General features: G+C 45.3%; 106 protein-coding genes (1 of these 106 running past the window's edge). 51 read left to right on the top strand and 55 right to left on the bottom strand.

Annotated elements, in window-relative coordinates; translation table 11 throughout:
- The first annotated feature begins 46 nt into the window (after positions 1-46).
- The 4 genes from H3S83_RS01890 to H3S83_RS01875 all read left to right on the top strand — a co-directional run bounded on the left by H3S83_RS01890 (position 47) and on the right by H3S83_RS01875 (position 2,951).
- Positions 47-436, top strand: a complete 390-nt coding sequence (locus H3S83_RS01890) for a YkvA family protein (protein ID WP_198232497.1) — start codon at positions 47-49, stop codon at positions 434-436.
- Positions 437-615: 179 nt separating this feature from the next.
- The gene (locus H3S83_RS01885) at positions 616-1,113 is read left to right on the top strand and encodes an invasion associated locus B family protein (RefSeq protein ID WP_198234947.1); all 498 of its coding nucleotides are present in this window, start codon (positions 616-618) and stop codon (positions 1,111-1,113) included.
- A 150-nt stretch (positions 1,114-1,263) separates the two neighbouring features.
- Positions 1,264-2,493, top strand: a complete 1,230-nt coding sequence (gene rlmN / locus H3S83_RS01880; protein WP_077969837.1) for a 23S rRNA (adenine(2503)-C(2))-methyltransferase RlmN — start codon at positions 1,264-1,266, stop codon at positions 2,491-2,493.
- Positions 2,494-2,519: 26 nt separating this feature from the next.
- A complete protein-coding gene (locus H3S83_RS01875; RefSeq protein ID WP_077969835.1) occupies positions 2,520-2,951 on the top strand; it encodes a hypothetical protein in 432 nt (143 codons plus the stop codon).
- Between the two features lie 421 nt (positions 2,952-3,372).
- Here H3S83_RS01875 and H3S83_RS01870 read toward each other — a convergent pair whose 3' ends face one another.
- The 7 genes from H3S83_RS01870 to lptC all read right to left on the bottom strand — a co-directional run bounded on the left by H3S83_RS01870 (position 3,373) and on the right by lptC (position 9,990).
- Positions 3,373-4,002: a hypothetical protein gene (locus tag H3S83_RS01870; protein ID WP_210327906.1), complete on the bottom strand. Its 630-nt coding sequence runs from the start codon at positions 4,000-4,002 to the stop codon at positions 3,373-3,375.
- Positions 4,003-4,052: 50 nt separating this feature from the next.
- Positions 4,053-4,520 (bottom strand): PTS IIA-like nitrogen regulatory protein PtsN, encoded by a 468-nt coding sequence (gene ptsN / locus H3S83_RS01865; protein ID WP_198225478.1) that lies wholly within the window; start codon positions 4,518-4,520, stop codon positions 4,053-4,055.
- A gap of 124 nt (positions 4,521-4,644) precedes the next feature.
- The gene (gene hpf, locus H3S83_RS01860; protein ID WP_077969828.1) at positions 4,645-5,229 is read right to left on the bottom strand and encodes a ribosome hibernation-promoting factor, HPF/YfiA family; all 585 of its coding nucleotides are present in this window, start codon (positions 5,227-5,229) and stop codon (positions 4,645-4,647) included.
- A gap of 153 nt (positions 5,230-5,382) precedes the next feature.
- Complete coding sequence (gene rpoN, locus H3S83_RS01855; RefSeq protein WP_198238750.1) at positions 5,383-6,945, bottom strand: RNA polymerase factor sigma-54; 1,563 nt, start codon at positions 6,943-6,945, stop codon at positions 5,383-5,385.
- Positions 6,946-7,818: 873 nt separating this feature from the next.
- Entirely contained in the window at positions 7,819-8,556 is a 738-nt protein-coding gene (gene lptB / locus H3S83_RS01850) for an LPS export ABC transporter ATP-binding protein (RefSeq protein ID WP_149867498.1), read from the bottom strand.
- Positions 8,557-8,629: 73 nt separating this feature from the next.
- Positions 8,630-9,286, bottom strand: coding sequence for an LptA/OstA family protein (locus H3S83_RS01845; RefSeq protein WP_198238015.1), 657 nt, complete (start codon positions 9,284-9,286; stop codon positions 8,630-8,632).
- A gap of 56 nt (positions 9,287-9,342) precedes the next feature.
- Positions 9,343-9,990 carry an LPS export ABC transporter periplasmic protein LptC gene (gene lptC, locus H3S83_RS01840; protein ID WP_198225481.1) on the bottom strand — a complete coding sequence of 216 codons (648 nt, stop codon included), beginning with the start codon at positions 9,988-9,990 and terminating at the stop codon, positions 9,343-9,345.
- 405 nt (positions 9,991-10,395) lie between these two features.
- Here lptC and H3S83_RS01835 point away from each other — a divergent pair, with 405 nt between their 5' ends.
- The 6 genes from H3S83_RS01835 to H3S83_RS01810 all read left to right on the top strand — a co-directional run bounded on the left by H3S83_RS01835 (position 10,396) and on the right by H3S83_RS01810 (position 15,390).
- Positions 10,396-10,677: an integration host factor subunit beta gene (locus H3S83_RS01835; protein WP_078040284.1), complete on the top strand. Its 282-nt coding sequence runs from the start codon at positions 10,396-10,398 to the stop codon at positions 10,675-10,677.
- Between the two features lie 4 nt (positions 10,678-10,681).
- On the top strand, positions 10,682-11,017 hold the full coding sequence (locus H3S83_RS01830; RefSeq protein WP_077969819.1) for a lipopolysaccharide assembly protein LapA domain-containing protein: 336 nt from the start codon (positions 10,682-10,684) through the stop codon (positions 11,015-11,017).
- A gap of 697 nt (positions 11,018-11,714) precedes the next feature.
- Entirely contained in the window at positions 11,715-12,644 is a 930-nt protein-coding gene (locus tag H3S83_RS01825; RefSeq protein WP_198225812.1) for an RsmD family RNA methyltransferase, read from the top strand.
- 1 nt (position 12,645) lies between these two features.
- Complete coding sequence (locus H3S83_RS01820; protein WP_198238749.1) at positions 12,646-13,497, top strand: RNA methyltransferase; 852 nt, start codon at positions 12,646-12,648, stop codon at positions 13,495-13,497.
- The gene (gene lspA / locus H3S83_RS01815) at positions 13,494-13,982 is read left to right on the top strand and encodes a signal peptidase II (RefSeq protein ID WP_198238748.1); all 489 of its coding nucleotides are present in this window, start codon (positions 13,494-13,496) and stop codon (positions 13,980-13,982) included. Before H3S83_RS01820 ends, lspA begins: the two co-directional genes overlap by 4 nt.
- A gap of 670 nt (positions 13,983-14,652) precedes the next feature.
- Entirely contained in the window at positions 14,653-15,390 is a 738-nt protein-coding gene (locus tag H3S83_RS01810; RefSeq protein ID WP_198238747.1) for a hypothetical protein, read from the top strand.
- A gap of 257 nt (positions 15,391-15,647) precedes the next feature.
- Here the strand turns inward: H3S83_RS01810 and H3S83_RS01805 are convergent, their stop codons facing one another.
- Together H3S83_RS01805 and H3S83_RS01800 are read right to left on the bottom strand one after the other, a co-directional pair.
- Positions 15,648-16,472, bottom strand: a complete 825-nt coding sequence (locus H3S83_RS01805; protein ID WP_246741702.1) for a transporter substrate-binding domain-containing protein — start codon at positions 16,470-16,472, stop codon at positions 15,648-15,650.
- Between the two features lie 84 nt (positions 16,473-16,556).
- The gene (locus tag H3S83_RS01800; RefSeq protein WP_198238746.1) at positions 16,557-17,438 is read right to left on the bottom strand and encodes a LysR family transcriptional regulator; all 882 of its coding nucleotides are present in this window, start codon (positions 17,436-17,438) and stop codon (positions 16,557-16,559) included.
- Between the two features lie 103 nt (positions 17,439-17,541).
- Between H3S83_RS01800 and H3S83_RS01795 the strand changes: the two genes are divergently transcribed.
- The gene (locus H3S83_RS01795) at positions 17,542-18,558 is read left to right on the top strand and encodes a YeiH family protein (RefSeq protein ID WP_198238745.1); all 1,017 of its coding nucleotides are present in this window, start codon (positions 17,542-17,544) and stop codon (positions 18,556-18,558) included.
- Positions 18,559-18,653: 95 nt separating this feature from the next.
- On the opposite strand, the gene hslU is transcribed toward H3S83_RS01795, so the two are convergent.
- The gene (gene hslU, locus H3S83_RS01790) at positions 18,654-19,964 is read right to left on the bottom strand and encodes an ATP-dependent protease ATPase subunit HslU (protein WP_075915317.1); all 1,311 of its coding nucleotides are present in this window, start codon (positions 19,962-19,964) and stop codon (positions 18,654-18,656) included.
- Positions 19,965-20,043: 79 nt separating this feature from the next.
- On the bottom strand, positions 20,044-20,601 hold the full coding sequence (gene hslV, locus H3S83_RS01785; protein ID WP_075869579.1) for an ATP-dependent protease subunit HslV: 558 nt from the start codon (positions 20,599-20,601) through the stop codon (positions 20,044-20,046).
- A gap of 264 nt (positions 20,602-20,865) precedes the next feature.
- Here hslV and H3S83_RS01780 point away from each other — a divergent pair, with 264 nt between their 5' ends.
- The 9 genes from H3S83_RS01780 to H3S83_RS01740 all read left to right on the top strand — a co-directional run bounded on the left by H3S83_RS01780 (position 20,866) and on the right by H3S83_RS01740 (position 28,429).
- The gene (locus tag H3S83_RS01780; protein WP_198239633.1) at positions 20,866-21,873 is read left to right on the top strand and encodes an asparaginase; all 1,008 of its coding nucleotides are present in this window, start codon (positions 20,866-20,868) and stop codon (positions 21,871-21,873) included.
- 200 nt (positions 21,874-22,073) lie between these two features.
- Positions 22,074-22,670 carry an imidazoleglycerol-phosphate dehydratase HisB gene (hisB, locus tag H3S83_RS01775; protein WP_077969792.1) on the top strand — a complete coding sequence of 199 codons (597 nt, stop codon included), beginning with the start codon at positions 22,074-22,076 and terminating at the stop codon, positions 22,668-22,670.
- Positions 22,671-22,674: 4 nt separating this feature from the next.
- Positions 22,675-23,325: an imidazole glycerol phosphate synthase subunit HisH gene (hisH, locus tag H3S83_RS01770; protein ID WP_198238744.1), complete on the top strand. Its 651-nt coding sequence runs from the start codon at positions 22,675-22,677 to the stop codon at positions 23,323-23,325.
- Complete coding sequence (hisA, locus tag H3S83_RS01765) at positions 23,322-24,080, top strand: 1-(5-phosphoribosyl)-5-[(5-phosphoribosylamino)methylideneamino]imidazole-4-carboxamide isomerase (RefSeq protein WP_078040281.1); 759 nt, start codon at positions 23,322-23,324, stop codon at positions 24,078-24,080. Before hisH ends, hisA begins: the two co-directional genes overlap by 4 nt.
- On the top strand, positions 24,077-24,871 hold the full coding sequence (gene hisF, locus H3S83_RS01760) for an imidazole glycerol phosphate synthase subunit HisF (RefSeq protein WP_077969785.1): 795 nt from the start codon (positions 24,077-24,079) through the stop codon (positions 24,869-24,871). The genes hisA and hisF overlap by 4 nt, the downstream gene beginning before the upstream one ends.
- Positions 24,868-25,191 carry a phosphoribosyl-ATP diphosphatase gene (locus H3S83_RS01755; RefSeq protein WP_077969783.1) on the top strand — a complete coding sequence of 108 codons (324 nt, stop codon included), beginning with the start codon at positions 24,868-24,870 and terminating at the stop codon, positions 25,189-25,191. The genes hisF and H3S83_RS01755 overlap by 4 nt, the downstream gene beginning before the upstream one ends.
- Positions 25,184-26,179, top strand: a complete 996-nt coding sequence (gene coaA / locus H3S83_RS01750; RefSeq protein WP_077969781.1) for a type I pantothenate kinase — start codon at positions 25,184-25,186, stop codon at positions 26,177-26,179. The genes H3S83_RS01755 and coaA overlap by 8 nt, the downstream gene beginning before the upstream one ends.
- A 7-nt stretch (positions 26,180-26,186) precedes the next feature.
- Positions 26,187-27,578, top strand: coding sequence for a M17 family metallopeptidase (locus tag H3S83_RS01745; RefSeq protein ID WP_246741701.1), 1,392 nt, complete (start codon positions 26,187-26,189; stop codon positions 27,576-27,578).
- Positions 27,578-28,429 carry an NlpC/P60 family protein gene (locus H3S83_RS01740; RefSeq protein ID WP_198238743.1) on the top strand — a complete coding sequence of 284 codons (852 nt, stop codon included), beginning with the start codon at positions 27,578-27,580 and terminating at the stop codon, positions 28,427-28,429. The genes H3S83_RS01745 and H3S83_RS01740 overlap by 1 nt, the downstream gene beginning before the upstream one ends.
- A 192-nt stretch (positions 28,430-28,621) precedes the next feature.
- Here H3S83_RS01740 and H3S83_RS01735 read toward each other — a convergent pair whose 3' ends face one another.
- Both H3S83_RS01735 and H3S83_RS01730 read right to left on the bottom strand, forming a co-directional pair.
- The gene (locus H3S83_RS01735; protein ID WP_198238022.1) at positions 28,622-29,635 is read right to left on the bottom strand and encodes a zinc-binding alcohol dehydrogenase family protein; all 1,014 of its coding nucleotides are present in this window, start codon (positions 29,633-29,635) and stop codon (positions 28,622-28,624) included.
- Between the two features lie 196 nt (positions 29,636-29,831).
- A complete protein-coding gene (locus tag H3S83_RS01730; protein WP_198238742.1) occupies positions 29,832-31,655 on the bottom strand; it encodes an ABC transporter ATP-binding protein in 1,824 nt (607 codons plus the stop codon).
- 300 nt (positions 31,656-31,955) lie between these two features.
- Between H3S83_RS01730 and H3S83_RS01725 the strand changes: the two genes are divergently transcribed.
- On the top strand, positions 31,956-33,647 hold the full coding sequence (locus H3S83_RS01725; RefSeq protein ID WP_198238741.1) for a rhamnan synthesis F family protein: 1,692 nt from the start codon (positions 31,956-31,958) through the stop codon (positions 33,645-33,647).
- 140 nt (positions 33,648-33,787) lie between these two features.
- Here the strand turns inward: H3S83_RS01725 and H3S83_RS01720 are convergent, their stop codons facing one another.
- The 3 genes from H3S83_RS01720 to infC all read right to left on the bottom strand — a co-directional run bounded on the left by H3S83_RS01720 (position 33,788) and on the right by infC (position 37,067).
- On the bottom strand, positions 33,788-34,753 hold the full coding sequence (locus tag H3S83_RS01720) for a hypothetical protein (protein ID WP_198232461.1): 966 nt from the start codon (positions 34,751-34,753) through the stop codon (positions 33,788-33,790).
- Positions 34,754-34,864: 111 nt separating this feature from the next.
- Positions 34,865-36,316, bottom strand: a complete 1,452-nt coding sequence (locus H3S83_RS01715; protein ID WP_198238740.1) for an amino acid permease — start codon at positions 36,314-36,316, stop codon at positions 34,865-34,867.
- Positions 36,317-36,530: 214 nt separating this feature from the next.
- Complete coding sequence (infC, locus tag H3S83_RS01710; RefSeq protein ID WP_198239631.1) at positions 36,531-37,067, bottom strand: translation initiation factor IF-3; 537 nt, start codon at positions 37,065-37,067, stop codon at positions 36,531-36,533.
- A gap of 322 nt (positions 37,068-37,389) precedes the next feature.
- Between infC and H3S83_RS01705 the strand changes: the two genes are divergently transcribed.
- Positions 37,390-38,163: a carboxylesterase gene (locus H3S83_RS01705; protein WP_198238739.1), complete on the top strand. Its 774-nt coding sequence runs from the start codon at positions 37,390-37,392 to the stop codon at positions 38,161-38,163.
- Positions 38,164-38,492: 329 nt separating this feature from the next.
- Positions 38,493-39,179, top strand: coding sequence for a M48 family metallopeptidase (locus tag H3S83_RS01700; protein ID WP_225867937.1), 687 nt, complete (start codon positions 38,493-38,495; stop codon positions 39,177-39,179).
- A 174-nt stretch (positions 39,180-39,353) separates the two neighbouring features.
- On the opposite strand, the gene tenA is transcribed toward H3S83_RS01700, so the two are convergent.
- The 7 genes from tenA to H3S83_RS01665 all read right to left on the bottom strand — a co-directional run bounded on the left by tenA (position 39,354) and on the right by H3S83_RS01665 (position 46,703).
- The gene (gene tenA, locus H3S83_RS01695) at positions 39,354-40,034 is read right to left on the bottom strand and encodes a thiaminase II (protein WP_198238738.1); all 681 of its coding nucleotides are present in this window, start codon (positions 40,032-40,034) and stop codon (positions 39,354-39,356) included.
- The gene (locus tag H3S83_RS01690; protein ID WP_077969754.1) at positions 40,034-40,396 is read right to left on the bottom strand and encodes an MliC family protein; all 363 of its coding nucleotides are present in this window, start codon (positions 40,394-40,396) and stop codon (positions 40,034-40,036) included. The genes tenA and H3S83_RS01690 overlap by 1 nt, the downstream gene beginning before the upstream one ends.
- Before the next feature lie 175 nt (positions 40,397-40,571).
- A complete protein-coding gene (locus tag H3S83_RS01685; RefSeq protein ID WP_198238737.1) occupies positions 40,572-41,282 on the bottom strand; it encodes a L,D-transpeptidase in 711 nt (236 codons plus the stop codon).
- A gap of 142 nt (positions 41,283-41,424) precedes the next feature.
- Complete coding sequence (locus H3S83_RS01680) at positions 41,425-42,597, bottom strand: M20 aminoacylase family protein (RefSeq protein WP_246741700.1); 1,173 nt, start codon at positions 42,595-42,597, stop codon at positions 41,425-41,427.
- A gap of 367 nt (positions 42,598-42,964) precedes the next feature.
- Positions 42,965-44,128: a M20 aminoacylase family protein gene (locus H3S83_RS01675; protein ID WP_198238029.1), complete on the bottom strand. Its 1,164-nt coding sequence runs from the start codon at positions 44,126-44,128 to the stop codon at positions 42,965-42,967.
- Between the two features lie 49 nt (positions 44,129-44,177).
- Positions 44,178-45,362 (bottom strand): M20 aminoacylase family protein, encoded by a 1,185-nt coding sequence (locus H3S83_RS01670; protein WP_077969750.1) that lies wholly within the window; start codon positions 45,360-45,362, stop codon positions 44,178-44,180.
- 36 nt (positions 45,363-45,398) lie between these two features.
- Positions 45,399-46,703: an MFS transporter gene (locus tag H3S83_RS01665; protein ID WP_078038795.1), complete on the bottom strand. Its 1,305-nt coding sequence runs from the start codon at positions 46,701-46,703 to the stop codon at positions 45,399-45,401.
- Between the two features lie 165 nt (positions 46,704-46,868).
- Between H3S83_RS01665 and dapE the strand changes: the two genes are divergently transcribed.
- The gene (gene dapE, locus H3S83_RS01660) at positions 46,869-48,044 is read left to right on the top strand and encodes a succinyl-diaminopimelate desuccinylase (RefSeq protein WP_198238735.1); all 1,176 of its coding nucleotides are present in this window, start codon (positions 46,869-46,871) and stop codon (positions 48,042-48,044) included.
- 241 nt (positions 48,045-48,285) lie between these two features.
- On the opposite strand, the gene dnaJ is transcribed toward dapE, so the two are convergent.
- Positions 48,286-49,443 (bottom strand): molecular chaperone DnaJ, encoded by a 1,158-nt coding sequence (gene dnaJ, locus H3S83_RS01655; RefSeq protein WP_198238734.1) that lies wholly within the window; start codon positions 49,441-49,443, stop codon positions 48,286-48,288.
- A gap of 201 nt (positions 49,444-49,644) precedes the next feature.
- Entirely contained in the window at positions 49,645-51,567 is a 1,923-nt protein-coding gene (gene dnaK, locus H3S83_RS01650; protein WP_077969743.1) for a molecular chaperone DnaK, read from the bottom strand.
- A gap of 531 nt (positions 51,568-52,098) precedes the next feature.
- Here dnaK and H3S83_RS01645 point away from each other — a divergent pair.
- A complete protein-coding gene (locus H3S83_RS01645; protein WP_198225506.1) occupies positions 52,099-52,404 on the top strand; it encodes a hypothetical protein in 306 nt (101 codons plus the stop codon).
- A 458-nt stretch (positions 52,405-52,862) separates the two neighbouring features.
- Here H3S83_RS01645 and H3S83_RS01640 read toward each other — a convergent pair whose 3' ends face one another.
- The gene (locus H3S83_RS01640) at positions 52,863-53,705 is read right to left on the bottom strand and encodes an LOG family protein (RefSeq protein ID WP_198238733.1); all 843 of its coding nucleotides are present in this window, start codon (positions 53,703-53,705) and stop codon (positions 52,863-52,865) included.
- Between the two features lie 98 nt (positions 53,706-53,803).
- On the opposite strand from H3S83_RS01640, the gene dapD reads away from it, so the two are divergent.
- On the top strand, positions 53,804-54,652 hold the full coding sequence (gene dapD / locus H3S83_RS01635) for a 2,3,4,5-tetrahydropyridine-2,6-dicarboxylate N-succinyltransferase (RefSeq protein WP_198238032.1): 849 nt from the start codon (positions 53,804-53,806) through the stop codon (positions 54,650-54,652).
- Positions 54,653-55,480: 828 nt separating this feature from the next.
- Here the strand turns inward: dapD and lepA are convergent.
- From lepA to argB, 4 genes are all read right to left on the bottom strand, one after another.
- Entirely contained in the window at positions 55,481-57,286 is a 1,806-nt protein-coding gene (gene lepA, locus H3S83_RS01630) for a translation elongation factor 4 (RefSeq protein ID WP_077969731.1), read from the bottom strand.
- A 293-nt stretch (positions 57,287-57,579) separates the two neighbouring features.
- Complete coding sequence (locus H3S83_RS01625; protein ID WP_198238732.1) at positions 57,580-58,476, bottom strand: DMT family transporter; 897 nt, start codon at positions 58,474-58,476, stop codon at positions 57,580-57,582.
- Positions 58,477-59,145 carry a pyrimidine 5'-nucleotidase gene (locus tag H3S83_RS01620; RefSeq protein ID WP_188317743.1) on the bottom strand — a complete coding sequence of 223 codons (669 nt, stop codon included), beginning with the start codon at positions 59,143-59,145 and terminating at the stop codon, positions 58,477-58,479. It lies immediately after the preceding gene.
- Positions 59,146-59,159: 14 nt separating this feature from the next.
- Complete coding sequence (gene argB / locus H3S83_RS01615; protein ID WP_198238731.1) at positions 59,160-60,065, bottom strand: acetylglutamate kinase; 906 nt, start codon at positions 60,063-60,065, stop codon at positions 59,160-59,162.
- A gap of 202 nt (positions 60,066-60,267) precedes the next feature.
- Between argB and H3S83_RS01610 the strand changes: the two genes are divergently transcribed.
- Positions 60,268-62,184, top strand: coding sequence for an AMP-binding protein (locus H3S83_RS01610; protein ID WP_370541358.1), 1,917 nt, complete (start codon positions 60,268-60,270; stop codon positions 62,182-62,184).
- A gap of 432 nt (positions 62,185-62,616) precedes the next feature.
- Here H3S83_RS01610 and H3S83_RS01605 read toward each other — a convergent pair whose 3' ends face one another.
- A complete protein-coding gene (locus tag H3S83_RS01605; RefSeq protein ID WP_198238729.1) occupies positions 62,617-63,507 on the bottom strand; it encodes a LysR family transcriptional regulator in 891 nt (296 codons plus the stop codon).
- Between the two features lie 132 nt (positions 63,508-63,639).
- Between H3S83_RS01605 and H3S83_RS01600 the strand changes: the two genes are divergently transcribed.
- The gene (locus tag H3S83_RS01600; protein WP_198238728.1) at positions 63,640-64,629 is read left to right on the top strand and encodes an aldo/keto reductase; all 990 of its coding nucleotides are present in this window, start codon (positions 63,640-63,642) and stop codon (positions 64,627-64,629) included.
- A 589-nt stretch (positions 64,630-65,218) separates the two neighbouring features.
- Here H3S83_RS01600 and H3S83_RS01595 read toward each other — a convergent pair.
- Positions 65,219-66,637, bottom strand: coding sequence for a short-chain fatty acyl-CoA regulator family protein (locus tag H3S83_RS01595; protein WP_077969715.1), 1,419 nt, complete (start codon positions 66,635-66,637; stop codon positions 65,219-65,221).
- 276 nt (positions 66,638-66,913) lie between these two features.
- On the opposite strand from H3S83_RS01595, the gene H3S83_RS01590 reads away from it, so the two are divergent.
- The 4 genes from H3S83_RS01590 to mce are packed head-to-tail and all read left to right on the top strand — an operon-like array spanning position 66,914 to position 73,053.
- Positions 66,914-68,446, top strand: coding sequence for an acyl-CoA carboxylase subunit beta (locus H3S83_RS01590; RefSeq protein WP_198232435.1), 1,533 nt, complete (start codon positions 66,914-66,916; stop codon positions 68,444-68,446).
- Between the two features lie 8 nt (positions 68,447-68,454).
- Entirely contained in the window at positions 68,455-70,461 is a 2,007-nt protein-coding gene (locus H3S83_RS01585; protein ID WP_198238727.1) for an acetyl/propionyl/methylcrotonyl-CoA carboxylase subunit alpha, read from the top strand.
- 2 nt (positions 70,462-70,463) lie between these two features.
- Positions 70,464-72,602, top strand: coding sequence for a methylmalonyl-CoA mutase (gene scpA, locus H3S83_RS01580; RefSeq protein WP_198238726.1), 2,139 nt, complete (start codon positions 70,464-70,466; stop codon positions 72,600-72,602).
- Between the two features lie 43 nt (positions 72,603-72,645).
- Positions 72,646-73,053 carry a methylmalonyl-CoA epimerase gene (mce, locus tag H3S83_RS01575; protein ID WP_198214320.1) on the top strand — a complete coding sequence of 136 codons (408 nt, stop codon included), beginning with the start codon at positions 72,646-72,648 and terminating at the stop codon, positions 73,051-73,053.
- A 599-nt stretch (positions 73,054-73,652) separates the two neighbouring features.
- Here mce and hemW read toward each other — a convergent pair.
- From hemW to rph, 3 genes are read right to left on the bottom strand one after another with little or no spacing between them, the layout of a single operon-like run.
- Positions 73,653-74,813: a radical SAM family heme chaperone HemW gene (gene hemW, locus H3S83_RS01570; RefSeq protein ID WP_198238725.1), complete on the bottom strand. Its 1,161-nt coding sequence runs from the start codon at positions 74,811-74,813 to the stop codon at positions 73,653-73,655.
- A complete protein-coding gene (gene rdgB / locus H3S83_RS01565; RefSeq protein WP_198238724.1) occupies positions 74,813-75,457 on the bottom strand; it encodes an RdgB/HAM1 family non-canonical purine NTP pyrophosphatase in 645 nt (214 codons plus the stop codon). Before rdgB ends, hemW begins: the two co-directional genes overlap by 1 nt.
- Before the next feature lie 14 nt (positions 75,458-75,471).
- On the bottom strand, positions 75,472-76,191 hold the full coding sequence (gene rph, locus H3S83_RS01560) for a ribonuclease PH (RefSeq protein ID WP_075869534.1): 720 nt from the start codon (positions 76,189-76,191) through the stop codon (positions 75,472-75,474).
- Between the two features lie 107 nt (positions 76,192-76,298).
- Here rph and hrcA point away from each other — a divergent pair, with 107 nt between their 5' ends.
- From hrcA to grpE, 6 genes are all read left to right on the top strand, one after another.
- On the top strand, positions 76,299-77,369 hold the full coding sequence (hrcA, locus tag H3S83_RS01555; RefSeq protein ID WP_078040279.1) for a heat-inducible transcriptional repressor HrcA: 1,071 nt from the start codon (positions 76,299-76,301) through the stop codon (positions 77,367-77,369).
- 170 nt (positions 77,370-77,539) lie between these two features.
- The gene (locus tag H3S83_RS01550; RefSeq protein WP_198238723.1) at positions 77,540-78,610 is read left to right on the top strand and encodes an ABC transporter substrate-binding protein; all 1,071 of its coding nucleotides are present in this window, start codon (positions 77,540-77,542) and stop codon (positions 78,608-78,610) included.
- A 47-nt stretch (positions 78,611-78,657) separates the two neighbouring features.
- On the top strand, positions 78,658-79,443 hold the full coding sequence (locus H3S83_RS01545) for an ABC transporter ATP-binding protein (RefSeq protein ID WP_210327905.1): 786 nt from the start codon (positions 78,658-78,660) through the stop codon (positions 79,441-79,443).
- Positions 79,444-79,508: 65 nt separating this feature from the next.
- On the top strand, positions 79,509-80,276 hold the full coding sequence (locus tag H3S83_RS01540; protein WP_198238722.1) for an ABC transporter permease: 768 nt from the start codon (positions 79,509-79,511) through the stop codon (positions 80,274-80,276).
- 255 nt (positions 80,277-80,531) lie between these two features.
- Positions 80,532-81,485 (top strand): hydroxymethylbilane synthase, encoded by a 954-nt coding sequence (hemC, locus tag H3S83_RS01535; protein WP_198238721.1) that lies wholly within the window; start codon positions 80,532-80,534, stop codon positions 81,483-81,485.
- 151 nt (positions 81,486-81,636) lie between these two features.
- Positions 81,637-82,323, top strand: coding sequence for a nucleotide exchange factor GrpE (gene grpE / locus H3S83_RS01530; RefSeq protein WP_198238720.1), 687 nt, complete (start codon positions 81,637-81,639; stop codon positions 82,321-82,323).
- A gap of 453 nt (positions 82,324-82,776) precedes the next feature.
- Here the strand turns inward: grpE and H3S83_RS01525 are convergent, their stop codons facing one another.
- The 3 genes from H3S83_RS01525 to H3S83_RS01515 all read right to left on the bottom strand — a co-directional run bounded on the left by H3S83_RS01525 (position 82,777) and on the right by H3S83_RS01515 (position 87,040).
- Entirely contained in the window at positions 82,777-84,144 is a 1,368-nt protein-coding gene (locus H3S83_RS01525) for a serine hydrolase (RefSeq protein ID WP_198238719.1), read from the bottom strand.
- A gap of 1,197 nt (positions 84,145-85,341) precedes the next feature.
- Positions 85,342-86,457, bottom strand: coding sequence for a 3-dehydroquinate synthase (aroB, locus tag H3S83_RS01520; RefSeq protein ID WP_198238718.1), 1,116 nt, complete (start codon positions 86,455-86,457; stop codon positions 85,342-85,344).
- Positions 86,458-86,470: 13 nt separating this feature from the next.
- Entirely contained in the window at positions 86,471-87,040 is a 570-nt protein-coding gene (locus H3S83_RS01515; RefSeq protein WP_225867935.1) for a shikimate kinase, read from the bottom strand.
- Positions 87,041-87,174: 134 nt separating this feature from the next.
- On the opposite strand from H3S83_RS01515, the gene H3S83_RS01510 reads away from it, so the two are divergent.
- The 3 genes from H3S83_RS01510 (at position 87,175) to H3S83_RS01500 (ending at position 89,554) form a co-directional block, all read left to right on the top strand.
- The gene (locus tag H3S83_RS01510; protein ID WP_198238717.1) at positions 87,175-87,579 is read left to right on the top strand and encodes a hypothetical protein; all 405 of its coding nucleotides are present in this window, start codon (positions 87,175-87,177) and stop codon (positions 87,577-87,579) included.
- A complete protein-coding gene (locus H3S83_RS01505; RefSeq protein ID WP_198238716.1) occupies positions 87,576-88,514 on the top strand; it encodes a site-specific tyrosine recombinase XerD in 939 nt (312 codons plus the stop codon). The genes H3S83_RS01510 and H3S83_RS01505 overlap by 4 nt, the downstream gene beginning before the upstream one ends.
- Positions 88,515-88,594: 80 nt before the next feature.
- Positions 88,595-89,554 (top strand): acetyl-CoA carboxylase carboxyltransferase subunit alpha, encoded by a 960-nt coding sequence (locus H3S83_RS01500; RefSeq protein WP_078038771.1) that lies wholly within the window; start codon positions 88,595-88,597, stop codon positions 89,552-89,554.
- Positions 89,555-90,153: 599 nt separating this feature from the next.
- Here the strand turns inward: H3S83_RS01500 and H3S83_RS01495 are convergent.
- Entirely contained in the window at positions 90,154-90,768 is a 615-nt protein-coding gene (locus H3S83_RS01495) for a L,D-transpeptidase (protein ID WP_198238715.1), read from the bottom strand.
- Positions 90,769-90,841: 73 nt separating this feature from the next.
- Between H3S83_RS01495 and H3S83_RS01490 the strand changes: the two genes are divergently transcribed.
- Together H3S83_RS01490 and H3S83_RS01485 are read left to right on the top strand one after the other, a co-directional pair.
- Complete coding sequence (locus tag H3S83_RS01490) at positions 90,842-91,525, top strand: response regulator transcription factor (protein ID WP_077969668.1); 684 nt, start codon at positions 90,842-90,844, stop codon at positions 91,523-91,525.
- Between the two features lie 113 nt (positions 91,526-91,638).
- Positions 91,639-92,088: a cyclic nucleotide-binding domain-containing protein gene (locus H3S83_RS01485; protein WP_188318361.1), complete on the top strand. Its 450-nt coding sequence runs from the start codon at positions 91,639-91,641 to the stop codon at positions 92,086-92,088.
- 244 nt (positions 92,089-92,332) lie between these two features.
- Here H3S83_RS01485 and H3S83_RS01480 read toward each other — a convergent pair whose 3' ends face one another.
- Together H3S83_RS01480 and H3S83_RS01475 are read right to left on the bottom strand one after the other, a co-directional pair.
- Positions 92,333-93,106, bottom strand: coding sequence for a methyltransferase domain-containing protein (locus H3S83_RS01480; protein WP_077969664.1), 774 nt, complete (start codon positions 93,104-93,106; stop codon positions 92,333-92,335).
- Positions 93,107-93,123: 17 nt separating this feature from the next.
- Positions 93,124-93,450, bottom strand: a complete 327-nt coding sequence (locus tag H3S83_RS01475) for a hypothetical protein (protein WP_225867934.1) — start codon at positions 93,448-93,450, stop codon at positions 93,124-93,126.
- A 258-nt stretch (positions 93,451-93,708) separates the two neighbouring features.
- Between H3S83_RS01475 and H3S83_RS01470 the strand changes: the two genes are divergently transcribed.
- Entirely contained in the window at positions 93,709-94,665 is a 957-nt protein-coding gene (locus H3S83_RS01470; protein WP_198233401.1) for an aldo/keto reductase, read from the top strand.
- Between the two features lie 266 nt (positions 94,666-94,931).
- Complete coding sequence (cysK, locus tag H3S83_RS01465; RefSeq protein WP_198238714.1) at positions 94,932-95,903, top strand: cysteine synthase A; 972 nt, start codon at positions 94,932-94,934, stop codon at positions 95,901-95,903.
- Between the two features lie 11 nt (positions 95,904-95,914).
- Here the strand turns inward: cysK and H3S83_RS01460 are convergent, their stop codons facing one another.
- The 6 genes from H3S83_RS01460 to argH all read right to left on the bottom strand — a co-directional run bounded on the left by H3S83_RS01460 (position 95,915) and on the right by argH (position 102,928).
- The gene (locus H3S83_RS01460; protein ID WP_198238713.1) at positions 95,915-96,130 is read right to left on the bottom strand and encodes a hypothetical protein; all 216 of its coding nucleotides are present in this window, start codon (positions 96,128-96,130) and stop codon (positions 95,915-95,917) included.
- Between the two features lie 84 nt (positions 96,131-96,214).
- A complete protein-coding gene (locus H3S83_RS01455) occupies positions 96,215-96,598 on the bottom strand; it encodes a DUF305 domain-containing protein (RefSeq protein ID WP_255519350.1) in 384 nt (127 codons plus the stop codon).
- Between the two features lie 824 nt (positions 96,599-97,422).
- Positions 97,423-99,828: a TIGR02302 family protein gene (locus tag H3S83_RS01450; RefSeq protein WP_198238712.1), complete on the bottom strand. Its 2,406-nt coding sequence runs from the start codon at positions 99,826-99,828 to the stop codon at positions 97,423-97,425.
- 150 nt (positions 99,829-99,978) lie between these two features.
- On the bottom strand, positions 99,979-101,253 hold the full coding sequence (lysA, locus tag H3S83_RS01445; protein ID WP_198238711.1) for a diaminopimelate decarboxylase: 1,275 nt from the start codon (positions 101,251-101,253) through the stop codon (positions 99,979-99,981).
- Entirely contained in the window at positions 101,254-101,442 is a 189-nt protein-coding gene (locus H3S83_RS01440) for a lipoprotein (protein ID WP_077969654.1), read from the bottom strand.
- Positions 101,443-101,527: 85 nt separating this feature from the next.
- Positions 101,528-102,928 carry an argininosuccinate lyase gene (gene argH, locus H3S83_RS01435; protein WP_198238710.1) on the bottom strand — a complete coding sequence of 467 codons (1,401 nt, stop codon included), beginning with the start codon at positions 102,926-102,928 and terminating at the stop codon, positions 101,528-101,530.
- A 127-nt stretch (positions 102,929-103,055) separates the two neighbouring features.
- Here argH and H3S83_RS01430 point away from each other — a divergent pair, with 127 nt between their 5' ends.
- The gene (locus H3S83_RS01430; protein ID WP_246741699.1) at positions 103,056-103,664 is read left to right on the top strand and encodes a TlpA disulfide reductase family protein; all 609 of its coding nucleotides are present in this window, start codon (positions 103,056-103,058) and stop codon (positions 103,662-103,664) included.
- 70 nt (positions 103,665-103,734) lie between these two features.
- On the opposite strand, the gene H3S83_RS01425 is transcribed toward H3S83_RS01430, so the two are convergent.
- Both H3S83_RS01425 and H3S83_RS01420 read right to left on the bottom strand, forming a co-directional pair.
- A complete protein-coding gene (locus H3S83_RS01425; protein WP_225867932.1) occupies positions 103,735-104,220 on the bottom strand; it encodes a YaiI/YqxD family protein in 486 nt (161 codons plus the stop codon).
- Entirely contained in the window at positions 104,198-105,163 is a 966-nt protein-coding gene (locus H3S83_RS01420; protein WP_077969647.1) for a YihY/virulence factor BrkB family protein, read from the bottom strand. The genes H3S83_RS01425 and H3S83_RS01420 overlap by 23 nt, the downstream gene beginning before the upstream one ends.
- Positions 105,164-105,383: 220 nt before the next feature.
- On the opposite strand from H3S83_RS01420, the gene H3S83_RS01415 reads away from it, so the two are divergent.
- Positions 105,384-105,944 (top strand): cob(I)yrinic acid a,c-diamide adenosyltransferase, encoded by a 561-nt coding sequence (locus H3S83_RS01415; protein WP_198238708.1) that lies wholly within the window; start codon positions 105,384-105,386, stop codon positions 105,942-105,944.
- 15 nt (positions 105,945-105,959) lie between these two features.
- On the top strand, positions 105,960-106,832 hold the full coding sequence (locus H3S83_RS01410) for a 3-hydroxybutyryl-CoA dehydrogenase (protein WP_198238707.1): 873 nt from the start codon (positions 105,960-105,962) through the stop codon (positions 106,830-106,832).
- A gap of 402 nt (positions 106,833-107,234) precedes the next feature.
- Here H3S83_RS01410 and H3S83_RS01405 read toward each other — a convergent pair whose 3' ends face one another.
- Complete coding sequence (locus tag H3S83_RS01405) at positions 107,235-108,242, bottom strand: D-glycerate dehydrogenase (protein WP_077969641.1); 1,008 nt, start codon at positions 108,240-108,242, stop codon at positions 107,235-107,237.
- A gap of 191 nt (positions 108,243-108,433) precedes the next feature.
- Here H3S83_RS01405 and H3S83_RS01400 point away from each other — a divergent pair, with 191 nt between their 5' ends.
- A complete protein-coding gene (locus H3S83_RS01400) occupies positions 108,434-108,985 on the top strand; it encodes an SH3 domain-containing protein (RefSeq protein ID WP_077969639.1) in 552 nt (183 codons plus the stop codon).
- 382 nt (positions 108,986-109,367) lie between these two features.
- Here H3S83_RS01400 and H3S83_RS01395 read toward each other — a convergent pair whose 3' ends face one another.
- On the bottom strand, positions 109,368-110,054 hold the full coding sequence (locus H3S83_RS01395; protein ID WP_078038759.1) for a fumarylacetoacetate hydrolase family protein: 687 nt from the start codon (positions 110,052-110,054) through the stop codon (positions 109,368-109,370).
- Positions 110,055-110,218: 164 nt separating this feature from the next.
- On the bottom strand, positions 110,219-110,860 hold the full coding sequence (locus H3S83_RS01390; protein ID WP_077973385.1) for a LysE family translocator: 642 nt from the start codon (positions 110,858-110,860) through the stop codon (positions 110,219-110,221).
- Between the two features lie 184 nt (positions 110,861-111,044).
- Between H3S83_RS01390 and H3S83_RS01385 the strand changes: the two genes are divergently transcribed.
- A complete protein-coding gene (locus tag H3S83_RS01385; protein ID WP_077969635.1) occupies positions 111,045-112,265 on the top strand; it encodes an argininosuccinate synthase in 1,221 nt (406 codons plus the stop codon).
- 275 nt (positions 112,266-112,540) lie between these two features.
- Positions 112,541-112,738 (top strand): DUF2892 domain-containing protein, encoded by a 198-nt coding sequence (locus tag H3S83_RS01380; protein ID WP_198238706.1) that lies wholly within the window; start codon positions 112,541-112,543, stop codon positions 112,736-112,738.
- Positions 112,739-112,785: 47 nt separating this feature from the next.
- Here H3S83_RS01380 and H3S83_RS01375 read toward each other — a convergent pair whose 3' ends face one another.
- The 3 genes from H3S83_RS01375 to polA form a co-directional block, all read right to left on the bottom strand.
- Positions 112,786-113,364: a hypothetical protein gene (locus H3S83_RS01375; RefSeq protein WP_198238705.1), complete on the bottom strand. Its 579-nt coding sequence runs from the start codon at positions 113,362-113,364 to the stop codon at positions 112,786-112,788.
- Between the two features lie 254 nt (positions 113,365-113,618).
- Positions 113,619-113,771 carry a hypothetical protein gene (locus H3S83_RS01370; protein WP_188317740.1) on the bottom strand — a complete coding sequence of 51 codons (153 nt, stop codon included), beginning with the start codon at positions 113,769-113,771 and terminating at the stop codon, positions 113,619-113,621.
- A 121-nt stretch (positions 113,772-113,892) separates the two neighbouring features.
- Positions 113,893-115,343, bottom strand: partial view of a DNA polymerase I gene (gene polA / locus H3S83_RS01365; RefSeq protein ID WP_198238704.1) — the final stretch only. It continues 1,501 nt past the right edge of the window; the window shows 1,451 of its 2,952 coding nt (coding positions 1,502-2,952); the start codon falls outside the window, past its right edge; it ends in the stop codon at positions 113,893-113,895.

The raw sequence follows: 115,343 nt of genomic DNA, 5'->3' as shown, positions 1-115,343 counted from the left end.
GTTAAAAAGCGTAGTTTGAGGACATTTCTGCGGACGGAATTTTAAGATGGATAAAACAACAATCGAAAAAATTTTGAAGCCCGAATCAGAAGAAACGCAAAAAAGTCGTGCTGCAAAAGTACGGGCGGCTTTCTGGAAAACAGTTCGTAAAGCGGCAGGACACATTCCCTTTATGGAAGATGTCGTTGCCAGTTATTACTGTGCATTTGACCCTCAAACACCGACACGTGTACGCGGCATTCTTCTTGCGGCACTCGCCTATTTTGTAATGCCTTTCGATCTTATCCCCGATATGTTGGCTGTAATCGGTTTCACCGACGATATCGCAGTTCTTACAATTGCGATCTCGGCAGTGCGCGCCCACATCACCGACGCACATTATCAGGCTGCACGAAAAGCTCTGGAAAAGGCCCCGATTGAAACGCCAAAAAAATAGTTTTTCATTAAAATTGTAATTTCCGGACAAAACTTCACTTTTTGGTAACCATAAACTAGTCAAAATTGCATGTAACACTGAAAGCATGTTGTGAGAATGATATGCTGATTTTTGAAAAATCGCCGGTTTGAAGCCATCCGGCTTTGCCAATAGAAAACAAAAAGTGAGCTGAGTATACGATGTTTGGAAAAATTTTTGTTGCTGCGTCTGTCTTGATTATGGGAGTTGCCGGAACTGCTTCGGCACAGACACCTACACGCATCAACCAATTTGATGCATGGGGTGCCTATTCCTATAAATCAGGAAACAGTACAGTATGTTATGTGCTTTCCGCCCCGATTACTGCAGAACCCAAATCGGTCAACCATGGCGATAATTATTTCCTCGTCAGCAAACGTGCAGGCAATCCGGTTACTTATGAGCCGCAATTCATGGCAGGCTATGCCCTGAAGGACAAAGTTACGGTTTCTGTCGATGGCAAAAATTTCGAATTCTTTACCAAGGATTCCTCTGCCTGGGCAGCATCACCGGCAGCAGAGAGCCAACTTGTTGCAGCCATGAAAAGCGGTTCCAATCTTTCTGTCAAAGCTGTTTCCCAGCGCGGAACAAATACAAGCTATACCTATTCCTTGAAGGGAATTACCGCAGCACTCAACGCTGCACAGAAATGCAAATAATACGAATTTTTCAATTTTTACCCGTTTCGGCACTGCATCATGATATTGTCATGGTGCAGTGCTCGTTTTATGGCACATAAGTGTGGTGACGTTGGCTTGCTTTTATGCTAAATCCGCCAAGACAGAACTTTATTCAGAGCTTTGGAAACTATGAGCGTATCCTACGATCTTAGACCTATTGGCGCGACTTCGCTTTTGCGCCCTGCCAGAATGGATGAAACAAAAGCATCCCTGATCGGCTTGTCGCGCGCCGAAATGGCAAGCGCGTTACAGGAGATAGGCGTACCGGAACGTCAGACACGTATGCGTGTTAGCCAGCTTTGGCATTGGCTTTATGTACGCGGTGTTTCAAACTTCGACGACATGTTCAATATTTCCAAGGACATGCGTGAAAAAATGAAAAAACATTTTTCCATTGCCCGTCCGGAAATTGTCGAAGAACAGATTTCTAACGATGGTACGCGTAAATGGTTGTTGCGCTTTCCTTCGCGTGGCGCCGGAAAACCGGTCGAGGTTGAAATGGTTTACATTCCCGAAGAGGGGCGTGGCACTTTGTGCATGTCCTCGCAAGTGGGATGCACTCTTACATGTTCATTCTGCCATACAGGCACCCAAAAGCTGGTTCGTAACCTCACGGCTGAAGAAATCCTCGGCCAATTGCTGATAGCGCGCGACCGGCTCGGTGATTTTCCGGATAAAGACACGCCTGACGGTGCCATTGTGCCGGCAGAGGGGCGCAAAATTACCAATATCGTTATGATGGGAATGGGCGAACCGCTCTATAATTTCGAGGCCGTCAAAAAGGCACTGCTTATTGCTTCGGATGGTGAAGGGTTGTCGCTTTCAAAACGCCGTATCACTTTGTCGACATCCGGCGTTGTACCGGGGATTTTCAAAACCGGTGAAGAAATCGGCGTGATGCTTGCCATATCGCTTCACGCAGTTCGCGACGAATTGCGCGATATATTGGTTCCCATCAATAAAAAATATCCTTTGGCGGAATTGCTTGACGCATGCCGTGCTTATCCGGGACTATCAAATGCAAAACGGATAACCTTTGAATATGTCATGCTCAAGGATGTGAATGACAGCCTTGACGATGCCAGAGGTTTGATCAAACTTCTGAAAGGCATACCTGCAAAAATCAACCTTATTCCTTTCAATCCCTGGCCGGGAAGCAATTACCAGTGCTCCGATTGGGAACAAATTGAACGGTTTGCCGATTTGATTAATCAGGCCGGTTATGCTTCACCGATAAGGACGCCGCGCGGACGGGACATTCTTGCCGCTTGCGGGCAACTCAAATCACAATCGGAACGTTTAAGAAAATCGGAACGGTTAAAACTTGAAGCCATGATGATTGCCGGACATGGCGACTGAAAATGGTGGCTCGAATAGGAAGTGACATGAAAAGTATTACTGCATTTCACATTACATGGATTTTAGTCGGTTGTATCTTTGCCGAAGCCGCATTTATGATTGTGCAAATCGGATTAACGGTATTACTCCTCGAACATGACATAACATTACATGATTTATTGTCACCGAATAATCCGCTTTACGATGTTCCGCCGCATTTCATGATTGTGGGCGTTGTCTTTATTCTGGCGATTATTTATGGCGAACACCGGCATTTCTATAAGATGCATTATTATCTATTGGCTGCCGTTATCGCTGCTATCCTTTATTTCATTTCCCTATGGGCAACTGGAACGGCGCTCTCTTTCGGTGAAACTGTCATCAATCTCATCGCTGCTCTTGTTTCCGGCGGGGTTTACTGGTGCATCACACCGCGTCGCTATAATCGCCGCTCATTGGCAAGCCTCAAAAACAACTAGGCTTCGCAAATACACTTATGTGACCGGGTTTGCAAAATATGCATACCCGGTTTTTTAGTCTTGATTGTCCTGCTTTATATCACCGGAATTTTTATTTTTCCGATTGGCAAATTTATTTTTTGTGAAACACGCTCGATATATTTTTCCAAGAATGGACTTTTTTAAACCTGAAAACTACCCTTTGAGCCTGAGGATTACCCGACACAATGCCAACCGATACCATGTTTTGTTGCGTCCTGATGTTCCGGGCATATCCCCCAAGCGGCTAAAACTTTTTAGCTTTAAAAATTGAAACATATCTCTTCGTGATACCATTTCAAAAAATTTTTAAGCGGCTTTTTTAAGCTCTGTTATTTGGAGCTAAGCGAAAAACGTAAGACCTACCAAAACCTTGAAACTGGAGGCAAGTTTTGAAACCGGATCACGAAAATTGATATCCGCGAGCCAATAGCCGCTGATGGCGTTCGGCAAGACGTTCTTTCATCTTTCCGTCTCTGACCATCTGGCGCAGTTTTTCAATGCGTTTATGCCGTAATTTTGGCGAAGCACGACGAACCATTGGCCATAAAATCCAAGGTAAAGCAAAGATATGGAACATTGCAAAAACAATGATTGTTGCGACTTTAGAGGCCATAAGATAGTGCCCGCGCGAGCGCAGAATATAATAGGGAATAGAGGCACAGATGCCAACAATAACTGCCCACAGGGCGGGTATAAGAATGGCCAGAAGAAATACGCCAAAATTTCCGAGATTAATGAAAAATGTCAGGTTCCACGCATGAATAATCCAGTTTGATAAACCGAGGAGACCGACCAATAATGCGCCATAAATGAAAAAAACAAACATAATGAGGAAAGTAAGCGGAGCGGCGATGCCCGGCTCACGAAAGCGATCATCATTCTGATGGGCCAAAGAGGTCATTATTTTATCCTGCCATTGAAATTGCCTGACAACAAAACACAAATCCGGCGATGTGAGCCTATCAGCCACTTCTTTACCGGTCAACTCACGATAATTGGCAAAAGCTTTGCATATAAAATTTTCAGACAAAAAGAATAAAATGCCCGCATGAAAAGTTCATGCGGGCGCAAGCCGTTATATTACGCGGCGTTCGAGGCGGCCGGATGCTGTGTCAAAAAAGTATGGATGGCAACCGCATCACGCGTATTGCGTAATTTTTGTACCATATCATTATCACGCAAAACGCGGGCAATTCTCGAAAGTGCCTTCAAATGATCGGCACCCGCGCTTTCAGGAACCAGAAGCAAGAAAACCAGATCAACCGGTTCATCGTCAAGCGCTTCGAAATCGACCGGCGTTTCAAGGCGGGCAAAAACACCGACAATGTGGTCGATATTGGCAAGCTTGCTATGAGGAATGGCAATACCATTGCCAACGCCGGTCGAACCGAGTTTTTCACGTTGAAGTACCGTATCAAGCACTGTTCGCTCGTCAAGGCCTGTCAGAGAGGCTGCTTTTTCCGCCATAATTTGCAAAACCTGTTTTTTGGAATTTGCCTTAAGGGCAGGAATAACCGCTTCCGGTGCAATCAAATCACTAAGATCCATGTGGTTTCCTTTTTTCCATCCCGAATTCTTTCTCAACCTCGCGACATCGAGCCAAGAACATCGAGGGTCTGGATAATCCCTTTTCCTCATAATTTGAAAAAACGGGGAAAAGGAATTTCCTTATTCAGGCTTTATTAGTAATGGATGAGGGGTCGATCCAGCCGATATTTCCATCAGCCCGCCGGTAGACAATATTGATTTTTCCATCAACCGCATTGCGGAACACCAACACAGGATTATCCATCAAATCAAGTTCGACAACAGCATTGGCGACAGACATATCGCGCAATGTCATCGACGTTTCTGCAACGATTGTCGGGGCATAATCTTCCGGCAAGCCTTCATCTTCATCGGGCACCGGCTCCATAATGTGATAGGCATATTCGGCAAAAGCGGTATTGTCATTCTGCTTGTTGCTGCGTGATTTCAAACGCCGTTTATAACGACGAAGGCGCGTCTCCAGACGTTCTGCTGCAGCATCGAAAGCGCCTTGAGGATCTTGCGCCTGACCCGTTGTCTGTAACACCGCGCCAGAACTCAAATGCAATACGCATTCAGCTGAAAAACGCGAACCGGATTTGACAACAGTAACATGTCCTGTGACACCACCGGCAAAATATTTTGAAATCGCATCATTGATACGGTCTTCAATCCGCGTACGGAAAGCTTCACCAATATCCATATGCTTTCCTGAAATGCGCAAGCTCATTATAAACCTCGTTCATAATTCGTGATCTCCGCAGTTTAACGACATCTTCAAGCGGAAGCAACTCAAAGCGTGTCTTTTCCTGAAAAGACCGGATTACTGACTTTTTAAAGCCGGCTTCTAGTCATTTATCAACAATAAGTCAATCGGCAAAAATCAATCTGTAGTTGTGTGAATCTGGCGTTTCTTTTCTCTACGCCGCAATACTGAAGATGAAATATTCATCATTTCTCTATATTTGGCTACGGTGCGACGAGCTATATCGATATTCTCTTTTTTGAGCAATTGGACAAGTGTATCATCGGAAAGCACATGATCGGCAGTTTCGCTGTCGATCAATTTGCGAATACGCTGACGTACCGCTTCGGTTGCATACTGTTCCCCGCCATCTGTGCTTTGCAGAGCCGCTGAAAAAAAGCTGCGCATTTCGAAAATGCCTCGCGGAGTTGCTACATATTTATTGGCAGTTACCCGACTTATAGTCGATTCATGCATGTGAACCGCTTCGGCTACTGTTGCCAGCGTGAGAGGTTTCAAAAAAGAAATGCCCTGACGCAAAAATTCTTGCTGGTGGCGGGCAATTTCTGCACTGACTGTGATGAGTGTGCGTTCACGCTGATCGAGTGCTTTGAGCAACCAGTTGGCATTCTGGTAGCAATTACTGATGAAACTGCGATCAACATTGTCCTTGCCGATTTTGACGACATAATCGCGATGAATAACAAGTTTTGGCAATACCTCGCGATTGAGTTCAACGGTAAATTCTCCATTCGGATTCTCGGAAATAATCACATCAGGCACGACAGGGATTGGTGTCGATGCGCTATAAGCTGTCCCCGGTTTGGGATCGAGGCTGCGAATCTCGTTCAATATATCGACTACTTCGCTTTCTTCGAGACCGGAAAGTCTGGAAAGCGTGACAAAATCACGTTTGGCCAAAAGCGGGAGATTATCAAGTATGACACTGATTGCCGGATCAAGCCGGTTTTGCCGTTCAAGTTGCAATGACAAACATTCGCAAAGTGAAGTAGCAAATATGCCCGGCGGGTCGAGCTGTTGTAAACGTTTCAGAATATTGTGAACCAATGTTTTTGAAACTGACAATTCATCAGCTACCTTATCAACCGAACCGTTAAAATACCCCGCTTCATCAAGTTCGGAAGAAAGGTAGCAAGCAATATCGTGCTCCTCTTTATTTTTGAACGCAAAACCGATTTGCTCGGCAACAAAATCCTGCAAGCCAGGTTTATATGCAACCGTTTCGACAATATTCACATCTTCGATTGGCGAAGATCCAATGAAAGAAGTCGTCCAATCGGACGAATATTCTTTTTTACCAAAATATTCGGACGAAGATTTTTGCGAAAAGACAGCCTCATCGCCTCCGTCGAACATATTGGATAATGTTTCCGGATCAGGTGTCTCATAGAGATTTCGATCACTCTCGACATTTTTCTCGAAATTTTCAGACGCGCCAGCGGAATTGTCGAAAACATTATTGGTTTGCGCGTCGCTATTTTTAATGGCTTCATTATCGGTTTTTTCTGTAAACTCTTGCCCATTTTGACGCTCGAGCAAAGGATTTTTTTCCAACGCCTCCTCGATAAAATGTTCAAGTTCAGCAGCAGTCATCTGAAGAAGCTTAATCGACTGCATCAACTGGGGAGTCATCACCAGTGATTGTGACTGACGAAGCTCAAAAGATGGTGACAGTGCCATAAACCTTATTCCTCCCCAATGGACCCCACGCGAAACGGCCAATGAACATCACACAAAACGAACCGGTTTTTGTAACCTCGGTCGTTTAATTTGTTAAAATTCTTCTCCTTAACGAAAATGGTATGATCCTTGCTTGTCAACTAAAAAATGAGAAAAATAACAAGCTTCAATCCTTGTCCGCAATTTGAAATCGTCCATGTCGTCGCAGAAAAGTAAAATTATATGGCTTTCCCGAACCGCTTCCTGATGATCTAGTTTTCCAATTTTTCAGGAAAAAACAGCCCGATAAAGAGGTTTTCGGGACACTTGGCCTTCCATTATATGGCTATCTTTAAAAGCTATCCAAACACTTACACAGCGCGTTATGATAAAGCTAATAAGCGGTTTTTAAAAAAATTCCACGGCAATTCTTTTCCTCCCGACTTTTAACCTTTATCGGCAACAAAACGCTTTTCATTGTTTTACTTAGGAAGAACCGGCAAAAAGCCCTCTATATCCGGATCATCAATTCAGATAAATTCTTGGCCGATATCATTTTATCCAAATGCCGGAAGCAACCGCCTATATCTTCATGTTTCTCCAATATGCGGTCGCCTCGTTTCAAAAGCTCTATATTGGAAAATCGCCCCCCGGAATTCGTCAACCTTCCAGAAAATGCGCTTTTTACGATAGTCTTTGAAATAACAAAAACCGGCCACCCCATTTATATTGTGTTGCAGGCTTAATATCCGTGTTTCTCTGCTCACAATTTTTATTTTCGCAAAATAACGTACCACAGACCGACAATAGCTTTACCCAATCGAGAGCCGGTCCGGTCAATCTGTCAAAAAGCATGAAATTTTATATCGGGTTGAGGTTGCACGCGATATAAAATTATAGCGAGAATTGGTCGCCTAGATAAAGTCGGCGTACATCCGCGTTGGTGACAATATCATCCGGCTGCCCGTGGGTTAAAACCTGACCATCGTGGATAATATAGGCGCGGTCGACAAGCCCCAATGTTTCACGAACATTATGATCGGTTACCAAGACCCCGATACCACGACTTTTCAAATGGCGTACCAATTGCTGAATGTCGGCAATAGCAATCGGATCAATACCGGCAAAAGGTTCGTCAAGCAGCATAAAATTGGGACGTGAAGCAAGTGCACGGGCAATTTCCAAACGCCGTCTTTCGCCGCCTGAAAGCGCTAAAGACGGACTTTTGCGCAAATGCGCAATCTTGAATTCATCAAGAAGCGCGTCAAGCTCTTCTGCACGTTTCTTGCGGTCTTTTTCGACCACTTCCAAAACCGCTTTAATGTTGTCTTCCACCGAAAGCCCCCGAAAAATGGAAGCTTCTTGCGGCAAATAACCGATGCCCAAACGTGAACGGCGGTACATCGGCATATCCGTCACATCAAAACCGTCAATCTCGATGCTACCGCTATCAACCTCGACGAGTCCGGTCACCATATAGAAACATGTCGTTTTACCAGCTCCGTTGGGACCGAGAATACCGACAATCTCTCCTGCGCGCACCCCGAAAGACACACCCTTGACAACTTTGCGCCCACGATATGTTTTCGTTAAATCGCGAGCAGCCAGTGTCCCTTTGAGGCGTTCCTTCAGATTGTTGCCCGAACTTTCTCCATAGGCGATCTGTTCAAAAGCCACTTGCGAATCACTTTGTGACATAAAACGCTCATTTTCCGTTTTGTTCGTTACGATTCATAATGATCGAAACACGACCATTCTGTCCCGACGATTTACAGCTTTCAAGGAAAGCTTTTCCAGTATCCATATGGGCGGTCAATTTACAACCGGTCGCCACATTATCACCATCTGCCAAAATGACGCGTTTGCCCGTCAAAACCATCAGCTTCGATTTACCATCGAAAACACCTTCATCACCGGTCGCAACCTGTGTTGCTGTTTTGATGTAAACCTTTCCCGAGGCTTCCATTTTTTCGACACCTGTCGAGCCGAGACCTCCGGCACCTGCTGCTGCCGGTTTCGCCGAAGCATTTTGGTTGGCGTCGGTTTCTTTATCTTTCCCCTCGCCGGTTTTATCTTTCTTGCCCTCTTCAGGTGCCTTGGCATAATGCACGATCAGTTTTGAGGTTCGCAAAATACGATCGCCCTGAACAACAGAAACATTGCCGCTGAAGATAGCGACACCTTCTTTATCGCGCATTTCCAGATTATCGGCATTGAGTTCGACAGGCTCTTTTCCACCTGAAAGATTGACACCGAAATTTGTTTGTTGTGCCAATGACGGCGTCTGTCCGAGGCTCATGAAAGCCAATCCCGTTGCCATGACTGCACCAAGGTGAGAAAAGTACTGCTTTAAAGGCTTCATTTTAAAATCCTCAAATAAACCGACACCGCTTTTTTAAAAGACAAGCATTTTATTCCTTATTGCGCATTTGCATTGTCGATGACAAGACTGACACCGCGATTAAAGAATAACACTTGTCCATTATCACGTATTTGTAAACCGTTTGCCTTCAAATGTTGTCCACCGCGAACAATATCAACCGGCTGGTCGGTACTCAATTGGCTTGTCGACAAATTCACGTCGGCTGAATCGAGTTTGGCAACCATCCCGTCATTTGTTTTGATTTCGAACGGCTTATCAAATTGCAAGCGTCCGTTAACATTATCATAAAACGCGCCGATTGCATTGACTGCAGCTTCGCCCCGTTGTCCGAGAGGAAGTGTGGCAATAATCTTCTGCAATTCTATCATGCCCGGATGACGGGGATCTTGAATAGCCTTATTGGCTTTTAATGAATAAGGCTTATTGTCCGATGTATAGCCTTCAAGCTTGGGGTCTGTCATTGTCAACTGCCCGTTGCTTCCCTGATCATTGTTTAAAATAACCAAATCAGTTGTGCCGGGGGTTGCAAAAAATGTGAACCATGAGAAAACCAGCGCAATAACAATTGCAATGACGGGCAGCAGAAATTTCAATATATGAACACGTACCGAATGACGCCGAGCAGCATCGAAAACAGCATCGGATTTATAACTCGCTGAAAAAATTTCCGAACTGTCGTCCATTATACCCCTAAAAATTTTTGCCCATTTTCGCGACAATAACCGCCATGGGGAAGTTCCATATACCAGTTCAATATTTAGAGCAATTCTCAACGCTATTCAACATTTGCCGGATTTGATCGATTTTGCATGATTAACCGGAGGAAAAAGCTGGTAACACACTTATTTCTATGATTTTTATATGATTACGCATATTTTTTAACTAAAGAGCGTTGACGAAATGCGATAGACAGACAATAAACTATCACGTCAATTATATTTTGTAATGTTTAAGGACAACTGGCAGAATTTTTAAACGGGAAGTTAAAATACCTGCCAGTCATGGGACTATCGATCGGCGAATCGTCATTGGCCTTGGATTTTAAAAAGGGGCGATCGTCACTGCGCCGATCAAAATTGGAGGCTGTCTTGATTAAGTCGGAACTTGTACAGATTATCGCTAACCGCAATCCTCACCTTTTCCAACGGGATATCGAGAATATTGTCAGTGCTGTATTTGACGAAATATCCACGGCTCTGGCCGAAGGAAACAGGGTAGAGCTGCGCGGATTTGGTGCGTTTTCTGTTAAAAATCGGCCGGCACGTTCCGGTCGCAATCCGCGCACGGGGGAATCTGTTTCGGTTGAAGAAAAATGGGTTCCGTTTTTCAAAACCGGCAAAGAATTAAGGGACCGCTTGAACAACGAGTGACATCATGACCCTAAAGCAGATCGTTAGTCTGATTATATTGATTCCGGTTGGCATTATCCTGATTGCTTTTATCATTGCCAATCGGGCGAGCGTTGCTTTAAGCCTCAATCCTTTTGATACAGCCGATACCAGCCTTGTCTACCATGCTCCGCTGTTTGTCTGGCTGTTTCTGGCACTTATAATCGGCATTATTATTGGCGGAATAACAGTCTGGTTTACCCAACATCGCTTTCGTAAAGCCCTGAAAGACACACAAACCGAACTGCAAGGGCTAAAAATGGATATGTCGAAAAAACCGGATTTGACGAAAACAGATCTCACCGTTGTCGATCATTCCTGAATATCAAGCCCGCTGGCCAAGCAGAATTTTTTCACGCATCTTTCTTTTCTATTCATAGACTTTTTTTGAAAATTTTAACCAGCGCCCTTGAACAAAAATACGGCGATTAAAAGCCTTTGGCGGTTCAATAAGTTTATGCGCATATTTTATTGTTTTTTTCCTTGCTTTTTCAGGTCACCGTTATCCGTCGCTTTTGAATATTTGCGACACCAAAAATTGCTTTCGCCATTCAAGTTTCAGCAAAATTTCAGAAAAATTTTTGGAATTAACAGCTTATCTCCCGCATCTTTCACGACTGCATAAACGAAAATTAAAAATAATGATCATGCTAAAATTGTATGTTCGTCGGATAATGACACACGTTGTCCGTGAGCTAAATCCTTCTTTCGAATGTGCAAGAAAACTATACCTTTTTAAAAAAGATGTTTTATAAACAAAGAACATCCTGAAATTTATTGGAAAACGCCCGATTGTGAAAGCACAACACCCAAAAGAAAAAAAACGCGGATTAAAAATATCGCGCAAAGGTGCTCCCTATAGTCCGAAAAAGGCCCTCGAAACAGGAGATAAGCCTGAAAGACGGAAAGCCGTGCGCGCCAATCATTCAGGAAAATTGCACAAAGCGCACACACCGGATAACGCGGTGCGATCAGTTAAAGAATTGCCGCGCGACGACAAGGGTGAAAACACAGTAGAAGTGAAAAGCCGCTTTTTACCTCGCCCGTCAGGAAAACGCCCCGAAGAAAAATTGCCGGTCATTCTTGAGACGGCAGCAAGCGAGAATTACGCATTGATTGACAGCGGTAACGGTCTGAAACTCGAGCGTTACGGAAATTTGCGTATTATCCGGCCTGAAGGGCAAGCTTTGTGGCAACCCGCATTAAGTGAAAAAGACTGGCAGGATGTCGATGCGATTTTCACCGGAAATACCGATGAAGAAGGGATGGGGCGCTGGAATTTTCCGAAACTTCCCCTTGGAGAGACATGGCCGCTTTCATGGGATGGAATGTCATTTCTCGGCCGCTTTACGTCATTTCGCCATGTCGGGGTCTTTCCCGAACAAGATGCCCATTGGCGTTTTATGGAAGAACTTATTAAAAAAGCAAACCGTCCGGTTAAGGTATTGAACCTTTTCGGCTATACCGGTCTTGCCTCGCTTATTGCGGCAAGAGCAGGAGCAGAAGTCACCCATGTCGACGCTTCCAAAAAAGCTATTTTATGGGCTAAAGAAAATCAGGAAGTTGCACATTTGACAGATCGCCCCATTCGCTGGATTTGTGATGATGCGATGAAATTTGTCGAACGCGAAGGGCGTCGCGGCAAACATTATGACATTATTTTACTTGATCCGCCGGCTTATGGGCGCGGCCCCCATGGCGAGGTTTGGCAACTTTTCGATCATTTGCCCGAAATGGTCAAACGATGTCGCGCTATTTTATCTGATAATCCGATTGCCGTGATATTGACTGCCTATTCTATTCGTGCCTCATTTTTTGCAATCCACGAATTGATGCGTGACGAATTTACCGGTCTTGGCGGACTTATCGAATCGGGTGAACTTATTTTGCGTGAAGAAAAGGCAAAAAGGGCGCTTTCAACTTCTCTTTTTAGCCGCTGGATTTTTTAATATGACAACACAAAGACAACACGGTCAGGTTAAAGAAATTACTTCGCTTGCCAATCCGATCATCAAGGATATGAAATCCTTGTCGCTTAAAAAAAACCGTGATCGTGAAGGCGTTTTCATGGCCGAAGGGTTGAAGCTTATTATTGATGCTCTTGATCTTGGCTGGACAATACGCACACTTCTGTTTTCAAAAGCCGGTCTTGGCAATCCGTTGATTGAAAAAACGGCTGCCCGCACGAAAGCCGCTGGTGGTCTCATCATCGAAGCAAACCAGAAGGTTATGGAATCCGTAACACGGCGCGACAATCCGCAAATGGTGGTTGGTGTTTTCGAACAACGCTGGCATGACATGTCGACCTTTAACGCCAAGGGAGAGGATGTCTATGTTGCACTCGACCGCATTCGTGACCCCGGCAATCTCGGAACCATTATCCGCACAGCCGATGCAGTCGGGGCGAAGGGGCTGATACTCGTTGGCGATACAACCGACCCCTATTCCCTTGAAACGGTACGCGCAACCATGGGCTCGATTTTTGCCCTTCCGCTTTTTAAAATGAGCGCTGACGCGTTTTTAAAATGGCGCACCGGATTTCATGGTCAAATCATTGGTACACACTTGAAAGGTTCCGTTGACTACCGCACAATCGACTATAAAAAAGGACCTATCATTCTTTTTATGGGTAACGAACAACAAGGCCTTCCGGATAATCTTGCCGATAGTTGCGATCAACTTGCCCGCATTCCGCAAGCGGGACGTGCTGATTCACTCAATCTTGCTGTGGCAACCGGTGTCATGCTCTATGAAATCCGCCGTCATAACCTGACGCTTGACCCGCGAGAGGCCCGTTCATGAAGGCAAAATCCCTCATCACACTTATAGCGGGACTTGTTATTACAGTTGGCCTTGACCAATTGATCAAATATTGGGTGGTGAATACATTGGAAGTCGGGGAAGAGATCGACCTTTTGCCATTACTTTCACTTTATCATGCCCGCAACCCCGGAATTGCGTTTTCCATGTTGTCATCAGTCTCCGATTGGGGGCTGATTGCATTGACATTATGCATTATCTGTTTCGTCATCTGGTTATGGAAAAATGCAGGACCGGAAAAATCACTCTCGCGATTTGGCTTTCTGCTGGTGATCGGTGGAGCCATCGGCAATCTGATTGACCGCATACGTTTTCACTATGTCATAGATTACATTTCTTTCCATATCGACGGTGTTTTCTCCTTTGCCATTTTCAACCTTGCTGACAGTTTCATAACGGTCGGCGCTGTCCTGATCGTGCTCGATGAATTGCTGCACTGGAAACGGGAAAAGCAAAAAGCAAACTAGAATAACCGCAAGCCACTTGAAACATTCCCCGTTTATAAGCTCAAAAATTTAAAAGCCCGTCAGCATCTTTTCATCCATATTGTCTAAGCTGAAAAATATTTTTGATTACGCGTTTATCAAAATCATCCGCTCTCTTGTTTCAACTTCAACGAATAATTCTATATCGAGTCTATATTACGAGCGTCCTTGATCTGCCCGGACGTCTCGCGAAAGACAAAAATAGGTCGAAACGGGTGAGCGCTCTTTTCTCTAAAGCTTGTTGAAAAACTTCCGGTTCGTTAAACCCGTCTTTCCCAAATTCACTAATCCTGTCTTTCTAAAAAACGGTTACGACAAAACGATTTTGATCGGTCAACAGCCCCTATGAGAGACGAAAAAGGACAAAAAATCATATCCATTTTTGGCACATCCGCTCTCCGACATCTGTCTTTGCCTTTTTTTTGACAGAAATAAAATTGCGGTTCTTAACTGGCTAACCAATCTCAAGCTCTTATAAACATAGAAAAAAGCCTATATTTACCAATTGTTAATCCTGTTTCAGGCCGATTGTGAATTGCCTTGAAAAAATCACTTTCCCGTCATTGTCATGCAATAAGAAAGTTCTAAATCGACAGCAGGACATGATGTTGGTTGCTTTTAAATCAACAACGCTTCAATGAGGAGCATTGAAATGACAGCTTGTGCAAGGACAGTTCTGAAAACATCGGGTAATGAAAATTGCGATAAGAGCGATTCTCTCTTGCTTGCAACATTCGGTTCTCTGGAAGCCCGCTTGCAGAGAATATCCGACAGCCTTGAAAAAACGGTTCCGGCAAAAGAAAATGTGCCGGATGACCGTGACGAATGGGTTATGGTTGTCAATGATAAAGCTGATCCGCAAAATCCTGTTGCACGTTGCTATATGACACTTACGAATGTTCTCGGTGCCAATCAAAATCTTGACGGAACAAGTCTCGGCGAAAGTTTTGAAGTCGAAGGCGGCCAGAATGCACCGGTATTTTTGACAATTGCTCCTTTTGAATGTTTTGACAAATCGAAGGCCCATCGTGCCCAAGGGCTTTTATGGCAGGCGATTTCGAACTTTTGCCTTCTCCGGAATGTCGATTACGTCATTGGAAGTCTGGCATTCGACAGCCGCTATCCTGCCGCTCATGCTTTGGAACTTTCCTATCTTTATCATTTTTGTCGCGCGCAATCAGGCGTTCATTTGCGTGCTGCCCATGGTGTGACCATGGATATTATGCCGGAAGAGGCCATCAAGCCCGATGAAGCATTTTCTTCGCTTCCGCCCATGCTGCGCTATTGCTTGCGTGTTGGAGCAAAAGTTGTCGATAATGCTGTGGTTGACCGTGCAAGCAATGAAACACGCGTATTTTTATTATTTCCAGCCAAAAAAATTGTTGGTTGAAACAACACCTATAAAAGACAGAAATGTTTTTTGCCCATAAACTAAAGTTCAAGAAACGGAGGCCGTAAAATGCTTCCGTTTTTTGACATTTTAGAGCTATTTAATATTCTTCTGTTTGCAGCAACTGCAACCGGCTAACTCTGTTGATTTATCGAGAAATTTAAAAAAACACATTAGACAACATGAGACCGTTTTGGTGAATGAACGGGATATCGTTCTTCGTCAGTTTACACCAATCTTATTCCGGCGAGCTATATTTAGTGGCTATGTTTGGTTGTGGCATGTTTTTTATCATGATGTCCAACATCATCTAGCTTCAGCCAATGGGCGGAAATTGCATTATATTCGCCATTTTTCTGCATCAAATGCAGCCATTGATCGACATAAAGTTTCCAACTGATATCGCCCTTCGGAAGCATGTAGCCCTTCTCGAAAAATTCTAAAGGTTTATCCGGATTGACAGCACATAAAGTCGGATAATACCGTTTTTGATAAAGAGCTTCGGATGCATCGGTAATCATGACATCGGCTTTTTTGTCGACGAGATTTTTAAAAATCGTCGTATTGTCATGAAAAAGTTCGAGTTTTGCATTCGGCATATATTTTCTGACAAATGCCTCATTGGTTCCGCCGGCCGGTTCGATCGCACGAACAGTCTTATGGTTGAGTGCACTTAACGTATTATATTTTTTAGCATCTTCACAGCGTACAAACGGAATTTTACCATCCACTCCAAGTGGTTCCGACATATAAACCTGTTGTTGGCGGGCAAGCGAAATGGAAATTCCGCCCATTGCTATATCGCATTTGTCATCAAGGAAATCCGCCATCAGCGTTTTCCAGCTTGTTTGCACAAATTCTACCTCGGCACCAAGCGATTTGGCCAGAGAATGCGCCATGGAAATGTCGATGCCTTCGTAAGTGCCATCCGTTTTCAAAAAGCTATAAGGTTTATAGTCACCGGTGGTGCAAACGCGTAATGTTTTAATGTCAAGGACATCATTGAGTTTCGACGCATCGGCATGTGTCAGTGTTAAGAAAGAGCACCCCAAAAAAAGCATCATAAGAGTTTTCTTCATCATCGGTCCCATCCGGCAGTTCATTATTCGTCTGACTGTTTTCTTTCCCACATTATTGTAACCTTATTGCTTGTCGGTTTAACAAAATCAGCCATCAAGCAAATCAATAAAAGCACCAACCGCTTTGGTTTTGAAGCGTTGCGGATTGAGTAACAGTAAAAAATCCCGTTTTACGGATAAAAAATTCAACCTTTCAACAAGTCCTGCGGCAAGCAAAGCCGAAACCGCACGTTTTGAAATGGCAGTCAGAGCATTTGATGCCGCTACTGCCGACAGCACCGCTTCATTCGAGGGGAAAGTCTGCATCACCTCAAGATCTGCCAGTTCATAACCATGGTTTGAAAGTGCCTGCTCGAAAATGGCTCGTGTTCCCGAGCCCTTTTCACGCAAAATCCACGGAAAAGCTGAAATATCTTTATACTTCACCGACGGTTTATTCGTAAGAGGATGGTTTTTTGCGGCAATAATGAACAATTCGTCATCAGCCACTTTTTGACGATGAAGACTTTCATTTTTTATAGTCCCTTCGGCAAAACCGATGTCTGTTACCCCCGATAGAACAGCATTTTCGACCTGTTCGGTGTTACCGATCGACATTTTGACAGTAATTGCCGGATATAAATTGCGAAATTTTGCAATGACCGGTGGCAAAAAATAATTGGCGATTGTCTGGCTCGCATAAAGACCGAGCGCTCCGCGTTTAAGCCCGCTAAATTCACGCAAAGTTGTTTCGGCAAGTTTGACTTGCGCCAATGTGTGGCGGCAATCTTCAACAAAGATAGAGCCCGCATCACTCAACTGGATACGTCGGCCAATGCGATTGAAAAGACGCACCTGATAATGTTCTTCAATCATGTGGATGGCACTGGAAACGGCAGAAGGTGTCAATAAAAGGGCTTTGGCCGCTTCGGTCAAATGTTCGCGTTCGGCGACAGCCAGAAATATCCGCATCTGTTCAAATGTAATCATTGCCGTGCCAATGTTCGATCAAATCGAACAATTCATAACATATTTGAAAATTGATTACATGATTAAACAGCGCTAGCAGATTTTAAAAAAAGGATATTTCAACATGGCTAGCCGAATTCAGTCAATTTTCTTTCGTTTTGCACCGGGCATTATATTATGCGCGGTTATTTCGGCTGTTGCCATTGTTCTGGAAAAGCTTGAAAAACTCATCTTCGGCGAGGCCTGGCTTGAAAGTCTGGTTCTTGCCATACTGATTGGCGCCATCATCAGGACAATCAAAGGCATTCCATCCCAATATGCGGAAGGGGTGGGATTTTCGGCAAAAATTCTTCTTGAATGTGCGGTTCTATTATTGGGTGCAAGTATCAGTGTGAGCGCGGTCATCGCGGCCGGTTTCGGATTGCTTGTCGGTATTATCGTCATTGTGGCCTGTGTGATTGCCATAACTTACGCAATCGGCAGGTTTTTCGGCCTTAGCCCGCGTCTCGCCTTGCTTGTGGCCTGTGGCAATTCGATTTGTGGAAATTCGGCGATTGCCGCTGTCGCACCTGTTATCAAAGCCGAGGGGTCGGATGTGGCTTCATCAATCGCTTTTACAGCCGCACTCGGTATTGTTGTTATTCTGGTCTTGCCACTTGCAGTCCCGTTAGCAGGCTTAAGCTTTACGCAATACGGGGTTCTTGCCGGTATGACTGTTTATGCTGTGCCGCAAGTTTTGGCTGCGGCTGCACCTGTATCACTTATCAGTGTACAGACAGCCACGCTTGTCAAACTTGTTCGTGTGTTGATGCTTGGGCCGGTGATATTCGTGATCGGCCTCATTTACGGGCTCGGTGCCAACACCAAACTCAAATTCAGCAAAATGGTGCCATGGTTCATTATCGGCTTCGTCATTCTTTTGCTTGCCAATTCCTGCAATATCATTCCGCAATTGGCACTCGACGCCATGGCTTTTGTGGCAAAAATCCTGACTGTTATTTCAATGGCCGCTTTAGGGCTGGGTGTTGATATAAAGGCTTTGAAAAAATCCGGACCACGAGTTGTCCTGACAGCTTTCATATCCATCATCATTCTGGCGACCGCAAGCCTGACAATGATCTCGCTCCTTCAATTGTCATAAATAGCCGGAAGTGCACTAAACGACGATATAGACAAAATAAAACAGCCCCGAAGGGCTGTTTCTGACAAAATATATGCAATCTGTTTATTTTGAAATTACAGAATAAACCGCGACAAATCGGCATTGGCTGCAAGGTCACCCACTGCTTTTTTGACATAAGCAGCATCAACCTTGAAGGTTGTGCCCGATTTATCAGGAGCTGTGAAGGAAATTTCGTCAAGAACACGTTCCATCACTGTTTGCAGACGGCGGGCACCGATATTTTCTACAGTAGAGTTCAAATCCACTGCTATATCGGCCAGAGCATCAATGGCATCATCGGTAATTTCGAGCGTCACATTTTCAGTCGCCATCAAAGCGATATATTGCTTGATAAGACTGACTTCCGTTTCGGTAAGAATGCGGCGGAAATCTTCCCGTGTGAGCGCATTAAGTTCGACCCTGATTGGCAAACGCCCCTGAAGTTCAGGCAAAAGATCGGAAGGTTTCGAAACATGAAACGCACCGGAAGCGATAAACAGAATATGATCGGTTTTGATTTGACCATATTTGGTGGCAACGGTTGTTCCTTCAATCAAAGGTAACAGATCGCGCTGCACACCTTCACGCGAAACACCGGCACCGAGCCCGCCTTCACGGGCTGCGATCTTGTCGATCTCGTCGATAAAGACAATACCGTCATTTTCAGTGGAACGAAGCGCTTCCTGAATGATCTGATCCTGATCGAGAAGCTTGTCAGACTCATCTTCGATCAATGGTTTGAATGCATTTTTGACTGTGGTTTTCCGCGTCTTGGTGCGTCCACCCATCTTACCGAAAATATCGGACAAATTCATAATGCCCATTTGCGCGCCCGGCATACCGGGAATGTCGAAGGTGGGGGCACTATTCGGGCTGTTATCGGCAACCTCTATTTCAATTTCATTGTCATCAAGCTCGCCCTCACGCAATTTTTTGCGGAAACTGTCGCGCGTTGCAGGACTTGCGGTTTTGCCAACCAGCGCATCCAGAACACGTTCTTCTGCGTTGATATGGGCTTTGGCTTTCACCGCTTCACGTTTTTTTTCACGGACAAGATTAATGGCCACTTCAACAAGATCACGAATAATCTGTTCGACATCACGGCCGACATAGCCGACCTCTGTAAACTTGGTGGCTTCAACCTTGACAAAAGGTGAGCCGGCAAGTTTTGCAAGGCGGCGGGCAATTTCGGTCTTGCCGACACCGGTCGGCCCAATCATCAGAATATTTTTCGGCATCACTTCTTCGCGCATTTCGCCTTGAAGCTGCTGACGACGCCAGCGGTTACGCAATGCTATAGCAACGGCACGCTTGGCATCTTTTTGTCCGATAATAAAGCGATCAAGCTCGGAAACTATTTCGCGGGGGGAAAATACAGAACTCATCTAAAAGTGCTCTCTCTTTCGCACTTCCTGTCAGGTTTAATGCTCTTTCGACAGGAAGCGACATGGAAACATTCAATCATTATTCGGCATCAAGCGTTTCAACAATAAAGTTGCTATTGGTGTAAACGCAAATATCGGAAGCAATCTTCATGGCTTTGCGGGCAATTGTTTCGGCATCCATATCGGTGTCGATCAGTGCACGCGCTGCCGAAAGAGCAAAGTTGCCGCCCGAACCGATTGCCATAATGCCATCCTCAGGTTCAAGCACGTCGCCGAGCCCTGTCAAAGCCAATGTTACATTTTTATCGGCCACCAGCATCATCGCTTCCAATTTACGCAAATAACGATCGGTGCGCCAATCCTTGGCAAGTTCAACACAGGCACGCATCAATTGGTCAGGATATTGCTCGAGCTTGGTTTCAAGCCGTTCAAGCAAGGTAAATGCGTCGGCTGTTGCACCGGCAAAACCGGCAATAACCGATCCATTCTTGCCAATGCGGCGTACTTTTCTTGCATTACCCTTCATGATTGTCTGCCCCAATGTCACTTGTCCATCGCCGGCAATGACAACCTTATTGCCTTTACGAACTGTAATGATGGTCGTGCCATACATTGTATCGGGCTTATGTTCTGTCACAAGTAAACTCCTTTTATCCACACGCTCCATCCTCGTTAAAAGCAATGAAAAGCGGCTATACAGAGTGCATATTTAGGAATTCGCACATTAAAACTCAACCATATTGACCAAGACATTTTAAAAACCGTCCCGATTTTTAAAAAAACATTCATTTTTGAACAGAACCGCTCGATTATAACTTGTTATCAAAGCGAATTGTTGACTTGATCAAATGCTGCTAATGCTTGGCAAATTCGAACTCTCAAAGGAAAACAGAAAATGCCATTGCCGACAGTTGCTATTGGTGCATTGGGTGGCACAATTGCCATGGTTGCCGGAAAGTCCGGCGGAGTGGAGCCTGAACTTTCGGCCGACCAGCTCGCAAAATCGGTTCCCGGTATTTCCGAACTTGCTACAATATATGCCGAAACATTGGCAAAACTGCCAAGCGGTTCGCTTTCCTTCAAAGTGTTGTTTGAAGCTCTTGATTGGGCAAATAACCAGATTGATGAAGGTGCAAAAGCTGTCATTCTGACGCAAGGAACCGACACGCTTGAAGAATCAGCATTTCTCCTTTCACTTTATTGGCAAAAACCACAGCCGCTTGTTATTACCGGTGCTATGCGCGCACCAATGGCAGCCGGTGCCGACGGGCCAGCCAATCTTTTATCCTCTTTGCTCGTGGCAATAGATGAACAAAGCATTGGCCGCGGCGCTTTGGTGGTGATGAATGACGAAATCCATTCCCCCTATTTTGTAAGAAAAAGTCATTCGCTCAAAGTTGAAACTTTCAAATCAGGTTTAGTCGGCCCGCTTGGTGTGATTGTCGAGGAAAAACCGGTTTTCTTCCACTCGATCGATAGACGACCAAAACCGCTAAGCCGGCCGAAAACGCTTGATAAAAAAGTTGCGCTTGTCGAAGCCTGCCTTTCTTCAGGAGGAGATCATCTTGAACTCTTATTTTCAAGCGGCATTTATCAGGGCGTTGTGATTGCCGGTTTCGGCTCAGGCCATGTAAGCTTCGAGGAGGCCGATATTATTAAAAATTATGCGGACACTCTGCCGGTTATTGTGGCAACACGGGCCTATAGCGGGCCAACGAGTGAGAGAACCTATGGCTATAAAGGTTCGGAAATTGATCTGATGAAAAACGGCGTGCTGATGGGCGGGTGGCTTTCGCCCTTAAAAGCGCGGCTGTTATTATGGGCTCTCCTTTCAGCCGGTTATGATAAAGAGGCAATTGAAAAAGAATGGGGTCACTGGCAAATCGGCGAGATAGTCAAAACTGTTTAAAGTCACAAAACCGATTGATTGATGAAAAAGACGTGAAAGCAATTGGATATTTTGCACGAATGATTTAACATATTCTACCTCAAAAGTGACGCTGGCAAAGCTTATAAATAACACTGCTTCGTTAAGCCTTGTGCTCATCGTCAGGTTTTGAAAATGACAACAAGTGGAGCTTCTTTCAAGCTTCTTGGAACGGGAACAAAATGACGCGCTCAGCAACGATAAAACGCAAAACCAACGAGACAGATATTTCGGTTTCGGTCAACCTAGACGGAACAGGAACATTCGAGATTGATACCGGTGTAGGATTTTTCAATCATATGTTGGAACAACTTTCCCGCCATTCATTGATTGATATGAAAATCAAGGCTGTCGGCGACACCTATATTGACGATCATCACACGGTTGAAGATTGCGGAATTGCGTTGGGTGAAGCTATCAAACAGGCTTTGGGCGAGCGGCGCGGCATTCGCCGTTATGCTTCGCTTGATCTTGCTATGGATGAAACCTGCACGAGAGCGGCCATTGATGTATCGGGGCGCCCGTTTCTTATTTTCAAGGTTGAATTTCCGACACAAAAAATCGGCTCTTTCGATACCGAATTGGTCAGAGAGTTTTTTCAAGCCTTTTCCCAACATGCCGGAATAACGCTTCATATTGTCAATCATTATGGTTTGAATAGCCACCATATCGCCGAGACCGCATTCAAATCGGTAGCCCGCGTTTTACGTGCTGCAATCGAGGAAGACCCGCGCCAGAAAAACGCTGTGCCCTCGACCAAAGGCACTTTGAAAGGCTGATAAAATGCAAGTCGCAATTATCGACTACGGCTCCGGCAATTTACGCTCGGCCACAAAAGCTTTCGAGCGCGCAAGCCATGACCGTGGCATAAATGCAAATATTGTCCTCACCAATCGGGCAGAAGATGTTATGAAAGCCGACCGCGTGGTTTTGCCAGGCGTCGGTGCCTATGCCGATTGTCGGGCGGGACTTGATGCCGTTCAGGGAATGGTTGAAGCTTTGAATGAAAGGGTGCTCAAAGGCGGCTATCCCTTTATGGGGATTTGCGTTGGCATGCAGCTCATGGCGTCCCGTGGAATGGAAAAAACAGTCACCAACGGACTTAACTGGATTAAGGGTGATGTCACTTTGATAAAGCCTCAAGACGCTGCTTTGAAAGTGCCCCAGATCGGCTGGAACACGCTCGAATTGAAACGGAGCCATCCGCTATTTTCCGGCATCCTCACCGGTGAACAGGGGCTTCATGCCTATTTTGTCCATTCCTACCAACTTGATTGCCAAAATCCTGATGAATTATTGGCAGTCACCGATTATGGCGGGCCGGTTACAGCAGCAGTTATCCGCGACAATATGTTCGGGACGCAGTTTCATCCGGAAAAAAGCCAGCGTCTCGGCCTTCAACTCATTGCCAATTTTCTGGAATGGAAACCATGATTCTTTACCCTGCAATCGATCTCAAAGACGGGTTTTGCGTTCGTTTAAAACTCGGCGATATGAATAAGGCAACAGTTTATAGTGCCGATCCTGCCGCACAAGCCCACCACTTCCAGTCGGAAGGTTTCAAATGGCTTCACGTTGTTGATCTCAATGGCGCATTTGAAGGTGTTACAGTCAATGGTTCGGCCGTTGATGCAATATTGCGCGCAACAACCAATCCCGTCCAGCTTGGCGGCGGTATCAGAACCCTTGCCCATATCGAAAACTGGCTGAAAAAGGGTCTCGCCCGCGTAATTCTCGGCACTGTTGCCGTTAGAAATCCGCAACTGGTTCGTGAAGCTTGCAAACTTTTTCCGGGAAAGATTGCCGTCGGTATTGATGCTCGCGGTGGCAAAGTTGCCGTTGAAGGATGGGCTGAAGAGTCCGAACTTTCCGCCCTTGAACTGGCAAAGCGTTTTGAAGGTGCGGGCGTTGCCGCCATTATCTATACCGATATTGATCGCGATGGAATCCTCACCGGTATTAACTGGAATTCGACCCTTGATCTTGCCCGCTCTGTTTCAATACCGGTTATTGCTTCCGGTGGTCTTGCTTCAATGGAGGATATCAAACGGCTTTGTTCGCCCGATGCTGCCATATTGAACGGTGCAATTTCGGGACGCGCTCTTTATGACGGGCATATTGATGCAAAAGAAGCATTGGCATTGATTGACGAGGCAAATAAAAAAGCCGGAAAGAGCGGGCAATCATGACACTCAAAGCGCGTATTATTCCTTGTCTTGATGTCAAAGACGGCCGTGTGGTCAAAGGGGTCAACTTTGTTGATCTTATTGATGCGGGTGATCCGGTTGAAGCCGCAAAAGCCTATGATAGCGCCGGCGCCGATGAATTGTGTTTTCTCGATATTACCGCAAGTAGCGACAATCGCGAAACATTATTCGATGTTGTTGCCCGCACAGCCGACCAATGTTTCATGCCTGTCACTGTTGGCGGAGGTGTGCGCACTGTAAACGACATTCGCAAACTTCTGCTTGCCGGTGCCGACAAGGTGTCGATAAACACCGCCGCTGTCAAAAACCCCGATTTTGTAGCTGAAGCTGCCGATAAATTCGGCAACCAATGTATTGTGGTTGCCATTGATGCCAAAGAGGTGGCAGGCGATGGTAAAAACCGGCATTGGGAAATTTTTACCCACGGTGGCAGAAACCCGACCGGCATTGATGCAATCGAATTTGCCCGTCTTGTTGAAAAAAAAGGTGCCGGTGAAATTCTGCTCACCTCTATGGATCGTGACGGGACAAAAGAAGGCTATGACATTGCTTTGACCCGTACCCTTGCCGATGCAGTGGATGTCCCCGTGATTGCTTCGGGCGGGGTCGGAACACTCGACCATCTTGTGGCCGGTATCCGTGACGGGCATGCAACAGCCGTGCTTGCCGCGTCGATTTTCCATTTCGGAACCTATAGCATTGGTGAAGCAAAACACTATATGGCAAAAGCCGGCATTCCGGTACGCATGGATGAATTTGGAGAAGGTGAATGACTGATTTTAGCTTGCATAGCCTTGAAGATATTATTGCAAAACGTGCAATGGTTGACGATGGCAGTTCCTATACGGCAAGCCTCGTACAAAAGGGAATGGGGCGTGCGGCCAAAAAAATGGGGGAGGAAGCTGTTGAAACTGTTATCGCTGCACTTAATGAAGATGACAAACATTTCATCAGCGAGAGTGCCGATCTCATCTATCATTTGCTGGTTATGTGGCATATTCGCGGAATAAAGCTTGATGACGTGGTTAAAGAATTGGCAAGACGCACCGCTCAATCAGGACTAGAGGAAAAGGCATCCCGCAAGAATGGTTGACGCGCTAAAGCCCACCAATCAGACCGCCGATCTCGGTGATTTTGTTTTCGGCCGTTATTCGCCCTATAGCATTTTCACGGCCTATGAATGGTCTGTCTTTCGTGCGGATACTCCATTGACCCTGACCTTCGACGAGGTCAAACGGTTACGCTCTATCGGTGATCCGATTGATCTTCACGAAGTGCAGCGCATTTATCTTTCTCTATCCCGTCTGCTTTCGACCCATGTCGAAGCAATCCAGATGCTTTTTCAAAAACGCAAACGTTTCTTGCGCACGCAAAACACCGCAAAAACACCGTTCATTATCGGAATTGCGGGTTCGGTTGCCGTTGGCAAATCAACCACCGCCCGCATTTTACAAGAACTCCTTAAACGCTGGCCCTCGAGCCCCAAGGTGGACCTGATAACAACAGACGGTTTTCTCTATCCCAATGCAGTCCTGAAAGCTGAAAACAGAATGGATAGAAAAGGCTTTCCCGATTCTTATGATGTCGGCAAACTTTTACGTTTCCTTTCTGCTATCAAGGCAGGTATGGGCGATGTTGTGGCACCCCTTTATTCCCATCAGGCCTATGATGTTTTGCCAAATGAGCAAATTGTTGTTGACCGGCCGGATATTCTGATTGTCGAGGGTATCAACGTGCTTCAGGTCAGGGATTTACCGCGTGATGGAAAAGCCGTGCCATTCGTTTCCGACTTTTTCGATTTTTCTATCTATATCGATGCAAAAACCGAAATTATCTATCATTGGTATATGGAGCGGTTCCGCCGTTTCCGCCTCACAGCATTCCAGAATCCCGATTCGTATTTTCATCGTTATTCAAAAATGACAGAAAAAGAAGCTATGGATGTAGCGGAAAATCTGTGGAACACAATCAATTTGAAAAATCTTGAAGAAAATATTTTGCCAACAAGACCACGCGCCGATCTCATTTTGCGAAAGGGCAGCGATCATCTGGTGGAATATGTCGCACTTAGAAAATTATAGGTGAAATATGTCACGAATTTTGGCCCCGATAACGCCTTGTCCGATTGAATTTATGACCGAACGATCGGGGCAAAGCCACCCGATCATTCTGGTCGGCGAAACTGATCAATCTTTTTTTTCCGAAGACACTGTTGCAGCCACGTGGGCAAAAGCCAACCACTTCACTGGAAAATGCGGTGACATATTGATCGTTCCTGATAATGACGGAACGGTTTCCAAAGTCTATTTGGGCTTCGGCGACGGGAATGATGTTTTTGCTATCGGAAATCTGTTTAAACAATTGCCCGAAGGTGACTGGCATTTTGAACATTTACCGGAAAATGCCCTCAACCTCTTTTTGGGACTTGCTCTGGGAAGCTATAAATTCGCACGTTATCTTGAAATAACCGGAAACAAGAAAATCAGAATTACCCTTCCTGCCGATATTGATAAAACTGAACTGAAACGTCTTATTGAAACAACATTTTTCGTTCGCGATCTTATCAATACGCCGACCAATGACATGCAGCCCGACACAATTGAGGAGGCTATACGTGAATTGGGAAGAACTTACAGCGCGACTGTTACCAGTATCTGGGGTGATGATCTTCTCAAACAGAATTTTCCGATGGTTCATGCAGTCGGCCGCGCCGGCTCGGTAGCCCCGCGCGTTATTGATCTTCGTTGGGGAGACGAGAACCACCCTAAAGTGACATTGGTGGGAAAAGGCGTTGCTTTCGATAGCGGCGGGCTTGATATAAAATCCGCAAACGGCATGTTGCTAATGAAAAAAGACATGGGGGGAGCTGCCAATGTTATGGGGCTTGCCAAACTCATCATGGATGCAAAACTCCCTATCCGTTTGAGACTAATCGTTCCTGCAGTCGAAAACTCGATTTCGGGAAATGCTTTTCGCCCCGGAGATGTTTTAAAAAGCAGAAAAGGATTGACTGTCGAAATCGGCAATACCGATGCAGAGGGGCGGCTTATTCTGGCTGATGCACTTGCCTATGGTGACGAGGAAAAACCGGACTATCTTTTTGACATGGCGACCTTGACCGGTGCAGCACGTGTCGCATTGGGGCCGGATGTTCCGCCCTTTTATTGTAACAACAATGAATTGGGCCAAATAATCTCCCGTATATCGCTGGAAATTCAGGATCCGTTATGGCAATTGCCACTTTGGAAACCTTACCAGAAAAAACTTTCCTCCCGCATCGCCGATCTTAATAATGTAACCACAGACGGATTTGCCGGCTCTATTACGGCTGCCTTGTTTTTACAAAGATTCGTCGACCAAGCGGTAAACTGGGCGCATTTTGATATTTATGGCTGGACGCCGGCCGAGAAACCGGCCTTTCCGGTTGGTGGTGAAGCTCAAGGGATTCGCGCTCTTTATACAATTCTGAAAGGCCTTTGATGGATAAACTTGATCCCCGTCTTCATGCCTATCGCCCTGATCTTGCCGACGAAGCTTTGCGTGGGCAGGTAGAAGCATCCCGATTTGTGCGCGGCTCTTTGAAGCGCATTGTCGCGCCTGTTGCTGCTCTTTACAAAATTCCGGACACGCTCTCTGAACGGCAAAGCGAATGTCTCTTCGGCGAAGATATAAAAGTCTTTGAAGAAAAAAACGGGTTTTGCTGGGTTCAAGCCCAACAAGATGGCTATGTCGGTTACATCGAGCAGTCAAAAATCGGTTCTATTGGTAATCACCCCACCCATCGGGTGAACGTGCCGCGCACCTTTCAATATCGTGACGCGGACTTGCGCAGCCCCATGATAAGCCCTTTATCCATGGGAAGTCGCATCAGCGTTGTTGGAGAGGCCGAAACACGCGGCACCCGTTATGCGAGGCTTGATAATGGAAGCTTTGTTGTTTTCAACCATATTACGCCTGTCAGCACGGTGGAAGATGATTATGTGACGATAGCCGAGTCTTTCATTCACACGCCCTATCTTTGGGGTGGCAAAAGTGGTTTGGGAATTGATTGCTCGGGCCTTGTGCAACTTGCACTGATGATGACGGGGCGTACAGTTTTGCGCGATACCGATATGCAGCAAGCGACAATCGGGAAAGATATTGCACCTGAAAATGGTCTCCAACGCGGTGATCTCGTCTTCTGGAAAGGGCATGTAGCCATTATGGTTGATTCCGGAACACTTATTCATGCCAATGGTGCGTCAATGGATGTGAGAAAAGAAAATCTTGATCACGCTATCGAACGTATTGCAAAGAACCATTCGGTTCCAACCGGCTATCGGAGGTTATAACCTAGGATTTTCTGAAACTTCATCAAAGGCTCTACTTTTCTGGAATAACCGCTTTTGCCGGAATAACCACTTCTTGTAAAACGTTTCCATCATCATTCTTATTTTATCCGATAAAACAGAAATAACAGGCTTCAATAACAATCATTAATGCCATTGAAGCCCGAAATATTCTGTGAGCTTTTCCGAATAGAATCAGAATCCCTCGACAACGAGTTTGCCAACCGACCGCTGCGTTTCGATCAAACGATGCGCTTCACGTAAAGTGGCTGCATTGATTGGTGACATAACTTTTGACAGTGTCGGCAAAATTTTCTTTTCGTCGATTAAACGCGCTACATGAGAGAGTATTTCACCTTGGCGCGCTATATCATCTGTTCCAAACATAGAACGCGTAAACATGGATTCCCAATGAACCGACACGCTTTTCATCTTTAGCGGATTAATATCGAATGTTTTCGGTCCATCGATCAGACCAAGTCGTCCTTCGGGTGCAATAATATTGACATATTGCGGCAAGTAACCGTCTGAATTTGCTGTCGAGAAAATGAATGAAGGATGAGGAAAACCGATTTTCTCAAGTTGCGGAGCAAAATCTTTTGTGTGGTCAATGACGTGATGAGCACCCATTTTCAACGCCCATTCCTGCGATTGCGGACGGGATGCGGTTGCAATGATTTCCACATCCGAGAGGTGGCGAGCCAATTGAATGGCTATCGAACCGACGCCGCCTGCCCCGGCAATCATCAATAGAGCATTTTTCCCTTCATGAACCGGCTTCAAAATATCAATACGATCAAACAACATTTCGTAAGCGGTGAGCGAGGTAAGCGGCATAGCAGCGGCTGTCTTGAAATCCAGACTTTTCGGCTTTAGCGCTACCAGACGGCTATCTATCGCTTGAAATTCACTGTTTGAACCTTGCCGGTTGATAGCACCCGCATAATAAACTTCATCTCCCTCGTGAAAACCGGTAACATTTTTACCGAGTTTTTGCACGATGCCGGAAGCATCAAAGCCCAAAATTCTCGGCCCATCGGAAAAAGCTTTGCCAGTTTGACGTGTTTTCACGTCAATCGGATTGACCGAAACAGCCTTCACGGCAACCAACAGGTCATAATCACCGATTTTTGGCACATCAACAGTTAAATCCTGCAAGGAGCGATCGTCATTGATTGGCAAATTCTCGAAATATCCGACGGCTTTCATAATGGTTTTCCTTTGGTAAGAAACATATAAAACATCTATAAAATGGCATGGATGAGGGGGCAATTGCCTCCTCATCCACCAATTTAGAGTATTTTTGAAAGAAAGCCAATTGAACCGGACAAATAGGTGATTGCATTATTTTGCATCTGCCAGAGAAGCCCATGCAAAGTGCAACCGGAATTACAAAGAACCCGAATTATTTGGCAATTTTTTTCTGATTTTTCGACGAGGTTTCTACATGATCAATATCGTCAAAATCAGGATCCTTGAATTGTAAATCATGGAGATGCTTATAAAGGCCACCTTCAATCTGCAACAATTGATGTTGGGTTCCTTGTTCGACAATCTTGCCATTTTTCATAACGACAATTTTATCAGCACGCGAAATTGTCGAAAGCCTGTGGGCGATAACAATAGTTGTACGGTTGGTTGTCAACCGTGCCAAAGCTTCCTTGATCAGGGATTCGGATTCTGAATCAAGAGCACTGGTTGCTTCATCCAGAATCAGAATTTCGCTATTGCGCAACATGGCGCGTGCAATGGCAATACGTTGTTTTTGACCACCCGAAAGATTGCCACCATTATCACCGACATCGGTATCGTAGCCATTCGGCAGTTCCATAATAAAGTCATGCGCATTGGCAAGCTTGGCGACCTGTTCGATCTCTTCTTCGGTTGCCCCTTCACGCCCGAGCCCGATATTATAGCGGACAGACCCTTGAAAGAGGAACGTATCTTGCCCGACATAAGACATCAATTCGCGCAACGATTTGAAGCTTACATCACGGATATCTTGTCCATCAATAAGAATACGTCCTTCTTGTGGATCATAAAGACGCATGATCAAATTGATCATTGTCGATTTACCCGATCCGGAAGGTCCAACCAAGGCAGTCATCTTTCCTGCCGGAATATCAAGATTGATATCATGCAGAACCATGTGGCCCTTCACATAGGAAAAACCGACATGTTCAAGCCGGACATCACCCTTCGAGCGGTCAAGATCAACAGGATTTTCCTTTTCCATAAGGGTGAGCGGATGATCAAGAATTTCGAACATCATGCGAACACCGATCATGCCTGATTCAATTTTGACACGCACATTGGCAACCCGTTTTGCTGGTTCATAGGCCAGAAGAAGCGCGACAATAAATGACATCAGCTCGCCTTGAACGCCAACTCTTTGGGTTGCCATGTAACCGGAAAAACAAATAACCACGGCTATAGCAACACCGGCAAGCGTTTCCATAATCGGATTAGTTGCCGATTCAAGCATCGCTATACCATTCGAGCGCATTTCCACATCGGTAATAGCCTTGTCCATGCGCCGCTTCATCAACTCTTCCAATGAAAAGGCCTTAATGACGCGAATGCCGATTGTGGTTTCCTGCATAACTTTAATAATTTCGGCAATAGAGGAAAGTTCTTTTTCCATCAGTCCCCGAACGCGTTTCAGAACCTGACGAACGCCGATAAAAGCAAGAGGGCCGACTGCCAGAGCAACAATGCTCAGCAGAAAGTTCTGATAAAGCATAACCGCAAGAAGACTGATAACCGAAAAAAGATCACGCACAAATGTGGTTACGATCGTATCGATAATGCTGCGAGCGGCATTCGCATTTTGCGTGACACGCACAAGCAAATCGGAGGAAGAATTATTCTGATAAAAAGCAACGCCCTGCTGCATCAATCGTGAATAAATACGGCGCTGTTGTTCTGCAACAATACTGTTTCCTGCTTTACTTAAAAAATAGGTCTGGGCAAAAGTGGAAAAACCCTTCAGAATAAAAATTCCCGCAACCGCTGCAGAAACCAATGCAATGATTTTAAAGTCCTTGGCTTCTATGATGTGATTAACCACATCACGCATAATCCATGCGCTTGCGCCGGTTGTTGCCGAGATAACCAGCATGGATATGATGGCACAAATATACCAGAATGCATGTTTGCGAAAATTATCATGTAGCAAACGCATAATGAGTTTTTTATCAAATGATGATATCTGCTTTTTTTTGGCCATAAACAGCTTAACCTTTAAAAACCACTGCTTTTAGTGAAGGATAACTCTCAACCTCACCAACAATCACTCCCGTTCCTACCCTCTTCAATGGGGGGATGCAAGAAGCCCGTCTACTTTGTAATACGATTTGAGAGCAATTATGCAGTATAAATGTTATTATCTCATTGATAATATGGCAGTTAGGAAAATATGATATCCCAAAAGCGAACAGACGGGAAACAGGCGCTCGAATTAGCCGTCAAACGTCCATGGAAAGGCGAATTTTCGTAAATAATTCTTTCAACTATCGGAAATAATGGAATGGGCTTTTTAAACAAAGGAAAACTAAACACTTTTTTCTGGAAAACTTTCGGTTTCTTTGTTGTAAAGGCAAAGAGACCCGCCGGTTTTGCGCCTTTTAACAAAAGGCTCCCTTCTGTTGCCATCATTTATGACCCTTCACATGACCCGAATTTCCACCTTTCCGATTATCTCGGTTATTTGACGGATAATTTTAATATTATTCTTTTTCTACCGGAAAGTTATCGATCGTCTCCGGAAATAAACATCGAAAAATGCTGGCGGGTTTATTATTTCGGTTCCCGTGAACTTCAAAACCCTATCAAATTTTATTTTTCCTGGTTTTTGCTATCTGCCCACCCCATTCGTTTTGTCCTGATTAACGCCAATGTCGGCCGGTTCCTGATGCATTACCTATGGCAAAAACATATTGCCAGCCTATTGCTTATTGGAGAAAATCATCCGCTTGAAGGAAAGACTTTAAACAGAGTCATCGCTTATGCCACAAGGGTCATTTATGATCGTTATGAAACATTTATGAAAACCCTTACAAACGCTTTGTGGGCCTTTCCTGACAGTGTCGATTATCTTGTTCCTCCAGATAGCAAAAATGCCGAAGAGTTACAAAACTACATTTCCAGGATCACTAACATTGGTTATAAAGCTCAAAAACAACTTATTCAGGAAAACAAGGATGCTGAGTTCTTAAGCAATTCCTCTGAATTTGATATTCCTTATTGGACCGGAAAAAATAAACCTAGGTTCAACCGCTTCCGTTACGCCCGCCATTACGTTCGTAACTATAAAAGCGGTGCAAGTGCAGCACGCCCGAGAGCCGGTTTTCACCCCGGCATTTACGCCGAAAATCACGATCTTGGCGAGGAACGCGTCGATCCTTTTGTTCATTACCTAAAATCTGACAAACCCGATGGAAAATGGAACTGGAATGTACTGACTTCTCCTGACATTGTTTCCTCGCCCGATATTGGATTGAAAATCGCGCTCCATATCCACGCTTATTACCCACATATGTTAGAGGCAATACTTGAAAAATTGAGGGCAAATAAAATACGTCCCGACCTGTTTATTAGTGTTAAAAACGAAAGCGATAAATTATCTGTTCAACTTCTTGTCGACAAATATGAAGGGAAAACCGTTATAGAAGTGGTTCCCAATCGCGGACGGGATATTGGACCATTGTTCACCGAATTCGGAAAAGAGCTTGTTCAGCACTATGAGATTATCGGTCATATACACACGAAACAAAGTCTTCACGAAACCGACCGGAAGATGGTTGCGAATTGGAACACCTTTCTTATGACCAATCTTTTGGGCGATGGCAAAACGATTAAGATGGCAGATGTGATTTTGCATTATATGCAAACGCATGAAAAAACAGCGCTGATTTTCCCTGATGATAAATATGCGGTCGGTTGGGCAGGTAATTATCAAGCAGGCCTTGAGCTCGCCAAACGCCTGAAAATAGAAACATTGCCAAAATATATAGTATTTCCCACAGGGACGATGTTCTGGGCCAAGGCAGACGTGCTCAAACCGTTTGTCAATCTCGACTTGCAGTGGAACGACTATCCTCAAGAGCCCTTGGCGCTTGATGGAACTTTCTTACATGCGATCGAACGCATGTTTACTTTGACATGCTATCAAAAGGGCTATGACATCGTGACCACCTATTTGCCCCATAAGACACGATAAGCTCTTTGAATTTCCACTCTATCTTGAATAACGGGTAAAAATTCATCGGAACTGTTTTTGATGAATGTTATGGCAGCTCCGATTGTTTTATGGACAGAAAACCCGAACAGATTTTTATTTATCTATTTTGTTCGACATTTCTATTTTTGTACGTCATTGCGTAATTTGATGCTTTCAGCTGTTTTTTCAATTTCTGTGTTATATGCTGCCAATGTACCTTTTTCTCCGGTGGCATGCATAAAAATAGGACGCCCATCATTTCCAATGGCTGCGTAAATAACGAGATCAACAGGATCACCCTTCATAAGAGCGGTTGCCTGAAGCTTCAGCCCCGAGTGGCCGGCAAATTTTGTCGTTGATGTTTTGCGATCTTCAACATTATCCACTGTACCTTTGATCGATTGGAGATAGTTATCTACGACTTTATCAAGTGGCGCCCCTTTGGTATTTTCGAGCCCCTTGGTCACGATAATATCAGGACGCTCGGCGTCTTCCTTAATATAGGCCGGAATCGTCAACATTGCGGAGCTGTTCATAATAGATCCGACAAACTCGAACGGAGGTTGAGCACCAAAAGTGAAAGGAAGTGCACTTAGCTGATCGGATTCATCATTATGACTGGCAAGTGAAACCGACCCAAAAATCGTCATGGCATCATTATTGGAGAATTTTGCTTTCTCCGGTGCCTGAACAGTAATGATATAGGAAGCATTGGGCGCAAATAACATGGACGACCATTTGTCAAAAATACCATTGGCTGCCGTCTGTTTGCCCTGATAAATTTTCAATGCATAACCATCGCGGGATTTTTTGTCTGACTGCGAAACAATATCATAATGCTGGGCTGCCATAGCAGGCTTGAACTTGCTCTCGTCACTGAAAAGCTGTTTTATATGATCACTGGCCGGAGGCATTGTCGCCACAACAATCGCAGCACCGGTTTTTTTATCAATAAATCCGCTAAAATCGGTCGTTAAAGTAAAACTATCAGGTACACTAATATAAACTGCTGTGCCGGGAACTTTCTGGTAAACTGCTGCACGAGCCCCCATTGGAGCCGAGCATAAAGCAATAATAAGGGAAATGAGTTTCATCGACTTAAACACTGAACTAACCTCCGGTATCATAAACTCGCAAAACATACCAAACTACTTCAACATTATTATTATAATACCTGCAACGCTTTGTAGGTAGGGATTGTTCATCATAACTTGCCATCAAGACTGCTTGCTCACGGTAATGTGATCCGCCAGCTTGCTCTTGCGGTACCCGTAACAAAAATAGAATACGATGCCAATAAGGTTCCATAATAGAAAATAATATTGGGTTTTTGACGGCAGGCTGAAAAACAGGTAGATGCAACCGATGGCACTTAACGGTCCGACAATAAAGACCAGAGGTGTTTTGAATTTTCTTGGAACGTCGGGTGCTGTTTTGCGTAAAACAATGAGACATATGCCAACAGAAGTAAAGGCAACCAATGTACCTGCATTGGCGAGAGCTGCTATTTCATCAAGCCGGAAAAGTCCGGCAATAGCAGCAATGATCACGGCAGTGAAAAGTGTTGTCGCAACAGGTGTGCCTGTTTTTGCGTTCACGCGGGAAAGAAAAGAAGGAAGGGTTCCATCCCGCCCCATGACAAAGAATATACGGGTTTGACCGTAAAAAAAGGCCAATAAAACAGTGGGTAGAGCAACGACCGCTGCTATACCGATGAGACCTGCAATATGATTGGAACCGAGACTACGCAAAATATGGGCAAGAGGTTCCTCGCTATGGGCAAATTCCGTGTAATGCAAGGAGCCGACAGCACCGAGACCAACCAGAACATAAATAATGATACAGGCAATCAATGAACCGACAATTCCGATTGAAAGATCGCGCCGTGGCTCTTTGGTTTCTTCGGCGGCCGTCGCGATTGTATCAAAACCATAAAAAGCGAAGAAAATAATAGCCGCGGCTGCCATGACACCGCGCTCCACGCCATCCGGAGACATAACTTTTGAAAATCCGTTCGGCATGAATGGATGCAGATTTTCTAAATCAAAGTGGGGAAGTGTAACAATAATAAATAAAACCAGCGCAGTTATTTTGATAACCACCAGAAAAAGATTCAATGTTGCGCTCGCTTTGGTGCCGATCATCAACATAGCAGCGATAACAAAGACGATGAAAACTGCAGGAAGATTGACAAGACCATGAATACCCGTTGCAGGATCAACCGCATTATAACCGGCAGTCAACCAGAATGGCAGATGAATGCCGATGCCATGCAAAAATCCGGTCGCGTAAGCCGACCAGCCGACTGCAACGGTGCTGACCACCAGAGAATATTCGAGAATGAGACTCCATCCCACGATCCAGGCGATAAGCTCGCCCAATGCCGCATAAGAATATGTGTAGGCGCCTCCCGCGAGCGGAATAAGAGTCGCAAGTTCCGCATAAGCAAAAGCAGCACAAGCACAAACTATTCCGGCGATAACAAATGCAAAAAGTACAGCCGGTCCAGCCCTGTCAGCTCCGATACCAATCAGTGTATAAATGCCTGTGCCGACAATTCCGCCCACGCCCAAAGCGACAAGATGAGGCCACCCCAATGTAGGGACGAGTTTCCTTTCCCGTTGAACATTTTGTTGAAGAACGGGTTTTCGTCTGAGCCATCCCGACATTTTACATTCCTTACTCTTCCGCCTGATAAGGTTTTCCGAATGCAAAAAAGCCTTAACCGAACGGCACAAATTCAAATTTTCCGTATTTTAAGTCTTACAAGACTAAATACGTGACACGATGCGCCCAGTATTTCATGTATTGTTTTGCGATTGCAACCAGAAGTTAACAAAAAAGCACCGTTTATAACGATGCTTTTTAAAATGATCTTAAGTGTTATTTTGGAGCGACCACCATCATCATTTGTCGCCCTTCCAGTTTTGGCTCAGCCTCGACTTTCGCGATAGATGAAGTATCTATCTTTACCCGTTCGAGAAGCTGCATACCCAATTCTTGGTGGGCCATCTCGCGACCACGGAATCGAAGGGTTATTTTGACCTTGTCACCGCCCTCAAGAAATTTGCTGATCGCCTTCATTTTGACCCCGTAATCATGGGTATCAATATTTGGCCGCATCTTGATTTCTTTAATTTCCACGGTCTTCTGCTTTTTGCGAGCCTCGGATGCTTTTTTCTGATTCTGATATTTCAGCTTACCAAGATCAATTATTTTGCAAACAGGCGGTTCGGCATTTGGAACAATTTCGACAAGATCAAGACCCGCTTCTTCAGCCATAGCCAAAGCATCATGTGTCGGTATTATTCCGTGATTATGCCCCTCATGATCAATAAGCTGTATACGAGGAATGCGAATATCCTGATTGGAACGCGGCCCATCTTTCGGGGTTGGCGTTGTTTTAAACGGTCGGCGAATGGTCGATTCTCCCTATAATAGTTTCAATTATTCAGTTCTGAAATAAATTACCCAATCAAAAACCGGCGTGATGACTTGCGTCATTCAAAAAAACTCGTCAGATGCTTGTTTGAGATCAGGATAAACTTATCTCTTTTTTTCGTCATATACAAATTAACGTGCAAAAACAACCGAATTAACGTGCAAAAACAACCGAAATGCCTAGCTTTTAATGAATATTGGCTTGAAATTGGCATAAAGGGTTTAAGTCACGATTTTCTATGATTAGAATAAGTATGTTGTGATCAAGTTTAAAGATATGAGCTGAATAAGGAGTTTTTTCATGGAAAATGGTGCTCTCGAATTTTTAACTATAGGCCATCAAAAACTCGCTATACGCGCTCTGAAAGGTGACAAACATCCCGGTCTCATGTGGCTACCGGGTTATCGTTCACATATGATGGGTGGTAAAGCCGTCGCATTGAACGAATTTGCCCAAAAAAACAATTATCCATTTTTGCGTTTCGATTATTCAGGGACCGGCGAATCGGAAGGCGATTTCTATCAAGGCAGTATTTCGTTGTGGCTCGAGGAAAGCCTGGCACTTTTTGAAAAATTTTGCCAAGGTCCGCAAATTATCGCCGGATCATCAATGGGAGGCTGGATTGCACTCCGCATGGCACAGGAATTGGCCAAGAAAAACATACCGCTTGCCGGTCTGTTACTTCTCGCCCCTGCACCGGATTTCACCCGTGACCTTGTTCGCCCGCAAATGAGCAGCAAACAAAAACGGGAACTGGAGGAACGCGGCTTTTTTGAAGTTCCTTATGAAAACGAGCAGGAACCTGTTCCTTTTACCAAAATTTTTCTTGATGACGGCGATAAAAATCTGGTTATGGAAGGCCTCATCGATATTCATTGTCCCGTTCATATTATTCAGGGAATGGCCGATAATGAGGTGCCTTATCAGCATACGCTCGAACTTGTTGAACATCTGCCTTTCGATAATGTTACTCTAACGCTGATCAAGGACGGCGAACATCATCTTTCTCGCCCTCAAGATATTGCAACGATTATCAATGGGGCGGAAACTCTTATTGCAAACAGCAATCGTTGATCGTTACGCTAATCTCTAGAGAACGAGAGGTGAGGGTCGGATTTGTATTTTCTCGAAATTTCGTTGCCGTCGGATAAAATCGGAATTAACACTTTGAAAAAATATAACTATCCGACGGGGCTATCGTGCAAAATAACGAATTAAAACCGGATAATAGTTCGGGAATTCATCTCAAAAGCTGATTTTATCATGTTTTTCCGTTTATCTTCGCCATCTCTTCAAAAACGATTTTTATTACCTAAATAACCGACATGTTTTTTGCGTCAAACAGCTCTGACAAATCCCTCCTTAAAAAGTTGCAACTGACACTTCAATTGTCGGATCGTTCTTTGCCGCTTACAATTGTGCGAAGTGCACGGGCAAGCCGGTTGACATTACGGATAGAAACAGGTGGCAAAGGTGTTCGCGTGACCGTACCACCAACAACAGCGGAAACCGAAGTAACAAATTTTATCGAGCGCTATAGGGGGTGGATAGAAAGCCGGATTTCGCGTTTTCCTCCCCCGCAGGATACCCCGATGTTGAAACCCGGTGCCGCGATTCCTATTCTCGGTCACCCTTATCGCATTATTCATCAAGAAGGACGTGGTAACGTCACTATTATACCGGATGATGATGGTAAAGGCGGAAAAATCATTGTTTATGGCGATAGCCGCTATCTTCCAAGACACATTCGCGAAGCCTTAAAAAAACAGGCTGCGCTGATTATTGCCCCTCTTGTTAAAAAACACTGTGCCGTGGTCGGCAGAACGCCCGTTTCAATCCGCTATAAAGATACCAAAAGCCGTTGGGGATCCTGTTCAGCCGACGGCCATTTGTCGTTTTCCTGGCGAATTGTCATGGCTCCGATCGGCGTGATCGATTATCTTGTTGCACATGAGACCGCACATCTTATCGAAATGAATCACAGTTCGAAATTCTGGTCTTTATGTGAAAAACTGTGCCCGCGCACAAAAGAGTACAGAGCATGGTTGAAACGGAATGGCCAAACTCTTCATGCTATTGACTTCGAATAATGGTGTTTTGGATAATCGAGCCTTCGCTTATTCACTTGATTTTAGCAAAATGATCGCCTGATATTCGATTATTTTAAACAATAATGACTGACTTTATAACAAGCCAGAAATGCTGCAAAAGGCTTGTTATTTTAGCAAGAGTCTATCCTGTTTTCTCTAAACGCAGAAAAGCAATTAGCGGGCTTCCAGTCCCATCTTCCAGAATTCTGTTTCAAGCCGGGTAGCCGTGTTAAAAATTTTACTCAAGTGCTTGAAATGCACTTCATCATGACTTTGTTCGGCCAGTTTATTGAAGCTATCAAGAAATGTTTTCACGCCTTTAACGTAATCATCACTTTGGTAATTTTTGATCCATTGTGAATAGGGATTTCCTTCAAACACAGTGTCTGGTGATTCGACAAGGCGCAGACCGATTTCTGCATAGCCCGCAACACATGGAATCAAGGCTGTCATCAAGTCGAGCCGGTCACCTGAATATCCAACGTCCAGAACAAAACGGGTATAGGCAATGGTTTCGATAGCTTCTTCTGCCCCGCTCATTTCCTGTTCCGAAATTCCCCACATTTTTGCATAGGCTACATGAAGCGGCATTTCTGCTGCAATATCATTTAGGCCGTCAAGCGCTTCCCGAATATCTTCGATATTCGTTGATTTTGCCGCAAGAAGTGCATAAGCACGGGAAAAATGAACGAGGAACAGATAATCCTGCGTCAAAAACTTTTTGAAACATTTTTCTTTCAATGTTCCAGCGGCCAATTGATTGACAAAAGAATGTTCAACATAAGCTTGCCACAAACCACCGGCATTTTTTCGCAAATGTCCAAAAGTGCCTTTCTCGAAATCGGGCTTTTCCATCAATCCTCCGCTATATCTGCCTGACAGGCTTGTAAAATCGTCTTTTCCGCTTTAGACGGATCGCTGTCCTTATAGGTCAGGAATGCATCATTCCCTTTTATATGAAGACGGTAATTATCCTGATCGTCAACAGCGATGAAAAGCTTTTCCGCAGTTTTAACATCCTCACGCAATGCCACCAGTTTTCCGTCGACAGATATGACTGCATAAGAACCATCTTTGGCCTTTATAAAAACCGCCTGCAATGCCACGCCCCGTTCACAGATATAGGTTTGGTTATGCACTGAAGGCTCTTCGGCATTGGCCGCAAAGCCATGAAGAGCAGCAAAAGCAAGCGTTGCAAGGAAAGTCTTTTTCAACATTTTTCAAGGCCTTTACCAAAAGACAAAAAATTTTTTGGAACTTTATATTCAACCACCCGTTAAGTGAGCACCAGGACAAAACCTGGTACCCCTAGGTGCCCGATGGAGTTGCCCCCGCTTGTCTAATCGGGCACCCCTTTCTTCTCATTATACGCCTCCTCCCATATAATGAGGACTAACCTACTACGATCGGTGTTCCAACCGGAACCCGATTGTAGAGGTCGATAATATCCTGATTCATCAATCTGATACAACCGGATGACATTGATTGGCCGATGGACCACCATTCCGGTGAACCATGGATACGATATCCTGTATCGCGACCGTTTTGATAGATATAAAGTGCGCGTGCACCAAGCGGATTGGTGGGGCCGGGCTCCATGCCGTTCTTATATTCAACAAGTTCAGGTTTTCTTCCGATCATTTCTGCCGGTGGTGTCCAACGGGGCCATTCGCGTTTGAATTGAACATTGGCTCGCCCCGACCACTGGAAACCGGCTGCACCAATACCTACGCCATAGCGTAATGCATCACCGTCAGGCTGGATGAAATATAGAAAATGGTCTTTGAGGCTAACAACAATTGTTCCCGGAGCTTCGCCTGTCGGGTTGGGTACGATCTGGCGTAAAAATTGTTTTGGCACTTTGTCGTAAGGAATTGCTGCAAGCGTGTATGGTCCTTCATGGACGGCCGCATACATTTTATCAGGCGAGGTAAAACCTTTATCAATGCCGATGAGCGGGCGTGGAATTGAACCGGTTGTCATATTATTGTAACCGCTTCCCAAAATGCTGTCACTCGTGCAACCGCTCAATAACCCGACAAACGTTGTTCCACTTCCGATTAAAAAACTGCGGCGGGTAAAAGAGAGGCGTGATTTTTTCATAAAGCACCTGAACTCGTGTTCAAACAATTGCAACCAATTTTGGTTCGAAACGAATTTGGCTTATCAATCCGTTTCCGATTCTTGCCATTATTGAATGCATGCTATTTGTTATGAATGATGCCTAATGATGGTTTCCGAATGGTTAATTCCGGTTGTTTAAACTTGCCTCGACCAAGGCACACCAGAAAACCGCACCGTCGATGATATTTTGATCATTAAAATTATAATGGGGACTATGAAGACTTGCACTTTCGCCATTGCCGAGGAAAAAAAACGCTCCCGGACGAGCTTCCAGCATAAATGCAAAATCCTCGCTTACAGTGGTTGGTATCTCGGTCTCGACGACTCTGTCCGCTCCCAAAACACGTTTGGCAACATCAAGAGCAAAATCACTATGCTCGGGGTGATTGACCACCGCAGGAACAAGCCTCTCATAATTCACCGATGCGGTTGCACCGAAGCTTTGCGCCTGATCTTCAGCGATTTTTTTGATACGCTCTTCAACAAGATTTTGAATATCTGCGGAAAAGCTGCGCACAGTCAGAGAGATCGTTACGCTATCAGGGATGATATTAAAGGCTTCGCCGCCATGAATAGAGCCGGTCGATATAATAGCGGATTGAAGTGGCGGAACATTGCGTGATACAATTGTCTGCAGCGCCATCACGATAGAAGACGCAACAATAACAGGATCAATTGCAGATTCCGGTCGGGCTCCATGTCCCCCTTTACCGTGAATGACAATTGTTGCCTTATCGACAGAAGCCATCATCGCCTTTTTGGTGAATTGTATTTTTCCTTGTGCGAGTCCTGGCCAGTTATGGAGTCCATAGATGGCATCACAAGGAAATCGTTCAAACAATCCGTCATTGATCATTGCTTTTGCGCCGGCACCAATTTCTTCGGCCGGTTGAAAAATAAGATGCACTGTTCCGTCAAAATTTTTCGTGGCCGCCAAAGCACGTGCGGCTGCAAGGAGTGTTGTTGTGTGGCCGTCGTGACCGCAAGCATGCATCACACCTTCATTTTTGCTGGCATATTCCAGATCTGTTTCTTCCCTTATCGGGAGAGCATCCATATCGGCTCTGATGCCAATCGATTTTGGTCCATTGCCATTTTTTAAACTCGCAACAATACCATTGCCACCAATGTGGCGGGTTACTTCATATCCATATTGTTGCAGAAGCGTCGCTATTCTGGCCGAAGTGGCCGTTTCTTTTCCGGACAATTCGGGATTATTATGCATGGCATGTCGGAATTCGGTCATTTCCGGCAAATAGGAGAGGATCAAATTTTTGATTGCTTTTGTCGCCATCTTTCCCGTTTCCATCGTTGATCTGGTCAATTATGGAGGTTGCAAGAGGTGGTTATCAAGAAATATCCGTCTATTTTTTCTAGCCGAGCAGCTATTTTTTACCTTCTGCGAATTGGCTCGTGTGTGTTGCCTCCAAAGCCCCGGTCAATTGCCAGCGAGCACAAAGTCGCTTCACAAAGTGTGAAAAATCGCCTGTTTCAAAAAAAACGGCAGTCATTTTTTATCGGTGAAACCGACAAGCCTTATCACAATTTTCAAATTTTTTTCGTCGCATTTCGAAAGCCGATGAAATTACTGGAGGTTACCTGCACTGACGATTGCCCACACTGGCGGTTGCCTATGTTTCGATTAAAGAAAAAATCAATTTTCAAGCTCTCGCCAGATATTTTTCAACCAGCGCACCCCACAGGGTTGCACCAACAGCAATACCATCATCGTTGAAATTATAATGCGGCGTATGAAGACCTGTGCTGTCACCATTGCCCATAATGATATAGGCACCCGGTACTTTTTCCAGCATGTAGGAAAAATCCTCACTCGGGGTCAAAGGTTCGGCATTTTCGACGACATTTTTGTCGCCAACAACTTGTTTGGCAACTCCTAAAGCAAAGTCGATCGATTCGGCATCATTTACCGTAACAGGATAACCGCGTTCATAATTGATGATGGCCTTTGCTCCATAGCTTTCGGCTTGCGATTTCACCAATTTACAAATTCTTTCCTGCAAAAGGTCCCGTACTTTTGCCGAAAACGCCCGAATCGTCAGCTCCATCTTGACTTCTTCCGGTATGACATTGGAAACACTGCCACCTTTGAACATACCGACAGTGATAAGTGCAGCCTCGAGCGGTGGGACATTACGGGAAACAATGGTTTGCAAGGCCATAACGATAGATGACGCCGCAACAATCGGATCAATTGTTGTTTCCGGACGTGCACCATGACCGCCTTTGCCGCGAACTGTAATATAAGCGGTGTCAACCGATGCCATCATCGGCCCTTTCGTAAAACGCAATGTTCCTGAAGGAAAGCCCGGCCAATTATGCAATCCATAAATCCGGTCGCACGGAAATCTTTCAAACAATCCGTCATCAATCATTTTCTTGCCACCGCCATAACTTTCCTCGGCAGGCTGGAAGATAACACGGACTGTGCCATCAAAATTCTTGGTTTCGGCAAGATAACGGGCGGCAGTCAGAAGAATTGTTGTATGCCCGTCATGCCCGCAAGCATGCATGACCCCTTTATTCTTGCTGGAATAATCGAGATTGGTTTCTTCTTCGATCGGCAAAGCATCCATATCGGCACGTATACCGATTACCTTTTTGCCATTACCGACTTTCAATGTGCCAACAATACCGGTTTTACCGACACCCCGTACAACGTCGAAGCCCCAACTTTTAAGTAGGCTTGCTACTTTGTCGCCGGTTTTATGCTCGTTAAAGCCCAATTCGGGGTTTTGGTGAATTTGGTGGCGGATCGCCACCATTTCATCAATCGTTTTATCAATATGCTCGCGAATATGTTTCATAGATAAAAGTCCTATATCCTGCATTTTTCGGGAATGTAGCTTTTAAAAGTCATTTCAAATATGTTTCAGCCAATGAAACCCAATAACACCCGCCAAGAGGGAGCAATTCATCGTTGAAGTTATAATGGGGACTATGCAAAGGCGCACTGTCACCATTTCCAATGCCAACATAGGATCCTGGTACTTTTTCCAACATAAAGGCAAAGTCTTCACTTCCAGATCGTTTCGGCGTATTATCATCAACATGATCGGATCCGAAAATTTTTGCCGCAACATCAATAGCAAATGCCGTCTCTGTTTTGTGGTTGACCAGCACCGGATATGAACGCTGATAATCAACTTCGGCCGTTGCACCAAAGCTTTCAGCCTGTAACTTTGCGAGTTTTTCGATACGCGATTGCAGCAAATCCCTTACGTCCGGATTAAAGCAACGGACCGTGAGCAACATTTCCGCACTATCGGGAATAACATTTGGGGCAACCCCTGCATGAAAGCTACCAACAGTTACAACAGCCGTTTCAAGCGGTGGCACATTGCGCGAGACAATTGTTTGCAGGCTTGAAATGATCGCCGCACTTGCCGCTATCGGATCAATTGCCTGATCCGGAACAGCACCATGGCCGCCCTTGCCAATCACTTTGATTTTGACAAAGTCGCTTGAAGGCATGAATGCCCCGGTATTCGCGGAAATTTTGCCGGTCGGAAACCCCGGCCAGTTGTGCATACCAAACACGGCATCACACGGGAATTTTTCAAAAAGGCCGTCATCAATCATTGCTTTTGCACCGGCAAAACCTTCTTCTGCCGGCTGGAAAATGAGGTTGAGTGTCCCGTTGAAATTCTTTGTTTCGGCAAAGTAGCGTGCGGCCGTTAACAACATGGTTGTGTGGCCGTCATGCCCACAAGCATGCATTTTGCCTTCATGACAACTCGAATATTCAAGATTTGTCATTTCTGTAATTGGTAAAGCATCAAAATCGGCACGCAAACCAATGGATTTTTTGCCATTGCCTACTTTTAAACGTCCTACAACGCCGGTCTTGCCAAGGCCTGTTGTAACTTCATAACCCCATTTTTTCAAAAAGTCGGCAATAATTTTTGCTGTTCTATGCTCTTCATAAGCGGTCTCTGGATGCGCATGCAAATCGTGGCGCACTGCTTCCATTTCCGGCACATAGGCTTTCATGGTTTGAAGAATTTTTTTCGCTTCTGGCGAAAGGTTTTCATTACTCATTCAAATTCCCCTATTTTCTATAATTAAATTTCATAATTAAATCTCATGGCGCTTTTCGTCGAAAGCCAGATATGCCACCCCACCAAGGACGAGAGAAACACCAAGATACCAGAATGGCGCCATAATATTGCTGTCGGATATTTTAAGAAGGAATGTTACAATCATTTGTGCTGTACCACCAAATATTGAAACACTGAAAGCATAAATAACCGACGTTGCAGTTGCGCGAATTCTTTTCTCGAATGCTTCGATAATGAAAAGCACACATAAGGTAAACACAATCGACATACCAATCACTGCCACAGTGTAAAAAGCCAGAAAAACGCGAATATTTTGTACAAAGTGGAATGCAAAATAGGATGAGATAAAGATGATGATCAGCGTGTTAATAGCTGTGCGTTTACGCCGTTCCAACCGGTCACATAAAAAGCCTGAAAAAACAGTCACAACGATAACAATGACACTTGCATAGCTTGATACAAGGAACGCTTCGGAGCTTCCGATGTCCGTGACCGTCTTCAGGTAACTCGGCATAAAGAACACCAGAACATACATCATGACAGTTCCCGGAAAAATCACAAAAATACCGGCAATCATCTGTTTCGTATGTTGGCTGATAAGCTCTTTGAACGGATGTATTGTGTGTGCTTCAACTGTTGGTGCCTTATGTGTTTCGTTGATATGGGCGCGGATATAAAGCCCGACAGGAATAATGAGGAGTGACAAGATAAATGGTACGCGCCAGCCCCAGCTTTCCATGGCTTCATTGGAAAGGCGCGACATTAATAAGGCGGCAAGAAGTGAACCGCATAAAGTACTCAAGCCTTGTCCGAAAAACTGCCAGCTTACGAAAAATCCGCGCTTGTTACGTTCGGCCGATTCCATAAGAAGCGTCGTTGCCGCGCCAATTTCTCCACCGGCTGAAAATCCTTGACATAGACGCCCCATAACAATCAACAGGGGCGCAAAAATACCAATTGCTTTATAAGGCGGTGCAAATGCTATCAAGGCACTGCCAATGGCCATTAATATAATTGTCAGTAGCATTGCGTCTTTACGCCCATGGCGGTCGGCATAGGCACCGATAACAATACTGCCTAATGGACGCATGACAAAGCCGACCCCAAAAACCGATACCGATATCAGCAATGAAATCAGCTTGTCTTCAGAATTGAAAAAGACATGTCCGATAATTCCGGCAAAAAAACTATAAACCGTAAAATCGAAAATTTCGAGAAAATTGCCGACACCTGCTGCGACAATCAATTTCGTCTTGCTACCGACAGGTGTCAGGGTAACATTCCCTGTATCATTGTCAGGCGTATTTACCAATTCAGTCATAACGGCTATCCCTTGATAATTTTCCTGCTAATTTAACCCGAGCGAGGAAATTCAGGCACGCAATTTCATTGGCAATCTGACAAAAATATTAACAATATATTTTCTTAATTATTATCATATTGGTGAATAATAACTGTCGACCGTTTCAGACAAAGGACAATAGCTATGTTGACACTCAAAGATCCTGTAGTTTTGGCGCAGGCACTTATCCGTTGTCCATCTGTTACGCCGGATGAAAACGGCGTATTAACGCAAGTTCAAACATGGGCAAAAAGCCTCGGTTTTTCTGTTGAACGACCAGTTTTTACAGATAAAAACACACCCGATATTGAAAATCTTTATGCACGTGTCGGTAAAAATGGACCGCATCTTGCTTTTGCCGGTCATACCGATGTTGTACCGGTTGGTGAGGAAAAAGCTTGGAACTTTCCGCCATTTGAAGGTACGATCAAAGACGATAAACTTTACGGCCGTGGCGCTGTTGATATGAAAGGCGGAATTGCCTGTTTTATTGCAGCCGTTGCCCGTTATTTAGAAAAAAATCCGCTTAAAGGCTCGCTCAGCCTGTTGATAACAAATGACGAAGAGGGCCCCGGTATTAATGGCACGATAAAGCTTTTGAAATGGGCAGCCGACAAAGGCGAAAAATGGGACGCCACAATTGTCGGAGAACCAACAAACCCGAACAATTTAGGCGACATGATCAAAATTGGCCGGCGCGGTTCGCTTTCAGGTGTGATCACTGTCACGGGACATCAGGGTCATGTGGCCTATCCCAAAAGAGCGGCCAATCCGATCGATCTCGTTATAAAATTATGCGAAGCGCTTAAAAATCCGGTTCTTGACAAAGGGAGCGAAAATTTCGAGCCCAGCAACCTTGAAATAACGACCATAGATACCGGCAATACAGCCACCAATGTTATTCCGCAACAAAGCGTTATCCGGTTCAATGTCCGCTATAATGACAATTGGACTGCCGAAACTTTAAAGCAGGAAATAAAAAAGCGGCTCGACTCGGTAAAACTTGAAACAAAGGGTTCGCTTGTTCCGACGTTCAAAATCGACTGGGTTATAAGTCCCGGTGGAGTTTTTCTGACGAAAAATGATGAGCTTGTCGGATGTTTGAGCAACGCAATAAAAACAGTAACGGGACGCACACCGGAATTATCCACCTCTGGGGGCACATCGGATGCCCGTTTTATTAAAGATTATTGTCCCGTTGTCGAATTCGGGCTGGTAGGAAAAACCATGCATATGGTTGATGAATGCGTAGCAATAGATGACCTTGAAAAGCTCACAAAGATTTATGAGAATTTTTTAGCGACTTTCTTTAACGCTTGAAAATCGGCAGACTCATTGTGATGAGCCACTATTTGAGATGAGCCACTATTTTATAAAAAGCCGGTCGACAAACCGGATTTTAAAGCATTCTTGTAAAGCAAGTTTCTAAAAGTCTAGCGTTCACAAGTCATCCAGAATTTGCTTGCGCCAAATTGCCAGCCTTTTTGGCTCGATTCGACATAAAGACAATCAATCTGTTATTGTCGACAAAGCTCGCCGATGCATCACCTGTTTTACGAATTTATTTTTTTGTTTGGCTGTCACTATTGCCAATGCCTTCGAAAAATTCTTTCATACGGGCAAAAAAACCATGTGACTGAGGCGAGTTTTCATCAACAGAAAGCTTTTCGAACTCTTCCAGAAGTTCCCGTTGTCTTTTGCTCAATTTTTGCGGCGTTTCGATTGCCACCTGAATATAAAGATCACCCATTGCCTGTTGGCGTAAAACCGGCATTCCCTTACCCTTCAAGCGGAATTGACGGCCATTTTGGGTGCCTTCCGGAACTTTGACCCGTGTTTTCAACCCGTCAAGCGTTGAAACTTCAAACTCTCCGCCAAGTGCTGCAGTTGTCATGGAAATAGGCACGCGGCAGTAAAGATCGGCACCATCACGCTGAAAGAATTCATGTGGTTTGATGGATAGGAAAATATAAAGATCGCCAGCCGGTCCGCCATGGCTTCCGGCATCGCCTTCACCCGCCAGACGAATACGTGTACCATCTTCAATGCCTGCGGGAATATTGACTGTCAATGTGCGCTCTTCTTCGATACGCCCCTGTCCGTGGCATTTCGGGCAAGGATCCTTGATAGTTTCGCCGCGTCCCTGACATGTCGGGCAAGTTCTTTCAATCGAAAAGAAACCTTGAGCGCTACGGACTCTTCCGGTCCCGCCACAAGTTGCACAGGGCTGCGGCTTCGAGCCTTTCTTGGCACCCGTTCCCGAACAAAGATCACAGGTAATAGAACCCGGCACCCTGATTTGTGCTGTTTTGCCGTGATAAGCTTCTTCCAGATTGACTTCCATATTGTAGCTGAGATCGGCACCACGCTCGCGCCCATCGGCACGTTTGCGTCGTGCACCGCCCATCATCTCGCCAAAGAAATCTTCGAAAATATCGGAAAAACCGCCCGCAGCAAAACCACCACGTCCAAACGGATTTCCACCACCGCCACCATTTTCAAAAGCAGCATGGCCGAAACGGTCATAAGCGGCACGCTTTTGAGGATCTTTTAAAACCTCATAGGCTTCGCCTATTTCTTTGAATTTTTGTTCCGCCTCTTTATCACCGGGATTTCTGTCCGGATGATATCGCATGGCAAGTTTCCGAAATGCAGATTTGAGCGTTTTTTCATCGCATTCTCGTGAAACGCCCAATGTTTCATAATAATCAACTTTCATCGCTTATTCCTGCAGTTCCTCTGCCATTTATTGACGAGACGACATTTACCATATTCAAAATTCGCTCGAACAATTGTCGCTGGTTTTAAAAAACCGTTGTCATTTTGGCTTTTATTGCGAGCATATTGGCTGTTTTATAACAAAGCCCGCCCTTTTGATAAAAGGTCGGGCTTTTTCAATTTTACAAGGACATCAGAGCAATTATTTCTTATTGTTCTTGTCGTTGTCGTCGACTTCTTCAAAATCGGCATCAACAACATCGTCGTCTTTGTGCTCTTCTTTTGCTGCATCATGGGCAGCATCAGCTTCTGCCTGAGCTTTTGAAGCGGCATACATTGCTTCACCAAGTTTCATGCTGACTTCAGACAATTTCTTGGTTTTCTCAGGAAGACTATCAACATCATCCGATTCAATGGCCTTCTTGACATCTGCAATTGCAGCTTCAATGGCCGACTTGTCTTCAGCCGAAACTTTGTCGCCATAATCGGCAAGCGATTTCTCGGTTGTATGAACAAGAGCCTCTGCCTGATTCTTGGCCTCAACGCCTTCACGCCGCTTCTTGTCATCGGCAGCATGGGCTTCAGCATCCTTGACCATCTTGTCGATATCGGCATCGCTCAAACCGCCAGAAGCCTGAATGCGGATCTGGTGTTCTTTACCGGTGCCTTTATCTTTTGCCGAAACACTGACAATACCGTTGGCGTCAATATCGAATGTAACTTCGATCTGCGGAACGCCACGTGGTGCCGGCGGAATGCCTACAAGGTCAAACTGGGCAAGCAACTTGTTGTCGGCTGCCATCTCGCGTTCACCCTGAAAGACACGAATTGTCACAGCGTTCTGATTATCTTCAGCCGTCGAGAAGGTCTGCGACTTCTTGGTCGGAATTGTTGTATTACGTTCGATCAAGCGTGTGAACACACCACCCAATGTCTCGATACCGAGAGAAAGCGGTGTAACATCAAGCAACAGAACGTCTTTGACGTCGCCCTGCAAAACGCCGCCCTGAATGGCAGCACCCATGGCAACAACCTCATCCGGGTTAACGCCCTTATGCGGATCCTTGCCAAAGAAGGTTTTTACAATTTCCTGAATCTTCGGCATACGGGTCATACCGCCAACGAGAACGACTTCATCAATATCGCCAGCGCTCAAACCGGCATCTTTCAATGCAGCCTTACAAGGATTGATTGTGCGTTGAACCAGATCTTCAACCAATGACTCGAATTTTGCACGGGTCAATTTCATGGTCAGGTGTTTAGGACCGGTTGCATCAGCGGTAATGAACGGCAAATTAATTTCTGTTTGCTGCGAAGATGACAGTTCGATCTTGGCTTTTTCGGACGCTTCTTTCAAACGCTGCAAAGCAAGCTTGTCTTTTCTCAGATCAATGCCGTTTTCTTTTTCAAATTCTTCGGCAAGATAGGTAACCAGACGCATATCAAAGTCTTCACCGCCAAGGAATGTATCACCATTGGTCGATTTAACCTCGAAAACGCCATCACCAATTTCGAGAACCGAAATATCGAATGTACCACCGCCCAAGTCATAAACAGCAATTGTCTTACCGTCTTTCTTGTCAAGACCATAAGCCAAAGCAGCAGCGGTAGGCTCGTTAATGATACGTAAAACATCAAGACCGGCAATCTTACCGGCATCTTTCGTTGCCTGACGCTGGGCATCATTAAAATAGGCAGGAACTGTAATAACAGCCTGCTCGACTTTTTCGCCCAAATAGGACTCTGCTGTTTCCTTCATTTTCTGCAAGACCATTGCAGAAACCTGGGAAGGTGAATATTTCTTGCCTTCTACTTCAACCCAGGCGTCACCATTTTCCCCTTTGACGATTTTATAAGGAACAAGTTCTTTGTCCTTGGTAACCATCGGGTCGTCAAAACGACGGCCAATCAAACGCTTGACCGCAAAAATAGTGCCTTCAGGATTGGTAACAGCCTGACGTTTCGCCGGCTGGCCTACAAGACGCTCGCCACCCTCTGCAAATGCTACAATAGAAGGTGTTGTGCGGGCACCTTCCGAATTTTCAATAACTTTCGCGTTTTTGCCATCCATGACAGCCACGCAAGAGTTTGTCGTACCTAAGTCAATACCGATTACTTTTGCCATATATCTACTCTCCATTCAGCAAGCTGTCGGGACCTCTACCGAGCATTCCAATCAGACAGCTCCTTATCATATGAAAAGCCCGTAATGGCCACTCAAAAATCGGCAACCATAACGAACCTCGTTGACGCGTATATAAGGGCACCCCTGTAGACGTGCAAGAGATGTTGAAAAGATTCATATGAGAAAGCGGTTTTTTGCCAATATTTTCGTCTTTCTAACTGTTTCCGGTTCGAGTAACAATCCGCCAAGCCCCTGTTTTCATTGGAGCCAAAGTTATTTTCAGAACCCACAAAACTTATAAAGCTAAAAACCGGCTGGCACCTGCGACGAGGTGTCTAAAAAATCCGGTTTGCAAATAAAATCCGATTATGTATCTATGCCATTGTCACAAACTAAATGACCCGGAACAGCTTTGTGACTTGAATAAAACACTGTCTGGAACATTTCTTTATTGTTTATTCAATTCAGGATAGTTTAACCAAGCAGTGTGATGACATGGAGCATCAACGCTTCAAAACAGGAGAAGTTAAAATGAAAAAGATTCTTGCAGTCTCTTTGGCTGGCCTTTTGGCAGCAGGATCGATGATATTGGCAGCTGAAGCCCGCAATGGCTCAGGTGACGGTTCGGTTGAAGATAGCTACGTAGAAGGCCAAAAGGCAAAAGCCCCCGAGGGCGAGGTTCATCATGATCGTGGTGGCAACGCCGGTCGCCACTTTGGTGATGGTTCACGTGAAGACAGTTATGTTCCTGGTGAAAAGAAAGATTCGCCATTGGACAAGACTGTTATTCAGGATGATGAAAAAGGCGAATCTGACGACGGTACACCGCGTAAGTAATTCGGTTTTATGAATAAGCGAGGCGGGTTTTACCCGCCTTTTATTTTAATCTATTCTTGGTTCACGTTTATTCTTCTGCCTGAAAAATACCAATAAACCGGCTAACCGCTTTTTAAAAAAACCGGCCATTCAATGGCATTCAATATAATTTAAACTAATTTAAAGTCATTCGAAATAAAATTTGCTATAAATTTTCTCTTAAAGAAACAATATTTTTTATAATAAATCTCATTAAACTCATTCAATTCAGATTAAATATAAACCCGATTTAGGTTAAACATAACGCGAAGAACACTGTTCAAAACAATACTTATTCGATGAGTTTAACGGGCAGGGATATTCATCGGCGACGATCATCCCGATCTGCCAAGCCGAACCGGCAATGACAGACAAATTCTTCGGCAACAATCTTCCATTTTCCGGATGTCGGTAGATTGGAAAATCAGGATTTTTATCGATTACACCAATTGGTAAAACTGGCGTATGATCGACCAGCCCTCGTCAGCACTTTCGACATAATTGACGAGTTTTGCATCATCAGGTGAAATTGTCCCTTGTTCGGCAAGATAATCGAGATTGATAACATTTTGCCAGAATTCACGGCCGAACATTAATATCGGCACACGTTTCATACGGCCTGTCTGGATGAGGGTGAGTGATTCGAAAAATTCATCCAATGTACCGAAACCACCGGGAAAAATGGCTATAACCTTTGCCCGCATGAGAAAGTGCATTTTGCGCATCGCAAAATAATGGAAGTCAAAACAGAGATCGGGTGTTACATAAGGATTTGGTGCCTGTTCATGCGGCAATACGATATTAAGCCCGATACTGGGAGCACCGACATCGGCTGCACCGCGGTTGCCCGCCTCCATCACACCGGGACCGCCACCGGTTATAATGACAAATTCATGATGACCGGTCGAAGCAGAATATTGCGAACAAAGTTGGGAAAATTTTCGCGCTTCGTCATAATAACGGGAAGCTTTTTCAAGATTTTTCTTCTGTTCGGGGGTTTTTGCCGCACGTGGTTCTTTACCCGGTTCCGGAATGCGCGCACCGCCAAACAATACAACAGTCGACTTGATGCCGTGTTCAACAAAACTGAATTCGGGCTTCATCAATTCCAGACCGATTCGGACAGCACGTAATTCGCGCCGCATCATGAAATCTTCGTCTACATAGGCAAGGCGATAGGCAGGTGAACGCGTTTGGGCAGTATCGGGAACTTCATGAACCTTACGGGCATCCTCTTTCGAGTGCCGAAAAGGTGTCCAACCGTTTTTTTCGCCATTAGCCATTCAGAAACTTCCTTTTCATTGACCACAATTGTTTCTTGCATTAGGCCGGATAGAATAAATGCTGATGCTTTCGACTTACTTAACGGAGACCTAATGCCATGACCAATCTGTCCCAACTGGAATCCATCATTGAAAAGGCGTTTGATGAACGCGAAAAAGTAAATATCCTGACAAAGGGAGAAATACGTGACGCAGTTGACCATGTGCTTGATCAGCTCGACAAAGGAGAACTGCGCGTTGCCGAACGCGAAACCAATGGCAACTGGAAAGTTCATCAATGGTTGAAAAAAGCGGTTCTCCTGTCATTTCGCCTCAATGCTATGGGACTTATTTCGGGCGGGCCTGACCAATCATCATGGTGGGATAAAGTGCCATCGAAATTTGACGGCTGGAATACCGATAATTTCGAAAAAGCGGGCTTCCGCGCGGTCCCCAATGCCATTGTGCGTCGTTCAGCCTATATTGCGCCGAGTGTTGTCTTGATGCCCTCATTCGTCAATATCGGTGCTTATGTCGGTGAAGGCACAATGGTTGATACATGGGCGACAGTCGGCTCTTGTGCACAAATTGGCAAACATGTCCACCTGTCGGGTGGTGCGGGTATCGGTGGCGTTCTTGAACCTTTACAGGCAGGTCCCACAATTATTGAAGACAATTGCTTTATCGGTGCACGTTCCGAAGTGGTAGAAGGATGCATCGTCCGTGAAGGGGCAGTGCTTGGTATGGGCGTTTTCATCGGCAAATCAACCAAAATTGTCGACCGTGCAACCGGTGAAATCACTTATGGCGAAGTACCACCCTATTCAGTCGTTGTGGCGGGAACTATGCCGGGAAAACCTTTTCCGAATGGAGAAGCCGGTCCTAATCTTTATTGTGCAGTCATTGTCAAACGGGTCGATGAAAAAACCCGCTCGAAAACATCCGTCAATGACTTGTTGCGCGACTAGGAAATCCGGTTAAAAAATCGCTCATGTTTATAAAATCCGGATAAATGGAAATGGAATAAAAATTCCAAGTCTATCCGTTTATCCGGTAATCATAAACCAGCGGGGGAGAACCGGATTAGCCGCGAACCAGACTATTCAAGATGATCGAAAATTCTCAAAAAAAGAAGGCGAAGAAGTTTTAAACTTCTTCACCTTATCTTGGCAAATAGAGTGCAGCAGAGTATGCGGGGGTGTAACTCTGCTGCGCCGGGCCAAGGTCATTAAAATGACCAAAGCCCAACCGGTTTTCGGCCCATGAAAAGCCGGAAAACGAGTAGCTTCTGAAAATTTAAATCGATTATTAGTCGGCTTATTAATAAGCGTCAACACCCAAAGACGCTAACAAATGCGAATAACTTACAAATTAACACCTTATGATTGAAGTTTTGAATTTCGATAAAAGAAAAATTGTATTTTTGGAAATATTAAAAAATTTTCTTGGCCTGGATCGGGCAATTCCTGATCAAATTGAATGCTTTTCAAATTATGCCGAATCACTCCGGTTTTCAAACGAAAATAGATTTCGGACTTGTGTTTTTTTCCTTTGAAGAAAATAGCCCTCTGACATTGAATGGCAAAAGAGCGTCGTTCAAGCCGACGTCGTTATTCTGCACAAAACCGGTTTCGGCTTTTTCGACCGATTTTTAAAAAAATCGATGGTTGAGAATCGAATCACTGCAAAATCATTTCTTATGTAAGCAGATCACATTGAATGCACAGATAGTGATAGACACGTAAGATTGTCGCCCCACCATCGCCCGACGTTCAGAATGAACACTGTCACAAGTGCTATTCATTCATTTTTAAAGCCTGGATAAACGCTTCTTGTGGGATTTCCACCTTACCGAATTGGCGCATACGCTTCTTGCCTTCTTTTTGTTTTTCAAGAAGTTTGCGTTTACGGCTCACATCACCGCCATAACATTTGGCTGTGACGTCTTTACGCAAGGCACGGATATTTTCACGCGCAATAATCTTGCCGCCAATAGCTGCCTGAATCGGAATCTGGAACATGTGTTGAGGAATAAGTTCCTTCAATTTTTCACACATTGAACGACCACGTTTCTCGGCTCCCGACCGGTGCACGAGGATAGAAAGTGCGTCAACCGGTTCACCATTGACCAGAATACTCATTTTAACGAGATCACCTTCCCGATAATCGGTTACGTGATAATCGAAAGACGCATAGCCTTTGGAAATTGACTTCAAACGATCATAGAAATCGAAAACAACCTCGTTGAGCGGCAGGTCATAGGTAACCATCGCACGTGTACCGACATAGGAAAGGTCAACCTGAATCCCGCGACGATCCTGACAGAGTTTTAAAATTGCGCCGAGATATTCATCCGGTGACATAATTGTGGCGCGTATCCACGGCTCTTCAATGGAGGCAATTTTAACAACATCAGGCATATCGGCCGGATTATGGAGCTCTTTCACCGAACCGTCCGTCATATTGATGCGATAGACAACAGAAGGAGCCGTGGCAATGAGGTTGAGATTGAACTCGCGTTCAAGCCGTTCTTCAATAATTTCAAGGTGCAAAAGCCCTAAAAAACCGCAGCGGAAACCAAAGCCCAGAGCAGCGGAAGTTTCCATTTCATAAGAAAAACTGGCATCATTCAAACGAAGCTTGCCCATTGCCGCACGAAGATCGGCAAAATCATCCGCATCAACCGGAAAGAGCCCGCAGAAAACCACCGGTTGCGCGGGCTTGAACCCCGGCAAAGCATGGTCACACGGACGATGATCTTCCGTAATTGTATCGCCAACGCGTGTATCAGCCACTTCCTTGATAGAAGCTGTAATGAAGCCTAATTCCCCCGGCCCCAGGTCTTCAATCGTTGCCATTTTGGGAGTGAAAACACCAACCCGTTCGACCGGATATTTTGCACCGGTGCCCATCATGCGGATGGTCTGGCCTTTTTTCAAAACCCCGTCGATTACACGCACAAGAACAATCACGCCCAGATAGGCATCATACCAGCTATCGACCAGCATTGCTTTGAGCGGCTTGTTAATATCCCCTTCGCGGGGTGCTGGCAGTTTGTGGACAATAGCCTCGAGAACCTTGTCGACGCCCATACCGGTTTTTGCCGAAATTTCTATTGCGTCGCTCGCATCAATGCCGATCACTTCTTCAATTTGCTCTTTGACACGTTCGGGCTCGGCCGCAGGCAGATCAACCTTGTTGAGAACAACAACGATTTCATGATTATTGTCGATTGCCTGATAAACATTGGCGAGCGTTTGCGCTTCCACGCCTTGCGAAGCGTCGACAACAAGAAGTGACCCTTCACAGGCAGCAAGAGAACGCGAGACCTCATAGGCAAAGTCGACATGACCCGGTGTGTCGATCAGATTCAAAATATAGGTTTCACCATTTTTTGCCTTATAATGAAGCCGCACTGTTTGCGCTTTGATAGTGATGCCGCGTTCGCGCTCGATATCCATCGAATCAAGCACTTGCTCTTTCATTTCCCGCTGGGCAAGGCCACCCGTCATCTGGATGAGCCGGTCAGCCAAAGTTGATTTTCCGTGGTCAATATGGGCCACGATGGAAAAATTCCGAATATGGTCGCGATCTACTGTCATGAAAAGCGATTTAGCAAGGAACGCAAAGAAACGCAAAGCCGAAATGAATGTTGGGAAGCAAGTTTGCAGAAATCTTCTTCATTCCACAGATGAGCTTATTGAAATTGCCCGATTTTTACCTGAAATTCGGACTGTTTTTTTCGTTTTGAGAAAACGTCTTTAAACAACACTTCAAACCGTCAATAGCACGGTTTCAGGTTTCTTATAAAAACGTCATGGCTTTTCAAGCGAGCCGCGTTCATTCCATAGTCCGGATGTGTTTTTAAAAAGGGAATTTTTTCGCGCGCTTTTTATCATTCTTGAGCTATTGCCCGCCTTTTCGGCTTCAATTCGGAAACAAGAATACCAATGATAATGCAAAATGCTCCAAGAATTGCAAGGTGAGGCAGGCGTTCGCCGGCAATCCACCCGACGAGACCCGCCCAAACCGGTTCACCGGTATAGATGATTGTTGCACGCGTTGGTGAAACCGAGCGTTGCGCCCAATTCATTGTAAGCTGAATGAGAGCACTCATCGCAGCCAACCCCAATCCTGCCGACACCCACACCCAAGAAAATGCCGGAATAGTTTCGCCATTAACCGGCATTGCCACAAAGGAAAGGAAGCCCGCAACAAAAAGCTGTACAACGGTGACACGTCGGCTATCGACCCGACCGGCAAAAAAGCTGATAAAGACAATTTCCGAGGCAATTGCAAAAGCCGATAAAAGTGTGAGAATTTCGCCCTTTGAAAAATCTATTGCATGAATTCCTTGCCCTGAAACCAGAAGTAAACCGATAAACGCAAAGCTTATTCCAATGAAACTCGTCAAACGCGGTTTTTTACGTAAAATTATCCATTGCAAGAGCGGTACGAGCGGAACATAAACAGCGGTAATAAAGGCCGACTGGCTGCTTGCAATGGTCTTTAATCCGGCAGTTTGCAAACTATACCCCAGAAAAATAGGAATGCCGATAACTACACCGGCGAAAATATCATGCATACTGATATTTTTGAGGCTTCGCCAAAAAATGATGCCGGCAAAAATACCGGCAAGAATGAAGCGGAAACCGACAAAGAACAATGGCCCGCAGGAGCGCATTGCCAAATGGATGATAAGAAAGGTTGCGCCCCATAGAAAAGTTATGCCGATCAGAGCGAGTTCTTGTCTCGACAAGAGATAAAACGCGTTTCCCTTCGCTCCCGCCATTCAGCTTGCCCTGTTCAGGTAATCCGAAAGGCTATGGAGAAAACTTTCAAGTTCCGGTGCTTCAATATCAACGAAAGCCGGAATTTCTTTATCCTCTTTGTGACCAACAAGTATCGTGGTCATGCCAAGTTCTTTGCAGGTTGAAAGATTGGCAAGATTATCTTCAAACATTGCCGTTTTTTCCGGATCGATTGAAAAATGTCCTAAAAATCTGTGATAGGCTTGCCGGTAAGGCTTAGGCAAAAAATCGGTAAATGTGACATCATAAATGCCGTCAAAACATCCGGTTAAGCCACGGTGGGTAAGAACACGTTCCGCGTGAGCACGGTCGCCGTTGGTAAATATGAATTTGCGGCCGGGCAAGCTTTTAATATCTTCGGCAAGCTGCGGATCTTTTTTTAACGGCGAATAGTCGATATTATGAACATCCCTCAAATAGTCTTTTACATCGACAAAATATTCTTCGATCATACCGCGTAAAGCGCCACCATAAGTTTGCCTGAAATATTGGCGAAATTTTTTGACCTCTTCATCATCGTCAAGTTCGAGCTGTTTTTTGACATAGGCACTGATACGTTTGTCGATCTGTGCCCAAAGCCCGCTTTCTCTCGGATAAAGTGTATCATCAAGATCGAACACCCAAACATTCACGGTTGTGAGCTTAGACAAAATTTTTTCGTTTATCATGGCACAATCAACGTACCTGCACCGCGTTCAGTAAAAAGTTCAAGCAAAACCGAATGGGCAGTTTTACCATTCAGAATAACAACGCCTTCAACACCGCGATTGATTGCCTGAATACACGTTTCGACTTTTGGTATCATACCGCCGGAAATGGTCCCGTCACGCATACGCTCTTCACATTGCTTGACTGTCAGTTCTTTGTAAAGTTTTCCGGCTTTATCGAGAACACCGGGCACATCTGTCAAAAACAGCAAGCGCTTGGCTTTAAGGGCACCGGCAATGGCACCGGCAAAAACATCGGCATTGATGTTATAAGTATTGCCATCCCTTCCCGGCGCAACCGGAGCAATGACCGGTATCATTTCGGAACGGGCAAGCAAATCAAGAAGTGTGCGGTCGACTTCAACCGGTTCGCCGACAAATCCCAAGTCCAGAATGCGCTCGATATTGGAATCGGGATCGATAACCGTCTTCCTGGCTTTTTCGGCAAAAACCATATTGCCATCTTTGCCGCAAAGACCGATTGCCCATTCACCTTCGGCATTGATCATCGCAACAATTTCCTTGTTGATCGAACCGGCGAGCACCATTTCGACAACTTCGACAGTTTTTGAATCTGTTACCCGAAGTCCCCCTTCGAACTTCGATTCAATTCCCATTTTAGCCAGCAGTTTTGCAATTTGCGGACCACCGCCATGAACGACAATCGGGTTGATGCCTGATTGTTTGAGAAGCGCAATATCGCGCGCAAAAGCATGTCCGAGTTCAGGATCTCCCATTGCATGGCCGCCATATTTCACCACAACGGTCTTATTCTCGTATTTCTGCATATAAGGCAAAGCTGCGGAAAGCAGTGCAGCCTGTCTTTCTGCAATATCGGCAGCGTTGGTAGTCGGTTCATCCATTAAAATCGCCCTCCTCGGAAGTACAGCAAAATAGGTACTTCCAATTTTCATAACAAGAAATCTTATGCTCTGGAACCGTTAAAACACAACATAACCTTATCGTAATGCAAGATATTTTTCTATTGGTACAATTTAGCACTAGACAAGAATTTTTTACTCGCTAGATTCCGCGGCTGAGGAATTTGCAAACTGGGAGGGTTGCATAATGTCGTCTTACAAACAGATTTATGACAAGTGTTTAAAACATCCCGACGAATTTTGGGGTGAAGCTGCCCGTCTGATTGACTGGTTCAAACCATATGACAAAGTATTCGATAAAGATGCCGGAGTCTATGGGCGTTGGTTCACAGGGGGTAAAACAAACGCTTGCTATAATGCTGTCGACAGGCACGTCAAAGCAGGACGTGGCGCGCAAGTGGCTATCTATTATGATAGTCCGGTGAGCAATGCTAAAAGAGCAATCACTTATCAGCAACTTTACGAAGAAGTGCAGGCACTCGCAGCCTTTATGCAGGATATCGGCATAAAGAAGGGAGACCGCGTTCTCATCTATATGCCGATGATTCCACAGGTTTTTACTTCAGTTTTTGCCTGTACACGCATTGGAGCCGTGCATTCGGTTGTATTCGGGGGATTTTCTGCCAAAGAACTTGCGATCCGGATTGACGATTGCAAACCGAAACTTATAATTGCTGCCTCTTGCGGAATTGAACCGAACCGTATTGTTCCCTATCAGGCAATGGTTAATCAAGCGATAGACATGGCTAAACATGAAGTCGACCATTGCATTGTTCATGAACGGCCGATTACCCAAAAAGCCCCCGAGGGACTTTTTACCTTAAAAGAAGGACGTGATTTCGATTACGCCAAAGTGCTCAAAGAAAATATGGGGCGCAAAGTCCCGTGTGCAGAGCTTTCCGCAACCGACCCGCTTTATATTCTTTATACCTCCGGTACGACCGGAAAACCCAAGGGGGTTATGCGCGACATTGGCGGCTATATTGTAGCACTGGCATGGACAATGGGGGCTGTATTCAACGTCAAACCTGGCGAGGTTATGTTTACCGCTTCCGATGTCGGCTGGGTGGTGGGGCATTCCTATATCCTTTACGCACCGCTCATCGTCGGTGCAACAACCGTACTTTTTGAAGGAAAACCGATCGGTACACCCGATCCGGGAACATTTTGGCGTATATGTGAAGAATATAATGTGCGCTCGTTTTTTTCTGCTCCGACCGCGTTTCGCTCGATCAAACGCGAAGACCCAAACGGGAATTATGCAAAACCTTATAAATTACCCAATTTGCAAGCCATGTTTGTTGCAGGAGAACGGGCAGATCCCGATACTTTGCAATGGGTAACCAACCTTTTTCACGTACCGGTTATCGACAATTGGTGGCAAACCGAAACCGGTTGGCCAATTGCAGCCAATCCGCTGGGATTGGAGCTTTTGCCTATTAAACCCGGTTCCCCAACCCTCCCGATGCCGGGCTTTATCATTGACGTTCTTGATGATGACGGCAACAAGGTCGCGCCTGGAACATTCGGCAATCTGGCATTTCGCCTGCCGCTCCCGCCCGGTTGTTTGCCAACTTTGTGGAACGCTGACGAACAATTCAAAAAAACCTATCTTGAGCGTTTCCCCGGGTTTTATAATTCGTCGGACGCGGGCTATATTGATGAAGACGGTTATGTGTTTGTCATGAGCCGCACCGATGATATCATCAATGTCGCCGGTCACAGACTTTCAACCGGCGGCATGGAAGAAGCACTGGCAGGACATCAGGATATTGCCGAATGTGCGGTTATTGGCATTAAGGACAATTTGAAAGGGCAGGTTCCCTGTGGTTTTATTGTCCTCAAACATAATGTCGAACGGGAAGACGCCATCATTGAAAAGGAATGCATTGCCCGCATCCGCGAGATTATCGGACCGGTTGCAGCATTCAAACTCGTCATGACAGTACGTAAATTGCCAAAAACCCGTTCGGGTAAAATTCTGCGCGCTGTCATACGAAAAATTGTTGACGGTGATGAATGGTCAATACCAAGCACGATTGAAGACCCTTCAACACTTGAAGAAATTCAGGAACTGGTGAAAACCCGCCATTTTGGATGATTAAACGTCAAGCATACGGGCTTCATTAAAATAAAAAACGAGAAGGTAATCCCGACGGTTACCTTCTCTTTTATCTCTTTGAACGTCAATATCTCTTTGAACGACAAACATGCGTTAGATTTTGCCAAAATTCCGGAACGGAATTTATCTAAAACGTTTTTGGATACGCTCGTCTCGATTGATCAAAACCGATGGGCTTTTTGCCATTTCATTTCCTTATCGTCATGACTAAAAAATTTCCAATTATAAATGACCGGCAAATAGCGATACTTGATTGAAAGAATTTTTCGAACAAATTTTCTGATGTTTTGGTGGGCATCATGTTTCAATCGCAACTGTTGCCCATGATTTTTAAATCACCACAGAACATTGTCATCAGAACGTCTATAACTTTTAAATTTTTAATTGCTCAGAGTTTTATGACATGTCGTATCAACGATTATGCGCGATAAAAAAATCGATAAAAGCACGCAGCGCTGCACGCATTTTTTGTTGCGGATAATAAATATAAAATCCGGGAAAAGGCGGCGTCCAATCTTCCATCACTTTGATAAGCTTACCTTCCTTGATTGCGTCCTTCACATAATTTTCGAAAACATAGGCAAGTCCGGTATTCTGTAGCACCGCATCAACCACCAATTGATGGTTGTTGAGGATAAGTTGTTCAGGTGGCGTAACTGTATATTTTTTCCGCCCCTTTTCGAATTCCCAAACATAAGTACGCTTTTCGTTAAACCGGTATAAAATTGCTTTATGATTTTTCAAATCGGTAGGATCATGGGGAGCCGGATGTGTTTCGAAATATTTTGGCGTTGCCACAAGAACACTTCGCAAATCTCCACCTATTTTTGCTGCCACCATATCCTTTTCGACTTGTTCGTGGATACGGATTCCAGCGTCATAACCTGATTTGACAATATCAACAAAACGATTGTCGATGACGAGATCAAGTGTAATATCGGGATAAGCTTCGCTGAACGCCCCCAAATAGGGTGCGATGACGAACTTGGCTGCCGAATAGCCGGTATTTATGCGCAACAAACCCGATATCTTGTTATGGGTTGCTTTGGCGGCATTAAAGCCATCCTCGATCACTCTAAGCGCAGAAGCGGTTTCATGCATAAGAACCTTGCCTGCTTCGCTCAAGCCAAGACTGCGCGTTGTACGGTTGAAAAGCTGGACACCCAGACTTTCTTCCAGTTTTCCAACTGCATAAGATACCGCTGACGGCGCAATATTCAGCCTTTTCGCCGCTGTCCGGAAACTGCCTTCTTCCACCACGGTCTCGAAAATGAGCAAATGGGAGAGTTGTTGCCTGTCCATAAATCCCGTGCCCTTCAATTGTTCTAATTTTTAGATCATATTTAGCGAATTAAATAGTATAAACAAACAATAAATATTCCTCTAGAATTTTAACAAATAGACAAACAGACAAAAATAAAGAGGAATTGAAGCATGAAAAAACGCAAACTCGGTGTATTGAGTGTCTCGGAAATCGGACTTGGATGCATGGGCTTTACACATGCTTATGGCGGCGATGATGAGCAATCGGCGATCAAGACATTGCACCGCGCAGTCGAACTGGGTGTTACCCTTTTTGATACGGCTGAAATGTATGGCCCTTTCAATAATGAAATTCTTGTCGGTAAAGCATTAAAACCTTTTCGTGATAAAGTGGTCATTGCCACAAAATTCGGTTTTAAACTCGAAAAGCAACCTGATGGACACATTGATGCCACCGGCGTTGATGGACGACCGGAACATGTTCGTGAAGTTGCTGAAGCCTCGCTCAAGCGTTTGGGCATTGAAGTGATTGACCTACTTTATCAGCATCGGGTTGATCCGAATGTTCCGATTGAAGATACAGTCGGTGCTATGGCCGATCTCGTCAAAGAAGGTAAAGTGCGTGCGCTTGGCCTTTCGGAAGCAAACAGCGAAACAATAAGACGCGCTTACAAGGTTCATCCGATCAGTGCACTTCAAAGCGAATATTCACTGTGGACACGTGACCCCGAAAAGGAAATTTTGGCAACATGCCGTGAGCTTGGAATAGGCTTTGTCCCATATAGTCCTTTAGGACGCGGTTTCTTTGCCAGTGGTTTTACAACCAAAGGCTTGGGCGCTAACGATTTTCGCCGCCTGCTACCGCGTTTTCAGGACGAAGCTTTTGAAAAAAACCGGCAAATCATTAGCGAAATGGAAAAAATGGCAAAAGAGAAAAATGCCACCGTTGCCCAGCTTGCACTGGCTTGGGTTCTAAGCCGTGGTGATTTTATCGTACCGATACCGGGGGCAAGAAAAATCCGCCATCTGGAAGACAATGTCGCTGCCACAGAAATTCATCTTACAAAAGATGATTGCAAGCGGCTCGAAAATATTGTCAGCCCCGAAAAAGTTGCCGGAAAACGTTATGATGACAGCCGGTTGAAACTGGTTGATAAATAATCAATTTTCGGTTTTTAAAAGCCGGTTAAGCGGGCTTTTTAAAATTTCATCGGTAGACGACTGAATAGAAAATGATCGAGGGTGTGAATGACCATTCAAATTATGGGATTCGCACTCTCGCTTTATAAATTTGAAGACCGGTTTTAACAGTTCACTATGCTGTTTCCGGCTATACACTCATAAAATGTCAACAAGCAGCAACACCGGTTTCATGTGTCGTTTTAAAAATCTGAAATGCGAAATGCGGTAGGAAACAAAATACCGAGTACGGTACAGAAAAAGAAATGTCTTGCGCATAATATAAGCTAACAATACGAGGAGAAATATATCTCTCCCTTCATAATCTTTCCATCGACCAGCTTATTGCCGCAACCGTCATCCATATTGATCAAAAACCGCTCGAATGCCTGAGTTATTTATTCTTGCATTTCTAATTATGGGCGACCTCGAAAACTTCATTTAAGCCGTCCGGATTTTTAATCTTTCCAAAACAATTTTTCTGAAACGACTAACGCTATCAAAAAAGGTTCAGTCGTTCCTGCATTTATGAGCTGAACCTTTCCAGAGCATCATTAATTGGCAAACAGGTTTAACCGATTTGCTCCAATGTATAAGGTAATACATCGCGCTGATTATAATTGACCGACAGTTTATGCTTGAGCGGTGGAGCAGCCCGACTTGGGCAAGCCGTCCGCGAACAGATCCGGCATGAAATACCGATCGGTTCGTAAGCGGCGTTATTTTCGAGGTTGAGACCATCGGCATAAACAAATTGTGAAGCATTCGATATTTCGCAACCGAAAGCCAGAGCATAATGGGGATGCGGGCTGTGATAGCCGCCGTTCCGTTTTACCACCTGAACGGCCAGACAAAGATAACGCACGCCATCGGGTGTTTCGGCAAGTTGCCTTATAATATTTCCGGGGGTTTCAAAAGCCTGATGGGCATTCCAGACGGGACAAGCCGCACCATAGCGGCCAAATTGCAATTTCACGGCGCTGTGCCGTTTGGTTATATTGCCTGCGCGGTCAATGCGGGCGAAGAAAATCGGAACGCCTTTTTCACCGGGACGTTGCAAGGTCGAAAGCCGGTGGCAAACCTGTTCCAATGACACACTGAAACGGGCAGCGAGCAGTTCGATGTCATGCCGCAACAAATTGGCAGTGCGCAGAAAAGGTTTATAGGGCAAAACCAGTGCACCCGCGAAATAGTTATAAAGTCCGATGCGGCAAATCTGATTGGCTTCTTCCGATTTAAAAGAGGCTTTTTTGATAATCTCGTCGCAAAGCGAATCCGCTTCAAATTGTGCAAGCTGGACCGCCAGTTGGAACGTGCGTTGCTGTGGCGCAACATAAGGGTTTAACGTCAAAACACGGCTCTTGGGGTCAAATTGGCGAACCATGCCATTATCATCTGTGCCCCAGCGTATAAGAACCTGATGGCGTTCTTCGAGGCGTTGGATAATGGCGGAATGATTGTCACTTTCACCGATTCCGATCTCGGCGGCGAGCCGTTCGGCACTGCGGTCGAGATCGTCGATATAATTATCGACAAAATGGAAAAAGTCGCGCACCTCTTCATAAGGTAAAACTTCCGTGAGGCCACTTGCCTGTAACCGTCCGTCGGTACTTGCCAATTGTTCGGAAGCCAGCCGATAGGCCTGATGACACGTAATAAGTGCACGCGCAAGACCCGGCGCATTTTGCGTAATAAGCCTTAATTCCTGCATGCCTGCCCGATTATTTCTAAATAGCGGATCGCTCAGAGTTTCACTCAAAGCAGACAGCAGACGGTCATCCTCGCCGGAAGAAAGACTGGAAATATCGATGTGGAATTTTTCCGCCAGAGATAGCAGAACCGCAGCCGAAACCGGCCGCTGGTTATTTTCAATCTGATTGAGATAAGAGGTAGAAATGCCGATACGCTCGGCAAAATGGGCTTGCGTCAATTGCTGGTCTTCCCGCAATTTGCGTACTCTCCGCCCGATATAAAGTTTCCCGATAGCCATTTTTCACAATTTCGCAATTTACAATTTGCATTTTTATAACTTATGCATTCGCACACGATCAAGCTTTATTATTTTTTTGGCTGTGATAGCTTTGAATTGTGGAGGAAAAAGGCTTCGCCTTTATTGATCGAATACATGTGGGAGGAAAAGAAAAGGCTGCGGTAAGAGAAAACGCGCCTTTTCTTTTTTTTTCGCTATCTATTCCTCGCATAACAGCATCACGCAAAACCATAAAGGGATGCGCTTTAGCGGTTTTTAAAAACCGAGGGAGAAACAATGCTTGCAACATTGCAACAATTGGAAGAACGACGCCAGAGTGCCCGCCTTGGCGGCGGCGAGCGTCGTATAGAAGCTCAACATAAAAAAGGTAAACTCACAGCGCGCGAACGCATAGACGTTCTTCTTGATGCCGGTTCTTTTGAAGAATATGACATGTTCGTCAATCACCGGTGTACCGACTTCGGCATGGAAGAGCAAAAATACGCGGGCGATGGCGTGGTTACCGGCTGGGGAACAATCAACGGCCGACAGGTTTACGTTTTTTCTCAGGATTTTACCGTTCTTGGCGGTTCGCTCTCTGAAACGCATGCACAAAAAATTTGCAAAATCATGGATATGGCCGCGCGCAATGGTGCGCCGGTTATCGGCCTTAATGATTCCGGTGGTGCCCGCATTCAGGAAGGTGTTGCCTCGCTTGCCGGTTATGCCGAAGTTTTCCGTCGGAATGTCGAAGCTTCAGGCGTGATACCACAAATTTCCGTTATCATGGGGCCTTGTGCCGGTGGCGCCGTCTATTCACCGGCAATGACCGATTTTATTTTTATGGTTCGTGACTCATCCTATATGTTTGTCACCGGCCCCGATGTGGTCAAAACTGTTACCAATGAAATTGTCACTGCCGAAGAATTGGGTGGCGCAACAACCCACACAAAAAAGTCTTCTGTTGCTGACGGGGCTTTTGAAAATGATATCGAAGCATTGGAAAATATCAGGCTGCTTTTCGACTATCTGCCGTTAAACAGCAAAGAAAAGCCGCCCGTGCGGCCTTTTTACGATGATACCGAACGGCTCGATATGAAGCTTGATACGCTCATTCCCGATTCATCCACAAAGCCCTACGACATGAAAGAGCTTATTTTAAGTGTTGCCGATGAGGGCTCATTTTTCGAAATCAAAGAGAATTTTGCAAAAAATCTGATAACCGGCTTTATCCGTATCGAAGGACGCACAATCGGTGTCGTTGCAAACCAGCCAATGGTGCTTGCAGGCTGTCTTGATATTGACACTGCCCGCAAGGGTGCACGTTTTGTACGCTTCTGTGACGCTTTCAACATTCCGATCCTGACACTTGTCGATGTTCCCGGATTCCTGCCCGGCACTTCGCAGGAATATAACGGCGTTATCATTCACGGCTCGAAATTGCTCTTTGCCTATAGCGAGGCGACCGTTCCGATGGTGACGGTCATTACCAGGAAAGCCTATGGCGGCGCCTATGATGTGATGGCATCAAAACACATTGGTGCCGATATCAACTATGCATGGCCAACGGCGGAAATTGCTGTCATGGGGGCAAAAGGGGCCACTGAAATTCTCCACCGGTCACATCTTGATGACAAAGAGGAGATTGCCCGCCTGACGCAAGAATATGAAAAACGTTTTGCCAATCCTTTTATTGCTGCCGAGCGCGGTTTTATTGACGAAGTGATCATGCCTCATTCCACCCGCAAAAGAGTGGCGCGGGCATTTGCTGCCCTTCGCAATAAAAAAGTCGAAAATCGTGATCGCAAACATGACACTATCCCGCTTTGAGGCTTCAAATGATTAAAAAAATCCTGATTGCCAATCGTGGCGAAATCGCTTGTCGCGTCATTCGTACAGCAAAACAAATGGGCATCAAAACGGTTGCGGTCTATTCGGATGCCGATGCCAATGCTCTTCATGTACGCCAAGCCGATGAGGCTATCCATATTGGCGCCTCGCCTTCATCCCAATCCTATCTCGACATTGAAAAAATCATTGCTGCGGTCAAACAGAGCAATGCCGATGCGGTCCATCCGGGCTATGGCTTTTTGTCGGAAAATCCTGCTTTTGCCGATCGTCTGGAAGAGGAAGGGATTATATTGATCGGGCCACCGGCAAATGCCATGCGCGCTATGGGTGACAAGATTACTTCCAAAAAATTGGCCGCGGGAGCCGGCGTTTCAACTGTTCCCGGACATATGGGGCTGATTGATGATGCCGATCATGCGGTAAAAATCGCGCGTGAAATCGGCTATCCGGTCATGATCAAAGCCTCTGCCGGCGGTGGTGGTAAAGGCATGCGCATTGCATGGAATGATGAAGAAGCAAGAGAAGGATTTCAGGCGTCGAAGAATGAAGCCAAATCATCCTTCGGAGACGACCGTATTTTTATCGAAAAATTTGTGAGTGAACCGCGCCATATCGAAATCCAGATCATGGGCGACAAGCATGGTGACATTATCTATCTCAATGAAAGAGAATGTTCCATCCAGCGGCGCAACCAGAAGGTGATTGAAGAAGCTCCCTCACCATTTCTTGACGAAAAAACCCGCAAAGCCATGGGTGAACAAGCGGTTGCGCTCGCCCGTGCTGTCAATTATCACTCCGCCGGTACGGTGGAATTTATTGTTGATGGCAAACGGAATTTCTATTTTCTGGAAATGAACACCCGCTTGCAGGTTGAACATCCGGTCACCGAAATGATTACCGGACTTGATCTTGTCGAACTGATGATCCGTATTGCCGACGGTGAAGCTTTGCCGCTTTCCCAAAATGATGTCAAACGGAATGGTTGGGCATTGGAATGCCGGCTCTATGCCGAGGATCCCTATCGCAATTTCCTCCCCTCGACCGGAAGACTGACACGTTATAATCCCCCTGTTGCAACCGACGACAACAATGAAGTGAAAATCCGTAACGATGGCGGCGTTTATGAAGGGGGAGAAATCTCGATCTATTATGACCCGATGATTTCGAAACTCGTTACATGGGGGAAAAATCGCCAAATGGCGATTCAAGCCATGCAAGAAGCCCTCGACAGTTTCGAACTTGAAGGCATCGGAAACAATTTGCCATTTCTTTCGGCTGTCATGCGTCAAAAACGCTTTCAGGAAGGCAAATTAACCACCGCCTATATTGCGGAAGAATTTCCGGATGGCTTTCATGGCGTCTCGCCAACGCCGGATGAAGCGCGTTCCTTTGCAGCTATTGCCGCGTTTATCAATTTTAAATTGCAAGAACGGGCGGCTATGATTTCCGGCACACTCGACAACCACCGGCGTATCGTAAAAAATGAATGGGTCGTGTCGATCTTCGACCAGTCTTTTCCTTTGGTTATTGAGGTTGATCACGCCGGATCCAAATTGGAATTTGCCGATGGAGAACAGATTACCCTTGAAAGCCATTGGCTACCCGGCATGACTATTTGCGAATTTTCTGTTTCCGACCGGTCGAACATGGTTGTGAAGGTCGACGTCAAAGGAACATCCATAAGGTTGCGCCACGGTGGTATTGACGCAATTGCCCATGTCAGGGAACCCAATATTGCTGCCCTTGCAGCACTCATGCCGAAAAAATTGCCGCCTGATACATCCAAAATGTTGTTATGCCCGATGCCCGGCGTCATTACCGCGATTTTTGTCAAAAAAGGCGATGAAGTCGAAATCGGCCAACCTCTTGCGATCGTTGAAGCGATGAAAATGGAAAATATGCTGAGGTCGGAAAAGAAAAGCAAAATTGGCAAGATTTCGGTGAAAGTCGGACAAAGTCTCGGTGTTGACGAAACCATTATGGAGTTCGAATAGACATGACCGGAAAAGGAGATATGAGCGAGTGGAAAAAACTTGCTGAAAAGGAGCTTAAAGCTTCTCCCGACACACTTGTCTGGCACACCGCCGAGGGCATTGATGTCAAACCACTTTATACTAAAGACGATCTCGCCCACGACGATCTTTTGGACACATTGCCGGGACTGGACCCGTTTTTGCGTGGCCCCAGAGCGACAATGTATACCGGAAGGCCGTGGACAATCCGCCAATATGCCGGTTTCTCTACCGCCGAAGAATCGAATATCTTTTATAAAAAAGCCCTTGCGAGCGGGCAAAAAGGCCTTTCGGTCGCTTTTGATCTTGCCACACACCGCGGATATGACTCCGATCACCCGCGTGTTGTGGGAGACGTAGGAAAAGCCGGTGTTGCGATCGATTCAGTCGAAGATATGAAAATCCTCTTTGACGGTATTCCGCTTGATAAAATGTCTGTCTCGATGACGATGAATGGTGCTGTCATACCAATTCTTGCCAATTTTATTGTTGCTGGCGAAGAACAGGGCGTTGCAAGACGCGATCTTTCGGGAACAATCCAGAATGATATTCTCAAAGAATTTATGGTACGCAATACCTATATCTATCCGCCCGAAGCATCTATGCGCATCATTGCCGATATTATCGAATATACCGCCAATGAAATGCCGCGCTTCAATTCAATTTCCATTTCCGGTTATCATATGCAGGAAGCGGGAGCCACGCTTGTACAGGAACTGGCCTTCACACTTGCAGACGGGCGAGAATATGTGCGTGCAGCCCTTAAAAAAGGGCTTGATGTTGACCAATTTGCCGGCCGACTTTCATTTTTCTTTGCCATCGGCATGAATTTTTTCATGGAAGCGGCAAAATTACGCGCGGCACGTTTTTTATGGTCGCGCATTATGCATGAATTTTCACCTAAAAAAGCATCTTCCCTGATGCTGCGCACCCATTGTCAGACGTCCGGTGTTTCTCTTCAAGAACAGGACCCGTATAACAATATTGTGCGCACCGCTTATGAAGCATTGGCTGCTGTTTTGGGTGGAACACAATCGCTTCATACCAATTCTTTTGACGAGGCGATTGCATTACCTACCGAATTTTCGGCACGAATTGCCCGCAATACACAATTGATTTTGCAAAACGAAATGGGCCTTACCAAGGTCATCGACCCGCTCGCCGGTTCCTATTATGTCGAAACGCTCACCAAAGAACTCGTCGACAAAGCATCCGCTCTCATTGACAAGATAGAAGCCATGGGCGGCATGACCAAAGCGGTGATTGACGGCTTGCCAAAACGCCTCATTGAAGAAGCGGCAACCGCCCGTCAGGCGGCCGTTGACAAGGGAGAAGAGATTATCGTCGGGGTTAATAAATTCCGCTCCGATGAGGAAAAGAAAATCGATATCCTTGAAATTGACAATACAAAAGTCCGAGCCCAACAAATTGCTCGACTGAACAAGATCAAACAAACCCGCAATAGCCGGAAAGTCACTGACACATTGAAGAATCTGGAAAATATTGCCAGAAGCGGAAAGGGTAACCTGCTTGAAGCCGCAGTGGAAGCTGCACGGGCACGCGCAACCGTCGGTGAAATATCGGATGCAATGCGAAAAGTTTTCGGTGACCATTCGGCAAAACCTGTTGTGGTCAAAAACATATATGGCAAAGCATTCTCGAACGAACCCGAATATAAAACATTAAAACAGCGCTTGAGCGATATAATTAATACAACAGACCAGCGCCCGCGCATCATGATTGCCAAACTCGGACAGGATGGTCACGATCGCGGAGCAAAAGTCATTGCTTCGGCATTCGGCGATATGGGATTCGAAATCATTGCCGGACCACTATTCCAGACACCGGAAGAAGCAGCCGAAATGGCTATTGAAAACAAGGTTCAACTCATCGGTGTTTCTTCGCTGGCAGCCGGCCATAAAACCCTGTTGCCGCAGCTTGTCAAAGCGTTGCAAAATCGCAATTCCAAGATTATCGTAGTCTGTGGCGGCGTTGTGCCCCGACAGGATTACGAATTTCTGAAAGAAAACGGTGTTGCTGCTGTTTTTGGCCCCGGAACCAATGTGGTCGAAGCAGCCAGCAAAATCCTTGATCTTTTACAAGGGAAATTACGTAATATCTGATGAGACCAGTTTATATTGCTTTCCTCAATAGGGAGTTTTTCCAGTGTACCACTTTGGCCGACTGAACCATGTCGCAATCGCCGTACCGGATATCGAACAGGCTGCCGAACTTTATCGTTCCGTGAACAATGATGTTTCTCCTATTCAGGACCTGCCTGAACATGGCGTCAGAATTGTTTTCGTTGAACTGCCCAATACAAAACTCGAACTGATGAGCCCATTGGGAAATAATTCACCAATCGCAAAATTTCTTGAAAAAAATCCGAAAGGTGGCCTCCATCACATCTGTTTTGAAGTTGATGATATTCTAAAAATGCGCGACCAACTTGTTGCCGAAGGCATTCGAATTCTTGGCGACGGGAATCCTAAAACCGGCGCACATGGGAAACCCGTTCTGTTCATCCATCCGAAAGACTTTGATGGAACATTGGTAGAGCTTGAAGAAGTTTAAGGCCAAAATGCTTCCAAATCCATCGCTTTAGATTTTCTGCCACAAAAATCCTTTTGCATTGTCTGAAAGAAATTCAAAAGCTTGCTCTATAGCTCTATGTTTTTTCACATGCCCCCTTCATGAAAAAGGGTGAGTGTGAAAAAGGGAAGCGTGCTTTTCAAAAATTATAACTGTGACGCCAGCCGGAGCCGGTTTTGCATAAAAATCCTTAAAAAGTGAAAAAAGCAGCCACCTTCTCTCCATTGGTTTCATTCGCGAGAAAAGAGACAGGTACACGTGAAGTCTTGAAACTTTCTAACACATGAAAGATGCTGACTATCGAAAAGGCGAGATAGCTAAACCCTCGGAGAAAACGACTTGAACGGAGAGATCAAGCATTCCCTCACTTTATCTCATTCAATTCCATAAACTGGCAACTCAATAAAGCGGATATTTGACTAATAATATAAAGGCAAACTTGGCGCGGTTACGTCTTTCACAGACTGTTTTTGAATATAAAAATTGTTCTTTATGAATTCAAAAGCAATTTTTATAGAATTGATCTTTTCTCTTTAACTTTGAATAGAAACTGAACACAGCGAGAAACCGGATAGAATTTCTTATGCGAGTTCGCTGATAATATAATTCAGCACCACGCGACCTTTTTTGGTTGCACGGATGCGGCTATTGCCCACCATTTCTACAAGGCCTTGTTGTTGAAGATCGGCAACTTTGCTCTGGTTCAATCCGCGATTCGCCAGTTTTTCATAACGGGCGAGATCAAGCCCCTCGGTGAGGCGCAGGCCCATCAAGACCATTTCTTCTGCCTGTTCACTTTTTGTCAAATGTTCTTCTTCAACAATACCGTGGCCTTGTTTTTCAACGAGCTCCAACCAGCGCTCGGGAATTTTTTCGGTTATCGTTACCAATCGCCTATCCGGAAAATCACCATTTGAAACAGGAAGAAACCTGCCATGCGCCCCCGGACCAATGCCGACATATTGCTGGTAGCGCCAGTAAATGAGATTATGTTGTGACTGCGCATTGGCGGCTGCATGATTGGATATTTCATAAGCCGGAAGCCCGTGACTTTCGGTTATTTCCTGTGTGAGATCATAAAGATCGGCACTCAAATCCGCCTCCGGCAATTTGAGTTTTCCGGCTTTATAGAGCCTGTCAAACCCCGTCCCTTCTTCAATGGTCAATTGATAAAGCGAAAGATGGTCGGCTGCGAGATCAATTGCTTCTTCCAGTTCATGTTTCCATGATTTCAATGTCTGGTTGGGACGCGCATAAATGAGGTCAAAGGAAAGCCGCGGGAAAATCTCGCGTGCAAGACCAATAGCAAAACGTGCCTGTTCTACATTATGAATGCGCCCCAAGCGCTTTAATTCTTCATCGTTTAACGATTGGACACCCAAAGAAAGCCGGTTGACGCCGGCTGAACGGTAACCATGAAAACGCTCGGCCTCGACGCTTGAAGGATTGGCTTCCATTGTGATTTCGGCATTGTCCACAATCGGCCAATAACGATCAATGCTTTTTAGCAATGATTCAACTGTTTTTGGCGACATCAACGATGGCGTACCACCGCCGATAAAAACAGTCGTCGCGTTATGGGCTCCTGTCCATTCACGCACCGTTGCCATTTCTCTTGCAAAAGCTTTGGCAAAACGGTCTTCATCCACGCCTTTTAACCGGACATAGGAATTAAAGTCGCAATAAGGACATTTGGCGGCACAAAATGGCCAATGGACGTAAATACCGAAAGGCTCGTCCATCAGTTTTCCAGTAACGCTTCGGCAAATTGCTTGAAAGCCCGTGCGCGGTGGGACAAAGCATGTTTGTCGCCCGGCTTCCAACCATGTTTTTCTTCAGCCGTCATTTCACCGAATGTTTTGTCATAGCCTTCCGGCTGGAAAATAGGATCGAAACCGAAACCCTTTTTGCCACGCGGAGGCCAGACCAAAGTCCCTTCGATTTCACCGCGAAAATATTCCGCATGTCCATCCGGCCAGGCAAGGCAAAGCACCGAGACAAAACGGCCATGCCGTTTATCTGGCGTTGTTGCACCCTTCTTTTCCAATGCATCTTCAACTTTTTTCATCGCTTTGTCGAAATCGCGGTGTCCATCAGGCTGGATTGCCCAATCGGCAGTATAAACGCCGGGTGCCTTGTTAAGAGCATCTGCCTCAAGTCCTGAATCGTCCGACAATGCCGGCAGCCCTGTCGATTTGGCAGCAAAAAAAGCCTTGATATAGGCGTTTTCTTCAAATTTCGTGCCGGTTTCTTCCGGTTCTTCCAGTCCCAATTCGTCCGCCGATGTGGTTTCAAACCCGAACGGACCAATAAGATCGGCTATTTCCCTGAGTTTGCCGGAATTATGGGTTGCAACAACCAGTTTTTTCCCGTCAAGCTTTCTCATCGATAATCCACCTTTCAGGCTGCGATAACTTTCTTCTGCAATTCAATCAAATCGTGAATGCCGCCTTTAGCGAGTGACATCAAAGTTGAAAACTGCTCCTCACTGAACGGGTCACCTTCTGCGGTTCCCTGTATTTCAACAATTCCACCTTTACCGGTCATCACGAAATTGGCATCGGTTTCGGCATTGGAATCTTCTGCATAATCAAGATCAAGCACCGGCGTTCCCTGATAAATGCCACAAGAAATTGCCGCAACGTGGTCTTTCAGCACTTTATTGCGCAAGACCATCTGGCGCGTTTCCATAAAGCCCAGACAATCATAAAGAGCAACCCATGCTCCGGTAATCGATGCCGTGCGGGTTCCGCCGTCTGCCTGAATGACATCACAGTCAATCGTAATCTGCATTTCGCCCAACGCCTTCAAATCAACAACCGCACGCAATGAACGGCCGATCAAACGCTGAATTTCCATGGTGCGCCCACCCTGTTTGCCGGAAGCAGCCTCGCGGCGCATTCTTTCACCGGTTGAACGGGGCAACATACCATATTCGGCTGTAACCCATCCTTTACCGGAATTGCGCATCCAGTTGGGGACACGTTCTTCAAGGCTTGCGGTACATAAAACATGGGTATCACCGAACTTGACCAGACATGACCCTTCGGCATGTTTGTTCACATGACGTTCAAATGAAACGGCGCGCATCTCGTTGCTGGCACGATTGGACGGACGCATAAATTTTCCTTTCCGTGAAGTATTGTTTCAAGCATCTTTAGACCATTTGACCCGTCTTTGGCAAAACTTATATAGAAGGAAAGAAATTCTATCATTGAAGGAATATGATGAAACACGCCGCCATTCCGGATGAATTAAAAAGTCTCGACGAAAGATCCCGCGATATATTCAGGCGTATTGTCGAAACCTATCTGAACGAGGGGGACCCTGTCGGGTCAGCCAATCTGTCCCGACAATTGCCACAAAGCCTCTCGCCGGCAACCATCCGCACGATTATGAGCGATCTGGAACATTTAGGGCTTATCTACTCGCCCCATATTTCTGCCGGTCGTATGCCGACACAATCTGGTTTGAGGTTTTTTGTAGATGCTTTTATTGAAGTGGGAGACCTTCCGGAAGATGAACGCAAAGCCATAGAAACACAGGTTGAAGAAGCAGGGCATAGCCAATCGGTTGAACAATTCTTGACCGGTGCAAGCCAAATTCTATCCGGTTTGTCACGCGGTGCCGGGCTGGTGTTGTCGACAAAAAATGAAGGAACACTCAAACATATCGAATTTGTGCGTCTTGATTCATCGCGCGCCATGGCAGTTCTCGTAACCCAAAACGGTGACGTGGAAAATCGCATTGTCAATTTACCCGAAGGGGTAACATTGTCACAATTGAGCGAAGCCACCAATTTTCTGAACGCGCATATTCAGGGGCGTACTTTAAGTGAAGCCAAAGCCGAAATCTCGAGGCAGAGAGAAGAGACCAAGGCTGCTCTTGATGAATTGTCGCAACATCTCGTCGATCAGGGGCTTGCCGTTTGGGGCGGCGAAGATCAGGGCCGTAAAACCCAGCTTATTGTGCGCGGGCGCGGCAACCTTCTGGAAGATGTGAAAGCCGCAGAAGATATTGAACGTTTGCGCCATCTTTTTGACGATCTTGAAACACGTGAAAGCATGATGCAGCTTCTTGACCTTGCCGAGGAAGGTTCAGGCGTTCGTATTTTTATCGGTTCTGAAAACAAACTGTTTTCGTTATCAGGCTCGTCCCTGATCGTCGCACCATATTGCGATTCAAACCAGCATGTTCTTGGTGCTCTCGGCGTTATTGGACCGACCCGCTTGAATTATGCCCGTATTGTTCCGATGGTCGACTATACTGCCCAACTTGTCTCGCGACTTCTCAAATAGATGTAAATCAAACGCCGCTAAATGTCGTAAAACCTTACCCTCTATTGCACTTATCGGCTAGAGATGGGATACTTTCCGGATAGGCCCTGTCATTGTCCGTTCCTTTCCGCAAGTCACATCTGTTTTATGGGCTGCATTTGTTTTACGGAAAGTACAAAGGAGAGCATCCCATGAAAGCCGCTTTCATCCATGCCGTTGTACTACTCAATGCGTTTTTATTTTTCGCTATATCCGGATTTGCCGAACCTGTGCATTTTGTTCTAGCGCTCGCCCGCAGTACAACAACGCCGGCGGAAGAGACATTTACCTATGCCATACCCAAACAACTCGGCTATTTTGAGGAAGAAAATATCAATCCGACATTGCTCTTTACCGATGGCTCCACAGCAGCTCTTCAGGCAGTTGCATCCGGTTCGGCCGATATTGCCTATGCATCGTCTGCCAATATTGCAGCCGCTGTCGACAAAGGCGTGCCACTCAAGGCATTTGCCGGAATAACGGTCAGATGGCCTTATTTTATTGGTGTTCCGAAAGGCTCCACTATCAAATCCATTGCCGATCTTAAAGGGAAACGGGTGGGCGTAATTAGCCTCGCTTCGGCTTCTTATGCCGATTTACGGGCGAATTTGAAAATTGCCGGCTTGAAAGAAAGTGACGTTACGATTGTACCCGTTGGTGCAGGTGCGCGCGCGGCAGCCGCGCTCAATGCGAAGGATATCGACGCAGTTGACAGCTATTCGGATAGTTTTACCGTTATGCGTCAGAACGGCGTCGAATTCGATCTTTTGCAACGTCCTGAAGAAATGAACCGCCTTTTCAGTGTTACTATGGTCACAAGCCAGAAGATATTCGATGAAAAGCCGCATGAACTTTCAGCTTTTGCACGCGCTGCCTATAAAGGCATGATCTACACCAAACTTTATCCCGATAGCGCCTTGAAACTTGCTTTTAAAGAATTCCCAGAACTCGGAGGTTCTGATAATCCGACCGGACAAGATGCCAAAAATACGGCCGAAGCTATGGCCATAGCACTTGCCGATTCGACACCGGCTGACAAACCGGATCCGGCAAGCTGGGGAAAATGGCTTGATATTCCTGATGAACGCTGGCAAGCAGTTTTGTCTTTTGCGCATCAAACAGGTTCAACCGAACGCCTGCTTCATGTAAAGGATGTCTGGAGCAATTCCTTGATGCCGGAAATTTATAATTTCGATATCAAGACAATTGTTAAAAAGGACTAACCCGTTTAAAGCGAAGGCTGTCGTTCTGAAGGATTGAGAAAACGTCTATGCCGTCTATCAAAAAGCCCCTTATCACTATCAAGGGATTGCACAAAAGCTATATAAGCAAAAAAGACGGCACGATTGATGCATTGAAAAATGTCAATCTGGAAATTGCCGAAGGCGCTTTTGTTGCACTTGTGGGGCCATCCGGATGCGGCAAAACAACGTTACTTAAAATCCTTGCCGGTCTTGTGGACAATTTTGTCGGTGATGTAATGCTTAACGGCGTTGCCGTTACCCGTCCTTCGCCGGAAGTGGGATTTGTTTTTCAGGACCCTACACTGCTTCCGTGGCGTACAATCCTGCAAAACATCCTCTTGCCGGTCGAATTGATGCATCTTGACAAAAGAGAATACCATGACCGTGCTTTGATGCTCATGGAAACGGTGGGACTTAAAGGATTTGAAAACAAATTGCCGACCGAGCTTTCAGGCGGAATGCGACAACGTGCGGGAATTTGCCGTGCACTTATTCGTGACCCGAAAGTTCTGCTTATGGATGAGCCATTCGGGGCGCTTGATGCAATGACCCGCGAAGTTTTAAATGGCGAATTGCAAAATATCTGGCTTGAAAGCAAAAAAACTGTCCTTTTTGTCACCCATTCCATTCCCGAAGCGGTATTTCTTGCCGACAAAGTGGTGGTGATGAGCCCGCGCCCCGGCCATATTGAAGAAATTGTCGATGTCATACTGCCCCGTCCGCGCGAGCTTCAGGAATTGACTGATAAAAAGGTCGGAAAAATTTTAGGTCAAATAAGACAGCATTTTAAAAATTTTAGTATGAATTGTTGAACTGCTGTTGCATATCCATCAAATCCTGTGATTGAGAAATCGGCAAAACCGCAGAAAGGCTGGCAATGTTTAAAAATGAAAAAACACTTCAAGCATTGCTTGTTGTTGTTGTTTTTATTCTTGTTGTCGGCTTCTGGGAAACATCGGTCCGGCTATGGCAGGTTCCTACCTATCTTTTGCCACCGCCCAGTCTCATCTTCTACCAGCTTGTCCGGCTGATAAGGTCGACTCTTTTCTGGGATAATCTCGGTGTTACCATGGCTGAAGTTTTGCTCGGCTATATTTGCGGCATAGTGCTTGCGGCAATTCTTGGCGTTGCTATTTCGCAAGTTCGCGTTTTCCAGCTTGCGTTTTTGCCCTATATTATCGCTTTCCAGACGATACCGACCGTTGCCCTTGCACCGATTTTTCTGCAATGGTTCGGCTACGGCATTACATCAAAAATTGTTATGGCCGCACTTATTTCGTTTTTCCCGATGCTTATCAACGTGATTGCCGGTTTACAATCGGCAGGACGGGAAGAAATCCAGATGCTCAAGGCATTCGGTGCCAACGAAATACAGATTTTGCTGAAAGTAAAATTGCCGGCTTCCCTGCCTTTTGTTTTTGCCGGTCTCGGCCTTGGCATTATCTTTGCCCTGATTGGCGCAATTGTTGCCGAATTTGTCGGTGCCCAAAAGGGCTTGGGCAAAATGCTTATGCAATTCAACGAGCAGTTCAACATTGCCGGTCAATTTGCCATTCTTGTCATTCTGGCACTTATTGGCGTTATCATGCATTTGATGGTCGGTTTTGCAAAACACAGAATCATTTTCTGGGATGGACAAAGATAATTCGGAATTTCCGTATTCGCCCTGCAACATATCGCTTCAAAAAAACGTTATAATTGCCGCGCGAGAAAGAGAATTATTTGTTCCTTTTCCCGACATTTTAAGGAAAAATTGCCTTAAAATTTGAAAATGGCACTCCGAAACACAATTTAAGCGAAGAGAACTTTCTTTTATGCGCAAGTTGAGTTAGATACTCTTAGAAACGCTCTAAAGAGTGTAGAGTTTGATTATTGGAATTTATGGAATAGGCTTAGAGTTATGCGGATAAGGCTTGGAACACGGAAAAGTGCGTTAGCGCGCGTGCAAGCGGAAAGTGTGGCTAAGCTTTTGCGGGAGCTTGATCCTACATTAACAGTCGAAACTGTTTTGCTTGGCTGTGTAGGTGACAAAGATAAGCACACGAGTTTTCAGGATATTGGCAATGTCGGGGTTTTCACCAAAAGTGGTGAAGAAGCTCTGTTGAACCGTGAAGTCGATGTTGTTGTCCATTCTTTAAAAGACCTACCGACTGTTCAGCCGGAGGGACTTGTTCTTGCCTCTGTGCCAAAGCGCGAAGACCCGCGTGATGTTCTATGCGGCTTGAAATTTGACGATATTCGCGGCAATCATCACAAAATCGGCACCGGTTCCATTCGTCGTGCCGCCCAGCTCAGATCATTTTTTCCGGATATCGAAATTGTGCCGGTTCGTGGCAATGTACCGCCGAGATTGCGCCGCGCTGTTGATAAAAACGGCATTGATGCGACAATTCTTGCGGCTGCGGGATTGAAACGGCTTGGTCTTTTTGAAGACAGCATGGAATGTCTCAATCCGCAAATGTTTCCTTATGCCGTTGCCCAAGGGGCGCTCGGCATAGAATGCCGTCAAGGCGACAGAGATATTTTGCGGCTTCTCAAAGCGATTGAATGCAAGAAATCGCGTGCCGAAACCGATGCAGAACGGTCATTGATGAAATATCTCAATGCCGGATGCAACTTGCCTGTGGGTGTTTGCTCGACATGGAAGAACACAATGCTTTACATGAAAGCCACTGTAACGGGCGTTGACGGTTTGAAGCAGATTGTCGATTACGCGGCAACTTGTACTTATGGCGTGGAAGAAATGGGCAAGGTTCTGGCAGAACGGCTCCTTGATAAGGGAGCTGGCGAGTTGCTTCGAGCCTGCACAGTCAATAGCAATAAAAAAAAGGTTGAAAGCCTGCTAAAAGCTTGAATTGCGTGAAATTTCCATCCGGTTATCATTTATCGGTTAAAAGCAGGGAGGCGAACCTATTTAAGCGTCCCTTTTGCGGTTTGCCTCTTGATTTTTCTCGCTAAAATTTCGATATCGACTTTAACAACTATTATCGAAAAGTAGGAATCCTATGTCTGAGGAAAAAAAGAAATCTGCTGAAAGTGATATCAATAACCGCGACATTAAGAATCCGGCTGACAGAGATGCGTTGAAACGCGCAGCCGATGATTTTTTGAAACAGCGCAAGGAAGAAGCGAAAGCCGAAGTCGAAGATGATCAGGTTGCCGATGAAGGTGCTGATCCGGTTGCAGCCATGCAAGCCGAAAATGACGAGCTGAAAGACCAGGTTTTGCGCCTTGCTGCCGAAATGGAAAATTTACGCCGCCGTACGGCTCGTGATGTTGCCGATGCGAGAGCTTATTCCGTTGCCAATTTTGCACGTGATATGCTTCAGGTTTCGGACAATCTCAACCGCGCTTTGCAGGCGATCCCCGACGGCGCACGCGAGAAGGATACAGGGCTCAATGCTTTGGCAGAAGGCGTGGAAATGACAGAACGCGCCATGATGGCTGCTCTGGAGCGCAATGGCGTTAAAAAAATCGAACCTGAAGGGCAAAAATTCGACCCGAATTTTCATCAGGCAATGTTTGAAATTCCGAATGCCGATGTTCCAAACAACACTGTTCAACAGGTTGTTCAGGCCGGCTATGTTATCGGAGACCGTGTACTACGTCCCGCAATGGTTGGTGTTTCCAAGGGCGGACCAAAAGAAGCAACGGCAAAAACCGAACCGCAGAACGAGAAAAAGCCGGAATGAACCGGTTTTTGTTCAATCAAAATCGATAATAGAAGTCAAGAATTTCTCCTAATTCACATTTTACTTCTAAAAAGGCGGGCTTTCCCCGCCTTTTTTATAGGTCATTCCGGCTAATCCTTCCGCTTAAAAATCCGGCGACGATTTCACACGTCGGGGGAAGTCGCAATATTTAACCCGATAAAATATTGATGTGAAAGTCCGCTTTCCTCTCACCACATCAATTGGTTCGAATCTTCGCGAATTTTGATTGACGACAGAAAAGCCCGAAGTCTTGACGGTTTCAAGGCACATGTGTTCATAGTAGCGCAGTCGCAACCCGTTTTACACGTGAGAAAAACTGCTGCAACAATGACAAATGTCATAATAACCGGTGTCATAATAGCCGGTTAGACGCAGGACACACGCAAACTACAATGCGATTTTGTTTTCTACCCAGCAGGACGGAAGCTGTGTTCAGTTTGCGACAACAAAACAGGAATATGCTTGCGCTGTTATCTTGCCACATGCAGCATTTGCTTCACTTTCGCTACCGAATGAACCAAAGCGCACCCGATAGACTTGTTTGCCATCAATTTTGGCTGGTTCGACATGTCCAAGCGAAGCGACTTTCGAATCTTTCAAAGACTTTTGTATCGTTTTCAAAAATCCGTCGGCAGAAGCTTTATCCGGTAGTGCTGCTACCTGTACAATGTAGCTTAGCTGAATTTCATTTTTCAAAATATCGGTAACAGTCTTTTTGCCTTCATCGGCATAAGCCATGGTTGTCGGAGCGGTTTCCATTTTAACAGTTTTTTTGACCGGAATGGATATAGTAGACCGTGTTTCAGTAACTGTTTTTGCAGGTTCGACCGCCCGATTACCACGTGAATTAACAGAAGCAGTTACGACTTCCGCGTTTCTTTTACCCGATTGCGCAATTGCCGGTTGGGGCTGACCACGCCAGGCTGATTGCGCCACACTCCATTGGGCAAAAATACGTTTTTTGGTCGAGCGGCTTGCACTATCCATATAAGCATTGGCTAACAAGACAACGACATCGTCACGCTGGCGACCCGACGTTCCACCAAGAACAACAATAACCAGTTTTTTGCCGTCCTTGGCAATTGTGGTGGTAATGGTAAAACCGGCAAGACCGGTAAAGCCGGTTTTCAACCCGTCTGCTCCGTCAATCCTGTCAAGAACACGGTTGTGGCCTTTATAGACCTGACCGCGGTAACTGAATTCACGTTGGCTGAAGAGATGATAATATTGCGGAAAATGTTCACGCATGGCAATCGACATCAAAGCAATATCACGGGCTGTCGAAACATGCCCCTGTGCAGGAAGCCCGTTCGGATTTTTGAAAGTGGTATTGCGCATACCGAGGCTTCTTGCCTTCAAGGTCATAACACGGGCGAAATTCTCTTCGCTCCCGCCAAGATATTCAGCCACGACAACAGCCGCATCATTGGCTGAAAGAACAATCATGGAATTGACCGCATCACGGACCGAAAGCTTTGAACCGGCAGGCATACCGAGCTTCATCCTCGGTTTGCTGGCTGCATGTCGGGAGACGGGCATTTCGGTATTCCAATTCAGACGGCCGCTTTGTATTGCATCAAAAACGAGATAAAGCGTCATTACTTTGGTGATTGATGCAGGCGGGCGTATTTCATCAGCACGGTTTGCAAACAAGACATTGCCGGTATTCGCATCGACAACAATTGCCGGAAGTTCAACCGCATTGGACTTGGCCTGCACCGGCGCCAGCGCAAAAAATAGAACACTCGCAACTGCAATAAGTACCGCGACCGAAAACCGTAAAACCTTAAAAAAACGCATCAGTCTTCCCTGCCTGAAATGAAGCAATACAAAAATATACGCAAACAACAAAACCGGTTACATCATGCGGCATATGAATGACAACGTTAATAGCTTGCCATGTAACAACGTTAATTTTCAGTAAATAACGTTGAAACGTTCATAACCCCTAAAACCAGTTATACAGGATTCAAGATGATAATCAACCTGAGCGTTCTGTCATTGCGTTACACGCGTATAACGCAATAACCCTCAAAAATTTATTTTTTATTATTTTAAGAAAATTATACTTATTTATTTTTTATTAATATTCTATTTTTTATGACTATTATCTAAAAATCGTTTTTTCGGATAGGAAATTATTAAAATTTCACCTTTCCGATCTATGTCATAGTTTCAATTTGATAAAAATTTCCAAAAATAGAGCCTATAAACCTTATTATATGCTTTCAAACCATGATTTCGGAAAACGAACGCCTATAAAAGATATTGAAATTCGATATTGAAACTTCCCGTAGTTCAAAAAAATAGACAATTTGTTTTATGTACATAATGGCAATTAAGGTTTTTGTTGCAGGTGATCAAAAGGAAATATTTTAAAAGATAAAGCGAAGAAGCCTTATTTTCATTTATTCTTCATAAAAGGAACGATTTTCTATCAAACGAGATAATCCTCATAATCGGAACAAAATTTTACCTTCTGTGAAGGAAATGGCCTTCAACAATTTATCCTTGAGATAACTGTATCTTAGTCTCTGCAATAGAGGCGATTGCCGCTATGTGTTCCGGATTTCAAGATGGGAAAAAGAAGGGGAAAAATTTCCGGATAATTCGTATAAACAATAATTTTATAATATCATGACGATGGTGTCCGCGGTGGGATTCGAACCCACGACCCCAGGATTCATACCACTTCGACTTTCGCCGCCGGTCAACACGCTATGACCGTTTGTGGTCTGGACTGTCCCTTCACCATCGGCTTAACCCGTAAGGTGCTGCCCGTCCAGTCTCTACACCTTCCCTTTTTGAGGGCTTGGCTCGGGATTGGCAATGACTTTGAAAAGTCATAAGCGTTCCCCGACTTTGAGCAGATCCGCTTCAAAAGTTTCCTTGAGAGGCGCCCAATTTCAATGTTTCAGGAATCCTGTGCTCTATCCTGCTGAGCTACGCAGACTTCATCGCAGTGGAAGCATTAAACAATATAGCCGCTCCGATCAATCATTTTTCGCCAAGTTTCTGTTTAAGAAATGCCAATACTTTTTCCGGCGGCACATTTTTGGCAATGAATGACTGGCCCAACCCGCGTGTTAATATAAAGGTCAGACTGCCATGTTCGACCTTCTTGTCCTGAGCAATAATTTTCATCAATGTTGCGGCATCCGGCACGCCGCCCGGAACATCCTGCAAAGCCACAGGAAGACCGACAGAACTCAAATGGGTTTCCACCCGCGTTGCAACATCGGCAGGACAAAGTCCCAGATAATTTGAAAACTGGTGTGCGAGAACCATGCCGATAGAGACCCCTTCTCCATGGACAAGGCGATTCGAATCATAATTTGTAACCGTTTCCAAGGCATGACCGAAAGTGTGCCCCAAATTCAATAATGCACGTTCTCCCGCCTCATGTTCATCATGGGCGACCACTTCGGCTTTTGAACGACAGGAGCGGGCTATCGCCTCGATCCGTTCGTGCCCCCCGAGAAAAATCTTTTGCCAATTTTTTTCAAGCCACGAAAAAAAGTCCGGTTGATTGATCAATCCGTATTTGGCAACTTCGGCATAACCGGCTCTGAATTCCCGTTCGGGGAGAGTGTCGAGAATCTCGGTATCGGCAATGACAAGTTTCGGCTGATAAAATACACCAATCAGATTTTTTCCCTGACGTGTGTCGATACCGGTTTTGCCACCCACCGACGAATCAACCTGCGCCAGAAGGGACGTTGGAATCTGGATAAAATTCATTCCACGGCGCACTATTCCGGCAGCAAATCCTGCAAGATCACCAACAACACCACCGCCGAACGCAATAACAAAATCGCCACGCTCCAGACGATTATCAAGAATATCATTTGTTACATTTTGCAGTGTTTCGAAACATTTCGATTTTTCACCGGCTTTAACCACTACCGGAACCACATCAATTCCGCCATCACGCAAACTTTGTGTCAACATTCCCAAATGCAGTGCTGCAACATTTTCATCTGTCACAACAACAACACGTATTCCCGGAAAACGGCGGGCAATCTCGTGACCTGCCGAGACAACCAGACCGGGGCCTATCAGAATATCGTAACTACGTTTCCCCAGTGTTACTTGAACTGTCTGATTTTCCATTTTTAGCTGCCTTTTATTGCGGTTTTTCGGGTTTTGAAAGATAACTTTCGACAGAGCGTATAACAGAACGGGCAACCACGTCACGACGCGTCTTCCGACTGCTTACACGAATGTCTGATAAAGCATAGACGGGATAACGCTCCGCCATCAATTTTTCCATAAAGGCACGCGGATCAGGTCTTTGCAATAAGGGGCGATTTTGACGGTGCGATACCCGCTCCATCAATACGTCAAGCTCGGCGTGAAGCCAGATAGAAATACCCTTCTCGGCAATGGCTTTACGTGTCTCCCCGTTCATATAGGCTCCGCCACCGGTAGCCAGCACCATGGGCCCCTCTTTCAGCAAACGGAGAATCACCCGCCGTTCGAGATCCCGAAAAGCAGGCTCGCCATAACTTTCGAACAATTCCGGTATTGTCATACGTGCTGCTTGCTCGATCTCGTAATCCGCATCGTGAAAAGGAAGCTCCAACATGGTCGCAACACGTTTGCCAATTGTGGATTTACCCGCGCCCATGAGCCCGACAAGAACAAGCGAGCGACCATCGAGATGAGACAACAGTCGATGCGCGGTTTTTGCCATTGGACCAGTTTTTGAAAATCTGCTTTTCATAATTTCGTTTCGACATTTATCTCGGAATAAGTCAATCCCTGTTAATCTTTATAAGGCATGATAGTGTTTAAAACTTTTTCAATTTTGGATAATTTTGCGCTGGTATGCCCACTCTTACTCGTTTATTCATCGCTTTTGCCATTCTGGTTGCACTCGTTTATGCTGCAATGGTCGGACTTGTTTATATCGTAAAACCGGTAACCACCGATATAACAATCGAAATTCAACCGGAAAATCTGCATTTGCGTGATCGCTCGGCACTGTCTCAAGTTTCAGGCAGTCAAAATCCCGCAAATGGCGAGGAAAACACAACTGATCAGGAAAACAAAAGGCACTTGTCCGGTGACCAGGATAGCAAAGAGGCCAACACAAAGCCGAATGAGGTAACGGACAAGAGTACACATGGTGTTAATCTCCGGAATACTCGGCAGACTACCGGAAATTCGCCTTCCCGTCCGGAAACTCATGACATGTCCGCGCCTTCAAATACCAAGATGGATAATAAATGAACCTCTCTGCAACAATCGACAATTTTCTTGAAATGATGAGCGCCGAACGTGGCGCCTCGAAAAATACACTCGAAGCCTATCGACGCGATCTTTTATGGGCTAATGAAGAACTGGCAGGAGCGGGAACGTCTCTTATCGATACAGGCAGGTACCAACTTGCAAAAATATTGGCATCCATGCAAAAAGACGGTTTTGCTGCTACCTCCCAAGCAAGGCGTTTGTCGACATTGCGTCAGTTTTTCCAGTTTCTCTACGCAGAAGGTTTACGCAATGACGACCCTTCAGGCGACCTTCTATCCCCGCGCAAACACCCGAATTTGCCAAAGATTATCAGCGAAAAACAGGTGGACACTCTGCGTGATCTTGCTGAAAAAAATGCTCAACGTGCCGATTTCACTGCAGCCGAGCATAAAAAAGTGATGCGGCTTCATACCATTGTCGAACTGCTTTACGCGACAGGTTTACGTATCAGCGAGCTTGTCACTATGCCGGTCCGGATTGTTCGCGGTGCGCCGGATTTTATTTTGATCCGCGGTAAAGGGTCAAAAGAACGAATGGTGCCCTTGTCCGGAAAAGCCAAAGAAGCAATCAGGAAATGGCTTGAATTGCGGGATAAATCAACGGATAGCAACAGTCCCTATCTTTTTCCTGCCCATAGCGAACAGGGTTATATTGCGCGACAAGTTGTTGCGCGTGAACTTAAAATCCTTGCGATAGATGCCGGAATCAATGCCCATAATATTTCGCCACATGTTATCCGCCATGCTTTTGCCAGCCATTTGTTGCAGCATGGTGCCGATTTGCGTGTTGTCCAACAATTGCTGGGACATTCGGATATATCTACGACACAAATCTATACCCACGTTCTTGAAGAAAAGCTGCAAAGTCTTGTAAATGAGCATCACCCGCTTGCCGAGCGCTCTCATGCAGAGTAAAGAAAATGTTATGTTATTTATAAGACACCGTTAAAGCTTAAAACAAACCACAAAAATGGTATCATAAAAAGTTGGAGCCGATGTATAATTATCTTGATTTCGAAAAGCCGGTTGCTGATCTGGAAGGGCAAATCTTCGAACTGAAGAAAATAGCCCAGGAAAAAGGTAGCGTCGATATGGGGGATGAAATATCCCGTCTTGAAGAACGCTCACAAGCGGCCTTGCGTGATCTTTATAAAAAACTTACGCCCTGGCAAAAGGCGCAAGTTGCGCGCCATCCGGATAGGCCGCATTTTCTGGATTATTCAAAAGAACTCTTTACCGATGTGACACCTCTGGCCGGTGACCGGAAATATGGCGAAGATGAAGCAATTCAAGCAGGTTTTGCCCGTTTCAATGGTCAGGCAATAGCTTATCTCGGACAAGAAAAAGGTTACGACACCCAATCGAGATTGCGCTACAATTTCGGCTCTGCCCGTCCGGAAGGCTACCGCAAGGCTGTGCGCATCATGGAATTGGCCGATCGTTTTTCGCTTCCTGTTATTACCCTTGTCGATACCGCCGGTGCCTATCCGGGAGTAAGTGCAGAAGAACGCGGACAAGCTGAAGCTATTGCCCAATCAACAGCAGAAACCTTGCGGTTAAAAGTGCCTGTCGTTTCTGTAATTATTGGCGAAGGCGGTTCTGGCGGTGCTATTGCAATTGCGGCTGCCAACAAAGTTTATATGCTTGAACACGCAATCTATTCTGTTATCTCTCCCGAAGGAGCGGCTTCCATTTTGTGGCGCGATGCTACACGGGCAAAAGATGCAGCGACATCTATGCACATTACCGCTCAAGATCTCTATAAATTGAAAATTATTGACGGTATTATTCCTGAACCTCTGGGCGGTGCACACCGCAATAAGAAAGAAGCCATTGACGCAGCCGGTCAGGTAATCGAAGCGGCATTGAAGGGCATGGCCGAAAAAGATGGTGACACTCTGAAAAGAGAACGCTGGGATAAATATCTGGAAATTGGCCGCTCGCTTGCCAAATAATATTAATTAGCCTGTAATAATCGAAGCGACTATTTCTACGTCGGATAAGCCGACATCTATCCCTTATAATCCCGATTGAGGATTATTGTTCTTGTGTTTCACGTGAAAACATCGGGGTGGGAGCTTCCTGACCAGCACTTTATCCAGAGGGTGATTTGTTTTCAAAGATATCCGATTACTGAACCGGCAGAGTGTGACTCCAGCATTCTGTTCAATTCTGTTTTCCCGATAGAAAAATTGTCATGTAAAATATCAATTTTATTGATGAATTTTATCTATAAAATATCGATAATTCAACATTAGTATTTTCATAGACTAGTTTTCTCACTCACCTATTTTATACGCGAAAATGCACTAAGAATTTTCAGGAATTTACTCTATTTTGAATATTCATTTATCTTTTGAATTTCCGATTCAAAAATAGACTTATCCAAAATATCTATAATAATCTTGCGAATTGGTCACTCAATCTCACCGAAATTATTGTTACTTTCCAATGTGGATTGTGAAATGAACAGAAAGGGCCGGTCACATCATTCTGGTCAAATATCGCGGCCAATAACGGAGAGGGAGCTCTTGCCCAAATCAAGCAACGAATATTATCGTTTGCGACTTCTCGCGCGTACACTTGCAGGTTTTGATCTCGTTATGGTTCCCAATGTCATTATTTTTGTTTTGCGCGATATAAAAGGCAGGATTCGCTCCATTGTGCGCCGCGAGACAGCAATACACCCCTCTGTCGGAGCAAACCCCGGCCTTGCCAGATGAAAAAAAATGGCACTGCCATTGTTTTGAATTCTGCAACGGATATTCCAATCCGGTATCAATACCATGTCATAAAGCTCATCTCTGCGACAAAGTTTTTCAGCGCTATTTCTGTAAGGCAACTTTACCGGACGGTTATAATTGGCATCCCATGGCTGATCGCACCATCCATCAGATGATTTTACACGTTGGAGCATTAACGGATGATGTGGTAGACTACGGAAACTATTCTTTCGAAAACCGCCAAGAATTGGCATAACAGCAATGGGTGTTGCCCCGTCACCTTCGCGTTTTCGGGCTGAAAAACCGTTTCTGCCCAAGGCGCACAAAAAACGATATTGGCCGATTGCCAAAATTCCTTTTGTTGTTGTACCGCATTTCTTGCGCACAGCGATAAACGAAACAATTTTTGGTGTTTTTAACGGATTTCTGATTAAAGGCACTTGCATGATGTTCAGTTTTTCGTGATTGTGACTGCAATTATTACATAACGCCCGATAGCGTTTTTTATAAGGACAGAAAATGACCGATCGCACCCTTTTGATTGTAGATGATGACGAGGATCTGCGCTCTATTCTGGTAGAGCAACTACAAATGCATGAAGAATTCAATGTTCTTCAGGAAAGTACGGCTGCAAAAGGTCTTGAAACCGCCAGAAACGAAAATGTAGATCTTATTATTATGGATATCGGTCTACCCGATCTTGATGGCCGTGAAGCTGTAAAGAAATTGCGTCAGGAGGGATTCCGCGCACCGATCATCATGTTAACGGGTCATGATACCGATTCGGATACGATTCTCGGTCTTGAAGCCGGTGCCAATGACTATGTAACAAAGCCGTTCAGATTTGCTGTTTTGCTGGCTCGTATCCGTGCACAATTGCGCCAACATGAACAGAGCGAAGATGCAACCTTCCAGGTAGGGCCTTATACATTCAAGCCCGGACAAAAATTGCTTATTGACGAAAAGGGTAGCAAGATCCGCTTGACCGAAAAAGAAGCCGCCATCATAAAATTCCTTTATCGTGCAGGAGACAGTGTTGTAAGCCGGGATACTTTGCTGGAGGAAGTTTGGGGTTATAATTCAGGGGTAACAACCCATACTTTGGAAACTCACGTTTATCGCCTCCGCCAAAAAATCGAGAAAGATCCCGCCAATGCGCAAATCTTGATAACCGATAGCGGTGGCTATAGATTGAATCCGTAAACATTGGTGAATACTGTCAAACAGTTTATTCACCTAAGCTTACGCTCCAAAGAAATCTCATGAAATGGATTGGCCGCAATAAAAGGCCAATTTATGAAAGTCGGGAGTTTTCGGTGGCAATTAATGATGACATTATTTTATTGAAAAAGTTCGACTTTTTCAACAAAATGACACCGGAACAACTGCGCTTGTTGATATTCGGAGCCGAGCGACAGGAATTTGCCTCGGGGGAAATGATTTTCAAAGAAGGCGAACTTGCCGAAAGTGCCTATGTCGTTCTTTCAGGAACTGTCAATCTTTACCGGCAAAACAACAATTCCGGACAACCGATCGACATCATCAACCGAAATGCGCTCATCAACGAGCTTGCTTTGGTAACCGAGATCAATCGTCCGTTTACAGCGATCGCACAATCCAATTCAAAAGTTTTGGAAATCGAACGCACAGTATTCCTCCGGTTAATCAAGGAGTTTCCTGACATTACCCGTTATATTTATGACTATGTGAACGAACGGATTCACGAGCTTGCCAACAATATCAACCGGATGCCCGAACTGAAATAGGGCTAAAACCCGCTTTTCGAGCCAGAAAAGACCGGACGCAACATGGTTGTGAAACGGGAAATACCAACAAATTTGGAAAGCGACGCACCTTTTAAAGGCAAGCCTTTGGTTAAAAGCAGGTCTTCCCGAGAGAATCAGGAAAGTCCCATCAGAAATAGAGGAACTTCATTGTCGTTTCCTATCTCGCACCGGCAAAATCAATAAACTAGGTACTGCCTATCGGTGCGACAAATCAAGCAAGGCTTTACCAATCCGAACTCTCGTGGTCGCTTCTGATTTCGACAGCATGAGAAGGTTTACGATTGGTAATCTGGGGCGACAGAGCCGGTATAAATACCCGCCGCGACTGGCGACGATGTACCGGCAATCCCTGAAACAGGCGTTTTTGGGCTTCACAGACGATAATTCCGCCAAAATACGGAAAAAAGTTCCTCGCCAATGGCTCATAAATTGCTGAAAAACCGCGAGCCAATGCACGACCGGATGGGGAAAAATAGAGCGCTTCGCTAATATTGACGACGCTAAAATTGGTTTCGTGTAACAATAATAACAATTGCTGACGGCTATAAGGTTGGCCACTGCCAAAGGGTGTATGATCATTTCTGGCCCAAAGACCGCGTCTATTGGGAACAACGATGATAACGCGCCCGTTCGGTGCCAATACACGCCACATTTCACTGAGCATTTCGCGGGCATTTTCGGCAAATTCCAGTGAATGGACGAGCATAATCCGGTCAACAGCAGAATCCGGCAAAGGCAAATCTTCTTCAAATACCAAAGCCGTTGCAACTTTTTCTGCAGAAGGCCACACACAGGCTCCTTGACGCGCCGGCATAAAAGCAAAACACCTCTCAGCCCGTGGTTTAAGCCATTGAAGATAGGGGGTAACATAACCCAGTCCCATCACCCGCTCGCCGGAAACATCACGGTCTTTTAATCCAAGTTTATTGGTAATGGTCGAAAAAACCTTTTCGCCAAGTGGTGTTTCGTAAAATGATCTGAACGTCAATATGTCCAAATAGCAACCCTAAAGCGTTATTGTGCCTGACTTGAAGTCAACGCACCTGACTGGGGCTGAGGGCTTTGTATCAAAGGCTGTGCCGAAGACGATTGTACATTTCTGTCCCAACAGCCCAGATTTTTCCCTCGTAAATTATGCGCATCAATATCGACCAGAGCACGCTGATCTTCTTTCATCATAAAATAGCGCGTCCTTGTCTTTACTTCGATTTTCTGCCAGCCGGCACATTCTGTTGGCAGTTCAACTTTTTGAGTGGTAATTTTCTCGGTCCATGCCGTGGCTTGTGTTGCGCAACCGGCAAACATCAAAAGGCACGGAAGAACCAATGTTTTAACAGACATAAAACTATCCAGTCTGCCCATGAAATTTAATCCAATCATTCGACTTTCATGCATTTTACTCGTGTGACCATACCAAACTTTATTCGAAAAAGAAAATAATCGTGAATTTAAGGTTAAATTCTGACAAAACCATGAAAACTATCAAAACACTGTGAAACACTTTCCCTCAAGCCAAAACCGTGACTACTTTTAAAAGACGCCGTTGCTCGCGATTAATTTGCGTTCGGTTAAATCCAACAAACAATGAAAGGACGTTTTATGAAACATCGCGCTTTAGGAAATACAGGTTTTAATATTGTTCCCCTTGTTTTTGGAGGCAATGTCTTTGGTTGGACACTGGATGAGAAGCAATCCTTCACGATGCTTGATGCAATTGCCGAAAGCGGATTGAACGCTATTGATACAGCCGACGCCTATTCGACATGGGTTGAAGGCAATAAAGGCGGTGAATCGGAAACCATCATCGGGAAGTGGTTAAAACAAAATCCGTCCAAGCGAGACAAATTCTATATTTTCACCAAAGTCGGTTCGGATATGGGCGTAGCTGGCCATAAGGGCCTTTCCGCCCGCTGGATAGAACAGGCTGTAGAAGATTCTTTACGCCGTTTGAATATCGATGTCATTGATCTCTATCAGTCACACTGGTTCGATCCTCATACACCATTTGAAGAAACTCTCGAGGCCTATGGCAAGCTTTTGAAAGCAGGAAAAATCCGCGCTATCGGCTGCTCCAATATAACGGCAGAGCAACTTGAAAATGCAATGCAAACAGCCAAGAAGAACAATCTTCCCAGCTATCAAACATTGCAACCCCAATATAACCTTTATGACCGGAACACATTCGAAGGAAAATTGGCCGATACTGCACAAAAATACGGTCTCGGTGTGATCACCTATTATAGTCTTGCTTCCGGATTTCTCTCGGGCAAATATCGTTCAAAAGCCGATCTTGCCGGACATAAACGCGGCTCGAGAGTTGAACAATACATCAATCCACGCGGGATGCGCATTCTGAACGCGCTTGATACAATCAGTGAAAAACATAATGTAACACAAGCCGAGATTGCCTTGGCGTGGCTCATTGCACAACCTGCCGTAACGGCGCCAATAGCGAGTGCCACAAAGCTTGACCAACTTTATAGCCTCGTCAAAGCAACAATGATAAATTTGAGTAAAGAGGATATTGACGCTCTTAATGAGGCAAGCAGCTATTAAAGCTCTGCCAAACATCAAATCGGAAAGGACGGAGAAAATACCCGGGCAGGTTCTCCGTTCTTTCAATCAGGGTTATTTTTCTATCTTTTCCTATTTTTGAAGGAAAAATTTTTATTTTAATCGCTCCTAAAGTATATAATCGCTATATCATTCTAGGAATTGGTTCTATCCTGATATTTATCAAGACACGTATTTATCAAAACAAGGGCTATCGCAATTCGGAGCCTATCTGATTAATCCGGATAATTTCACCAGGGAGACCGGTCATGACTGATAAAAATTCATCTCGAAAAGGACGCGGCGTTATTTATAGCTCTGTTTTGGAGACAATTGGTAATACACCACTCGTCCGGATTGACAAGTTCGCCAAAAAGAAAGGTGTTAAGGCCAATCTTCTTGCAAAGCTTGAATTTTTTAACCCTTTGGCCAGTGTCAAGGACCGTATCGGCCTTGCTCTGATCGAAGCCCTTGAAAAACAAGGAAAAGCAAAACCGGGAAAAACTGTATTGATTGAACCGACATCGGGCAATACCGGAATTGCGCTCGCATTTGTGGCCGCAGCAAAAGGTTATAAACTGATTTTGACAATGCCGGAAACCATGTCCGTCGAGCGCCGCAAATTATTGAAGTTTCTCGGTGCCGAACTGGTATTGACCGAAGGTGCAAAAGGCATGAAAGGCGCTATCGCCAAAGCCGAAGAACTGGCCGCCAATAATCCGGATGCAGTCATTCCGCAACAGTTTGAAAATCCGGCAAATCCTGAAATTCATCGCCAGACAACGGCCGAGGAAATCTGGAATGATACCGATGGCAATGTCGATTTTCTCGTAGCCGGATTCGGTACAGGTGGCACCATCACCGGTATCGGAGAAGTCATCAAGCAACGCAAACCCGATTTCAAAGTTGTGGCGGTAGAGCCTAAAGATTCGCCGGTATTGTCGGGTGGGCAACCGGGACCCCATAAAATTCAGGGCATCGGTGCAGGATTTGTTCCAAAGATACTGAATACTAAAATCATTGATGAAATTGTTACAGTTTCAAGTGATGATGCTTTTCAAAATTCCCGCGATCTATCACATATTGAAGGTATTCCTGTCGGAATTTCAGCAGGTGCCGCTTTAACAGCAGCAATCGAAATAGGAAAGCGCCCCGAAAATGCCGGAAAAAATATAGTGATCATTATTCCGGATTTTGCCGAGCGCTATCTTTCAACCCAATTGTTTGAAGGACTCGATTAAAACTTTGCCAGTCAAACTTCGCGAGCGGATTTCAACCGCTTACGGCCATTGATCCGTCCTGATCGGCCAACAAAAGACTTTGCCGGAATGGACGAAGCAATACGATTTGTCGAAAACGCACGCCTCGGACGGAAGTGCCTTGCACTTCCCCTCGAGAAAGTGGCCAGGTCCTGGCGTTGCGCTTGTTGTTCGGGGCGTAATTGTGAGGAGCGTGTTTTATCGTCCATGAAACGTGGCCTATCATAGTTGGAGAAGCTTGACGCATTGTCATTTTAAAAAGCCTCCCCAGCATGTAGGCTTGTTCAGGAAAATTATTTCTTTTCGTTCGCTTTCAACCAATCTTGCATTTGCGCAATTTCTTTTTGTTGAGCGGCAATAATTGTCTCGGCGAGCTTTCTGGCTTCCGGGTCTTTGCCATATTTCAATTCGACCTCTGCCATATCGACAGCACCTTGGTGGTGAGCCAACATCATCTTTATAAAATCAACATCGGCATTACCGCTCATCTTGATCGACATATTTTTCATCATCGTTTCATTGACTTTATCCAAAGCCGACGAGGAAGCCGATAAAGCCTGAGATGCGGTCGAAGCTGCGCCTTTTGCCATATCCATCATGTTACTGTTCTCACTTTGTGCTGCTGCATAGCTGACTGACGCACAACAAATGCATAAGGTTGCGATAAATTTTTTCATTTTCAAATCCTCTTTTTATTGAAACGCATTAAATAGAATATAGTTCCATGTTTAGAACGGAATAGTGCAATTTATTTGTCCATTCATATTCATTTCAGATTTGTATTAACGTTTTGAACAAAATCGAATTGAAGATCAATTTTAAAAAAATGCCCTTTTTCTTGTGTTTTCTTGGGCTGTTTTTAAACGTGTCACATTCTGAACTGCCTAAACTTTTTCTCATGCAGTATCCAACATGGATTTATGGTTTCAACAGGTCATCTATTTTTTGTAAGATCCGCGTTCATTAAGCTTTTAAAAAAAACATATCGATTTTACCGGAAATGCCGCACGAATTTTATAATGACTTTTTTACAGTCATTATCGCACGTCTTCTTTGGGTACGTGAGTATCGGAATCCATTAAAATCACTGTCGAACGGCTATTTCATATATAAGCAAAATACCAGATATAGTCTTTTAATATAATGTTTAGCTGTTCTATCTATTTATCAATGCGAATACCGATAAGTGCTTTAAAAGTCGTCCATTCAAATAAACTTCTTAAAAAAATTTATGTAATTTTGTTTTCTTCTTTAGAACTACGGATAACAAAATGATTTTCTCGAGCGCTCACGCAAACATAACTATTCTTTAAGAGCTTTACCCAATCTATCGAAACCGGATTGAAATTGTCGCTTGAATTTTTGTTTAATTTTGCGTCGCTTGATGAAACCAGCGCGTCTTTCCGCTTTAAGAAACTGAAATTACGATAGAAACCGAACGGCGGGAGTAGATAAAAGCCTGTTTTAAAACAACATGCTGTGGCGACGGGCGGTCAAAAGCTCAATAAAATTTCAGTAATCTTTCAAGATAGTCTTTTTCACTATCAGGCAGCGCGGATTGTCCCAACTTTTTCCGGATTTCATCAAGAATGCGTCTTGCCCGTTGCATATCACTTTCTTGAGAAAGTCCATCTTTTTCCGACTGGTGTCCGGCTGAACCAAGATTTCGTCCGAGTGGATCTTTGGACGAGCCGTCTCCGTCTTTTCCTGTTTCGCCATTTTTTTTCATGGCTTCCTGCATTTCTTGCATAAGTTCTTTTGCGCCATCGCGCATCGCATCCAAAGCCTGCGATTGCTGACCTTCGGATCCGGCAGCATCTCCCTGTTGAAGAGCCTCACCGGATTTGTCCATCTTTTTTTCAGCCTCTTTTAATCCATCGCCCGACTTGAACCCTTTATCGGATAAATCCTTGCCGAATTTTTTCAATTCCTGCTGCAGTTCATCTTGTCTCTTTTTCAGGTCATCAAGATCTTTGCGATATTCCTCCGGTGTTTTTTCGCCGCGTTCACGATCAGCTTCAAGCTTATGGGTATCATTGAGGGTTTCTTGTTGTTTCCTCATCAAATTACCAAGCTCATCAAGCTGCTTTTGCATTTCGCTTGTTTGGCTTCCCCCTTCTCCTGATCCGCCACGACTTACCTGAAGATTGTCCATGAGTTGTTCGAGCTCGGACAAAAGCTGCTCGGCACCAGCGCGGTTACCCAATTTGGCCATATCTTCAAGTTGCTTCAGTTTCTCGGCGAGTTCGTTAGGTGAAAGATTTTGTGCCTGTTGAGAAGGCTTTTGTCCAAGACCGCCGTTTTGTTGTTGTTCGGCAAGGGCGGCAATATAGTCATTCATCGCCTGACGCAATGCGTCCGTCAGACGTTCGATTTCCTCTGGCGAAGCACCATTTCTCAAAGCATCACGCAAGGCTGCTTGAGCCGCTTTCAAGTTTTTTTCAACCTGATTGACATTGTCTCCCTCAATACCGATGGCTGTCTGCCACATAAAATCGGCTACATTTTTCAAGTTTTCGTCGGTTTCTGCGAGATGGAGTCGCGTCCATATGCTCCGCAATGCCAGATAATGCGTAAAATTGTCGATCGTTTCTTCCGGCCGCAACGTTAAGGCCGACAACATATCAAGAACCCGATCGCGGGAAAGTGTATCAAGAGCCAGAAGTCGACGTTGTTCAACCACGGCACGGGCAAGCGGATTGCCGAAATTTCTTTGCGGCAATGTCATGGTGCGCGTTTCACTTCTTCCCTGATGACCGGCGCCATCTTCTGCAACCAGTGTCAAACGCACTTCCGAACCTGCCCAAGGATGGATACTGACATCCTGCACGGTACGCGCATCCCCTTTACCACCACGCGGAATCATCAATTTGATTTCCGGTGCATCATAAAGAGGGTGTCCGGTTTCCTTGATAGTGGATGTGGGCGTTATTTCGACGTAAGCTTTCTCGACACCATAATCATCATCAAGAAAATAATTGAGTTCCAGTGACCCATTGAGAATACGTCCCGGTTCCTTGGTCAATTTGATAGTGGGGGCACGGTCGGCAACAACATCAAAATGCCAATTTCTGTCATAATGGCGCGTTCTCAATGTCACATTGCTCGACTTGGCGAGCACAGTCTCGAATGTTTTGCTATTCTGCTTTATAGTGTCAAAGCTACCTTGTGCAGTAATATTGACAGTCTTGCCAGATTGGCTTTCGGTCGACTTCAATGTTGCATCGCCACCCTCGACCACACGAATAGTCAGTTTGCTACCTTCCGGCACTTTGGCGTTCCGGATATTGGCTTCGGTCAAATAAACAGGGGCTTCGCCGGTATAGGTGGGAGGAGTGACCCAAGCATCCACGCGCATTTTTGATAAATCGACCGGTTGCGAAAAATCCAAGAGATCACCCATTTGCCCTCCGGAAGGACCAAATGAATAGGCAAAAGCTGTAACAGCAAAAAGGACAACCAATGCCCGCAGCGCCAACGGGTCGGCACGGGTAATTCCGGTGTCGGGCACACCTGCTTCGAGATTTTGCAGTTCGGCAGCCATACGCCGCTGATGTTCTTTCCATAGAACTTTTACAAAATCATTCGCCTCGCTATTTGCCGGTGCATCATAAAGCGCTTCGAGTGGCTGATTTTGCAGTCCGCTCGCTTTTTCTATCCGCCGATCGATTTCGCTTAAAGAGGGAAAACGGAAACCGGAAACAAAGAAAAGGGAACCGACAGCGATAAAAAGCAAAATCCATAACAGGATAACATGCGGCCAATAGGAGAGGCGATCGAAAATGCCGAGCCATGCCAAAGAAAACAATATCAACAAAGCAAGAATGCTTGGAAGAATGCGTGGCCACAACCGTTCGAATGTCAGGATACACCACGCCGAAGCCCGTGCTCTTACAAGCGCTGCCATAGTTCCATGAAAAGGGCCTTTATCACTCCGCAAGATATATGTTCTTCCCTTCGCACCGGTTTTGCCACATCATAGCAATGAAACAAACAAAGGCGAGACCCTTTGCAAATATTTTATACCACCTTCACTCGAAAATATCTGTTTCAAACCTCAAGAGTTTTTCACCCATTCCGGTACATGGTCAAACCCTATCAGCTCTTCATATGAAATACGCGGACGAACAATGTCAAAATGGTTATCACTCACCAACACTTCCGGTACCAACAGACGTGTATTATAGGTACTTGCCATATCCGCACCATATGCTCCCGCACTCCAAACAGCCAATAAATCTCCGGCTTTTGGGCGGGGAAGATAGCGCGCAAGCCCCATATAATCGCCGGTTTCGCAAACCGGACCGACAATATCGGCCATCATCGGTTCATCACTCTGCTTTGGCTCTTTTACAGGCACGATGTCGTGCCAGGCATCATATAAAGTCGGGCGGATAAGATCATTCATTGCTGCATCGACAATAACGAAATTTTTTCCGGCTCCGTGTTTTATATAGATGATGGATGTAACCAGAATGCCTGCATTACCGACAATATTACGACCCGGTTCCATGATGATCTGGACATTAAGCGGTGCGAAATGTTTTTTGACAACATTTGCGTATTCGGCCGGCGAGGGCGGGGGCAAGTTATCCTTGCGATAAACAATGCCAAGCCCACCGCCGACATCAACATGACGGATGTCGTGCCCCTCGCCCCGCAGAACATGGACAAAATCCGCAACGAGTGAAAAAGCATCCTCGAACGGCTGCAATTCGCAAATCTGGCTACCGATATGAACATCAACCCCATGAACATCAAGACCAGGGAGTTTTGCTGCCTGCTCATAAACCTCGCGTGCGACCGCAATAGGAATGCCGAACTTGTTTTCGGATTTGCCGGTAGCAATTTTCTTATGTGTTTTTGCGTCAACATTCGGATTTATGCGCAAAGAAACACGTGCTTTTTTCCCAATAGCTACGGCGCGCGCAGACAATTGTTGTAATTCCGGTTCCGATTCGGCATTGAAACAGTGGATATCATGACCAAGAGCAAAGTCGATTTCTTCAACGGTTTTGCCAACACCGGAATAAACTATCTTGTCAGCAGAAATACCGGCTTTGAGCGCACGACGCATTTCTCCACCAGACACAACATCAGCACCGGCGCCCTGTTTTGCAAGAAGGGTCAGAACAGCCTGATTGGAATTGGCTTTCAGTGCAAAGGCGACAAGCGCATTGGTGTCGGCAAAGGCCTGACGATACTGTTCAAATTGTTGCTGAATGGCTTTAGCCGAATAGCAATAAAAAGGCGTTTCCACCTTTTTTGCCAAATCGGCAACAGCAATTTTTTCGGCATAAAGATGACCGTTAGAATATTGAAAAGCCTGCAATTAGTGCCTCTGCTTAATCAATGGATCAAGAATAAACGGTTTTTCTACTTTCGGTTTTTGAACCATTTTGCCGTTAGAGTCCTCAATCATCGTGGACGGCGGCGGTTCAAGCGGACCTTTACGTCCGCAACCGGCCAAAGCCACGCCACAGATTGTGACAACCACCAAACCGGTCAGAGTTTTTTTCATGATCGCGTCTCTTTCAAAAATAGCAAGCTTTACGCTCTATCTGATCTATTCTCTATTTAATCTACTCTTTGTGTAATGGTCAAATTCAAGCTTTGGCAAGGCGTTTTTTCCAATAGTCGATTTGGCGACGTACTTCCTGAGGGGCTGTACCGCCATAACTCTTGCGGCTCTGAACCGATTTTTCAACGCTCAGAACGTCAAACACATCTGCCGTAATATCGGGATTAATTGTCTTCAGATCTTCAAGGGTGAGGTCAGCAAGATCGCACTTCTTCTTTTCTGCCAAAGCCACAGCGTGACCGGTTATATGATGAGCCTCTCTGAAGGGTATTCCCAATTTCCTAACAAGCCAATCAGCAAGATCGGTTGCCGTCGAATAGCCGGTACCGGCCGCCTTTTTCATTATGTTTTTGTTGATTTCTATATCAGCAATCATACCGGCCATTGCAGCAAGCGAAAGTTCCAACGATTGGGCTGCATCGAAAACCTGTTCTTTATCTTCTTGCATATCTTTCGAATAGGCAAGCGGAAGGCCTTTCATAATGGTCAATAAAGCAATCAGTGACCCATTGATCCGTCCGGTTTTCGCACGGACCAGTTCTGCCGCATCGGGATTTTTCTTTTGCGGCATAATAGACGAACCGGTCGAAAAAGAATCAGGCAAATGAATAAAATTGAACTGTGCCGTTGACCAAATGACAATTTCCTCGGCAAGGCGCGAAAGATGGACTGCGCAAATTGCCGAAGCACTCAGAAATTCCAATGCAAAATCGCGGTCGGAAACACTGTCGATCGAATTTCTGGTAGGTTCTCTGAAACCGAGTGCTTTAGCGGTCATAAAACGGTCTGTCGGGAAACTGGTACCGGCCAAAGCCGCTGCACCCAAAGGTGATTCGTTCATTCTTTCGCGGGCATCATACATGCGGGATAAATCCCGCCCGAACATTTCGACATAGGCCATTAGATGATGACCCAGAGTTATCGGTTGAGCAACCTGCAAATGGGTAAATCCCGGCATAATCGTCTCAACTTCCTGTTCGGCCCGCTGCAGAAAGGTCTCGATTAAATGCCTGATGGACTGAATGGTCTTGTCTGTTTCCGTTCTCACCCAAAGGCGAAAATCCAACGCGACCTGATCGTTTCGCGACCGGGCTGTGTGGAGCCTTCCGGCGGCGGAACCGATAAGTTCGGCAAGGCGCGCTTCGATATTCATATGAATATCTTCAAGCTTTCGGGAAAAAGCAAATTTGCCGCTTTCAATTTCGGAAAGGATCGTTTTCAGACCTTTTTCTATCTCGTCATAATCGGCTGCCGATATAATGCCTTGTGCGGCCAACATAGCCGCATGGGCCGATGAACCTTTTATGTCTTCTTTATAAAGCTTTTTATCGAAATCGATCGAAGCATTGATCTCTTCCATAATGGCTGCCGGACCCGAGGCAAAACGTCCACCCCACATCTGGTTGCTTGATCCACTGTTATTCATATATGTTAGCCCCCATCGAAAGGACGAAAAAATGGTTGCAAGAATTCCCGAAAACGTAAAATTTTCTAGAAAATTCCGGAAAATAATTTCCAAGATTGCACTTGGCACACTGAGCATATACGCGATAATGACAGCGTCTGACAACCAAGTTTACTCTTTTCCATCACTGATTTCTGTGGCTCAAGCCGAAACCGGTTCGGGGTGCACAGCAAATTCCGGAAAAATCGATAAATTGAAGCAGTCGGCAGACGGGTTTTTCAAGAATATGCGTTTTGCCGAAGAGCCTTATGATGCAACCAAACTCACCTTCAAAGATGAAACCGGCAAAGATCATAGATTGGCAGAATTTTCCGGCAAAACCTTACTTGTGAACCTATGGGCAAGCTGGTGTGTACCCTGCCGCACCGAAATGCCGGAACTTGCCAATCTCAAACGTTCTCTTGGTAATGACGCATTCGATGTCATAGCAATCAATATTGATAAAACAGCAAGCAATGAAAAAGTAAAAAATTTTCTAAAAAGCATCAAAGCCGACAATATTGTTTTCTATCGCGACCAGTCGATGGATGTTTTTAATGAAGTGCGCAAACAGGGTCTCGCTATGGGGCTTCCTGTCACCATGTTGATTGACAAAAATGGCTGCCTGCTCGGATCCTATAACGGTTCGGCTCCATGGAGCAATACCGATTCGGAAAAACTGATGAAAGCTGCCATGGAAGCCGATAAAAAAGACTGATCATCGGTTCTCTATCCGGAACAGCACTTTTAAATTAATTAAAATGTAAAATTGACCGGTTGCAAACCGGTCAAAGCCGGTTTTTGCTAAAATCAGGCTCAAAACCTTGACGTTTTTTGCGTTGCACAGCCAAATCGAGTGCCCCCAGAAATGCCGAGCGGTCACGGCCGGAAAACGGGCGCGGTCCACCGGTTACAACACCACTTTCCCTGAGATTTTCAAAGAGATTGCGGGTGGCCAATGCCGCACCGATTGTGGCCGCATCAAAGAGCCGGCCGGATGGGGAAATCGCCACTCCACCCTTTTTGACCACACGATCGGCCAATGGCACATCATTGGTAACAACAATACTCGCCTCATTGGCCTTTTCTGCAATCCAGTCGTCTGCTTTGTTCAACCCTTGATCAACAATGACAGCTTCGAGAAAATCCTCGTTCGGTATCCTCATGAAACTGTTCGAGACGATAAAAGTCTTGATATGATAACGTTCGGCTACCCGATAGGCTTCGGTTTTGACGGGACAGGCATCACCATCAAGAAACAACTGTATGATCATTTTGTCCGTCATTATTTTGTTGTCCGTCATTGTTTTGCTGCTTTAGCCCTTCTTCTTTTTCCTCTTTTTGTTCAATGGCGCGCACCAATTGGCCAGGCTGTTGCTGACGGTTGCGATAAAACATAATGGCTGCGTTGATTTCTCCACCAAGAATAAAAATGGCACTCAACATATAGAGAAAGATGATTGCCACCATGATCGAAGCGAGCCCTGCATAAGTGGAAACATAATTGGCAAATGTTGCCAGATATTGTGCAAAGAGCATCGAGGCCAAGACCCAAACCACCATGGTTACACCGATACCGGGCAAAATATCGGCCAATTTCCGCTTTCCGGCAGGAAGCCATTTATGGGCAATCAACAGACTGATTAACAGAACAACCACGGCAATGGCATAACGCCAGAAGCGGATTGTGCCGACATATTGGCCAATAACCGGATAATCATGTTGAAGAATATTGATAACAAGCGGTGCCAGCACCAGAAGAAAGCTGATAACCATCAACCCTATCGTGCCGACGATAACGAAAAACAGACTTTGAAACCGGCAAAAAAACAGGCTGCGTCGATCGACCACGCGATAGGCACGATTAAGTGCAGTTCTCAATGCTTCCACGCCGTTTGAAGCAAAATAGGCTGTCCCGATAACCGAAATGGTCAACAGACCACCGCGCTGAATGGTCATGACATTGACGACTTCCTTGACAATCGGACCGGCAATTGCATCAGGCAGCATTTTCAAAAGCGCATTGACACTTTGCTGGGTATAGGCACGTGCACCAATAAAACTTGCGAGTGATGTTGCAAAAATCAGGAAAGGAAACAGCGCCATCAAACCGGACAAAGCTATATGACTGGCAAAAGCGCTGCCAGAGTCACGGAAATAGTGGCTGACAGCGTTATATAAAATGCGCCAACAAAAGCGTAAGGGTCTCAGCGTCAAATCAATGTCTTTCCCGTTAATCAACCCGTACTAACGGGCTAAACGCACAGACTACCGTATAAAATTATTTTAATTGAGAACGCAATCTATACAAGCGTTACAATAGCTAATTCAATGTTTTCCCGTCATTTGATCACATCACAGAGCTTTAATGGACTTTGCCACAAGCCAATCTATCTATATTTTTAAATGAGACAGATGATTTTCCGAGGAGTCCAAAATGGTCAAAATCAATAAAATCTACACGCGTACAGGTGATGATGGTACAACCGGCCTCGTTAATGGCCCCAGACGCTCGAAAGCCGATTTGCGCGTTGATGCTTATGGCCTGATTGATGAAACCAATGCGACGATCGGACTTGCCCGTCTCGAGACGGTAAGCGATCTCGACAAAATGCTCGAAGAAATACAAAATGACCTGTTTGATCTTGGGGCCGATCTGGCAACTCCTGAACAGAGCGAAAATAAAACAGATTTGCGCGTTCTCTCCACCCAGACAAAACGGCTTGAAGATGAAATCGACAGGTTGAATGAAAAACTCTCGCCCTTGAAATCCTTTGTTTTACCTGGCGGGTCCAAAGCATCCGCCTATCTACACCTCGCCCGCACTGTCGCAAGACGTACCGAACGGACTATTGTTGCATTGAGTAAACAGGAAAATGTCAGCAAAGATGTTCTGGGCTATATCAACCGGCTTTCGGATTTTCTGTTTGTTGCTGCCCGTTATGCTAATGATTGTGGTAAAAATGATGTATTATGGGTGCCGGGAAAGAATCGCTAGAGGAGGAATCAGCGCATGATAAAGACGGTCGCTATTGTCGGAGCAGGACAAATGGGGGGAGGAATTGCCCAAGCTGTTGCGACTGCCGGTTTCGAGGTTCTTCTTTACGATATTTCGTCCGAACAGATTGAACATGCCATTTCGACGATAAAATCAAACCTTGCCCATCTCGTCAAAGCCGGAAAAATGAGCGAGCAAAGCCGCCTTGATACAATCAAAAGGTTTTCAACCCGACTGACTTTGGATGAGTTGAAAAATGCCGATCTTATCATTGAAGCAGCAAGCGAGGACGAGAATATCAAAAGAGATATTTTCATCAGTCTATGCGAGAATCTTTCACCTTCAACAATTCTTGCGACCAATACCTCTACCATTTCGATTACCCGTCTCGCTGCAACCACAAACCGTCCGGAAAAATTCATTGGCACACATTTTATGAATCCGGTGCCACAAATGAAGCTTGTTGAAGTGGTGCGCGGCATTGCAACCAGCGAAGAGACCTTCTCGACAATTTGCGATTTTGTCACTTCAATCGGAAAAACTTTTACTGTTACCGAAGATTTTCCGGCCTTCATCGTCAATCGTGTCTTGGTGCCGATGATTAACGAGGCGATCTACGCTCTTTATGAAGGCGTGGGGGATGTCAATGCGATCGATACAGCTTTGAAACTCGGTGCCAATCATCCGATGGGTCCATTGGAACTTGCTGATTTTATCGGGCTTGATGTCTGTCTTGCTATTATGCATGTTTTGCATCAAGGATTGTCAGACTCGAAATACCGTCCCTGCCCGTTATTGATAAAATATGTCGAAGCCGGCTGGTTGGGGCGCAAAAGTGGCCGCGGTTTTTACGACTATAGCGGTGAGATACCCGTCCCCACACGTTGAGTTTTCTGGAAAAGCAAGAAGGCATAAAGCGCTATCAAAAACCAAAGACGATAAAATTACGGCTTTGGACTTCAGAAATCTCACGACTCATAATGAAATAAACCATTGCACCTTGGAAAAGAGTTAAGGCAACTCTTTTCCGGTTTCCGGACAAAATCCTTCAATGACCGGTTCATGAAAAACAACAAGACTTATCGAAAAAGCCTTTTCCAAATGGTCTTTCAATTTTGCTTAACGACCAAAGCAAACACGGTCAGTTTAAAACCGGCTGGCAACAAAACATAGGTCACCGAACTCAAGTGCTTTCAAGTCATAACGCTTGGTAAGATGTGTCAAACCGCGTGCCTTAAATTTTTAGCCACACCGCTTTTTATAAAGGTCGAACACTCGCTAAAAAACGAATCAGCTACGCAATTTTTCAGGGATAATGCGATCGGGTGGACGATGGTGGTCGATAAAAGCTCTGATATTGATGATGACTTTTTCCCCCATATTGATCCGGCTTTCGACCGTCGCCGATGCCATATGCGGCAAAAGCACCACCTTGCCTTGCTTTGCCAATTTTGCGAGCGATGGACTGAAGTTCGGTTCTTTTTCGAAAACATCAAGACCTGCGCCGGCAAGTTTGCCATTTTCTATCTTTCGGGCGAGGGCATTTTCATCAATAATTTCACCACGAGCCGTGTTAACGACGTAGGCTGTTTCCTGCATCAAAGCGAGACGTTCGGCTGAAAGGAGATGATAGGTCTTCTCGGTAAGCGGGCAATTGATTGAAAGAATATCAATCGTCTTCAACATATCATCAAGATCGGCCCAATAGGTCGCTTCAAGCTGTTCTTCGATTTTTTCGCTGACGCGGGTGCGATTATGATAGTGGATCGAAAGCCCGAATGCTTTGGCGCGGCGCGCAACCGCTGTACCAATGCGCCCGAGACCGATAATGCCGAGTTTTCTTCCGTAGATGCGTCGTCCCAACATCCAGTCCGGCGACCAACCCGGCCAGATACCGCTTTCATTCAATACATTGGCACCCTCGACAAGGCGACGCGGCACCGCCAGTATCAGTGCCATTGCCATATCGGCAGTATCTTCTGTTTGAACATTCGGGGTGTTGGTCACAAGGATACTACGACCGGTTGCCGCGTTAATGTCGATATTATCGGTACCATTGCCGAAATTGGCAATCATCCGGAGATTATCTCCCGCCTGATCGATAAGGTCCTTGTCGATAATATCGGAAATTGTCGGCACGAGAACATCTGCGCGTTTTACCGCATCAACCAGTTCCTGTCGTGACATTGGCCGATCTTGTTTGACAACCTCGGTATTGAAAAGCTCGCACATGCGTCTTTCAACCTGTTCCGGAAGCTTGCGTGTCAAAATGACCAACGGTAATTTTTTCCCCTGCATAGAAAACCTCGAAATATTTCCAATATTTTTCGCGATTATTGAGACCTCTTTAACCAGCACTATGGCATAGGATCAACAGGCTGTCATGAGTCTGGTCTGCTTATAGCAGAAAAGAATTGATTGAACACAAGAGAAGAGAGGCACATACGGTGGACAGTTTCAGCAAATTCCGTTTTTCGAACCTCGGAAGAATGTTTTGCCTGGCAAGCATTTGTTCGGTTTTGACGGGTTTGTCTTTGTTATTTTTTCCCGCTTCCGGCTTTGCAGAAGAAGAAGCGGCTCAAGAAGCTTCCCAAAATGTGGGGCCTAGCGGTTTGCCATTGCCGCGTTTTGTTTCTATCAAACCGGCGCGTGTCAATGTACGCGTTGGTCCCGGACGTAATTATACGGTTGTGTTCTCTTATCAAAAACAGGGATTGCCTGTGGAAATTACACAGGAATATGACCAGTGGCGTAAAATTCGCGACTCGGATGGCGATGAAGGTTGGGTCTATCAGTCCCTTTTATCGGGCCATCGCACAGCAATGATAACGCCTTGGCAAAAAGACAAATCCAAGCTTGCCCCCATGCGTCGGGAACCGAGTGAAAATGCACCGCTCGCTGCCGAACTCGAGCCAGGTGTTATCGCCACAATTCATAAATGTGACGGTAAATGGTGCGAACTTGATGTCAACCATACACGCGGCTATGTTGCCCAAGATCAACTTTGGGGTGCCTATCCCGGAGAGACCGTCAAGAACTGATGTTCCGCCACTGATAGCGGCTTTCAAATTGCGCCCGCCAGAATCATCAAGTTTTGATGTCCGTCGCATCCTTAATCTATCAGGAAGTCGGTTTAACGCTCACAGTTTTCAAAAAAAACCATACCGGCTTTTCGGGATGCAGCTTTTAAAATATATGCACATCCTCCCCAAAAACCGCTTCACACTTTTTGGGATGTGGCTTTTTAAGTGCACGCACATCTTATCCAAAAACCGTTTCACACTTTTTGGGATGTGGCTTTTTAAGTGCACGCATATCCTGTCCAAAAACCGTTTCACACTTTTTGGGATGTAGTTTTTTAAGTGCACGCACATCTTGTCCAAAAACCGTTTCACACTTTTTGGGATGTGCGTGTCTCACCCCTCAACTCACTTTCACGACCAGATCATCCAGCCCGTCAATATGACCTATCAATTCGTCACCTTTTTGCACCGGCCCCACGCCAGCCGGCGTTCCCGTCATGATAATATCACCTGCCTGCAGCACAAATAATTGCGACAAATAGGCAATCATTTCAGGAATTTTCCAGATCATCTCGTTCAAATTGCCCGATTGGCGACCTTTTCCGTTTACCGAAAGGGTAATCGAACCTTCGTTCATGTCTTTGGTTTCAGATTTTTCAATCAAATGAGAACAGGGAGCCGAATGTTCAAAAGCTTTTGCCGTTTCCCATGAACGCCCCGCTTTTTTAAGTTCTGCCTGCAAATCACGCCTTGTCATATCAAGGCCGACAGCAAAACCGAACACACAATCCTGCGCCTCTTTCGTTGTCAGATTTTGTCCACCTTTTTGAAGAGCAACAACGAGCTCTATCTCATGTTCGACATCATGGCTTTTCGGCGGATAAGGGAAAACACCATCAAATACCAGATTATCGGGATTTTTCTGGAAAAAGAACGGTGCTTCCTTTGACGGGTCATGCCCCATTTCTATCGCATGATTTGCATAATTGCGACCAACGCAATAAATCCTGTGAACCGGAAAAACTTTACTGCTCCCTTTGATCGGGATACCGACAATTGCAGGTGGCGTAAATATGAAATCACTCATTTCTTTATCCTCTCGTTTAAAAGAAATTTTCGAGGCCGGAAAAGCCGGATGACGGGATTCAATGGAAAATTGAATTTTATAAAGTTTTTAACCGTTTTTCCGAATACAAATTTTTGCAACCTTCAAATTTATAACCATTTTCACCGATGAGATGAAGCCGATATTTATTTAACTTCGGTCACGATCAGCCGGACTGCAAAGGCTGTGAAAATTCCGGCCATTAAAAAATCAAGTATTCTTATAAAATGGGGATTTTCTTTTAAGGCTTTGGCAAATTTGTCGGCAGCTAAAACCATCGAAACCGTGAAAGGAAGGGATATCGGAATGAAAGAAGCTCCGAGAAAAAATATTTTTTCAGGTGCATGCGGGTCGAGCGCGTCGACAAATTGCGGCAAAAAGGTCAAATTGAAGAGAAGAACTTTCGGATTTAACAAATTGATCGCAAGGCCGGTAAGGTAATTCCGTTTTACGCTGAGTTTCTTCTGCTTTTTTCCTTCGACCAAAAAATTCGACCGGTTCAAAAGCGCTTGTAGTGCAAGCCATAAGAGATAGACGGAACCGGCCACTTTGAGAATAAAAAACGCCATTGGCGAGGCTATTATCAACGCCGAGAGGCCGACAGAGACCGCAAAAACCTGAATAATAATGCCTGTTGTACAACCGGCAATGCAGGCAAGGCCAGCCGCTTTTCCCTGCGATATAGCACGGCCGACAAAAAGCGCCATATCCGGCCCCGGAATGAGTGTCAAAATGATTGCTGCACCGGCAAATTCCAAAAACACATGGGCGTCTGGCAAGAAAGACATGATCATGATCTCTCGTTAATCATCTTTGTCTTATTGTTTTATCAAACCATTTCAATCTGTTTTTATAAGTTTTATGTAAGAAAAAATTTTTGATTGCTTGCATGGTTGCTATCTCCTGATAAAACAGCTCATATCAATTCAATCGGGTCAATCAATTGGGGCCATTAATTATCGGACAGAAAAAATGGAAAAGTGGAAAGACGTTAAAAAAGTTGTACTGGCCTATTCAGGCGGCCTTGATACTTCAATCATATTAAAATGGTTGCAAACCGAGCTTGGTGCTGAAGTCATCACCTTTACAGCCGATCTGGGGCAGGGAGAGGAGCTTGAGCCGGCACGCCGCAAAGCCGAAATGCTTGGTGCCAAACAGATTTTCATGGAAGACCTGCGCGAAGAATTTGTTCGCGATTTCGTATTTCCGATGTTTCGCGCCAATGCAGTTTATGAAGGTGTCTACCTTCTTGGAACATCGATTGCCCGCCCGCTCATTTCAAAACATCTGATTGAAATTGCCAAAAAAACCGGTGCCGATGCGATTGCTCATGGTGCGACAGGCAAAGGCAATGATCAGGTTCGTTTCGAACTTTCAGCTTATGCTTTGAACCCCGATATCAAGATCATTGCGCCATGGCGTGACTGGAATTTCAAAAGCCGTACAGAACTTCTGGATTTTGCCCAGAAACATCAGATTCCTGTGACAAAAGATAAACAGGGCGAAGCACCGTTTTCGGTCGACGCCAATTTGCTACATTCGTCTTCAGAGGGCAAAGTGTTGGAAGACCCGTCACTTCCGGCTCCAGAATATGTGCATTTGCGCACTGTCTCTCCTGAAAATGCACCCGATAAACCGACCATTATCACCATCGGCTTCAAGAAAGGCGACGCTGTTTCAATCAATGGCAAACAAATGTCGCCGGCAACATTGCTGACCGAACTTAATAAATATGGTCATGATAACGGAATTGGTCGTGTCGATCTGGTTGAAAACCGCTTTGTTGGCATGAAGTCACGCGGCGTCTACGAGACTCCCGGTGGTACAATTCTGCTCGCAGCCCACCGCGCTATTGAATCGATCACGCTTGATCGCGGTGCAGCGCATCTGAAAGACGAATTGATGCCGCGTTATGCCGAGTTGATTTACAACGGTTTCTGGTTCTCTCCGGAACGCAAAATGTTGCAGGCAGCAATAGATCTGTCGCAAGAAAATGTTGAAGGGGAAGTCAAGCTGAAACTCTATAAGGGCAATGTCATCATTGAAGGTCGCAAGAGTGACAAATCGCTTTATTCGAGTTCGCTTGTGACATTTGAAGATGACCACGGTGCCTATAACCAGAAAGATGCCGCCGGCTTCATCAAATTGAATGCTTTGCGTCTTCGCACTCTTGCTGCGCGCGACCGCAAATAAGCAGATTTTATCCATATTTTACAAAAGCTCCGGAATGAATCTTCCGGAGCTTTTTATTGCCTTTTTGTTGTCTCCAAATCCGGCCCACATCTGGCAAGTTACGTCGCTAAAACATTTCTACAAAACACCAAAAAAATGCCGATAACGGTAACGATCACCAAGCGCGTTTCGTCCCAAGTGCCAAGGTGAAGAACCCCGAATACCTGTTGAAGGATTGTTTTTTCTCTTATGCAGGACTAAATATAAAAAAGAAATAGATTGGAAAGGCTTCTTGGATGACACAAAATCTTGGTAGCGTTGATCGCATTATCCGTATCATTATCGGTATTGTTCTACTTTCTCTTATTTTCTTTCTTGATGGTGGTGCGCGCTGGTTTGGCTTGATCGGCCTTATACCACTTCTCACCGCAATTATCGGTTTTTGCCCGCTTTACAAAATATTCGGCTTGTCAAGCTGCCCGTTGAAACACTGATAAAAATATTCGCCGCTTTGGTACATTGACCCAAAAACATCATTCCGTTAGCGGGTTCCCATGTACAGTAGTTCCGGAATTCGGTAGATGCTCGGATAAGTCACCAACATCATTCCGCCTGTGAAACTCAATGTGAAAATAATTGTTGCGACGATGACACCGGTTGCACCATTCATAAAAGCCGGTGTTCCAATCGGGTTCCGGTTGATCGCCTTTTCTTCTTTGTCTTCCGGATCATCATCAAGCGTGACAATGAATAAGCCAAGATTGAGAAGTGGTATGATCAGAAGCCAGGCAGCGCCTTTTTTACCGAATCCGTCCCGCGCACGGGAAACAGAAAGGTACATGGCGATATAACCGAACAGAAATGGCGGGACAGCTGCGAGCAATACCAGAAATGCCAGTGGCAATGTGCCAATTAATCTGAACACTAGCAAATTGATTGCATAAGTTAATAAAACATAGCCCAAAAACGCAACGGCAAGCATGAACATATAGGGAATGCGATAAAGCGTCTTCAAACTGATATTGGTAAAATAGGCAAGCACAGCACCAATCAGGAACGAAAGTAGAAGTCCATCCAGTGAAAGAACAAAACCTTTAATAGAAAAAATGTAACTTAACATTTCTATTACTTCTTCCCTAAATTGCTGTTCGAGTAATTACAAAACTTCTGTGAATAATTCCGCCTTTTCAAAAAGCTTTTTTAAGATACCAGACTTCTCTCTTTTAGAGAATAGTATCCTTAACCCAATCGAGCTATATTATATCTTGATCGGGACGGGGGTGTGAACAACAATGCAATTACAAGATTAATGACGAGTGAAAAACACGTCGCCTTTAGCTGTTATCATTCTTTAAATATTGTTTTATCGGAACACTAGTGACGATCGACCGAAACACCATTTTTATCGATTGTCATTTCGATGCCGGATGGTTTTTGCTGTTGTTTCTGTTGGTAAAATTTATAACCCAAGCCCGCAACAACAACGATAAGAACGCCGATAATAAGAAAAAGAAAATTCCGGTTCATCAAATTGCTCCCTAGTGAAAGTAATAGGGAGCAATATGGAGCATTATTTTCTATTTCAAGTGCAGCATCATCCGGTTTTCAAGTCACAATAAGCAGAATAATACTTTCGATATGGCTCATTTTAATGGGCTTCATCCCAATTTTTAGCTGCGCGTGCATCGACTTTAAGTGGCACAGATAAGGATAGAGCCGGCATTGTCGCATTCTCCATCACATTTTTTACAAGTGCGGTGGTTTTTTCAACTTCATTTTCAGGCAATTCAAAAATCAGTTCATCATGAACCTGCAACAACATTTTAGCCGATAAGCCGGCTTCCTTCAGCACATCATCCATTTTTATCATGGCACGACGGATAATATCGGCGGCGGCCCCCTGAATTGGTGCGTTGATTGCAGCCCTCTCGTTAAAAGCCCGCACTTGTGCGCTTTTGGAATTGATATCCGGATAATGTGCACGCCGTCCGAAAATTGTCTCGACAAAACCATGCTCATGCGCAAAAGCCTTGGTCTTTTCCATATAGTCTTTAATGCCCGGAAAACGTTCGAAATAGGTGCGGATATATTGGGCTGCTTCCTCGCGCGGAATCGACAATTGATTGGCAAGTCCGAAAGCGGAAATGCCATAAATAATGCCGAAATTGATCGCTTTGGCACGACGACGAACTTCCGGTGGCATACCCTCGATCGGTACACCGAACATTTCCGATGCGGTCATTGCATGAATATCAAGGCCGTCTGCAAATGCTTTTTTCAAAGCTTTGATATCGGCGACATGGGCAAGAACACGCAGTTCAATCTGGCTGTAATCGGCAGACAAAAGCAGATTACCGGGACCGGCTATGAAAGCAGCACGGATTTTTCTTCCCTCCGGTGTGCGAACCGGTATATTTTGCAAATTCGGGTCTGACGAAGCAAGCCGTCCGGTTGACGTTGCAGCCATTGAATAATTCGTATGAACGCGCCCCGTTTCAGGTAAAATATAATTCGGTAGTGCATCGGTATAAGTCGATTTCAATTTTGTGAGCTGGCGCCAATCAACAATCTTGCGGGGTAATTCATGCCCCTCTGCTGCCAGATCTTCAAGAACCTGAGCCGATGTTGACCATTGGCCGGTTTTGGTTTTCGAGCCTCCGGGCAAACCCATTTTGCCGAATAAAATTTCTCCCAGTTGCTTGGGCGACCCGATATTGAATTTTTCTCCGGCAAGTTGATAGATTTCATCTTCCAAAGCGGCTGCCGATTGGGCAAGCTCACCGGATAATCGTGACAATAATTGCCGGTCAACCAGAACGCCGCGTTCTTCCATGCGGGCAAGAACGGTCACCAAAGGCCGCTCCAGACGCTCATAAACGCGGGTAACACCGCGGGCGACAATTTGTGGTTTTAAAACCCGCCAAAGTCGCAACGTAACATCCGCATCCTCGGCTGCATACTGTGTTGCCCGCTTCAAATCAACGGCAGCAAAACCGGTTGCCGTTTTTCCACTTCCGGCAACCTCTTTGAATGTTATCGGCTTATGCCCCAACCAGCGCTCGGACAATGCGTCCATTCCATGGGTCAATGTTCCGGCAT

The organism is Bartonella sp. W8122 (assembly GCF_016102485.1).
Lineage (GTDB): Bacteria > Pseudomonadota > Alphaproteobacteria > Rhizobiales > Rhizobiaceae > Bartonella > Bartonella apihabitans.
This window is presented reverse-complemented; position numbering and strand designations above follow the sequence as displayed.

Excerpts from the sequence above, each read along its gene's own strand:
- H3S83_RS01890 (WP_198232497.1), top strand. The coding sequence starts at position 47 with ATGGATAAAACAACAATCGAAAAAATTTTGAAGCCCGAATCAGAAGAA.
- H3S83_RS01885 (WP_198234947.1), top strand. The coding sequence starts at position 616 with ATGTTTGGAAAAATTTTTGTTGCTGCGTCTGTCTTGATTATGGGAGTT.
- rlmN (WP_077969837.1), top strand. The coding sequence starts at position 1,264 with ATGAGCGTATCCTACGATCTTAGACCTATTGGCGCGACTTCGCTTTTG.
- H3S83_RS01875 (WP_077969835.1), top strand. The coding sequence starts at position 2,520 with ATGAAAAGTATTACTGCATTTCACATTACATGGATTTTAGTCGGTTGT.
- ptsN (WP_198225478.1), bottom strand. The coding sequence starts at position 4,520 with ATGGATCTTAGTGATTTGATTGCACCGGAAGCGGTTATTCCTGCCCTT.
- hpf (WP_077969828.1), bottom strand. The coding sequence starts at position 5,229 with ATGAGCTTGCGCATTTCAGGAAAGCATATGGATATTGGTGAAGCTTTC.
- rpoN (WP_198238750.1), bottom strand. The coding sequence starts at position 6,945 with ATGGCACTGTCACCATCTTTTGAGCTTCGTCAGTCACAATCACTGGTG.
- H3S83_RS01845 (WP_198238015.1), bottom strand. The coding sequence starts at position 9,286 with ATGAAGCCTTTAAAGCAGTACTTTTCTCACCTTGGTGCAGTCATGGCA.
- lptC (WP_198225481.1), bottom strand. The coding sequence starts at position 9,990 with ATGGACGACAGTTCGGAAATTTTTTCAGCGAGTTATAAATCCGATGCT.
- H3S83_RS01830 (WP_077969819.1), top strand. The coding sequence starts at position 10,682 with ATGACCCTAAAGCAGATCGTTAGTCTGATTATATTGATTCCGGTTGGC.
- H3S83_RS01820 (WP_198238749.1), top strand. The coding sequence starts at position 12,646 with ATGACAACACAAAGACAACACGGTCAGGTTAAAGAAATTACTTCGCTT.
- lspA (WP_198238748.1), top strand. The coding sequence starts at position 13,494 with ATGAAGGCAAAATCCCTCATCACACTTATAGCGGGACTTGTTATTACA.
- H3S83_RS01810 (WP_198238747.1), top strand. The coding sequence starts at position 14,653 with ATGACAGCTTGTGCAAGGACAGTTCTGAAAACATCGGGTAATGAAAAT.
- H3S83_RS01805 (WP_246741702.1), bottom strand. The coding sequence starts at position 16,472 with ATGATGAAGAAAACTCTTATGATGCTTTTTTTGGGGTGCTCTTTCTTA.
- H3S83_RS01800 (WP_198238746.1), bottom strand. The coding sequence starts at position 17,438 with ATGATTACATTTGAACAGATGCGGATATTTCTGGCTGTCGCCGAACGC.
- H3S83_RS01795 (WP_198238745.1), top strand. The coding sequence starts at position 17,542 with ATGGCTAGCCGAATTCAGTCAATTTTCTTTCGTTTTGCACCGGGCATT.
- hslU (WP_075915317.1), bottom strand. The coding sequence starts at position 19,964 with ATGAGTTCTGTATTTTCCCCCCGCGAAATAGTTTCCGAGCTTGATCGC.
- hisB (WP_077969792.1), top strand. The coding sequence starts at position 22,074 with ATGACGCGCTCAGCAACGATAAAACGCAAAACCAACGAGACAGATATT.
- hisH (WP_198238744.1), top strand. The coding sequence starts at position 22,675 with ATGCAAGTCGCAATTATCGACTACGGCTCCGGCAATTTACGCTCGGCC.
- hisA (WP_078040281.1), top strand. The coding sequence starts at position 23,322 with ATGATTCTTTACCCTGCAATCGATCTCAAAGACGGGTTTTGCGTTCGT.
- hisF (WP_077969785.1), top strand. The coding sequence starts at position 24,077 with ATGACACTCAAAGCGCGTATTATTCCTTGTCTTGATGTCAAAGACGGC.
- H3S83_RS01755 (WP_077969783.1), top strand. The coding sequence starts at position 24,868 with ATGACTGATTTTAGCTTGCATAGCCTTGAAGATATTATTGCAAAACGT.
- coaA (WP_077969781.1), top strand. The coding sequence starts at position 25,184 with ATGGTTGACGCGCTAAAGCCCACCAATCAGACCGCCGATCTCGGTGAT.
- H3S83_RS01745 (WP_246741701.1), top strand. The coding sequence starts at position 26,187 with ATGTCACGAATTTTGGCCCCGATAACGCCTTGTCCGATTGAATTTATG.
- H3S83_RS01740 (WP_198238743.1), top strand. The coding sequence starts at position 27,578 with ATGGATAAACTTGATCCCCGTCTTCATGCCTATCGCCCTGATCTTGCC.
- H3S83_RS01735 (WP_198238022.1), bottom strand. The coding sequence starts at position 29,635 with ATGAAAGCCGTCGGATATTTCGAGAATTTGCCAATCAATGACGATCGC.
- H3S83_RS01730 (WP_198238742.1), bottom strand. The coding sequence starts at position 31,655 with ATGGCCAAAAAAAAGCAGATATCATCATTTGATAAAAAACTCATTATG.
- H3S83_RS01725 (WP_198238741.1), top strand. The coding sequence starts at position 31,956 with ATGGGCTTTTTAAACAAAGGAAAACTAAACACTTTTTTCTGGAAAACT.
- H3S83_RS01715 (WP_198238740.1), bottom strand. The coding sequence starts at position 36,316 with ATGTCGGGATGGCTCAGACGAAAACCCGTTCTTCAACAAAATGTTCAA.
- H3S83_RS01705 (WP_198238739.1), top strand. The coding sequence starts at position 37,390 with ATGGAAAATGGTGCTCTCGAATTTTTAACTATAGGCCATCAAAAACTC.
- tenA (WP_198238738.1), bottom strand. The coding sequence starts at position 40,034 with ATGGAAAAGCCCGATTTCGAGAAAGGCACTTTTGGACATTTGCGAAAA.
- H3S83_RS01690 (WP_077969754.1), bottom strand. The coding sequence starts at position 40,396 with ATGTTGAAAAAGACTTTCCTTGCAACGCTTGCTTTTGCTGCTCTTCAT.
- H3S83_RS01685 (WP_198238737.1), bottom strand. The coding sequence starts at position 41,282 with ATGAAAAAATCACGCCTCTCTTTTACCCGCCGCAGTTTTTTAATCGGA.
- H3S83_RS01680 (WP_246741700.1), bottom strand. The coding sequence starts at position 42,597 with ATGGCGACAAAAGCAATCAAAAATTTGATCCTCTCCTATTTGCCGGAA.
- H3S83_RS01675 (WP_198238029.1), bottom strand. The coding sequence starts at position 44,128 with ATGAAACATATTCGCGAGCATATTGATAAAACGATTGATGAAATGGTG.
- H3S83_RS01670 (WP_077969750.1), bottom strand. The coding sequence starts at position 45,362 with ATGAGTAATGAAAACCTTTCGCCAGAAGCGAAAAAAATTCTTCAAACC.
- H3S83_RS01665 (WP_078038795.1), bottom strand. The coding sequence starts at position 46,703 with ATGACTGAATTGGTAAATACGCCTGACAATGATACAGGGAATGTTACC.
- dapE (WP_198238735.1), top strand. The coding sequence starts at position 46,869 with ATGTTGACACTCAAAGATCCTGTAGTTTTGGCGCAGGCACTTATCCGT.
- dnaJ (WP_198238734.1), bottom strand. The coding sequence starts at position 49,443 with ATGAAAGTTGATTATTATGAAACATTGGGCGTTTCACGAGAATGCGAT.
- dnaK (WP_077969743.1), bottom strand. The coding sequence starts at position 51,567 with ATGGCAAAAGTAATCGGTATTGACTTAGGTACGACAAACTCTTGCGTG.
- H3S83_RS01645 (WP_198225506.1), top strand. The coding sequence starts at position 52,099 with ATGAAAAAGATTCTTGCAGTCTCTTTGGCTGGCCTTTTGGCAGCAGGA.
- H3S83_RS01640 (WP_198238733.1), bottom strand. The coding sequence starts at position 53,705 with ATGGCTAATGGCGAAAAAAACGGTTGGACACCTTTTCGGCACTCGAAA.
- dapD (WP_198238032.1), top strand. The coding sequence starts at position 53,804 with ATGACCAATCTGTCCCAACTGGAATCCATCATTGAAAAGGCGTTTGAT.
- lepA (WP_077969731.1), bottom strand. The coding sequence starts at position 57,286 with ATGACAGTAGATCGCGACCATATTCGGAATTTTTCCATCGTGGCCCAT.
- H3S83_RS01625 (WP_198238732.1), bottom strand. The coding sequence starts at position 58,476 with ATGGCGGGAGCGAAGGGAAACGCGTTTTATCTCTTGTCGAGACAAGAA.
- argB (WP_198238731.1), bottom strand. The coding sequence starts at position 60,065 with ATGGATGAACCGACTACCAACGCTGCCGATATTGCAGAAAGACAGGCT.
- H3S83_RS01605 (WP_198238729.1), bottom strand. The coding sequence starts at position 63,507 with ATGGACAGGCAACAACTCTCCCATTTGCTCATTTTCGAGACCGTGGTG.
- H3S83_RS01600 (WP_198238728.1), top strand. The coding sequence starts at position 63,640 with ATGAAAAAACGCAAACTCGGTGTATTGAGTGTCTCGGAAATCGGACTT.
- H3S83_RS01595 (WP_077969715.1), bottom strand. The coding sequence starts at position 66,637 with ATGGCTATCGGGAAACTTTATATCGGGCGGAGAGTACGCAAATTGCGG.
- H3S83_RS01590 (WP_198232435.1), top strand. The coding sequence starts at position 66,914 with ATGCTTGCAACATTGCAACAATTGGAAGAACGACGCCAGAGTGCCCGC.
- H3S83_RS01585 (WP_198238727.1), top strand. The coding sequence starts at position 68,455 with ATGATTAAAAAAATCCTGATTGCCAATCGTGGCGAAATCGCTTGTCGC.
- scpA (WP_198238726.1), top strand. The coding sequence starts at position 70,464 with ATGACCGGAAAAGGAGATATGAGCGAGTGGAAAAAACTTGCTGAAAAG.
- hemW (WP_198238725.1), bottom strand. The coding sequence starts at position 74,813 with ATGGACGAGCCTTTCGGTATTTACGTCCATTGGCCATTTTGTGCCGCC.
- rdgB (WP_198238724.1), bottom strand. The coding sequence starts at position 75,457 with ATGAGAAAGCTTGACGGGAAAAAACTGGTTGTTGCAACCCATAATTCC.
- rph (WP_075869534.1), bottom strand. The coding sequence starts at position 76,191 with ATGCGTCCGTCCAATCGTGCCAGCAACGAGATGCGCGCCGTTTCATTT.
- hrcA (WP_078040279.1), top strand. The coding sequence starts at position 76,299 with ATGAAACACGCCGCCATTCCGGATGAATTAAAAAGTCTCGACGAAAGA.
- H3S83_RS01550 (WP_198238723.1), top strand. The coding sequence starts at position 77,540 with ATGAAAGCCGCTTTCATCCATGCCGTTGTACTACTCAATGCGTTTTTA.
- H3S83_RS01545 (WP_210327905.1), top strand. The coding sequence starts at position 78,658 with ATGCCGTCTATCAAAAAGCCCCTTATCACTATCAAGGGATTGCACAAA.
- H3S83_RS01540 (WP_198238722.1), top strand. The coding sequence starts at position 79,509 with ATGTTTAAAAATGAAAAAACACTTCAAGCATTGCTTGTTGTTGTTGTT.
- hemC (WP_198238721.1), top strand. The coding sequence starts at position 80,532 with ATGCGGATAAGGCTTGGAACACGGAAAAGTGCGTTAGCGCGCGTGCAA.
- grpE (WP_198238720.1), top strand. The coding sequence starts at position 81,637 with ATGTCTGAGGAAAAAAAGAAATCTGCTGAAAGTGATATCAATAACCGC.
- H3S83_RS01525 (WP_198238719.1), bottom strand. The coding sequence starts at position 84,144 with ATGCGTTTTTTTAAGGTTTTACGGTTTTCGGTCGCGGTACTTATTGCA.
- aroB (WP_198238718.1), bottom strand. The coding sequence starts at position 86,457 with ATGGAAAATCAGACAGTTCAAGTAACACTGGGGAAACGTAGTTACGAT.
- H3S83_RS01515 (WP_225867935.1), bottom strand. The coding sequence starts at position 87,040 with ATGGCAAAAACCGCGCATCGACTGTTGTCTCATCTCGATGGTCGCTCG.
- H3S83_RS01510 (WP_198238717.1), top strand. The coding sequence starts at position 87,175 with ATGCCCACTCTTACTCGTTTATTCATCGCTTTTGCCATTCTGGTTGCA.
- H3S83_RS01505 (WP_198238716.1), top strand. The coding sequence starts at position 87,576 with ATGAACCTCTCTGCAACAATCGACAATTTTCTTGAAATGATGAGCGCC.
- H3S83_RS01500 (WP_078038771.1), top strand. The coding sequence starts at position 88,595 with ATGTATAATTATCTTGATTTCGAAAAGCCGGTTGCTGATCTGGAAGGG.
- H3S83_RS01495 (WP_198238715.1), bottom strand. The coding sequence starts at position 90,768 with ATGCAAGTGCCTTTAATCAGAAATCCGTTAAAAACACCAAAAATTGTT.
- H3S83_RS01490 (WP_077969668.1), top strand. The coding sequence starts at position 90,842 with ATGACCGATCGCACCCTTTTGATTGTAGATGATGACGAGGATCTGCGC.
- H3S83_RS01475 (WP_225867934.1), bottom strand. The coding sequence starts at position 93,450 with ATGTCTGTTAAAACATTGGTTCTTCCGTGCCTTTTGATGTTTGCCGGT.
- H3S83_RS01470 (WP_198233401.1), top strand. The coding sequence starts at position 93,709 with ATGAAACATCGCGCTTTAGGAAATACAGGTTTTAATATTGTTCCCCTT.
- cysK (WP_198238714.1), top strand. The coding sequence starts at position 94,932 with ATGACTGATAAAAATTCATCTCGAAAAGGACGCGGCGTTATTTATAGC.
- H3S83_RS01460 (WP_198238713.1), bottom strand. The coding sequence starts at position 96,130 with ATGGACGATAAAACACGCTCCTCACAATTACGCCCCGAACAACAAGCG.
- H3S83_RS01455 (WP_255519350.1), bottom strand. The coding sequence starts at position 96,598 with ATGAAAAAATTTATCGCAACCTTATGCATTTGTTGTGCGTCAGTCAGC.
- H3S83_RS01450 (WP_198238712.1), bottom strand. The coding sequence starts at position 99,828 with ATGGCAGCGCTTGTAAGAGCACGGGCTTCGGCGTGGTGTATCCTGACA.
- H3S83_RS01440 (WP_077969654.1), bottom strand. The coding sequence starts at position 101,442 with ATGAAAAAAACTCTGACCGGTTTGGTGGTTGTCACAATCTGTGGCGTG.
- argH (WP_198238710.1), bottom strand. The coding sequence starts at position 102,928 with ATGAATAACAGTGGATCAAGCAACCAGATGTGGGGTGGACGTTTTGCC.
- H3S83_RS01430 (WP_246741699.1), top strand. The coding sequence starts at position 103,056 with ATGACAGCGTCTGACAACCAAGTTTACTCTTTTCCATCACTGATTTCT.
- H3S83_RS01425 (WP_225867932.1), bottom strand. The coding sequence starts at position 104,220 with ATGATCATACAGTTGTTTCTTGATGGTGATGCCTGTCCCGTCAAAACC.
- H3S83_RS01415 (WP_198238708.1), top strand. The coding sequence starts at position 105,384 with ATGGTCAAAATCAATAAAATCTACACGCGTACAGGTGATGATGGTACA.
- H3S83_RS01410 (WP_198238707.1), top strand. The coding sequence starts at position 105,960 with ATGATAAAGACGGTCGCTATTGTCGGAGCAGGACAAATGGGGGGAGGA.
- H3S83_RS01405 (WP_077969641.1), bottom strand. The coding sequence starts at position 108,242 with ATGCAGGGGAAAAAATTACCGTTGGTCATTTTGACACGCAAGCTTCCG.
- H3S83_RS01400 (WP_077969639.1), top strand. The coding sequence starts at position 108,434 with ATGTTTTGCCTGGCAAGCATTTGTTCGGTTTTGACGGGTTTGTCTTTG.
- H3S83_RS01395 (WP_078038759.1), bottom strand. The coding sequence starts at position 110,054 with ATGAGTGATTTCATATTTACGCCACCTGCAATTGTCGGTATCCCGATC.
- H3S83_RS01390 (WP_077973385.1), bottom strand. The coding sequence starts at position 110,860 with ATGTCTTTCTTGCCAGACGCCCATGTGTTTTTGGAATTTGCCGGTGCA.
- H3S83_RS01385 (WP_077969635.1), top strand. The coding sequence starts at position 111,045 with ATGGAAAAGTGGAAAGACGTTAAAAAAGTTGTACTGGCCTATTCAGGC.
- H3S83_RS01380 (WP_198238706.1), top strand. The coding sequence starts at position 112,541 with ATGACACAAAATCTTGGTAGCGTTGATCGCATTATCCGTATCATTATC.
- H3S83_RS01375 (WP_198238705.1), bottom strand. The coding sequence starts at position 113,364 with ATGTTAAGTTACATTTTTTCTATTAAAGGTTTTGTTCTTTCACTGGAT.
- H3S83_RS01370 (WP_188317740.1), bottom strand. The coding sequence starts at position 113,771 with ATGAACCGGAATTTTCTTTTTCTTATTATCGGCGTTCTTATCGTTGTT.